The organism is Microbacterium sp. 4R-513, from assembly GCF_011046485.1.
In the GTDB taxonomy this organism is placed as follows: Bacteria; Actinomycetota; Actinomycetes; order Actinomycetales; family Microbacteriaceae; genus Microbacterium.
The window spans coordinates 3609832-3723510 of sequence record NZ_CP049256.1 but is presented as its reverse complement, the minus strand read 5'-3'; the positions used below and the strand labels follow the sequence as shown (position 1 = coordinate 3723510).

The following is a 113679-nucleotide window of genomic DNA, read 5'->3' as shown; positions in this document are numbered from 1 at the left end:
GGGCCAGATCATCCGCACGCCCGAGGACGGCAACATCCCGCCGCACGAGGCGAAGCGCGGAACGCCCACGATGGGCGGCGTCATCTTCATCGCTGGCACGCTGCTCGGCTACTTCATCGGCACGTACGCGGGGAACTTCCCGCCGACGCTCTCGGGCATCCTCGTCCTCTGGATGATGGTGGGCTTCGGCGTCGTCGGTTTCATCGACGACTACATGAAGCTGCACCGGCAGCGGAGCCTCGGCCTGACCGGGTGGCGCAAGATCCTCGGCCAGGTCATCGTCATCGTGCCGTGGGCGATCGTCTCGCTGAGCTTCGCGAACCCGGCCGGCCAGACGCCGGCCTCGCCCTACGTCTCGTTCTTCCGCGACATCCCCGTTCTGTCGTTCATGGCGCTCGGGCTCGTCGTCGGCTGGATCCTCTACATCATCTGGATCACCTTCATCGGGGTCGCGTGGTCGAACAGCACGAACGTGACGGACGGCCTCGACGGGCTCGCGGCCGGCTCGGGCATCTTCACGATCGCCGCCATGAGCCTCATCACGTTCTGGCAGTTCAAGCAGCGCTGCGTCGCGGTCGATCTCGTGCCGAGCTATCAGACCGCGTGTTACGGCACGCGCGATCCGCTCGATCTAACGATCGTCGCGGCCGCGTTCGTCGGAGCGCTCGTCGGGTTCCTGTGGTGGAACGCGCCGAGGGCGCAGATCTTCATGGGCGACGTGGGCTCGATGGCGATCGGCGGCGTCATCGCGGCGATGTCGATCCTGTCGCGCACCGAGATCCTCGCGGTCATCGTCGCCGGCGTCTTCATCATCGGCCCCGGCTCGGTGATCCTGCAGCGGTACTACTTCAAGCTCACGCGCGGCAAACGCCTGTTCCTCATGAGCCCCTTCCACCATCACCTCGAGATGCGCGGCTGGCCGGAGACCACGATCGTCATCCGGATGTGGATCATCGCCGGGATGCTCGCGATCACCGGCATCGGGGCGTTCTACGTCGAATGGCTCGCCCGCACATGAGCTCCGAGCGTCTCGACTCCCTGATCAGCTGGAACGCCGACTGGAAGGGCCTCCGCGCTGCCGTCCTCGGCCTGTCGGTCACCGGCTTCTCGGTCGCCGACACGCTCGCGGAGCTCGGCGCAGAAGTGCTCGTCGTGACCGAGAAGGCCGACGAGGAGTACGAGCGCCTCCTCCCCGTCATCGGAGCGCGCCTGTGGACGGGCCCCCTCGACACCGTGCCCCCCGAGCTCTCGGAGTTCGCCCCCGACGTCGTCATCGCCTCGCCCGGCTTCGCCCCGCAGCATCCCGTGGTCTCGTGGGCCCGCGAGTCGGGCATCGGGCTATGGGGAGACGTCGAGCTCGCGTGGCGCGTGCGCGACAAGGTCGTGCGCCCCGACGGGCGCCCCGCCGACTGGATCCTCATCACCGGGACCAACGGGAAGACGACGACGACACGCCTCACGGCGACGATGCTCGTGGCCGGCGGTCTTCGCGCCGCACCCGTCGGCAACATCGGCACGCCGGTCCTCGACGCCGTGCGCGATCCGGAGGGCTTCGACGCACTCGTCGTCGAGCTGTCGAGTCACCAGCTCTGGTACCTCGGCCTGCAGTCGGGTCCCGACCCCGTGTCGCCGCACGCCGCCGTGTGCCTCAACCTCGCCGACGACCACCTCGAGTGGCACGGCTCGTTCGAGGCGTACCGCGATGCGAAGGCCCATGTCTACGACAACACGCGCGTCGCGTGCGTCTACAACAAGGCGGATGCCGCGACCAAGGCGATGGTCGAGGATGCCGATGTCGTCGAGGGCGCCCGGGCGATCGGATTCGATCTCGGGGTGCCCGGGCCCAGCGACTTCGGCGTCGTCGAGGGGATCCTCGTCGACCGGGCCTTCCACGAGGAGCGCCGCACCAGCGCGCTCGAACTGACGACGGTCGCCGAGCTGCGGGAGCACGGACTCGCGGCCCCGCACGTCGTGGCCAACATCCTCGCTGCGAGCGCGCTCGCGCGCTCGCTCGACGTGGAGCCCGCGGCGATCCGCGACGCGCTGCGCACCTTCCGCCTGGATCCCCACCGCATCGAGGTCGTCGCCGTGGCGGAGGGTGTCACGTGGGTCGACGACTCCAAGGCGACGAACCCGCACGCCGCGGCATCCTCGCTCGCCGCCTTCCCGGGCGCGGTGTGGGTCGTCGGGGGCCTTCTCAAGGGCGTCGACATCTCCGACCTCGTCGCCGATCGCGGCGCCCGCTCGCGGGCGGCGATCGTCATCGGCGTCGACCGCGAGCACGTGATCGCGGCGTTCTCGCGACACGCGCCCGAGGTGCCCGTGTTCGAGGTGGACGCCGATGAGACTGAAGACGTCATGGCGAGGGTCGTCGAACTGGCGGCCGGGATCGCACGTGACGGGGACGTCGTGCTGCTCGCCCCCGCCGCGGCATCCTTCGACCAGTTCTCGTCCTATGCCGACCGGGGTCGCCGATTCGCTGCGGCCGTGAACGACCGGATCGCGAGGGGGGCCGATGGCGAGCACGACGACGACACCGACCCGACCGGCGGCGAAGAGGCCTGACGCCACCGCCGCCACATCGTCGGCCGGAACCGCTTCGCGGCCGGACACGGAAGCCGTCAAGAGCAGACGGGGGCTCGCCGCCCGCGTGCATCTCGGCAAGGTCTTCGCCCCCGTGCCGAGCGAGTTCCTGCTCATCACGTCGACGGCGCTCATGCTCACGGGCTTCGGGCTCGTCATGATCCTGTCGGCGACCTCGGCGACGGCCACCGCCCGGGGCGAGGCGCCCTACGAGGCGGTGCTCAAGCAGGCGGTCTTCGCCCTCATCGGCATCCCGCTCATGCTCATCGCGAGCCGCCTTCCCATCCAGTTCTGGAAGCGCGCGGCGTGGCCGGCCCTCATCTTCGCGCTGCTCTTCCAGATGCTCGTCTTCACGCCCCTCGGCGTGGAAGCCAACGGAAACCGCAACTGGATCTCGATCGGCGGCGTGCAGGCCCAGCCCGCAGAGTTCCTCAAACTCGCGCTCGCGCTGTGGATCGGCTACGTGCTGTTCCGCAAGCGGACGCTCCTGGGGTCGTGGACGCACGTCTTCATCCCGCTCGTCCCGGTGACGCTCCTCGTGCTCGCCGCGGTCATGGCCGGCGACGACATGGGCACCGCCATGGTCATCGCCCTCGTCGCCCTCGGCGCGCTGTTCTTCTCGGGCGTCAAGCTCCGCATCTTCATCCTCCCGCTCCTGCTCGGGATCGTCGGGGCCGCGGCATTCGCCGTGACGAGCCCCAACCGCATGCACCGCATCATGAGCTTCCTCGATGCGAACTGCCTCGCGGATTACTTCAACTCCTGCTACCAGCCGCTCCACGGCATCTGGGGCCTCGCGGGCGGCGGCATCTTCGGGCTCGGCCTCGGCAACTCCAAGGAGAAGTACGACTGGCTCCCCGCGGCAGCGAACGACTACATCTTCGCCATCGTCGGCGAGGAGCTCGGGCTCATCGGGTGCATCGTCGTGCTGGGGCTGTTCGCGCTCTTCGCCGTCGGCGCGTTCCACATCGTGCGCAAGACCGACGACCCGTTCGTCCGCATCGTCGCGGGTGCCATCACGGTGTGGATCGTCGGCCAGGCGCTCATCAACATCGGCGTCGTCCTCCGGGTCTTCCCCGTGCTGGGCGTCCCGCTGCCGTTCATGTCGCAGGGAGGCACCTCGCTCCTCTCCGTGCTCGTCGCCTGCGGGGTGCTCCTGTCGTTCGCCCGGACGCTCCCGGTGGCGACCGCGCAGCGCCGGGGCCAGGCATCCCGAGCACGAGCCCCCCGCGCGGCTCGTGCGAAGATTCCAGGGTGACGGATGGCGCGACCGACGGTGGAACGAACGAAGAGCTCGATCGGACCGGAGGCCGCACCTACCTCCTCGCCGGAGGCGGTACCGCCGGCCACGTCAATCCGCTCCTCGCCGTCGCCGACGCTCTGAGGGAGCGGGAGCCCGACGCCGAAGTGCTCGTCCTCGGAACGCGCGAGGGGCTCGAGGCGCGCCTCGTCCCACTCCGCGGGTACGAGCTCCTCATCGTGGACAAGGTCCCGTTCCCGCGACGGCCGAATCGGGATGCGGCGGCCTTCCCGAACCGGTTCCGCCGGGCGATCGCGCAGGTGCGCCGGCAGGTGAAGGAGCGCCGCGTCGACGTCGTCGTCGGCTTCGGCGGCTACGCGTCGGCGCCTGCCTATGTCGCGGCGCGGCGTGAGGGGATTCCGTTCGTGGTGCACGAGGCGAATGCCCGGCCGGGGCTCGCCAACGTCCTCGGCGCACGGCGGGCGGCCGGAGTCGGTGTCGCGTTCGAGGGGACGCCGCTCACGCGCGGCCGCGTGGTGGGGATGCCGCTGCGCCGCGAGATCGTCGCGCTCGACCGCGATGCGCACCGAGCCGAGGCCGGCGCGCACTTCGGTCTCGATGCGGGGCGTCCCACGCTGCTCGTGTTCGGGGGATCGCTCGGCGCCCAGCGCCTCAACGACGCCTTCGGCGGGGCGTGGCAGGACGTGCTCGACGCGGGCTGGCAGCTGCTCCACGTGACGGGGGAGAAGTCGCAGCTCGCCGATCCCGGAGTCGAGGGGTATTCGTTGCAGCGCTACGTCGACCGCATGGATCTGGCGTTCTCGCTCGCCGACTTCATCGTGTCGCGCGCCGGGGCGGCCACCGTGAGCGAGATCAGCGCCCTCGGCATCCCGGCCGCATACGTGCCGTACGCCGTCGGCAACGGCGAGCAGGCGCTCAACGCCGGGTCCGCGGTCCGGGCGGGCGCCGCGATCCTCATCCCCGACGCCGAGTTCACGCCCGACCGGGTGCGGAGCGAGGTCGTCCCGCTGCTCGCCGATGCGGCTCGACGCGAACGGATGGCGCGGGCCGCGGCATCCGTCGGCACACGATCGGGAACCGAGAACGTCGTCGCGATGATCGACGAGGCGCTCGGGCGCTGAGAAGGCGGCGCGCGGGCCGCCGGACCGCCCGGCCGTCGACGCCGACCTAGGATTGACGGGTCATGATCAGACCCGACCTGAGCCTCCCCATTCCCGAGAACATCGAGGCCGCGCACTTCATCGGAATCGGCGGCTCCGGGATGTCGGGCCTGGCCCGTATGTTCCTCGAGCGGGGCATCCGCGTGTCCGGCTCCGACCGCGCCGACAGCCCCGTGCTGCGCGAGCTGGCGGCCCAAGGGGCGACCGTGCACGTCGGGCACGATGCCGCGAACCTCGCCGACGACGTCGACACCGTCGTCCACACCGGCGCGATCTGGCCCGAGAACCCCGAGTTCGTGCTCGCCAAGCAGCGCGGGCTGCACGTCATCCACCGTTCGCAGGCGCTCTACTGGCTCATCGGCGGACGCCGGCTCGTCTCCGTCGCGGGCGCTCACGGCAAGACGACCTCGACGGGCATGATCGTGACGGCGCTCAAGAGCCTCGACACCGAGCCCACCTTCGTCAGCGGCGGCATCGTCGCCGACCTGGGCGTCTCGAGCGGCACCGGCACCGATGAGCTCTTCGTGATCGAGGCCGACGAGTCCGACGGCACGTTCCTCCTCTACGACACCTCGATCGCATTCATCACGAACGTCGACCCCGATCATCTGGACCACTGGGGATCGGACGACGCGTTCTACGAGGGGTTCGCGAAGTTCGCCGACGAGGCTCGCGAGGCCGTCGTCATCTCGGCCGACGATCCGGGCGCGCGCCGCGTGGCCGCCGCGATCAGGCATCCGCACGTCGTGACGTTCGGGACCACGGATGCCGCGGACGTCCGCATCTCGGACATCCGCACCGCCGGTCCCGTCGCCTTCACGATCACCTACCGGGGCGAGTCGGTCGACGCGCGGCTGCAGATCCCCGGAGAGCACAACGCGATCAACGCGGCCGGAGTCGTCGCGGTGCTCCTCACGCTCGGCTTCGACCTCGCGGCATCCGTCGGCGCGGTCGAGGAGTTCGCCGGGACCGTGCGCCGCTTCGAGCTGCACGGCGTCGCCCGTGGGGTCAGCGTCTACGACGATTACGCGCACCACCCGACGGAGGTCGCCGCCGCCCTAAGCGCCGCGCGCACGGTGGTCGGCGATGGAAGGATCATCGCGCTCCACCAGCCGCACACCTACTCGCGGACGCAGCACATGTATCGCGAGTTCGCCGAGGTGCTCGAGGGCCTCGCCGATCACACTGTCGTGCTCGACGTCTACGGCGCGCGGGAGGACCCCATCCCTGGCGTGACCGGCGAGCTCGTCAGCGGGGCGTTCCACGACCCGTCGCACGTGCACTTCGTCGCGGACTGGGACTCGGCTGCGCAGTACACCGCTTCCGTCGCGCGCGACGGCGACTTCGTCATCACGCTCGGCTGCGGGAACGTCTACCAGATCATCCCGCAGGTGCTCGACTCGCTCACGCGGACGCCCGGGGAGTGACCGGATGCGCCGGCCCTCACCGCTCCCGCCGACCGCGCGTCCTCCCGCCGATGAGCGCGCGGCGGGGGAGACGTCCGAGCCTGCGACAGGAGCGCGGGTCGCGCCCGGAGCGGTGCCGGTCGACGCGTCGCGCGAACTCCGCGCCGAGACGTTCGAGCCCGCCCCCGGGGTGACGATCTCGCGCCCGGATGAGGCGCTGCTCGCGCCCGTCATCCCGCTTCAGGCACCCGGCGAGACGGCCGGAGGCGAGGATGAGCCGCCCATCGACGGTGAGTCGGGCCAAGGCGGCGCCACGCCGATCGGAGTTCGCGATGTGTGGCGAGCGGCGCGGGCACGCCGCAAGGCGCTGCGCGCCGAGGTGCGTCGCTTCACCGTGCGGCAGCGCCGCCGGCGCATGATCTGGATCGGGGTCGCGGCATCCCTCCTGCTTCTCGTCCTGACGACGCTCGCCGCCGCCTACAGCCCGCTGTTCGCGGTCGAGAAGGTGCGGGTCGTGGGCACCTCGCTGCTCGATGCCGGTGCCGTCGAGGACGCCCTCGACGACCAGCTCGGAACCCCGCTCCCGCTCGTCGACGAGAGCGCCGTGAAGGCCGCGCTCATCGCGTTCCCCCTCGTGCAGTCGTACTCGCTCGAGGCCCGGCCTCCGCACGAGCTCGTCGTCCGTATCGTCGAGCGCCTGCCCATCGGGCTGCTGGAGACCGACGCGGGGTTCACCCTCGTCGACGCGGCAGGCGTCGCACTCTCGACGACCGAGAGTCCCGCACCCGGCCGCCCGCTGCTGTCGATCCAGGGCGGCACGACGTCGTCCGCCTTCGACGCCGTGGGAGAGGTCATGCGCGCCTTGCCCGCGACGATCCGCGACCAGGTCACGGCGGTCTCGGCATCCACCCCCGACGACGTCACCCTGACCCTCGGCGGCACCGACACGCAGGTGATCTGGGGCAGCGCCGATGAGTCGGCGATGAAGGCCCTGGTCCTCGAGAAGGTCATGCAATCCCGCCCGCCCGAGTCGGTCACGGCGTACGACGTGTCGTCGCCGCGGGCGGTCGTCGTTCGCTGACGACCCGCCCTCGCACCCCCTCCGGGCGCGGAGAGCGTCTCGCCTTCGCATCGCGCGACGGATCCGGACGGGGATGTCGCGACACGCCCACGCGGAGGCGGGTGTGGCCGGACCCGCCGCTTACCTTCGAACTCGAGGAATTGCATACCGAGCAATTCTTTACACCTCTACTAGAGGTTTAAGGTTTCAGGTTCGGGAAGACGGAGGCCGGCATGAGCCAGAACCAGAACTACCTCGCCGTGATCAAGGTCGTCGGCGTCGGCGGCGGCGGCGTCAACGCGGTCAACCGCATGATCGAGCTGGGTCTGCGGGGCGTGGAGTTCATCGCGATCAACACCGACGCGCAGGCGCTGCTCATGAGCGACGCCGACGTCAAGCTCGACGTGGGGCGCGAGCTCACGCGGGGGGCTCGGCGCGGGCGCAGACCCCGAAGTGGGTCGTCGTGCCGCGGAGGACCACGCAGAAGAGATCGAAGAGGCCCTGCGGGGTGCCGACATGGTCTTCGTCACCGCTGGGGAAGGCGGTGGCACGGGCACCGGCGGCGCACCCGTCGTCGCGAAGATCGCGAAGTCGATCGGAGCCCTGACCATCGGTGTCGTCACGAAGCCCTTCTCGTTCGAGGGTCGCCGTCGGCAGAGCCAGGCCGAGACGGGCGTCGCGAAGCTCAAGGAAGAGGTCGACACCCTCATCGTCGTGCCGAACGACCGGCTGCTCGAGATCAGCGATCGCGGCATCTCGATGATCGAGGCGTTCGCGACGGCCGACCAGGTGCTCCTCGCCGGTGTGCAGGGCATCACCGATCTCATCACGACGCCGGGTCTCATCAACCTCGACTTCGCCGACGTCAAGTCGGTGATGCAGGGCGCGGGCTCGGCCCTCATGGGCATCGGCTCGGCACGCGGCGCCGACCGGGCGATCAAGGCCGCCGAGCTTGCGGTCGAATCGCCCCTGCTCGAGGCCTCGATCGAGGGTGCGCACGGCGTGCTGCTGTCGATCCAGGGCGGATCCAACCTCGGCATCTTCGAGATCAACGATGCGGCGCAGCTGGTGAAGGAGGCCGCGCACCCCGAGGCCAACATCATCTTCGGCACGGTCATCGACGACACCCTCGGCGACGAGGTGCGCGTCACGGTCATCGCGGCGGGGTTCGACGGCGGCGAGCCGCAGACCCGCATCGAGCCGATCGTGGCCGCCCGTGTGGCTCCGGTCGCACCGGCGCTCCCGACGACGCCTGCCGACGAGGTCGCGAAGGACTTCGACAAGGAGCCGGTGTCGGTCAGCGTCGCGGCGGACTCGAGCTACGACTCGGCGTTCGGCGACGACGACCTCGACATCCCCGACTTCCTGAAGTAACACCTCGACACGCTCAGGGACCGCCGTGAACCATGCGTCGCTCGCTGAGCGTCTCGCGGAGGTCGACGCCCGGATCGCGGACGCCGCAATGGCGGCGGGCCGCGATCCGCGCGCGTTGACCCGCATCGTCGTGACGAAGTTCCACCCCGCGTCACTCGTCGACGAGCTCTATGCCCTCGGCGTGCGCGATGTGGGCGAGAACCGGCAGCAGGAGCTGACCGAGAAGCAGCGCGCCGTCGGCGAGCACGAGGGCCTCGCGTGGCACTTCATCGGGCAGGCGCAGACGAACAAGGCGCGGGCGATCCGGGCAGCGGCATCCGTCGTCCACTCGGTCGACCGCGCGCGACTCGCCACCGCCCTCGATGCGGCCGGAGAGGGGATGCCGCGACTCGACGTGCTGCTGCAGGTCAACCTCACCGACGATCCGGGCCGCGGGGGCGTCGCTCCCGACGGCCTCGAAGAGCTCGCGACCCATACCGCAGGGTGCCCGACTCTGCGCGTGCGCGGGGTGATGGGGGTCGCGCCGCTCGACGAGCCCCCCACCCCGGCGTTCGAGCGCCTGGCGGTGTGCAGCGAGCGACTGCGTGCCGTCGTGCCCGACGCGACCTGGATCTCCGCGGGTATGACGGCCGATTTCGCCGAGGCGATCGCCGCCGGTGCGACACACCTGCGGATCGGCTCCGCAATCACGGGCCCGAGGCCCGCACACGGTTAACCTCGGAATGGACGAGCCAACGGCGAGCAACACGGAGGATGCGATGTCGAACCCGCTCAAGAAGACCATGGTCTATCTCGGACTCGCAGACGAGGAAGAAGTGTACGAAGAGCCTGCGCCCCAGCCCACGGCCCGCAAGAGCCTCCAGCCTGTCGAGAAGGCGGCTGCTCCGGTGACCCCGCTGCACCGTCCCGCCGTCGTGCGCCAGCCGGCGCCGTCCGCGATCAGCGAGATCCTGACGGTCCACCCGAAGCAGTACCGCGACGCACAGGTCATCGCCGAGAACTTCCGTGACGGCATCCCCGTCATCATCAATCTGTCGCAGATGTCGGACGCCGACGCGCGGCGGCTGATCGACTTCGCGAGCGGCCTCTCACTCGGCCTGTACGGACGCATCGAGCGCGTGACGAGCAAGGTCTTCCTGCTCTCGCCGGAGAGCGTCAGCGTCTCGGGTGACGGCGCTGTCGCGCAGGCCGACGCCGAGTCGGTCCCCTTCGCGCCGTAGCACCGTGGACATCATCCGCGTCATCGCGGCGGTCCTGAACACGCTCCTGCTCATCTACATCCTCTTCCTCCTGATCCGGCTCGTCCTGGACTGGATCCCGTTCTTCAACCGGGAGTGGCGTCCGAAGGGTGCGGGACTCGTCGCCGCCGAGGTCGTCTACACCGTCACCGATCCGCCGCTGAAGCTCTTCCGACGCTTCATCCCTCCGCTGCGGGTCGGCCAGGTCGCGATCGATTTCGGGTTCGCGATCACGATGCTGCTGTGCTTCATCCTGCTGTCCGTCACGAGGTCGATCGCGAGCTGACGGTATCGGGCCGACCGTGTCGCACAGCGTCCGGCGTCGTGGCACCTCCAAAGTGCGGCGACTATGATTGCCCGGGACGGTCCGCCCGCCCCGGGGTGGGACCGCTCCGCACGCCGGCGACCTGAGCGCTCGAAAGAGGAATCACAATGGCATTGACCCCCGATGACGTCGTCACCAAGCAGTTCCAGCACGTCCGGTTCAAGGAGGGCTTCGACCCGGACGAGGTCGACGACTTCCTGGATGAGATCGTCGTCGAGTGGCGCAAGACCATCGCTGAGAACGACGAGCTGAAGGCCAAGCTCGCCGCGTACGAGTCCGGTCAGGCGCCCGCCGCCGCGGCCCCCGCTCCGGCCGTCGAGACGCCGGCGCCGGCGCCCGCTCCGACCCCCGCCCCGGCCGTCGAGGGCTCCGGTGGGGCCGCCGCGAGCGCGGGCATCATCGAGCTCGCCCAGCGCCTCCACGACGAGCACGTCGCCGAGGGCCAGGCGAAGCGCGATCAGCTCATCGCCGACGCCCAGTCCCAGGCGGCGTCGATCGTCGCCGAGGCCGAGACCAAGGGTCGCGAAGAGCTCGCGCGCCTCGAGCGCGAGCGCACGACGCTCGAAGGCCGCATCACGGAGCTGCGCCAGTTCGAGCGCGACTACCGTCAGCAGCTGCGCACCTACATCGAGGGCCACCTGCGCGACCTCGACTCGTCGGCCGCGAACTCGTCCGGTCCGACGCCGGTCTCGGCGATCGGCCTGTAGGCCAGCATTTGACAGGCCGAGCCCCCCTTCGTCAGGCGGCGGCCGGCACCATCATCGCGATCCTCGCGGCGTTGGTGCTGGCCGCCGACCAGTTCACCAAGTACCTCGCGATCCAGAACCTGCCCCCTGAGGAGCCGGTTCACGTCATCGGCGACTTCCTGATCTTCTACCTCGTCCGCAATCCGGGGGCCGCGTTCTCGCTGGGCGAGAACGTCACGTGGATCTTCACGATCGCGCTTGCGGTCGTCGCCGTCGTCATCGTCTGGCTCGCCGCCACGCGCGTGCGCTCACGCCTCTGGGCGGTCGCCCTGGGCCTGCTTCTCGGCGGCGTGCTGGGCAACCTCACCGACCGGATGCTCCGCGAGCCCGGCTTCGCCGTGGGCCATGTCGTGGACTTCATCAACACGCCGTGGATGATGCCGGCGATCTACAACGTCGCCGACATCTTCATCGTGTCGATGATGATCGGCGTCGCCCTGCTCGTCCTCGTGGGTCCGCACCTCGACGGCACGCGTCACGGCAAGGCCGATGACACGGCGGATGAGACGGATGCCGCTGCCGGCGCCGATTCCGACGCCGATCCCGGGGAGCTCGATGCCGACCCCACGGACGGGCGGCACCCGTCTTCCGCGGGCGCCGAGCCCGAGGCATCCGGCACCGCCAAGGACTGAGGGGGAGCGCTCGTGGAATCACGCAGCCTGCCCGTGCCCGACGGCCTCGACGGCGTCCGCGTCGACGCGGCCCTCGCCAAGATGCTCGGCTTCTCGCGCACCTTCGCCGCGGAGGTCGCTGAAGCCGGCGGCGTCCGGATGGACGGCCGGGTCCTCTCCAAGTCGGACAAGCTGCGCGGCGGCGCGTGGCTCGACCTCGAATGGGAGGCACGGCGAGAGCCCGAGGTCGTCCCGGTCGAGGTGCCCGATCTCCGCATCGTGTACGACGACGACGACATCGTCGTCGTGGACAAGCCCGCCGGGGTCGCGGCCCACCCGTCGGTGGGCTGGGAAGGGCCGACGGTGCTGGGAGCGCTCGCCGCAGGCGGCTACCGCATCGCGACGACGGGCGCCGCCGAGCGTCAAGGCGTCGTGCATCGCCTCGACGTCGGCACGAGCGGGCTCATGGTCGTCGCGAAGAGCGAGCGGGCCTACACGGCGCTCAAGCGCGCCTTCAAGGAGCGCGAGGTCGACAAGATCTACCACGCGGTCGTGCAGGGGCATCCGGACCCGCTTGCGGGCACCATCGACGCACCCATCGGCCGTCACCCCACCCACTCCTGGAAGTTCGCCGTCACGCCCTCGGGCAAGGACTCCGTGACGCACTACGAGACGCTCGAGGCGTTCCCGGGCGCCTCGCTGCTCGAGATCCATCTCGAGACGGGCCGCACGCACCAGATCCGCGTGCACATGGCCGCACACCGTCACCCGTGCGTCGGGGATCCGCTCTACGGCGCCGACCCGACCCTCTCGGCGCGGCTGGGCCTGACGAGGCAGTGGTTGCACGCCCACGAGCTGTCGTTCGCGCATCCCCTCACGGGTGACTGGGTGACGTTCACTTCCGACTACCCGGCCGACCTCGCCCATGCCCTGGCGGTGCTGCGCGGCGACTGACGGGTGTCGGATGCCGGTGCCAGGCTGGGCGCATGGGCATCGAAGTGCTCCCCGCGACGAAGTACGCCGACCTCAAGACGATCCTCGGGCCGAAGAAGCCGGATTCGGACGTGTGCTGGTGCTTGAGCTATCGGCTGCCGCCGAAAGAGAATCAGGCGCTCCACCGCCAGGCGAGGGGGCGCAAAGTCGCCGCCCTGCTCCGGCAGGGGCCGCCAGGCGTGCTGGCGTACGACGACGATGAGGTTGTCGGATGGGCCGCGGTCCATCCACGCGCCGACACCGCGTTCGCGACGAACCGGAGGATCCCGCACGTCGACGATCTCGACGTCTGGTCGCTGTGGTGCGTCCGCGTGCGCCCTGGCCATCGCGGCGAGGGCATCTCGCACGCGCTGGTCGCGGGTGCTGTGCGGTTCGCGCGCGACAACGGCGCGCCCGCGATCGAGGGCTATCCGGTCGACAACGCCGGAGCCAAGGTCGATCTGACGATGGCCTATGTCGGCACCCGCCGGCTCTTCGAGAAGGCCGGCTTCACCAAGGCCTCCGACACGACATCGGTGCTCAACGGGTTCCCGCGCGTCCTGATGCGGCTCGACCTGCGCTGACGGAAGTCAGCGGCCGCCGTAGAACTGCGCTTCGGCGGCCCCCGACACTGCGGCGGCGATGCGGGCGGTCATGTCGGGGAGCTCGAGCTCGGGCAGGTCGTCGAGGTCGTACCAGCCGACCTCGGTGAGCTCGCCGTCCGCGGGATACGGCTCACCCGACACCCACTCGCAGAGGAATGTGAGGTCGAGGTAGTCGGCCTGGTCGCCGTTCCCGTAGGTCACACGGGGGATCTGGTGCGCGAGCACGAGCCGGATCGCCCGAGCCTGCACGCCGGCCTCCTCCAGGGTCTCCCTGACGGCGGCGTCGGCGGGCTCCTCACCGGGATCGACGATCCCCGTGACCGGCGTCAGGCTGCCGTTGTCGCTGCGGCGGCCGAGGATCACCCGACCCTCGTGCACGACCACGGCGGTGACGCCGACGAGGGGGATCGGGTCGTGGCCGATCTTCTCCCTCAATGTGAGGATGAACTCGGGTGTGGGCATGTCGCCACGATAGCGGCGGAGTGTCGGTGGGTCCTTCGTAGACTCGAGCCGTGGCATCCGATTCCTTCGTCCATCTGCACGTGCACAGCGAGTACTCGATGCTCGACGGAGCCGCGAAGATCGGCGCCATGACTCAGGCTGCTGCCGAGTACGGCATGCCGGCGATCGCGGTCACCGACCACGGCAACACGTTCGCTGCGTTCGAGTTCTACAACGCCGCCAAGGCCGCGGGCGTCAAGCCGATCGTCGGGCTCGAGGCGTACGTCACGCCCGGCACGCACCGCAGCGACAAGTCCCGCGTCGCGTGGGGCACCCCCGAGCAGAAGAGCGACGACGTCTCGGGCTCCGGCGCCTACACGCACATGACGATGTGGAGCCAGAGCACGGAGGGCATGCACAACCTCTTCCGTCTCAGCTCCCTCTCCAGCATGGAGGGCTACTACTTCAAGCCGCGCATGGATCGCGAGCTCCTCGAGACCTACGGCAAGGGGCTCATCGCGACGACGGGCTGCCCGTCGGGCGAGGTGCAGACGCGCCTGCGGCTCGGTCAGTACGACGCGGCGCGTGCCGCGGCCGCGGAGTTCCAGGACATCTTCGGCAAGGAGAACTACTTCGCCGAGATCATGGATCACGGTCTCTCCATCGAGCGCCGCGTGATGACCGACCTCATCCGGCTCGCGAAGGACCTCGACATCCCGCTCGTCGCGACGAACGACTCCCACTACACGCACCAGCACGAGGCCGATGCCCACGCGGCGCTCCTCTGCGTGCAGTCCGGCTCGACGCTCGACGACCCGAACAGGTTCAAGTTCGACGGCGACGGCTATTACATCAAGACCGCGCAGGAGATGCGGCAGATCTTCCGCGAGCACCCGGACGCATGCGACAACACCCTGCTCATCGCGGAGCGGTGCGAGATCGAGTTCAACACGAGCGCGAACTACATGCCGCGCTTCCCCGTCCCCGACGGCGAGACCGAAGACAGCTGGCTCGTGAAGGAGGTCGAGGCGGGGCTGCACTACCGCTACCCCGACGGCATCCCCGACAAGGTGCGCAAGCAGGCCGAGTACGAGACCGGGATCATCCTCCAGATGGGCTTCCCCGGCTACTTCCTCGTGGTCGCCGACTTCATCAACTGGGCGAAGAACAACGGCATCCGCGTCGGACCGGGTCGTGGATCGGGCGCCGGCTCGATGGTCGCGTACGCGATGCGCATCACCGACCTCGACCCGCTCGAGCACGGCCTGATCTTCGAGCGCTTCCTCAACCCCGACCGCGTCTCGATGCCCGACTTCGACGTCGACTTCGACGACCGCCGCCGCGGCGAGGTGATCGACTACGTCACCGAGAAGTACGGCTCCGAGCGCGTCGCGCAGATCGTCACGTACGGCACGATCAAGTCGAAGCAGGCCCTGAAGGACGCGGGGCGCGTGCTCGGCTTCCCTTTCAGCATGGGGGAGCGGCTGACCAAGGCCATGCCGCCGGCTGTCATGGGCAAGGACATGCCGCTGAGCGGCATGTACGACTCGCAGCATCCTCGATTCAAAGAGGCCAGCGAGTTCCGCGCCCTCATCGACACCGATCCCGAAGCCAAGACGGTCTTCGACCGAGCACTCGGACTCGAAGGGCTCAAGCGCCAGTGGGGCGTGCATGCGGCGGGCGTCATCATGTCGAGCGAGCCGCTGCTCGACATCATCCCGATCATGCGCCGGGAGCAGGACGGCCAGATCGTCACGCAGTTCGACTACCCCTCGTGCGAGACGCTCGGCCTCATCAAGATGGACTTCCTGGGGCTGCGCAACCTCACGATCATCTCGGACGCCCTCGACAACATCCGGATGAACCGGGGGGAGGAGCTCGACCTCGAGCACCTCGCGCTCGACGACCGGGCGGCCTACGATCTCCTGACCCGCGGAGACACCCTCGGCGTGTTCCAGCTCGACGGCGGCCCGATGCGGTCGCTCCTGCGTCTCATGAAGCCCGACAACTTCGAAGACGTCTCGGCTGTCATCGCGCTCTACCGTCCGGGTCCCATGGGCGCGAACTCGCACATCAACTACGCCCTGCGCAAGAACGGCCAGCAGGAGGTCACGCCGATCCACCCCGAGCTCGAGGAGCCGCTCCGAGACATCCTCGACATCAGCTACGGCCTGATCATCTATCAGGAGCAGGTCATGGCGATCGCCCAGAAGGTGGCGGGCTTCTCGCTCGGCCAGGCAGACATCCTGCGGCGCGCGATGGGCAAGAAGAAGAAGTCCGAGCTCGACAAGCAGTACGAGGGCTTCTCGAACGGCATGAAGGAGCGCGGGTTCGGCGACGGCGCGATCAAGGCGCTGTGGGACATCCTGCTCCCGTTCTCGGACTATGCGTTCAACAAAGCGCACTCGGCCGCGTACGGTCTCGTGTCGTACTGGACCGCTTACCTCAAGGCGCACTATCCCGCCGAGTACATGGCCGCCCTCCTCACGAGCGTCGGCGACTCCAAAGACAAGATGGCGGTCTACCTCAACGAATGCCGCCGCATGGGCATCAAGGTGCTGCCGCCCGACGTGCGCGAGTCGATCCGCTACTTCGCCGCCGTGGGAGAAGACATCCGCTTCGGCCTGGGCGCCGTCCGCAACGTCGGCGCGAACGTCGTCGAGGGGATCATCGAGGCGCGCAAGGAACAGCAGTTCTCGTCGTTCCACGACTTCCTCGGCAAGGTACCGATCCACGTCGCCAACAAGCGCACCCTCGAGTCGCTCATCAAGGCGGGGGCCTTCGACTCGATGGGCGACACCCGCCGTGCGCTGCTCGAGATCCACGAGGATGCCACCGAGGCGGCCGTCGACCGCAAGCGCAACGAAGCTCAGGGAGCCATCGGCTTCGATTTCGACAGCCTCTACGACTCCGCCGAAGAGGTCGCACCCCCGAAGGTGCCCCCGCGTCCGGAGTGGACCAAGAAGGACAAGCTGGCGTTCGAACGCGAGATGCTCGGACTGTACGTCTCCGATCATCCGCTCGCGGGGCTCGAGATCCCGCTCGCCAAGCATGCGTCTCTGAGCATCCACGACCTGCTTGCATCGGAGACGATCGACGACGGCGAGCAGGTGACGATCGCGGGACTCGTCACGAGCGTCCAGCACCGCGTCGCGAAGTCCAGCGGGAACCCATACGGCATGATCACCGTCGAGGACTTCGACGGCGAGGTGACCGTCATGTTCATGGGCAAGACCTACACCGAGTTCCAGTCGATGCTGCAGGCCGACTCGATCCTCGTGGTGCGCGGCCGCGTCTCCCGACGGGATGATGGCCTCAACCTGCACGCGCAGTCGGCGTTCGCGCCGGATCTCGGAGCGGTGGATGCCTCGGGCCCGCTCGTGCTCATGCTGCCCGAGCATCGGGCGACCGAGACGGTCGTCAGCGAGCTCGCCGAGGTGCTCAACCGCCACCGGGGCGACACCGAGGTGACCCTCCGGCTGCACAAGGGATCGACGGCGAAGGTGTTCGAGGTGCCGATGCCCGTCCAGGTCACGGCCGACCTCTACGGCGAGCTGAAGGGACTGCTCGGACCGTCCTGCCTCGGTTGAGCGCACACCCGCGCGTTCCTCATCATGGCCTCACGGGCCGCGGGTAGTATCGGGACGTTGCGCCGTCATGGGCGCGCGGGAAGGGAACATCGTGGCCGACGAGCATCTGGACGACAACGACACCTTCGAGGAAGCACCCGCTGTGGCGGACGCCGGCGAGGCGCCTCCGCAGTACGGGGTCGGCCCCTTCTCCATCCGCGAGGTCGCGCTGGCGGGCGTGTGGCTCGTCGCCTTCATCGTGTCGTTCTTCTCGCTCAGTACGGTGCGCTTCGACTCCGTGTGGACCTCCGGCCTCGCGTGGATCCTCACGATCGCCCTGCCGTCGGTGGCCGTGTTCCTCATCGCGCTCCGTCGGCTCTCGCCCGACGGGATCCGCCGCGTCGGCTCGCTGGGCATCGACCAGTTCGCCTCCGTCGCCTTCTCGGTCTCCGCGATCGTCTGGCTCACGTATGCCTGGGAGACCGTCGCCTTCGTGATCGACGGCGGACCGTGGCTGCGGTCGTGGGTGATGTGGGTCGAGCTCGTCCTCATGCTCGCCGGCGTCATCCTCACGGTGTTCGCACCGTTCATCCCCGTCGTGGGTGAAGATTTCCGGCTGCGTCCCGAGATCGTGGCGCACCGCAATGCCCGCCCCCTCCGTCCGATCACCGCACGGCCCGCGCCGGCGCCCCGCCCCGCCCCCGCTCCGCAGGAGGAGCAGCCGGCATACAGCGCACCCGCCTACGGCGCACCCGCCGACTACGGCAACCCTTACGCGCCCTACGGCGGCGAGCACGTGGCCGATCAGCGCTGGACGCCCGACGAGACGTCGGCCGCCCAGCCCGCGTATGCCGAGGCTTCGCACACCGGCGAGCACGCCGCTCAGCACACCGCCGAGCACACGGCGGTGTTCGCCGCCGCCTCCGCCGAGCCGCCGCGGCACCAGGCGTTCTGGGCCCTGGCACCGGAAGAGCGGGACGTGGTCGACGAGAGCGGCGCGCCCATCTGGCGGATCGGCCCGGGAGCCTGGGCGCTCGTGATCGAGGATCGCGGCGATCTCTTCGTCATGCGCCACGAGGACGGCCGCATCGGCTACCTCCACGACGTGCGCGACGTCACGCGCGGCTGACCCGCACGTCACACGCACGGGCCGCCCAGCCGGGCGCGATATCGTGAACGGATGCTCCGCACGATCGATCTCCGCGGCCGCACGCTCACTTCCACCGAACTCATCGCCACCGTTCCGCGCGCGACCGCGGCGCGCGAACGGGCGCTGACGACGGCCGCGACGATCGTGCACGACGTCGCCGACCGCGGCGAGGCGGCCCTGCGGGAGCAGGCCGAGCGCTTCGACGGGGCCGTAGGCCACGACATCCGTGTTCCGGCTGCGCACCTCGATGAAGCCCTCGCGGGCCTCGACCCGACGGTCCGCACGGCCCTCGAACACGCGATCGAGCGCGTGCGTACCGCGTCCGCCGCCCAGATCCCGGCACCGGTCGTCACCGAGCTCGCGCCCGGCGCGCGGGTGGCGCAGCGCTGGCAGCCCGTGCGGCGCGTCGGCGTGTATGTGCCGGGCGGCAAGGCCGTGTACCCCTCGAGCGTCGTCATGAACGTTGTGCCCGCGCAGGTCGCCGGGGTGTCGGAGGTTGCCCTCGCCTCACCGTCGCAGCGCGAGTTCGACGGCCGCGTGCACCCGGTGATCCTCGCCGCAGCCAGACTCCTGGGCGTCGACGAGGTCTACGCGATGGGCGGCGCCGGTGCGATCGGCGCCTTCGCGCACGGCGTGCCGTCGATCGGCCTCGAGCCGGTCGACGTCGTCACGGGTCCCGGCAACAACTTCGTCGCGGCCGCCAAGCGCGCCGTGGCGGGACTCGTCGGGACGGATGCCGAGGCCGGCGCGACCGAGATCCTCATCGTCGCCGACGACTCGGCCGAGCCGATGCTCGTCGCGGCCGACCTCGTGAGCCAGGCCGAGCACGACGAGCAGGCAGCCGCCGTGCTGGTGACCGACTCGGTCAAGCTCGCCGACGCGGTGGCGGCGCACACAGCCGGCCAGGCCGCTCGCACGCTCCACGCCGAGCGCGTCGCAGCGGCGCTCCGCGGGCCGCAGTCGGCGATCGTGCTGGTCGATGACATCGCAGCTGCGACGGCCTTCAGCAACGCGTACGCGCCCGAGCACCTCGAGCTGCACCTCGCAGACCCGCGTCCGGAGGACTTCGTCCACGCGGGCGCCGTGTTCGTCGGCGCCGACTCGCCCGTGAGCCTGGGCGACTACCTCGCGGGAAGCAACCACGTCCTCCCCACCGGCGGACAGGCCCGCTACTCGGCCGGCCTTTCGGCGGCGACCTTCCTTCGCCCCCAGCAGGTCATCGAGTACGACCGTGCCGCTCTCGGCGAGGTGCGGGACGACATCGTCGCGCTCGCCAACGCCGAGCACCTGCCCGCGCACGGCGAGGCCGTCGAGGCCCGATTCCTCGCGTAGTCTGTCGGAGCCATGCACTGCCCCTTCTGCCGCCACCCCGACTCGCGCGTGATCGACTCGCGCACGAGCGACGACGGACTCAGCATCCGTCGCCGTCGGCAGTGCCCCGAGTGCGGCGGCCGCTTCTCGACGATCGAGACCGCGAGCCTCAACGTCATCAAGCGTTCCGGCGTGATCGAGCCGTTCAGCCGCGAGAAGGTCATCTCGGGCGTCCGCAAGGCGTGCCAGGGACGGCCCGTGACCGAGGCCGACCTCGCCGTGCTTGCGCAGACCGTCGAAGAGACGCTGCGTCAGACGGGTGCCTCGCAGCTCGACGCGAACGAGATCGGCCTCGCCATCCTCGGGCCGCTGCGTCAGCTCGACGAGGTGGCGTATCTGCGCTTCGCGAGCGTCTACCAGGCGTTCGACTCCCTCGAGGACTTCGAGTCGGCGATCGAGCAGCTCCGCGCCGACCACACGGCCGCACACCGCGCCGCGGACGCGTGACGTGACGACACGCGCCGGGCGTTGAGGCACGACGCGGGTCGGTAGCCTGGAAGGGATGTATCCCCTCTTCTTCCGGACCGTCCTCTCGCGCATCGACCCGGAGACGGCGCACCACGCTGCGATGGCCGTCATCCGCGTGCTGGGAATCCCGCCCTTCTCGTGGGTCGCGCGTGCCGTCACGCGCCCCGACCCTGCGCTGCGGACTCATGCGGTCGGGCGGGACTTCGACTCGCCGTTCGGCGTCGCGGCGGGGTTCGACAAGGACGTCCGGGGTGCGGCGGGCCTCTACGCACTCGGGTTCGGTCACGTCGAGGTGGGCACCGTGACCGCGATCCCTCAGGACGGCAACCCCCGCCCGAGGCTCTTCCGCCTCGTGCCGGATCGCGCGGTCGTCAATCGGATGGGCTTCAACAACAGGGGAGCGGATGCCGCGGCATCCCGCCTGCGCCGTCTGCGTCGTCGTCGCCGGCGGGCCGTGCTCGGCGTCAACATCGGCAAGAGTCGCGTCGTCGACGTCGCTCACGCGACCGCAGACTACGTCACCAGCGCCCGACAGCTCGCGCCGCTCGCCGACTACCTCGTCGTCAACGTCTCATCGCCGAACACCCCCGGCCTGCGGGGACTTCAGGCGGTCGAGACGCTGCGACCGCTCCTCCAGGCGGTTCGGGATGCCGCGGGCCTCACACCTCTCCTCGTCAAGATCGCCCCCGACCTCGCCGACGACGAGATCGAGGCGATCGCGCGGCTCGCGGTCGACACGCATCTCGCCGGCATCATCGCGACGAACACGACGATCTCGCGGGACGGTCTCACGACCGACCCGTCGACCGTCGCGGCCGCGGGGGAGGGCGGTCTGTCCGGCGCCCCGCTCAGGACTCGCGCGCTCGAGGTGCTGCGGATCGTACGCGCCGCGGTTCCGCAGACCTTCTGCGTCATCAGCGTCGGCGGCGTCGAGACGGCAGAGGACGTCCAGGAGCGACTGGATGCCGGAGCCACCCTCGTGCAGGGCTACACGGCGTTCCTCTACCGCGGCCCGCTCTGGGCCCGGCAGATCAACAGGGGCCTCGCGAAGCTGCGCTGATCGCCCGTCGCAACGGCGACGGAGGAGCTCAGGCGGGGCGCTGTCCGCGCTTGACCTGCGGCTTCGGCAGGCGCAGGAACCGCATCTGGATCGACCGCATCGCGGCGTACCAGCCGAGCCCCTTCTCGACCTTGTCGCCCCACTTCGCCTTCGCGAGGCGCTTGACGCGGATCGACGTCACCACCATGTCGCCGATCACGAGGAAGATGAAGACCCAGAGGCCGAGGAACGAGTAGTACTGCAGCGCCACGACCGGGATGAACGTCATGACGATGACGAGCACCATGGCGGGCATGACGGCTTCGCCGAGGTGCCAGCCCGAGTCGATCCAGTCGCGCACCCAGCGGCGCTGAGGACCCTTGTCGCGCGCCGTGAGGTAGCGCTCGTCGCCGGCGGCCATACCGGCACGGGCCTTGTCGCGCTGCTGCGCGAGCTCGGCGCGGGCGCGAGCCTTCGCCTCCTTCGTGTCGGGCACGAGCGGGCGCTTGCGCGCGGCCTCCTGCTCGGCACGCGAGGGAGTCGCGCGTCCCTTGCCCGAGGGGGCGCCGTTCAGCGAGGTCCCCTCGGAAGGGGCGTCGCTCAGGGGTGCTTCAGGCGTCTTGGCCACGGATGTACCTCGAAAAGTGCGGGAAAAGGTGTGCGCTTAAGATTACCCGCATGACCTCTGACCTGACCCGCCAAGAAGCGGTGCGCGAAGCCGCGACCGCCGCGGTGCCCGCCGCCCTCGCCGATCTCGGCAACCTCGTGCGCATCCCATCGGTCGCATTCCCGGGATTCGACCCCGCCCAGGTGCAGCGCAGCGCCGAGGCGGTGAAGGCTCTCGTCGAGGCGACGGGCCTGTTCGACAGTGTCCGGATCGCGGACGCCGAGATCCCGGAGGCGGCAGAGCCGACGACGCTCGGGGAGCGCGGCATGCCTGCGGTGCTCGCGACCCGCGCCGCCAAGAACGGACGGCCGACGATCCTCCTGTACGCGCACCACGACGTCCAGCCCGTGGGGGACGAGAGCCTGTGGGAGTCGCCGCCGTTCGAGCCGACTGTCCGCGACGGCCGCCTGTACGGGCGGGGCGCTGCCGATGACAAGGCCGGCGTCATGGCGCACATCGGCGCGCTGCGCGCCTTCTCGGAAGCCGTCGGCGACGACTTCGACCTCGGCGTCGCCCTCTTCATCGAGGGTGAGGAGGAGGCCGGCTCGCGCTCGTTCGCGCAGTTCCTCTCGGACCACGCCGATGCCCTCCGCGCCGACGTCATCGTCGTCGCGGACTCGGGCAACTGGGACTCGAAGACCCCGGCGCTGACCGTCTCGCTGCGGGGCAACACGCGCTTCACGCTCCGCGTGCGAACCCTCGAGCACGCCTCGCACTCCGGCATGTTCGGCGGCGCGGTGCCCGACGCCATGATGGCGACGGTCAAGCTGCTCTCGACGCTGTGGGACGAGACCGGGGCCGTTGCGGTCGAGGGGCTGACGGTCCGGGATGCCGAGACCCCCGAGTACACCGAAGAGACGCTGCGCGACGAGGCCGGCCTGCCGGACGGCGTGGGCCCCATCGGGACGGGCACGATCCTCAGCCGCATCTGGAACAAGCCGTCGATCACCGTGACGGGCATCGACGCGCCGAGTGTCGCCAACGCATCGAACACGCTCTCACCCGAGATCAGCGTCGTCATCAGCGCCCGCATCGCCCCCGGACAGGACGCCCGCGACGCCTATGCCGCGATCGAGGCGCACCTCCGTGCGCACGCGCCGTTCGGCGCGCAGCTCGAGTTCTCGCACCAGGACTACGGCAACCCGTTCCTCGTCGACACGAGCGGCTGGGCCGTCGCCGACGCCCGCGAGGTGCTCGGAGAGGCGTACGGGGTCGACCCCGTCGACATGGGCGTGGGCGGGTCCATCCCGTTCATCGCGGATCTCGTCCGCGAGTTCCCGGGCGCCCAGATCCTCGTGACCGGCGTCGAGGACCCGCACGCTCGTGCGCACAGCCCGAACGAGTCCCTCCACCTCGACACGTTCCGCAACGCCCTCGTGGCCGAGGCGCTGCTGCTCGAGAAGCTCGACGGGCGGACGCTCTGACCGCGGTCGAAGCACGCCGACACAGCGGAGCCTCCTCCCAGCGGGCCGTCGTAGAATCGAGGCATCCGCAGCGCCCAGTGCGCCGACCGCGAGGAGAGTCATGACCGACACCGCACTGTCGACCGAAGAGACCACTGCCGCCCACGGCGTGCTGCTCACCGACGCGGCCTCCGCCAAGGTGAAGAGCCTGCTCGAGCAGGAGGGCCGCGACGACCTGCGTCTCCGCGTGGCCGTCCAGCCGGGTGGATGCAGCGGCCTGATCTACCAGCTGTACTTCGACGAGCGCTATCTCGAGGGCGACAAGACGGTCGACTTCGGCGGCGTCGAGGTCATCGTCGACGACATGAGCGTCCCGTACCTCGACGGCGCGTCGATCGACTTCAAGGACACGATCTCGGAGCAGGGCTTCACGATCGACAACCCGAACGCGGCCGGCAGCTGCGCCTGCGGCGACAGCTTCCACTGAGCCCGCCGGAGCATCAGCGCACAGCGCTCGCTTCGCCTTCGGAACGCCCCCTCGACCACCGAGCGGGGCGTTTCGTCGTATCGCTCGGAAGCCCGCGTTTCCGGGGATTTCAGCCTCGAATGCTGGGCGGTTGGCCCGAATCGTGTGAGAGGTTGCCCTAGACTGGCGACAGTTCTCTTACGTGACCGGAAAGGTGCATCGTGCCCTCGAAACGTCGTCTCCGCTGGGCCCTGGTACCCGTCGGGATCGCAGCGGTAGCCGTCCTGGCCGGATGCAGCTCGACGGAGCTCCACGGGTTCCTTCCGGGCTTCGAAGACCCGAACGCGAAGCCGGCGACGAACCACACCGACATGGTCGCGGGCCTGTGGGTCAACTCCTGGATCGTCCTGCTCGTCGTGGGCATCGTGACGTGGGGTCTCATGGGCTGGGCGGCGATCGTGTACCGCCGTCGCAAGGGCCAGACCGGCCTTCCCGTGCAGCTGCGCTACAACATGCCGATCGAGATCTTCTACACGATCGTGCCGCTCATCCTCGTGATCGGCTTCTTCGCCTTCACGGCGCGCGACCAGGCGATCCTCGAGACGCAGACCGAGAACCCCGACGTCACGATCACGGCCATCGGCAAGCAGTGGGCGTGGGACTTCCAGTACAACGGCGAGGACGAGGACGGCTCGGACGCCGTCTGGACGATGGGCGTGCAGGCCCAGCCTGCGGCGAACGGCGACGTCGATCAGTCGAAGCTCCCGACGCTGTACCTCCCCGTCGACAAGTCGGTGAAGATCGAGCTGCAGTCGCGCGACGTCATCCACTCCTTCTGGATCATCGACTTCCTCTACAAGAAGGACATGTACATCGGGCGTGAGAACTACTGGTCGTTCACGCCGACCCGCGAGGGAACCTACGCGGGCAAGTGCGCCGAGCTCTGCGGCGAGTACCACTCCGCGATGCTGTTCAACGTCAAGGTCGTGAGCGAGGACGAGTACGAGCAGTACCTCGACTCGCTCCGCGATGCGGGCCAGACGGGCAGCATCACCGACGAGTACGACCGCCTCGGCAACCTGCCCGGTACCGGCGAGACCACCACCGACGACGAGGACAACGACTGATCATGGCAACGACGCTCCCACTCCAGGAGACGACTCAGAGCCGTCCCACCACGATGCCGCCTCGCCAGGCCGCACTGCTCAGCGCCTCGAACGTCGAGCGCAAGGGCAACATCATCGTCAAGTGGATCACCTCCACCGACCACAAGACGATCGGCTACATGTACCTGATCGCCTCCGTGCTGTTCTTCATGCTCGGCGGCGTCATGGCACTCATCATCCGTGCCGAGCTCTTCGAGCCCGGCATGCAGATCGTGCCGACGAAAGAGCAGTACAACCAGCTCTTCACGATGCACGGCACGATCATGCTGCTCATGTTCGCGACGCCGCTGTTCGCAGGCTTCGCCAACGCCGTCCTCCCGCTGCAGATCGGCGCGCCCGACGTGGCGTTCCCGCGTCTGAACGCGTTCGCCTTCTGGCTCTTCCTCTTCGGCTCGACGATCGCCGTCGCCGGCTTCCTCACCCCGCAGGGTGCGGCCGCCTTCGGCTGGTTCGCGTATCAGCCCCTCGCCAACGCGAGCTTCTCGCCAGGCATCGGCGGCAATCTCTGGATGCTCGGCCTCGGCATGAGCGGTTTCGGAACGATCCTGGGCGCCGTGAACTTCGTCACCACGATCATCACGATGCGTGCCCCGGGCATGACGATGTGGCGCATGCCGATCTTCTCCTGGAACACGCTCATCACGAGCATCCTGGTGCTGATGGCGTTCCCCGTGCTGGCCGCGGCGATCCTGGCAGCAGCCGCCGACCGCGTCCTCGGCGCGCACATCTACGACCCCGCCAACGGCGGCGTCCTGCTGTGGCAGCACCTGTTCTGGTTCTTCGGCCACCCCGAGGTGTACATCATCGCGCTGCCGTTCTTCGGCATCGTCTCCGAGGTGTTCCCGGTGTTCAGCCGCAAGCCGATCTTCGGCTACAAGACGCTCGTCTACGCGACGATCGCGATCGCGGCGCTCTCGGTCGCGGTGTGGGCTCACCACATGTACGTCACGGGCGCCGTCCTGCTGCCGTTCTTCGCGCTCATGACGATGCTGATCGCGGTCCCCACGGGTGTGAAGATCTTCAACTGGATCGGCACGATGTGGCGCGGCTCGGTCACATTCGAGACCCCGATGATCTTCGCTCTGGGCTTCCTCGTCTCGTTCGTCTTCGGCGGCCTCACCGGCGTCATCCTCGCGTCGCCTCCGCTCGACTTCCACCTCTCCGACTCGTACTTCGTCGTCGCGCACTTCCACTACGTCGTGTTCGGCACCGTCGTGTTCGCGATGTTCTCGGGCTTCTACTTCTGGTGGCCCAAGTGGACCGGTCGCATGCTCAACGAGCGACTCGGATACGTGCACTTCTGGATGCTGTTCATCGGCTTCCACATGACGTTCCTCATCCAGCACTGGCTGGGCGTCGACGGGATGGTGCGCCGCTACGCCGACTACTCGGAGCAGGACGGCTTCACCTGGCAGAACCAGGTGTCGACGATCGGCGCCGTGATCCTCGGTGCGTCGATGATCCCGTTCCTCTTCAACGTGTGGATCACGGCCCGCAAGGCGCCCAAGGTGACCGTCAACGACCCGTGGGGCTACGGCGCGTCGCTCGAGTGGGCGACCTCGTGCCCGCCGCCCCGTCACAACTTCACGTCGATCCCGCGCATCCGCAGCGAGCGTCCCGCCTTCGACCTGAACCACCCCGAGGCCGGCATCCCGGTCGGCGTCGGCCCGGCCAAGGACGCGCCCGACGCCCCCGTCGTCGACACCGCTCAGGGAGAGGTCAAGTAACGTGCGCACCAACGTCGGTCTCTGGTGGCTGCTGAGCGGCTTCTTCCTGCTCATGGCGGTCGTGTACTCGACCTGGAGCATCATCGCGCATCCGGATGCGCCCGAGTGGTACCACCGGATCGAGTGGGTCGGCAGCGTCGCACTGCTGTTCACGTCGTTCATGGGAGCGCTCATCGCGTTCTACATCGGCCGCGTGCATCGTGCTCAGCGCGGCGAGCTGCCCGAGGACGTCCTGACGGCCGACATCGACGACGGCGACCCGGAGCTCGGCGAGTTCAGCCCGTGGTCCTGGTGGCCCATCGTGCTGGCCTTCGCGGCGGCTCTCGGCATCCTCGGGCTCGCCGTCGGCGTGTGGCTCTTCCCGATCGGTCTCGCCGTTTTCGTCGTGGCGATCGTCGGCTGGGTCTACGAGTACTACCGCGGCCACTTCGCGCGCTGAGCGGCCGATCATCTCACCGAGCTTCGGGCTCCGCGCAGCGGCGGCATCAGACGTCGGCCCGCACCGCAGCGTCAATCAGGACGCCGCGTTCACGGCCGCCTGGGCTGCTGCCGTCGCCGATGGCGTCGGGGGCGGTCCCGCCGGCGACATCGCGTCGTCGGTGTTCGTCCACCGGCTCGTCGCCGGCGCCCGCGGCCCGGTCGATGTCGAGCAGCTCGCGACTCTGCTGCGCATCGCGAACTGGGACCTCAGAGCCCTCGTCGAACGAGATCCCTCGCTCGACGGCATGGCCACGACCTTCACAGGCCTCTTCGTCAGCCCTGCGGGCATCCTGCTGCTCGCCCATACGGGCGACTCACGCGCCTACCTGCTGCGCGACGGTGCCATGTCGCGTGAGACACGCGACGACTCGTTCGTCCAGCTCCTCATCGACAGTGGAGTCGTCCAGCCGGCGGATGCCGCGTTCCACCCGCACCGCAATGTCATCACCGCCTCCCTCCGCGGCGCCGAGGACGACCGCATCGCTCTGATCGAACGGCCGGCCCGCGCGGGCGACCGCTGGATGCTCTGCAGCGACGGCCTGAGCGACTACGTGCCCGACCAGGAGATCATCGGTCTCCTCGCCGTAGGCGATGCCCAGGCCGCCGCGGACAGCATCGTCGCGCTTGCGCTGGCCGCAGGCACGCGGGACAACGTCACAGTCGTGGTGGCCGACATCGTGGATGATCCCGAATGGGCTCACCGTCCTGCGTTCTACGGATCCGCGTCGGGGCGCTTCATCGAGTCCCTCGACGAGGGACTCGAGTCGGCCTGAGCCGGCGCGGTAGGTCGCGTGAGCCGGCGCGGGCAGGCAGTCAGCCGCCGACGCGCTCCCGCACGACTCTGACCTGCGGATCGAAGACGCGGGGGAGCGCGCCCTCGTCGTTCTCCGTCGGCTGGCCCTCGCGCACCCAGTACTCGTAACCGCCGATCATCTCCCGTACCGCGTATCCCAGCTTGGCGAACTCGACCGCGCCCTTGGTGGCGGCGTTGCAGCCCGGGCTCCAGCAGTAGACGACGACGGGAACGTCCTTCGAGAGCTCAAGAGGTGCACGCTCGGCGATCTGCCGGTACGGCATGTGCACCGCACCCGCGATGCGTCCCTGAGCCCATGCCTCGTCGCCGCGCACATCGACGAGGACGAACTCCTCACCATCTTTCTGTGCCTCGTAGACGTCGGAGGCGTCGGTCTCGAGGCGGAGCTTGGCGGAGAAGTAGTCGAGCGCTTCGGTCATGCCTCCACGCTAATCAGGGGGATCCGGATCCGGACCGCCCGGGGAGGACGTGGATGGTCGGATTCCTGCCGACCTCGGCGGGGAGCGTTTCGCGCAGAATGACGGATGCCCCGGCACCCCCACGAGGGGAGTGTCGGGGCATCCGTCCGATGCAGACTCAGCTGCTCTTGGGCCTGCGGCCGTTCGAGTCGTCGTCATCGGGGATGATGACGTTCGAGGGACGGTTCGCGGTCTCGCCGTGGCGGCCGTCGTCGATCGGGACGTGCGGGGCGTCCGGCACGCCGGCCCGCTCGTGAGCGCCCTGGATCTCGAGATCCTTCTCGTCGGCGATGTGGTCGAGCTCGTGGTGCTGGTGCGCCGAGGCGGCGTCGAGCTCGGCCTGGGTCACCGGCGTGAGGCGATCCTCGAAGAACCAGCGCGAGATCGCCGCACGCAGGTTCTCGTGCCACGGGATGCGACCACGCGAGTTGGGGCGCACCACAAGCGGCTCGTAGGCGTCGTACTCGACGAGCTTCCAGCGGTCGAACTGGTCGACCGGCTGGTGCACCTCGATGTACTCCCCGCCGGGGAGACGGACGATGCGGCCCGACTCGTAGCCGTGGAGCAGGATCTCGCGGTCCTTCTTCTGCAGCGCGATGCACATGCGCTTCGTCACGAAGTAGGCGATGATCGGCCCGAGGATGAGCAGCGCCTGGAGGGTGTGGATCACGCCCTCCATCGTGAGCTTGAAGTGCGTCGCGATGAGGTCGGACGAAGCCGCCGCCCACATGACCGCGTAGAACGTGACGCCGGCGGCGCCGATCGCCGTGCGGGTCGCCGCGTTGCGGGGACGCTGCGCGATGTGGTGCTCGCGCTTGTCGCCCGTGATCCACGCCTCGATGAACGGGTAGATGAGCACCAGCACGATGAACAGGCCGATCACGCCGAGCGGGATCAGGATGTTCCACGACCACGTGAAGCCGAACCAGTACGTCTCGAGGTGCGGCGGGATGAGGCGCAGCATGCCGTCGGCGAATCCGATGTACCAGTCGGGCTGCGTACCGGCCGAGACGGGGGAGGGGTCGTACGGACCGTAGTTCCAGATCGGGTTGATCGTGAAGAGCGAGGCGATCAGGACGATGACACCGAAGGTCAGGAAGAGGAACCCGCCCATCTTGGTCATGTACACCGGCATCATCGGGTAGCCCACGACATTGCTGTTGGAGCGCGCGGGCCCGGCGAACTGCGTGTGCTTGTTGATGACCATGAGCATGAGGTGCACCACGAGCAGGCCGACGAGGATCGCGGGCAGCAGCAGGATGTGCAGCGTGTAGAGGCGGCCCACGATCTGGTCCCCGGGGAACTCGCCGCCGAAGAGGAGGAACGAGGTCCACGTGCCGATGAGCGGGATGCCCTTGATCATGCCGTCGATGATGCGGAGGCCGTTGCCCGAGAGCAGGTCGTCCGGCAGTGAGTAGCCCGTGAAGCCCTCGCCCATCGCGAGGATGAACAGGACGAAGCCGATGACCCAGTTGAGCTCGCGGGGCTTGCGGAACGCGCCGGTGAAGAACACCCGGAGCATGTGCACGCCGATGCCTGCGACGAACGTCAGAGCCGCCCAGTGGTGGATCTGACGGACGAGCAGCCCGCCTCGGATGTCGAACGACAGGCGAAGGGTGGAGTCGAGCGCCGCCGACATCTCGACGCCGCGCATCGGGAGGTACGCACCCGTGTAGTGGGTCGGGACCATCGAGGCCTGGAAGAAGAACGTCAGGAACGTGCCCGAGAGCAGCACGACGACGAAGCTCCACAGCGCGATCTCGCCGAGCATGAACGACCAGTGGTCGGGGAAGATCTTGCGGCCGAGCTCCTTGACGAAGCCGGAGAGACTCGTGCGCTCGTCGATGTAGTTCGACGCGGCGCCGACGAAGCGTCCGCCGAGAGGCTTGTCGCGCGTCGGGCCGGGTGCGCTCGCGGGTTCGAGCGTCACGTTCTCAGTGGGGTGAGTCCCGGTACTCAATGGCGCTCCCAGAAGCTCGGGCCGACGGGTTCGGTGAAGTCGCTCTGCGCGACCAGGTAGCCCTCGTCGTCGACGGTGATGGGCAGCTGCGGGAGCGGGCGGGCCGCAGGGCCGAAGATGACCGCTGCGCTGCGCGACACGTCGAACTGCGACTGGTGGCACGGGCACAGCAGGTGGTGGGTCTGCTGCTCGTAGAGGGCCACGGGGCAGCCGACGTGCGTGCAGACCTTGGAGTAGGCGACGATCCCGTCGTACGACCACTCGATCTTGTTCTCGCTCGGAGGGAGCTGCTCGGGCAGCAGACGCATCAGCAGGACGATCGCCTTCGCCTTGGCCTCGAGGTAGCCCTCGCTGTGGTCGACGTCGGCGAGAGCCTCGGGGATGACGTGGAAGGCCGAGCCCAGGGTGACCTCGGACGCGCGGATGGGCGTGCCCTCGGGGTCGCGTGCGAGGCGCATGCCCTTCTCCCACATCGTGTGGCTGAGCTCTTCTACGGGGTTGACGTTCTGCGGGGCGAGACCGCGGAACAGCGTCACCCCAGGGAGCACCGACGCCACCACGGCGGCGATGAGCGAGTTGCGGATCATCGCGCGGCGGCCGAAGCCGGACTCCTCGTTGGCGTCCTCGAACGCCTTGACCGCTGCCGCGCGCGTGGAGTCACGGCCGCGCGTCGCGTGACGGGGCTCGATGAACTCCTTGTCGGACATGATCGCCTTGGACCAGTGGATCCCGGCGATGCCGATGGCCAGGAGGGCGAGGGCGATGCCGAGGCCGACGAAGAGGTTGTTGTCGCGAACGCTGACGAGCGAGCCGTCTTCGATCGGGAACAGCATGTAGGCCGCGATCGCCCAGATGCTGGCGGCGACCGACAGGTAGAACAGCGTGTACACCGTGCGCACGGCGCGCTTCATGGCGGCCGGGTCTTTGTCGGTCATCCGCTCGCGGTGCGGCGGGAGCTCCGGTGTCAGCACCTTGTCGGGGACCGCGACCGCGAGCCCCGACGAAGGCTTCCAGGAAGCCCTCTCGTGCTCGAGCGGGTCGTCCTCGTGGTCCATGGTTCTCCTCTTGGTGCTCTCGTCAGTGATACGTCAGTTGGACTTCGCGGTGATCCACACGGTGATCGCGATGAGCGTCCCGATGCCGAAGATCCAGATGAACAGACCCTCCGAGACAGGACCGAGCGATCCCAGTGTGAAGCCACCCACCGACACCGAATCCTGCTGGAAGAGCAGCGACGAGATGATGTCGCGCTTGTCCTCCGTCGTGAGGTTCATGTCGCTGAAGACCGGCATGTTCTGGGGTCCGGTGACCATCGCCGCATACATGTGCAGCGCGCTGGTCTCGTGGAGCGCCGGTGCGTACTTGCCCTCGGTGAGAGCGCCGCCGGCGCCGGCGACGTTGTGGCACATGGCGCAGTTGATGCGGAAGAGCTCCGCACCGCGGGCGACGTCGCCCTTGCCGTCGAGGATCTCCTCGGACGGGTACGTGGGGCCGGGAGCGAGATCCTGCACATAGGCGGCCATCGCCTTGATCTCGTCCTCGGTGAACTGCACGGGCTTCTGCGGAGCCTGCGGCGCCTGGGCCGCGAGCGGCATGCGCCCGGTGGAGACCTGGAACTCGACGGCGAGCTCACCGACTCCGTAGAGCGACGGGCCGGCCTCGGTGCCCTGCAGGTCCATGCCGTGGCAGGTCGCGCAGTTGGCCTGGAACAGCTTCTTGCCGTCCTCGACCGTGAGGGCCGACTTCACCTGGGTGTCGCCGGTGCTCGCCATCGCGGCCGAGGCGCCCGCGTAGACGCCTCCGGTCAGGAGCAGGCCGATGCCGATGAGGGCCGCTGCGGCCCAGGGGCTGCGGCGTCCGTTGGAGCGGCGCTTGGTCACTCGTGCCATGTCGGGGTACAGCTCCGCTCTATTTCAGGAAGTAGATGACGAGGAACAGGGCGATCCACACGACATCCACGAAGTGCCAGTAGTACGAGACGACGATCGAGGTCGTCATCTCCTTGCGCCCGAAGTTCTTGACGGCGTACGCGCGGCCGATCACGAGCAGGAACGCGATGAGCCCGCCCGTGACGTGGAGCGCGTGGAAGCCCGTCGTGAGGTAGAACGCCGACGCGTACGAGTCCGCATTGATCGGCATCCCCTCGGTGACGAGCTGTGCGTACTCCCAGACCTGACCGGAAACGAAGATCGCGCCCATGATGAACGTCAGGTAGAACCACTCGACCATGCCCCACTTGCGGACGTCGAAGAACCCGCCCGTCCGATAGGACTGGAAGCGCTCGGCGGCGAATACGCCCATCTGGCACGTGACGGACGAGAGCACGAGGATGATCGTGTTCACCGTCGCGTAGGGGATGTTGAGCAGGACGGTGCGTTCGGCCCACAGATCGGGGGAGGTGTTGCGCAGCGTGAAGTAGATCGCGAAGAGACCCGCGAAGAACATCACCTCGCTGCCGAGCCACACGATGGTTCCGACGGCGACCGGATCGGGTCGCTTGACGGACCGCATCGCCTGGGAATAGGTCGCTTGCGTGGTCGTCACGCTCCCCATTATGGCTGACTTCCGAGGGGGAGATTCGCACTGGGAGGGATCGATTTCGGTTCGATCGAACTTAGGCGCACCTAAGAGAACGCCGTGAGTTCGGCATGGGGGAGGTGTGCGCGGGCCGACGTCACATCCGCGGGCCCTGGGAGGGCGCCGACTAGGCTTCTGGCTTATGGCGGAGCTGTACACCTGGCCCGAGATCTTCACGACATTGCTCGACAAGCGCGACCTGAGCGTCTCTGAGTCGACGTGGGCGATGCGCAAGATCATGAGGGGCGAGGCGACGCCTTCGCAGCTCGGCGGATTCCTTGTCGCGCTCCGGGCGAAGGGCGAGACCGTCGACGAGATCGTCGGGTTCCGCGACGCCATCCTCGAGGCCGCGCTGCCCCTGCCGGTCGACGCCGCCGTCCTCGACATCGTGGGCACGGGCGGCGACCGCTTCGGCACGGTCAACGTCTCGACCATGGCGGCCGTCGTGGCCGCGGCATCCGGAGTCCCCGTCGTCAAGCACGGCAACAAGGCGGCGAGCTCGGCATCGGGGTCGAGCGATGTCCTGAGCGCGCTCGGCATCGATCTGTCGCTCTCGCCGGACTCGGTCGCCGAGGTGCTCGGCCGGGCCGGGATCACCTTCGCGTTCGCCTCCGCGTTCCACCCGGGCTTCCGGCACGCCGGGCCCACCCGCGCCGAGCTCGGCGTGCCTACCGTCTTCAACTTCCTCGGTCCCCTGTGCAACCCCGCCCGCGCCGAGGCCAACGCGGTCGGCGTCGCGCACCTCGACCGCGTGCCGCTCATCACCGGCGTGTTCCAGACCCGCGGTGCGACGGCGCTCGTCTTCCGCGGCGACGACGGGCTCGACGAGCTCACCACGACGGGCCACTCGCGACTGTGGGAAGTCAGCCGCGGCGACATCCACGAGCACGACCTCGACCCGCGCGACCTCGGCATCCCGCTCGCCGAGATCGGTGACCTCCTCGGCGGAGACCCCGCGCACAATGCCGCCGTCGTCCACCGCGTGTTCGCCGGAGAGCAGGGCCCCGTCCGCGACATCGTCCTCCTCAACGCGGCGGCGGGCATCGTGGCCTACCGGCTCTTCCGGGATGCCACGCAGGTCCAGCGTCCGATCCTCGAGCGCCTCGCCGAGGCGCGGGACGACGCTGCAGCGGCGATCGACGACGGCGGGGCCGCCGCGAAGCTCGACGACTGGGTCACCGCCACTCGCTCCTTCGCGGGCTGATCCGGCGCCATCGGACACGCTGCGGCTGCTCTTCCGCCCCGGAGGACGGCGCCGCTAGCGTGTCCCGTGGAGCTGCCATCCCGCCGAGGAGGACGACATGACCGACGCACCTGCCACCGCCGACGCGATCGAACCGCCCGTGAAGAGGGTGGGCCTCGTGAAGGCGGCGGGGATCCTCGGCATCCTCGCCGGCATCCTCCTGATCGTCGTCGCGATCATCGCCTGGATCGCGGTGACGAGCCAGCTCACCGCCGAGAACATCACCGTCCCCGACGACGCTTCGGCGTTCGCGGGTCAGCAGGTGACCGGCCCCCTCACGGCGTACGTGCAGGCCGAGACCATCAACAAACACGCGCTCGAGGCATCCGGCGGCAAGACCTACGCCGAACTCGACCAGGACGACCCGGTGCGCAACACCGTCATGCAGGCATCGTTCCTCCGCGCATCGCTCTACACCTCGGTGGTGGCGTACGGGGTGTGCCTCTTCGCGGCCGCCGTCGGCGTCCTCGCGATCCTGTTCGGATGGGCCATCCGCCGCCTCGCCGACACGCCCGTCGTGATCAAGCGGACCGCCTTCGCCGCCGCCCCATGAGCGCGGCCCGACGGACCGCAGGACCGCGACAGACGCCGTGAACCCGTACGACGCCCTCACCGAGATCGCGACGCTCCTCGAGCGCGAACGTGCGTCGCGGTACAAGTCCAAGGCGTTCCGCGCGGCAGCCGACGCGATCGCCGGCCTGACGGATGAGGAGCTCCGGGATGCCGCATCCCTCCGCCGTCGCAAGGGCATCGGCGACTCGACCTTCGCGGTCATCCAGGAGGCGCTGGAGGGCGGAACGCCGGGTTACCTCGTCGATCTGCGCGAGCGCGCCGGAGTCGAGCGGGCATCGACGCTGCGCAAGCTCCTCAAGGGCGACCTGCACAGCCACAGCGAGTGGTCCGACGGCCTCACCTCGATCGAGCTGATGGCCGCTGCCGGTCGGTCGCTGGGGCACGAGTACCTTGCGCTCACCGACCACTCGCCGCGCCTGCGCGTGGCGAACGGCCTCTCTCCCGAGCGCCTGCGGGAGCAGCGCGGCGTCGTCGCCGCCGAGAGCCGCGACGGCTTCACGCTCCTGTGGGGCATCGAGGTCGACATCCTCGACGCGGGCGAGCTCGACCAAGAGCCCGATCTCCTCGACGAGCTCGACATCGTCGTCGCGTCGGCGCACTCGAAGCTGCGGATGGAGAAGGCGCCCATGACGGGCCGACTCGTCGCAGCGGTGTCGAACCCCCGCGTCGACGTGCTCGGGCACGTGACGGGCCGCCTGGTGGAGGGCTCTCGCGGCACGCGCCCGCAGTCCACGTTCGACGCCGAGGCGGTGTTCGAGGCCTGCGCCGCGCACGGCGTCGCGGTCGAGATCAACTCCCGCCCCGAGCGCCAGGACCCGCCCGACGGGATGATCGGCCTCGCGATGGAGCTCGGATGCCTCTTCTCGATCGACTCGGACGCTCACGCGCCGGGGCAGCTCTCGCTCATCGACTACGGCGCCGAGCGCGCCGAGCGACTCGGGGTCCCGGCCGAGCGGATCGTGACGACGTGGCCCCTCGAGCGGCTGCGGGAGTGGACGGGCCTCCGCCGCGAAGGATGAGGCCTCGGCGCGCGCGGCAACGCGCGAGCGTATCGTGAGCACGGGCTGCGGGGCGGCCACGCGAGGTGGCGGGAAGGCGGGAACCGGATGGCGACGGACCAGCGGGATGCTCTCATCCAGCGCAACGACGATGAATTCGCGCAGCTCAAGGCGCTCGTCGATCAGCTGCGCGTCGACGGGCGCATCGACGAGGCGTTCGCGGGCGACGCTCGCGACCGCAATGTGCGCGACGTCCTCGCCCACCTGCTCGCCTGGCATCTGCTTCTCGAGGGCTGGTACGAGGACGGAATGATCGGCGGCTCGCCCGCGATTCCCGCCGACGGGTACTCCTGGCGCGAGCTCGACGCTCTCAACGTCGTGCTCCGCGATCGCTGGCAGCACGCGACGCTCGAAGACGTCGAGTACCGCCTCGACCTCTCCCACGCGGGTCTGCAGCGCCTGCTGCGGGCCCACTCCGACGAGGAGCTGTTCGACGTCGAGGCGTACCCGTGGACCCGGGGGTCGCACCTCGGGGAGTTCTGCCTCGAGTGCGGCGGGAACCACTACGCCTGGGCGCGGAAGGCCATCACCACCGGACTGCCGGGCGCAGCCGGTGCCGTGAACGGCCGGCGCGCGACGGAAGGGGCCCGGATCGTCGATCCAGGTCCCCTCGCGGTCAGTCGTCGGCGTTGATCCGGAGCACCTCGAGGCGCGCGCGGTACTCGACCTCGTCGATGTCGCCCTTCGCGAAGCGCTCGGCGAGCGTCGCCTCCGCCTGGCGGGCCGGGTTGCGGCGACCGTACGGCCCGTAGCCGTTCTCGGCCGCGCCCCGGCGCCAGCGCCGACCGAAGATCGAGAAGATCAGGACGAAGACGAGGATCCAGAAGAACGGGATCAGCAGGAACCACCAGCCGAACCCCCACGGGCCGGCGAAGTGGGCGGGCACAGCTGCCATGGCGGCGGCAAGCGTTGCGGACATGAGGGATCCTCTCGGATGACACGCCGGCACTCTGCCGGCCCTTCGAGTCAAGCCGTGGGCGGTTCCCGGCGAATCCGACGCCGGAAGGCAATCGCCGTGCTCCGGCCGGAGTACGTCAGCCGGCGTTCCACCCCGGTCGGATGATGCCCGCCTCGTAGGCGAGCACGACGAGCTGCACGCGATCGCGGGCGTGGAGCTTCTGCATGATGCGAGACACGTGGGTCTTCGCCGTGAGCGGCGAGATGAAAAGCCGCGCGGCGATCTCCTCGTTCGTGAGGCCCTGGGCGACGAGGGCGAGCACTTCGGCCTCGCGCTCGGTCAGCCCGGCGAGAGCACGCGCGGCCGGGGCATCCTTCAATCCGTCCGCCGCCCGTTCGAGAAGGCGTCGCGTGACGCTCGGCGAGAGGAGCGCTTCACCCTCCGCGACGACACGCACGGCGCGGATCAGGTCCACGGGCTCGGTGTCCTTCACGAGGAAGCCGCTCGCGCCGGCGCGGATCGCCCGGGCGACGTACTCGTCGAGCTCGAACGTCGTGACGATCACGACCCTGACGTGCGTGAGCGCGGGGTCTGCGGCGATCTGCTCCGTCGTCCAGAGTCCGTCACCGTCGGGCATGCGGATGTCGAGCAGGGCCACGTCGACGGGTTGCGTCGCGAGGGCGCGCAGCAGCTCGTGACCGCCGGATGCCTCGACCACGACCTCGATGTCGGGCTCCGAGTTCAGCAGCGCCCGGAATCCCGCTCGTACGAGCTGGTGGTCGTCGGCGATCGCGACGCGGATCATCGCGGGCCCGCCCAGGGCAGGCGCGCTTCGACGACGGTGCCGGACGGCTCTCCCTGATGAACGTGCAGGCTCCCGCCGGCGAGTGCCGCGCGCTCGCGCATGCCGCGGATGCCGCCGCCCTCCGCCGCATCCGGCGCGCGCCCCGAGCCGTCATCGACGATGCTGACGACGAGGACGTCGCCCGCGCGCTCGAGCGTGACGGTGGCGTTCGAGGCCGCCGAGTGCCGGACGACGTTCGTGAGAGCCTCCTGTGCGATGCGGTAGGCGGTGGTCTGGATCGCACCCGCGGGGCGGTCGCCCTCGAGCCGGTCGTCGAGCCGGACGACCAGGCCGAGGGCGGTGCGCTGCTCGACCAGGCGGGGGAGTTCGGCCAGCTGCGGCTGGGGCGTGAGCGGTGCGGTCTGCGGTGACCCGGACTCATCGCCGCGGAGGAAGGAGAGCACGCCGCGCACCTCGTCGAGCCCCGCCGCACTGAGCTCGCGGATGTTCGCGAGCGCCTCCCGCGCGCGTTCGGGCTCGCGGTCGAAGAGGTGCAAGCCCATGCCGGACTGCACCGAGATCTGGCTCAGCGAATGCGCCAGCACGTCGTGCAGCTCGCGCGCGATGCGCGATCGCTCCTCCTGTTCGACGGTGCGCTGGCGCTCCGCGAGCTGTGCGCGGCGCTCGGCCCCGCGTGAGAGGCGCAGGCGGATCCCCTCGCCGATCGCGAAGAAGAGGCCGAGCGCAAGGGTCGCAAGGGCGATGCGGAATGGATGCCACGACATCCCGATCAGACCGCTCGCCGTGACCGCGAGAAGCCAGGCGGCGCCGACCGAGAACAGCGCCCACAGCCGCGCGCCCCGGACCACGGCGCCGATGATCCCGAAGGCGAGTGCGACGAGAATCGGGCCGACGTCGGGCGGCACGAAGAGGTCGACGGTCGTGAGCGCGGCGACGAGGGCGACGGTGGGTCCGGGCCAGCGCCGTGCTCCGATGAGGGCGAGGGCGGATGCTGCGGCCAGTGCAACGCTGATGGCCCCGTAGGGAGCGGGTACGCGCTGCCACGCCGACACCGCGATCGCCGCGGGCACCTGGATCACGAACGAGAGGACGACGGGAAGCCACAGCGTGACCCCGGGCGGGGGCCGGAAGCGCGGTTCGAACTCGTCCCACGCGCGTTCCGGCATGCGCACGATGGTACGCCGGACCCCCTCGGCCTTCGTCGCGCGGACGGAGTGGTCCCGCGTACTCCCGCGGGAGCACGTCAGGCGGTCGCCTCGGCGGCGCCGGTGCCGACGGCGTCGAGCGCGTCGACGATCCGCGTCATGGCGGATCCGATCGCCCAGCGCTCGGCGAGGGCCGCGGCATCCGTCTTCTGCTTCTCATCGAGCGGTCGGAGGCGCGAGTCGACCGCGGGGAGGTCGAGGTTCTTCACGACCTCGACGACGGTCGGTGCGACGGCGAGGTAGGGGAGGGCGTTCGTGATCTTGGCGGCGACGCCTGCGGACATCCCCTGGCCCGCTTCGGCCGCCGCGATGATCCCGGCCAGGTCGCCGTGCGCGGCGAGGAGCGTCGCGGCGGACTTCTCGCCGATGCCCGCGACGCCGGGGAGCCCGTCGGACGAGTCGCCGCGCATCGTGGCGAAGTCGGCGTACTGGGTCGGCAGGACGCCGTACTTCTTGACCACGACCTCGTCGGTGACGACCTCGAGGTTGCTCATACCGCGCGCGGTGTAGACGACCCGCACGTCGCGAGCGTCGTCGACGAGCTGGAAGAGGTCGCGGTCGCCGGTCACGACGTCGACGGGGAGGGTCGCCGTAGTCGCGAGCGTTCCGATCACGTCGTCGGCCTCGTGCTCGGGCGCGCCGATGATCTGGATGCCGAGTGCGGCGAGCGTCTCGCGGATGATGGGCACCTGGACCTCGAGCGGATCCGGCACCACCTCGATGTCGGGTCCGACCTCGACGACCTCGGCGACGCGGTGCGTCTTGTACGAGGGAATCAGCTCGACGCGCCACTGGGGACGCCAGTCGTCGTCCCAGCAGGCGATGAGGTGCGTCGGCTGGTAGAGCGTCACGAGCTTCGTGATGATGTCGAGGAAGCCGCGCACCGCGTTGACGGGGGTGCCGTCGGGTGCCTTCACCGTGTCGGGCACGCCGTAGAAGGCGCGGAAATAGAGCGAGGCGCTGTCGAGGAGCATGAGCCGGTCGGGCATGCGCTCATCCTGTCACGCCGCGCCGACGCGCCGCGGGCCCGGTCCCCGAGCCTTCCCAGTCCCCGAGCTTCCCCGGTCCCTGAACTCCCCGGTCCCTGAGCTCGTCGAAGGGTAGAACGCCGGTCAGCAGCCCGGACCGCTGGGATTCTCGACACACGTGCGGTCGACGAGCGCCGTCTTCACCTCGACGACGCGGACGTCGTAGCCGCCTGTCGTCGCCGAGACGTAGCCCTGCACGGGCCGCCAGCCCGTGCCGAAGTCCACGGCCGCCGCGTACTGGACGGTCACGCTCACCGGATACGTGCCCCGCTCGCGGTAGACGTGGCTCGTGGCGGTCGGCGTGAACTGCGCCTGCCCGAGCTGCTCCCAGGTCGCGCCGCCCGTCGTCACCCGCTGGGTCGAGCCGTCGCCGTACGCGAAGACATAGGCGGCGGGCCGGAAGCGGACCACCACGTCCCATCCGAGCAGATTTCCCGGGATGAGCTGCTCGGATCCCGCGGCCACCACGTTCGCCGGCATGCCGACGACGCCGAACCCCGCGGGCTCGCCCGTCAGGGACGGGGAGGTGGGTCTGAAGGACGCGAGGTCGTCGATCGTCACCTCGGGGATGTTGACGACCGAGTAGATCGTGCGGCACAGAGGACTTGCGCACGTCTGACCCGTGGCCGGGTCGACTGGTCCCGGATCGTTCGGGGCCGGATCCTTCAGGGCCGGATCGCGCTGGCCGCGGTCAAAGGCATTCGATCTGTCCGCTGTGCCCGGGCTGCCGGTCGAGGCGCCGATGTCGATCTGCGAGCCGGAGTTGGACACGTCACAGTGAGTCCAGACCGAGGAACCTTCGCAGCTTGATGATCCGCCAACAGTTCCACCGACGGCCATCAAGACGGTCACGAGAGCGACGCTGATCAGTTGCAAGCTTTGTCCTCAATGGCGTTGCTGCGCTCGATTGAGAGGCCGGTGCTCGTGCCAGACGGCACCAACCTCACTTCGAGCGCGTAAACGTCTGGACGGTCAGCGCCAACCATCGATGCGCCCGTCGAGTCGACCACTTCAATCTCGGCGACGTTTGAACAAACGATTGCCACCACATGGGAGGACTTGGCGTCAAACTCGCGACCGTCGAAAAGATCAATCTTCGTCGTGCCGGTTACTGTCCATCCGTCAGCGTGCATCTGGCTCAGAGTCTGTCGTTCGTTAGCGTTCGCGTCGCCGGTCGTCCACGCGTAAACACCCTCGAACGTCTCGGGATCGCTCAAATCGACTTCATTGAGCGCGTCCACATACGCCCGGTAGGTCGCTTCGGCGGCGGCGAAGGCCTCCTCTTCCGATGCGAACGCCGGTGTCGGCTCGGGAGAGGGCTGGGGGAGGCATCCGGTCGTCATGGCCGCCACGAGCGCGAGCGCTGAGACCGACGTGACGAGGCGAGGCTTCACGCGACCACCGTAACCGCGCCGTCTGGGCGCTCGCCGCACTTATCCACACCCCCGACCCCGCACGGATCGGCATCGCAACCGATCGTTCACGAACAGTCCGCTCCTCCGTAGCCTCTCGTCCGGCGCGACGTCACCTGTGCCCACGACCGTGTAGCGAACGGTTGCGCAACCGACGACCGGGAGACGAATGAGCAGTCGCGACAAGGTGCTGGCCTGGGTGGAATCGCCCCTGCAGCTCGTGGGTGCAGCCGAATGGGCCGCCGCGCAGGACCGCGCCGTTCCTGTCGCTGGCCGCCTGACCGCCCAGATGTCCGAGACCGCCGACGAGCTCATCGCCCGCGGTGCGCTGTTCGGAGTGACGGAGCCGTATCTCGGCATCCCGTGGAAGCTCCTGTCGCAGCATGACCACTGGCTGGTCGGCGACGGCTTCTCGGGGCAGTTCCGCCTGGCGCTCACGGTACTGCGACCCAAGGCCCTCACGTTCCTCGACGACGGCGCCAACACCCTCCCGTTCGCGCGCGCCCTGGTCGGCACAGGTCCCTATGCCCGCCCGGGTGTCGAGGAGGGGAGGATGACGAGCACTCTCGCGCCGTTCGCCCTCGAGCGCACCCTCCGCCTCGCCGCGGCCCGACACGTCTCGCTGTTCACGGCGTTCGAGGTCGCTGAGCGCGACGCGCTCGCGCGCCGGGGCATCGCCGTCGTTCATCACCGCTTCGACTGGGTCCGCGCGAGCGCGCCGGCCGGCGCCGACGTCGGTCCGCGCGTGCTCATGGGCAGCGCCCGGCCCGTCGACGGCCGCATGCGACTCGGCGACTACCTGCGCTGGGTCGCGGGGATCGCGGCATCCGGTCCCGTCACCTATCTGCCCCACCGAAGAGAGCCGCAGTCGCAGCTCGACGCGGTCCGCGAGATCCGGGGCGTCGCCGTCTCGGCCGTACGCCTCCCGGCCGAGCTCGTGCTCGCCGGTGCACCCGGTCCGCTCGACATCTTCACGTTGCCGTCGAGCACGGCCACGACGCTGCCGCTCGTGCTCGACGGCGCCCGTTTCGCCATCCGCACGAAGCCCGCGCGCACGGAAGGCGTGACGTCGTGAGCGAGGTCGTCGCGGTCATCCCGGCGCGGGGCGGCTCGAAGGGCGTGCCACGCAAGAACCTCCGTCGTGTCGGGGGAGTGCCCCTCGTCGCCCGGGCCGTCGCCGCGGCGCGCCGCAGCGGGGCGGTCGACCGGGTCGTCGTGTCGACCGACGACGTCGAGATCGCAGCGGTCGCGCGCGAGTGGGGCGCCGACGTCGTCGAGCGACCCGCCGACATCGCGGGCGACGCGGCGAGCTCCGAGAGCGCGGTCCTCCACGCCCTCGATGAACTGTCCACGCGCGGCGTCGACGTCTCGATCGTCGCCTTCCTTCAGGCGACCTCGCCGTTCATCGACGCGGCGGCCCTCGCGGAAGCCGTGGACCTCGTGAGATCGGACCGCTTCGACAGCGTCTTGGCCGCCGTGCAGTCGTACGGCTTCCTGTGGGCCCGGGATGCCTCGTCCCGGGCCGTCGCGGTCAACCACGACGCCGCCCACCGCCCGCGCCGCCAGGACCGCGACCCCCACTACCTCGAGACCGGGGCCTTCTACGTGTTCGGGGCCGCAGGGTTCGCAGCATCCGCTCACCGCTTCTTCGGACGGATCGGGATCGTCGAGGTGCCCGAGCGCACGGCTCTCGAGATCGACACGGTGTCGGAGCTGGAACAGGCGCAGGCGCTCGCCCCGCTCGTCGATCTGCCGGAGCCGATCGATGTCGATGTCGTCGTGACCGACTTCGACGGCGTGCACACCGACGACACTGTCGCGGTCGACGGAGCAGGACGCGAATCGGTCCGCGTGAGTCGCTCGGACGGCATGGGCGTCGCGCTGCTGCGGAGGGCCGGCGTGCCCGTGCTCATCCTCTCGACCGAGACGAACCCCGTCGTGAGCGCCCGCGCCCGCAAGCTGCAGGTCGAGGTGCTGCAGGGCGTCGACGACAAGGCGCGGGCGCTGCGCGCGTGGGCGGATGCCTCGGGCACCCCGCTCTCACGCATGGCGTATCTCGGCAACGACGTCAACGACCTGGCGTGCCTGGAGCTCGTGGGCTGGCCCGTCGCCGTGCCCGGAGCCCACCCCCTCGTGCTCACGGCCGCTCGAGCCGTCGTCGATCGCCCCGGCGGCGACGGTGCCGTGCGGGCGCTCGCCGACCGCGTCCTCGCCGCGCGCGCGGCATCCCCCGTCCCCCAAGAGAAGAGGAGCGCCCGGTGACCGTCACGATCGGAACCCGAGTCATCGGAGGCGGACGTCCCGCTTACGTCATCGCCGAGATCGGCCTGAACCACAACGGAGACGTCGAGCTCGCCAAGCGGCTCATCGACGTCGCGGCCGACGCGGGAGCCGACGCCGTCAAGTTCCAGAAGCGCACGCCCGAGCTCGCCACCCCCGAGCACATGCGCGAGGTCCCGCGCGAGACGCCCTGGGGCACCATGACGTATCTCGACTACCGCCGCCGCGTCGAGTTCGGCCGCGACGAGTACATCGAGATCTCGGATCACGCGCTGCTCCGCGGTCTCGAGTGGTTCGCTTCGCCCTGGGACGTCCCGTCGGTGGGATTCCTCGAGGACCTCGGGGTCGTGGCGCACAAGGTGGCCTCGGCATCCGTCACCGACCTCGACCTGCTCGAGGCGCTGCGAGACACGGGCAAGCCCGTCATCCTCTCCACCGGGATGTCGACGGTCGACCAGATCGACCGCGCGATCGAGGTGCTCGGCACCGACCGGCTCGTGCTCATGCATGCGACCTCGACCTATCCGATGGAGCCCGAAGAGGCGAACCTCCGCGTCATCCCCGTGCTGCGCGAGCGCTATCCCGGTGTGCCCGTGGGGTACTCGGGTCACGAGCGCGGCCTGCAGATCTCGGTCGCAGCAGTCGCCCTCGGCGCCGTGGCGGTCGAGCGGCACATCACGCTCGACCGCACGATGTGGGGCTCGGACCACGCGGCGTCGCTCGAGCCCACGGGGCTCCATCACCTCGTCCGCGACATCCGCATCATCGAGGCGGCCCTCGGCGACGGCGTCAAGCGCGTCTTCCCGGGCGAGCTCGCGCCGATGGCGAAGCTGCGGCGCGTCCCGGCGTGACGGCAGGCACGCTCGCACGACTCCGCGTGGTCGGGATCGCCGACACGGACTCGTACGTCAAGTGGGCGGCGGCGCTCCTGGCCTCCTTCGATGCCGGCGAGTGGGAGGTCGAGCTGCTCGTGCTCGACACACCCGTCGTCGTCAGCGATCCGCAGCTGCGCGCGGCGCTGGCCGGCAGCGGCCTCGAGCGGGTGTCGCGAGTCTCGTATGAGACGCTGCGGGAGCGGCTCGCCGAGAAGAGACCGGATGCCGTGCTCGTGGCGGCTCGCGGACCCCTCGTGCGAGTGGTGGCACGTCTCGCGGCAGCACTCGTGCCACGGCCCGTCATCGTCTCGGGCCTCCCCGGCATCTCGACCCCCGCCACGCGGAAGGCGCTCGTCTACCGGACGCAGTGCGACCTCTTCGTGCTGCACTCCCGCCGCGAAGTGCGGGAGTTCGACGCCCTCGCTCGGTCGCGCGGGTTCTCGCAGCGGTTCGCGCTGACGCGGCTGCCGTTCGCCGCGGACCGGCGTGCCGCCGGCTCGCATCCCGCTCGGACCGGCACCGACCTCGTCTTCGCGGCGCAGGCGATCGTGCCGCGCGAGCGCGAGGACCGGCTTCGCATCGCCCGGCTCCTCGTGCGCTCGGCGGAGGCCCAGCCGTCGCGTCGCGTCGTCCTCAAGCTCCGGGCGAGCGCGGGCGAGCACCAGACCCACGCCGAGCACGATGCCCTGACGGAGCTCGTCGAGTCTCTGGGGCCCGTTCCACCGAACCTCGTGTTCTCGACCGAGCCCATGTCGGCCGCGCTCGAAACGGCGGAGGGGCTCGTCACGGTGAGCTCCACGGCGGCGATCGAGGCGGTCGCCCGTGGCATCCCCGTCATCGCCCTGGACACGTTCGGCGTCTCGCGGCGGCTCATCAACGAGGTCTTCGTCGACAGCGGTCTTTTCGGGAGCGAGGAGGATGTCGTGGCACGGCGGCTGCGGCATCCGTCGTCTGCGTGGCTGCGCGACAACTACTTCCACGACCCCGCCGACGACGACCTGACGATGCTGCTGGGCGATCTCATCGCACGTCGGCGGGAGGGGCGCCTCGCCCCGAAGGCTCCACTGGCACGACCCGGAGGGCGGCTGCGCGACGCCTGGGAGCGGAAGCTCGTGCTCGGCGATCGCGACCGCACGATCGGAGGCGCCGCCGCGAAGGTGATCGGGATGCCTCTGCGCGCCGTCGTGAGGGGGCTGCAGCGCGTGCGGACCCTCGTGCGGCACAGGACCGGCATGATCGGCGCGGCATAGACCCCGCGCCGACCCCGGTGCCATGCTGAGCCCGTGAAGCGGATGACAGCATGGGGAATCGCGTCGTTCACGCTGACGCTCATGGCGCTGGCGCTCACGGGGTGCGCGCAGCCGGCGGCGCCGGTGATCGAGCCGGTCGTCATGGAAGCCGGTGATCTGCAGGGCCAGACGGTGAAGCTCGTCGTGGGGCAGGTGCTCGACATCGACACGGGGTCGCTCGCCGTCGACAGCTACAGCGGCGAGGTCTCGGACCCGAATGTCGCCGAGTTCGTGCCCGGCCACGAGGACGGCGGAGCGCTCTACAACCCGGGAGTGAAGGGGCTCGCCGAGGGCACGACCGAGGTCGTGCTGAAGAACTCGGACGGCGGCATCCAGAACGTCACGTTCACGGTCGAGGTCAGCGACTAGCGGCCGGCTCCGTCAGCGTCTCGTGGATGCGGCGCAGATCCTCCAGGAGCGAGCCGACGAGGATCCAATGCGTCGATGAGGGACGCAGGACGATCAGCTGCGACGTGAGTGCCGCGGGCTCCTCCGCGGGGCCGGCGGCGACATCGGCCGCAGGCTCGGCGCGGCGCAGGCGCAGCCGCACGTCGTGCGCCGCACGGTGCAGCTGGTCGGCGATCGCCGGCACCGCGGGCTCCTCGTCGATGGTCGGGTCGTAGCGCTCGCTGCAGGCGCGGGTCATGCCGATCATCTGCGTCACGATGGGGCGGAAGGTTTCGAGAATGGCCTGGAGCGCCTCGAGCTCATCGCGATGACGTCGCCCCCGCGGGTTGAGCGTCAGCGACTCGTTCCCGGCCGCGATCGCCTCTTCGGCCGCGTCGAGCTTCGGCCGCACGGCGCGGGCGCCCTCGAGCAGCCGCGCGAGCTCGGACGGCGTCTGCGGCGACTCGAGCGCCTTCGCAAGCCGGTCGAGTGCGTCGGCGAGCGCATCGCCCAGCTCGTCGACGGCCCTGTGTGCCGGTGCGACCGCGACCGGGGAGACGATCGCCAGATTGACGACGATGCCGATCACCGCGCCGACGAGCGTCTCGAGGATGCGGTCGACGGCGTAGGACGGCGTCGCCGTGCCGAGGGCGAGCACCAGGATCGCGCTGATCGCGACCTGGTTCGCCGTGCCCGGCGTCATGCGCAGCGCCCAGGCGATGAGCAGCGCGACGATCGTCGTGAGGAGGATGACCCACGTCGACGTGCCGAGCAGGATGCTCAGCACCGACGCGATGACGACCCCCGCGATGACGCCCACGCTGCGCTCGATCGCACGCGTGAGCGACTGGTTGAGGCTCGGCTGCACGACGAGCAGCGCCGCGATCGCCGCGAACACGGGCGGCGGGCCCGGGATGAGGAAGCCCGCGATGAGCCAGGCGGCGGAGGTCGCGACCGCTGACTTGACTACCTGCAGGAGGGGCGCGCGACGTGGGGCGCGGATCGTGGCGGGCATGCGCATGGACTCCACGGTAGGCCGCGGCATCCTCCCCGTCCTCATTCCCGAATGCAAGGGGGTAACGGTCGGGAGGCCGCTTGCTTACGGTCGCTGGAGAGTGCGCACCCGCACGATCACCCCGGAGTACACACACCCGAGAGAAGGAGTCGCCATGAGCACGAAGGTGGAGAAGACGATCCTCGTCAACGTCCCCCCTCAGCGTCGCATACAACCAGTGGACGCAGTTCGAAGAGTTCCCGCATTTCATGAGCGGCATCAAGTCCGTCGAGCAGCGCGATGACCAGCACCTGCACTGGGTCGCCGAGATCGCGGGCGTCCGTCGTCAGTGGGACGCGAAGATCGTCGAGCAGGTTCCGGACAAGAAGGTGTCGTGGGCTGCGACCGAGGGCGCGACCAACTCCGGCGCGGTGACGTTCGAGGACGTCGGCGGCGGCCAGACCCAGGTCCACCTCGTGCTCGAGTACGAGCCCGAGGGACTGGTCGAGAAGATCGGCGACAAGCTCCACGTCGTCGAGAATCGCGCCGAGGGCGACCTGGACCGCTTCAAGGCGTTCATCGAGTCGGAGGGCTACGCGACCGGAGCCTGGCGGGGTTCGGTGGGTACGGAGTCGGGTTCCCGCGAGCCGGGGATCGACGCCGCCGCGGAGTCGCGCGGTGACAGCGGGAAGGCCGGAGTCTCCGGCAAGGTGGCCGCGGGCGTCGGGCTCGCCGCCGCAGCCGCGACCGCCGCGGGCGTCGCCGCTGCCGCCGGGTCGAAGAAGGACGACGACGTGGCGGGTGACGTCACGCTGACACCTGTCACGGGCACCGAGACCGTCGAGACCGTCGAGACCTATCCGAGCGAGGACTCCGCGTGGGCGGAGAGCACGCCGGACACCGCCATGCCCGTCGTCGTGACCGACACGGACCTGGCCGAGGACGACACGACCCGGTCGAGCCTCGAGGTCGACGACGATCCGCTGTACGACCGGGATCGCACGACCGGCGACGCTCCCTAAGCACACACCGGGACCAGACGCGGAGCGGGCTCAGGCTCGTGAGGAAGCGGGTGCGGCGGGTCCCCGTCGCACCCGCTTCGTCCGTGTCAGTCCGGGATGCCGGCGCCCGCCGTCTCGACCGCCACCTCGGTGGCACCGAGCCAGCGTCGGGTGCGGCCGCCGGGCGCCACGAGGAGACCCGTCGTCGTCCCGGCGCCGGTGATCCACGAGAGATCGTCGAAGCCGGCGACGACGGCCGTCGTCGCCCACACGTCGGCCCAGGTGAGCCGGTCGGCGACGACGGTGGCGGAGGCGACCGTGCCGACGGCCGGACGTCCGGTCCGCGGGTCGAGCACGTGGTCGCCCCGCTCCGCGGTGCCGGACGTCGCGACGGCTCCCCGCGGAATGTCCAGCGTCGCCACGATCTCGCCCGGATGCGACGGATCGGCGATGCCGACGTGCCAGGTCCAGTCCGCGCCCTCGGCGGTGAGCAGCTGCATGTCGCCGCCGACCGAAAGGCCGGCGGCGAGGCATCCATCCCGCCCGAGAAGGTCCCCGAGGTGAGTGCCGGCCGCGCGTTCGACCGCCCACCCCTTCACGAGTCCCGTCGGGTCGAAGGATCCGCCGAGCCACGCGTCGAAGCGGCCGTCGGTCGCCATCGCCGCCTCGCGGCACGCGTCCGCCACGACCCGGACGAGCGCATGCGCGTCCGTGATTGTCGTCTCGCCCCGGCGGATGCGCGATATCTCTGAGTCGACGCGATAGGGCGAGAAGAGGGCATCGATGGTGTCGAGCTCTGCGAAGCATGCGGCGACGGCGACGGATGCCTCGCCCGCCGAGTTCTGCGGGCGGTCGAAGACGAGCCGCACCGTCGCAACGCTGCCCATGACCTCATGGGTCCACGTCCGGCGATGTGGGTGCGTGAGGGTCGTCATGATGTCGCCTGGTCGATCGCGCTCTGCAGCGACTGGATGTAGCCGTCACTCGTGTAGGTCGCGCCGGAGATCATGTCGATCTCCGAACTCTGCGCCGCCAGCGTCTCGGACACGAGGCGGGGGATCGCGATCTGGTTGATCTCCTGGTCACGCCGATTCTCGGTCGGGTAGTCCACGGCCTCGGCCGCCGTGATCGTGCCGCCCGACACCGTGATCTGCACCTGCACCGGTCCGAAACGGGTGCTGGCCGCGGATCCCGTGTAGGTCCCGTCCGCCAGCCTCGTCGAGGCGGACGAACCGGTGGACCCGCTGGACTCGCTCGACCCGCTCGAGTCGGTCGAGTCTTCTGCCGACCCCGATCCGTCCGTCGTTCCCGGGTCCGTCGAGCCGGACGAGTGCGACCCGGTCGAGCCGGTGTCGGAGGACGAGCCGGTGGCCCCGGCATCCGCCGTCCCCGCCGCCACGGGCGGGACGGCTTCGAGCGAGGTGCGGTAGCTGAAGAGCAGGACGAGTCCGGTGACCGTCGCGAGCACGGCGTAGACGATGCGTTTCATGGGTTCCTCTCAGACCGTGAACGACTCGGTGTGGATGGCGTGCGCGGGCATGCCGGCTGCCCGCAGGTCGCGCACGACCGCGTCCATCCAGGACTGCGGCCCGCAGACGTAGGCGTCGTACGCCTCGAGATCGGGAGCGAAGTAGCGGATGAGTTCCCGACCGGTCCATGCGTCGTGCGTCGCGGGGATCCAGGGCGAGGAACCGCGCGAGCGACCGCCGGGAAGCTCGAAGTGCCGCAGCCCGCGGCGGGCGATGAGCTCTCGGACGGATCCACGCAAGAGACCGGACTCGACGTCATGGTCCCGGGTGATGAGCGTCGCATCACCCGGCGCGTAGCGCTCGCCCTCCAGGATCGACACCAGCGGAGCGATCCCCGCGCCGGCGGCGATCATCAGCAGCTTGGTGCCGGTCCGCGCGTCGCCCGTCATCCGGCCGTACGGGCCTTCGACGAGCACCGGCGTGCCCGGCTTCAGGCTCCGGAGGCGGGCGGTGCCGTCGCCGACCACCTGGGCCCCGATCTCGAGCGATTCCGCACGAGGGGCGGCGGCGAGCGAGAAGGGGTGCCCGCGCGTCCATCCCGATCCGTCGAGGAAGCGCCAGACGAAGAACTGGCCGGGCTTCGCGCCGAGGCGGTGCAGCTCCCGGCCGGTCACCCGCACGGTGACCCCGCGGCTGCCGTCGGCCGCGACGTCCGTCACCCGGAGACGATGCCGCCACGAGCGCGCGAGCGGCAGGCCGACGCGGAAGACGACGACGGATGCCGCGGCCACCGCCCACAGCGTCCACCAGTAGGTGGTCGCGGCCGGCGACGAGAGGAAGTCCGCGCCCGTCCACAGCTGGTGGGGGAGGGCGAGCCCTACGCCGAGGTAGCCGTAGAGGTGGAGGAGGTGCCAGGACTCGTAGCGGAGCCTCTTGCGAGCGCGACGGATGGACGTCGCGACGACCATGATGAGGAGCACCGTTCCGGCGGTCGCGAGCAGCATGCCCGGGTAGTCGACGACGAGGGTCCACAGCTGCGCGAAGACGTTCACCTGCGCCGCGACGGCGTAGCCCGCGGTGACGAGCACGATGTGCGCGAGGAGCAGCCAGAACGACCAGAAGCCCACGCGCCGGTGCATCCGCGTGATGCCGTCCCGCCCGAAGCCGCGCTCGAAGAGCGGCACCCGGGCCATGAGCAGCACCTGATACAGCAGCAGATTCGCTGACACGAGGCCGGCGATGCGCCCGAGGCTCGTGATCGTCTCGCCATCCATCCCGGCGAGCGCGTGAAGGCCGCCGCCGGCAACCCACAGCGCCACGACGAACAGGCTCGTGAGCCAGATGACGGTGACGGCAGCGGCGTTCCAGGCCTTCGCGGGTGTCGAGCGACGTGCGGCTCGGGGCACGGCCGTAGGGGCCGTCGCGGTGGCCGGAATCGTCGCGGAGGTCGTCATGCATCCACGATCGGCATCCCGCCTTTGCGGATCCTATGAACGGCTGCTGAGCCGGGCCTGCGTCTGCGGCCGGTCGGAACCGATCCCGCTCACCTGAAACGGGCGAGGAGCGCGAACGAGCGCTGTTCCCCGGCATCCCGCGATCTCTATGTTGGCGAGTGTCGTCGGGGGGCGGGCGCTCGCCGACTCGTGTCCGAGGGGGTACGCGGTGGGCAAGCGGAGCTGGATCATCTCAGTCGTCCTGCTGGCGGTGGTCGCCGTCGTCGTGGTGGCGCTCGTCGTCACAGGAGCGGGGGCCAGCACCGTGGCCGCCGCCGGAGCCGAGGACGAGACGTCGGCCGACTGGCCGGTCGCGACAGGGGATCGACCCGAGGCGTCGTGGACCTTCATGGCGTATGTCATGGGCGACACGGATCTCGAGCCCTACGCCCTCGACGACCTCACCGAGATGGCGTCCGTCGGATCGGACGAGAACGTCAACATCGTCGCGATGGTCGATCGCAACCCCGACTACTCGGCCGACGGCCTCGCGAACCTCGACGATTGGGAGGATACGAAGTTCCTGCAGGTCGACGACGGGGAGTTCACGGAGCTCGCCGACCTCGGAGAGCTTGACACGGGCGAGGCGACGACGCTCGCCGACTTCATCGAGGCGTCTGTGACGGAGTACCCCGCGGAGCACTACGCCCTCATGCTGTGGGACCACGGCGGCGGATGGCTCGGCATGGGCGCCGACAAGACGAACGGCGAAGACGCACTCGAGCTCGACGAGATCGCCCAGGGCGTCGACGAAGGGCTCTCGGCTGCGGGTGTCGACAGGATCGACCTCCTCGGTTTCGACGCGTGCCTCATGGCGACGTACGAGGTGGCGAGCACGCTCGCGCCGTACGCGGACTATCTCGTCGCCTCGGAGGAGGTCGAGCCCGGGCACGGCTGGAACTACGAGAGCCTCGGCATCCTCGCGGACGATCCGCAGACGACGGCGCCCGACCTCGCGGACGCGATCATCGAGGGGTTCAACGCGCAGGCCGAGCAGGAGGAGACGTCGGCGGATGTGACGCTCGGACTCATCGACCTGGGCGCCATCGCGGACCTCGACGCGGCGATGTCCGATGTGGCCGACGCCTTCACCGCCGACCCCGGCGCGTACAGTCCCGACCTGGCGCGTGCCCAGCAGGGGGTCGTGTCGTTCGGACGCGACGCCGACCCCGAGGCGAGCTTCTATCAGATCGACCTCGGCGAGTTCCTCGACAACCTGGCGGCCAACGGAGGCGACGACCTCGCCGCGGCCGCGGCGACTGCTCGCGCGGCGCTCGACGCCTCGGTCCTTCGGCACACCGAGGGGCCGGCGCGCGCCGGATCGACGGGGATGTCCATCTACTTTCCGCCGATCGAGGACTACTTCTATCAGAGCTACCGCGACCTGCAGGACGTTCCGGTCTGGCCGGCGACGCTCTCGGAGTTCTATCGCAGCGGCGCGACGCTCAACGCCGCTTCGCTCGCACGCTTCCATGACGAGGATGAGCCGACTGTGTCGTTCGGCGACGACGGTCTGAGCGTGTTCGCGCCGATGACCGACACGGCGGTCGAGTCGCTCACGGACGCCACCGTCTCGATCGGCTACGAGGAGGATGGCGAGCTCGTGTACGTGGCTCAGATGCCCGCGCTTCCCACGGAGCAGGACGGCGTCCAGGGCATCCAGGCCGACTACGACCTCACCTACCTCGACATCAGCGACGGCACGGAGGAGGCACTGGTGTACCAGAACGTCACCACCGATCTCGACACGGGCTACACGGTCATCGACATCCCGATGGACTACGTCGCCCCCGATGCCGACGACCCCTCCACGGAGTATCAGGACGCCGTGCTGACCCTCGTGCTCGACGACGACGGCACGATCATCCAGGAGAACCTGTACGGACGCGACGAGTCCGGAGCCCTCGGTGCGCTCGATCCCGACCCCGACGGCCTCCTCTACCCGATCGCCCTCATCTCGACCGAGGATGACGACTGGGTCTACGAACGCACGCACGTCAACGGCCTGAAGGCCGATGTGGAGGCGCTGCAATATGTGGTGGAGGACATGCCGCCCGGCGTCGTCCTCACCCTCGACCTCTCCGTCTGGGACTACAGCGGCAACGGCGACTACGCGACCGTGACGGTCGAAGTGCCCGGGTAGTCGGGGCCCTCCGCCCGGGGACGGGGCCTAGGCTGAGTGCCCGTGAAGCACCCGGCCGACCTCCTCGCCGAAGAGCGCGCCGCGACGCTCGCGCGCCTCGAACTCCTCGACGCCGAGATCGCCGAGCTGCGCCTCGACCGTGGGCGGGAGTCTGCCGACGACGAGCACGACCCAGAGGGGGCGACGCTGTCGGGCGAGTGGTCCAAGCTCGAAGGGCTGCGCTCGGGTGCGCTCGCCGAACTGGGGGAAGTGGATGCCGCGCTCGCGCGCGTCGCCGACGGAACGTACGGCGTCTGCGTCGACTGCGGGCGCCGGATCCCGGTCGAGCGGCTGCGGGTGCGCCCCACCGCGACCCGCTGCGTCGACTGCGCGGCGAAGGCGGGTGGCTGATGTCGTTCGGGCGTGGTGCCTCGCGGGCTCCGCGCGACGGATTCGTGACGGTCGCCGACGGCGACCTGTGCCCCTGCGGGAGCGGGGGGACGCTTCGAGGGATGCTGCGCTCCGCTGCTGCGCGGAGAGCCGGCGCCGACGGCCGAGCGTCTCATGCGCTCGCGCTACTCGGCTTTCGTCGTGGGGGACGAGCGCCATCTCAAGGGATCGTGGCATCCCGCGACGCGGCCCGACAAGCTCGACCTCGACCCGCACCTCCGATGGACGGGCCTCGAGGTGGTGGGGACGACGGGAGGACAGTCCGGCGAGAAGCGCGGAACTGTCGAGTTCCGCGCCGGGTGGCGTGACGGTCGCGACACCGGCACCCTCCACGAGGTGAGCCGGTTCGTGTTCCAGAGCGACCGCTGGTGGTACCTCGAGGGCGAAGTGGGCTGACCGATCCGCGACGTGCGTGAGGGCGCGCGCGACCTAGACTGACGCGCATGCTGCGCCTCACCGACGCCCTTGCGGCCGGTCCCGTCGTCCTCGACGGCGGCCTCGGCACGCTGCTGGAGGAGCGCGGCAACGACCTCTCGTCGTCGCTTTGGTCGGCACGGCTGCTCCTCGACGAGCCGGGCGAGATCCGCGCCGCGCACGAGGCCTTCTTCGCCGCGGGTGCCCGCGTCGCGATCACGGCGTCCTACCAGGTGAGCTACGAGGCGCTCGAGGCCGAGGGGCTCGACGCCCCGACCGTCGACCTGCTGCTCATGCGCAGCGTCGCGCTCGCGCGGCGGGCACGGGCCGACACCGGCCACGACCACGACGCGTGGGTCGCGGCATCCGTCGGCCCCTATGGCGCGACGCTCGCCGACGGCAGCGAGTACACGGGGGACTACGGCCTCACGACCGCGGAGCTGCGGGAGTGGCACCGGCCGCGCCTGCAGTCGCTCGCAGGCGCCGGCCCGGATGTGCTCGCGATCGAGACCATCCCCTCGCTCGATGAGGTGGCGGCGATCGCCGCCGAGCTGCGCGGACTCGGCGTGCCGGCATGGCTGAGCGTCACGATTGCCGGAGACCGCCTTCGGACGGGCGAGAGCCTCGCGGAGGCCTTCGCGATCGCGGACGCCGCGGACGAGATCGTCGCCGTCGGAGTCAACTGCTGCGACGCGGTCGACGTGGAGGCCGCGCTCACTCTGGCACGGTCCGTCACCGACAAGCCGCTGGTGGCGTACCCGAACAGCGGGGAGGTCTGGGACGCCGACGACCGCTCCTGGTCGGGGCACGGCGGAGAGCTTGCGGGACAGGTGGGCGGCTGGCTCGCGGCGGGAGCACGGCTCGTCGGCGGATGCTGTCGCGTCGGCCCGGCTCAGATCCACGACGTGGCCGAAGCCGTCGCGGCGGGCGCGCCCGGTCGACAAGGCTGAGCCGCCGCCCCTACGCTGGCGACCACGCGACGGAAGGGGCATCCGTGAGTCTTCGACAGCAGCTGCTGCGACGCAAGCCGATCGTCCCTCCCACCGAGCACCCCGGCGGGCTCCAACGACGTCTCGGCACCTTCCAGCTGGCGATGCTCGGCGTCGGAGCGACCGTGGGAACCGGCATCTTCTTCGTCATGCACGAGGCCGTCCCGCTGGCCGGTCCCGCCGTCATCCTGTCGTTCCTGCTCGCGGGACTCGCCGCCGGGCTCTCCGCCGTCTGCTACGCCGAGCTGGCCTCGGCCGTGCCGGTCTCGGGGTCGACGTACTCCTACGCGTACGCGACGCTCGGGGAGGTCGTCGCGATCGGCGTCGCGGCGTGCCTCGTCCTCGAATACGGGGTCTCGACGGCCGCCGTCGCCTCGGGCTGGAGCGGGTACCTCAACGTGCTGCTGGACGACCTGTTCGGCTGGAGCGTCCCGCCGGAGCTCAGCGCCGCGCCCGGGGAGGGCGGCATCCTGAATCTGCCTGCCGTCGTGCTCGTGGGTCTGTGCGCGGTCCTGCTCATCCGCGGCACGCGCGAATCGGCCGTCGTCAACGTGGTCATGGTGCTCATCAAGCTCGGTGTGCTCGTGATGTTCGGGGCGATCGCCTTCACCGCCTTCAACGCCGACAACTTCGCCGACTTCGCGCCGGGCGGCGCCGGCGGGGTCACCGCCGCGGCCGGAACGATCTTCTTCACCTTCATCGGGCTCGACGCCGTGTCGACCGCGGGCGACGAGGTGCGCGATCCTCAGCGAGCCCTTCCGCGCGCGATCCTGCTCGCCCTCGTGGTCGTGGTCGTGGTCTACCTCTTCGTCGCCGTCGCGGCGCTCGGCACGCAGCCGTGGCAGGACTTCTCAGATCCTGAGCAGCAGAAGGCCGGGCTCGCCGTCATCCTTCAGGACGTCGTCGGAGCATCCTGGCCAGCGACCGTGCTCGCGGCGGGCGCCGTCATCTCGATCTTCTCGGTGACGCTCGTGACACTCTTCGGCCAGACGCGCATCCTCTTCACGATCGGCCGTGACGGGATGCTGCCGAAGATCTTCGCCCGCGTGAACCCCAAGACCCACACCCCCGAGTTCACGACGGTCGTCGTCGCGATCGCGGTCGCCGCGCTCGCCGGGTTCGTGCCGCTGTCGAATCTGTGGGACCTCGTCTCGCTCGGCACGCTCATCGCCTTCATCGTCGTCTCGATCGGCGTGATCGTGCTGCGGCGCACACGGCCCGATCTGCCGCGCGGGTTCCGGGTGCCGGGCTACCCGGTCGTGCCCGTCCTCTCGGTCATCGCATGCCTCTACATCCTGTCGGGACTGCCCTGGACGACCTACCTGTGGTTCCTCCTGTGGCTCGCGATCGTCATGGCCTTCTACCTGCTGTGGGGTCGACACCACAGCGTGCTGGGCGACCCGGTCGCCGAGGCGCGAGAAGAAGCGGGGGAGTAGGTCGTCGTATCCCCGTCTCCGCCGGTGCCGTGTCGGGCGCCGCGGCTCGTCAGCGGAGCACCCGGCCCGAGACGGCGAGAGTCGTGCGCCGAGGCATCCATCCCACCAGGCGCGCCGTCAGCGCGTTCAGGCGACCCGAGACGAAGCTCGGCGGGGTGTTCGCCCGGTCGAGCTCGCGGAGCGCGCGCGTCACGACCTGCTCCGTGGTCTGGAAGCGGCCGACGGCGGCGTCCTCGGTGCCGACGACGTCGAAGAACTCGGTGCGGGTCGCGCCGGGGCTCACCGCGAGCACCGACAGCCCCGACCCGCGGGTCTCGTACGCGAGTGCCTCGGTGAAACTCAGCACGAAGGCCTTCGTCGCACCGTAGACGGCCATGTTCGGGCAGGGCTGGTAGGCGCCGGTGCTCGCGATGCTCACGAGCGCCCCGTCGCCCGCCCGCACGAGATCGGGAACGAACTCGCGCGTGAGAGCGACGAGCGCCGCGACGTTCAGCTGCACCATCTCGGCGATGCGCGCGGGATCCGCCTCGGCGAAGGCGCCCTTCATGCCGAATCCCGCGTTGTTCACGAGGGAGTGAACACGGATGCCTCGTCCGTCGAGCTCTGCGCGCAGCCGGGCGACGGCATCGCTGTCAGCGAGGTCCAGGGCTATCGGCGTCGCGTGGGTTCCGAATTCGGCCTCGAGGGCGGCCGCCAGCTCCGCGAGGCGGTCTTCCCGGCGAGCGACGAGAACGACATCGGCGCCACGCGCCGCGAACTGGCGAGCGAACTCGGCGCCGAGGCCGGAGCTCGCGCCGGTGATGAGGGCGGTGGTCCCGCGGTACGTCATGGTCATGCCCATCAATGTAGACAGTGACAGCATTGTTGTCAATGTCTACATTGCCCTATGCTGAGCAGGTGACAGACCGCTCCTACCATCACGGCAATCTCCGCGCTGCGCTGCTCGCGCGCGCGTGGGACGTGATCGACGAAGACGGCGCCGAGGCGCTCTCTCTTCGCGGTCTCGCCCGCGACGTCGGCGTCAGCCACGGAGCATCGGCGCGTCATTTCCGCGACCGGCAGGCGCTCCTCGACGCGATCGCGCTCGAGGGGTTCGAGCGCATGAACCGCAGTCTCGCGGAGGCGGTGGGGACGGATGCCTCGTTCCCCACACGGCTGCGGGCTGCCGGCCGCGCCTATGTGGAATTCGCCGTCGCGCATCCCGCGATCCTCGGTGTCATGTATTCGGCGAAGCAGCACGAAGATGCGAGTGCCGAGCTCCTCGAAGAGAGCCACGCCGGCATGCGCGGTCTCATCGACCTGATCGAGGAAGGCCAGGCGGCAGGCCAGGCCAAGGGCGGCGGCCCCGCACGCCTCGCGCTCGTGGCGTTCGCCTCGGTGCACGGAGTGGCGGCCCTGGCGACCGCCGATCTGCTCGACGGGGTTCCGTGGGAGGAAGCTGCCGAGGCCGTGCTGGCGTTCCTCGCCGAGGGAATCGACGCGGGGTCGGCGGCGTTCCACGAGTCATGAGCCCGCGCCCCGTCGACGTCGTCGTCATCGGGGCAGGGCAGGCGGGACTCTCGGCCGCGTATCACCTTCAGCGCCGCGGCTTCGTGCCCGACGGGCGGGCGGTCGCGAGCGACGAGACCTTCGTCGTCCTCGATGCCGACGACGCCCCGGGCGGAGCGTGGCAGCACCGGTGGGCGTCGCTGCGGATGGCTACGGTCAACGGCATTCATGAGCTGCCGGGCTTCCCCGTGCCGCCGGCCGATCCTGCTGCGGCGAGCCGCGACATCCTCCCCGCGTACTTCGCGGAGTACGAGGAGCGGTTCGCACTCGACGTGCAGCGTCCGGTCGCCGCGCGGGCGGTACGCCGCGAAGACGACGATCCGGCGGGTCGGCTCCTCGTCGAGACCGACGCCGGGACGTGGGCGGCACGCTACGTCATCAATGCGACGGGCACGTGGACGCGGCCGTTCTGGCCGCACTACCCCGGGCAGGAGCGGTTCCGCGGCCGCCAGCTGCACGTCGGCGACTTCGTGTCGGCCGACGAGTTCGCCGGCAGGCGCGTCGTGATCGTCGGCGCCGGAATCTCAGCTGTGCAGCTGCTCGACGAGATCTCGCGGGTGGCCGACACCTTCTGGGTGACACGGCGCGAGCCGCAGTGGGTCGAGGACGACTTCGACGTCCCGGCGCGCGTCGCCGCGATCGCGGGCGTCGAGGCACGGGTGCGCGAGGGACTCCCGCCCGGGAGTGTCATCTCGGTCACCGGCATGCACTGGACCCCGTGGGCCAGGGCTGCTCAGGCACGGGGAGTGCTCGTGCGGCATCCGATGTTCGCGTCGATCGAGGAGGACGGCGTGCGCATGCCCGAGGGATCGTTCGAGCCCGCGGACGTCATCCTGTGGGCGACGGGCTTTCGCGCCGCGATCGACCACCTCGCGCCCCTGCGCCTGCGCACGCCGCAGGGCGGCATCCGCGTCGCGGAGGGTCGCTCGATCGACGAGCCGAGGCTCTTCCTCATCGGATATGGGCCATCGCAGTCGACCGTCGGCGCCAACCGCGCCGGGCGCGACGCGGTGCGGGCGATCGTCGCCGAACGTGACGTGGAGGCGGCTGCTTAGGCGCCGCCCGCCCGGACCGCGGCAGCCACCTCCGCGGGCGATCCGCGCCACGGCGCCCCATGACCCGGGAGCACCCACGACGCGTCGAGCCCCGAGAGCCGGTCGAGCGACGCGGATGCCTCGGCGGGATCGTCGGTGAAGGGTGCAGGCTGCAGTCCCTTGCGACCCGTGAGCACGTGGCGGGTCGTGAGGGCGTCGCCCACGAAGACGGCGTCGGCCAGGCGGGAGTGCACCGCGATGCTGCCCGGCGAGTGCCCCGGCATCCCCACGATCACGGGTTGTCCGGGAAGGTCCAGCACATCGCCGTCGTGCACTTCGACCACCTCCGACACGTACGCGGTGGGGATCGCCCGCTTGCGCAGCGCATAGGCGAAGAATCCCAGCGTGGGGACGAGACGCATCGGCCCCGTGGACACCTTCGGCTTCTCGCCCGTGCGCGCCCGGTGAGCATCCGCCTCGTGCACGAAGACCGGCGCACCGTATTCGCGGCGGAGGCGTTCGGCGAAGCCGATGTGGTCGCTGTCGCCGTGCGTCAGGATGAGCCCGCGGATGTCCCGCGGCGTCCGGCCCAGCTCGGCGAGCTCGCGCTCGAGATCCTTCCAATGTCCCGGCAGCGCGGCGTCGATCACGGTGATGCCGTCGTCCGAGACGATGAGGTAGGCCGCGACGATGTCGTTGCCGATGCGGTGCAGATGGGGTGCGAGCTTCATGGTGGCGTCCCTTCGGTGGGAAGATTGTCATGGCTACGATAGTTAGCTATCATGGCTACTGTCAATAGCCATCCGTAGGAGGCCAGATGCCGACCCCAGATCGCACGTCGTATGCCGCCATCGTCGAAGCCGGGCGCCAGCTCCTCGAGGAGGGCGGTCCCGCCGGCGTCACCATGCAGCGCGTCGCCGAGCGGGTGGGGGTCCGGGCGCCGTCCCTCTACAAGCGCGTGCGGGACCGGGAGGCCCTCGTCTCGGCCGTCGCAGCGGCGACCGTGGCGGACCTCACCGAGCGGCTCGAGGCGTCCGACGGCTCCCTCGAAGGCCTCGCCCGCACCTACCGGTCCTTCGCCCACGACAGACCCGAGGGCTTCCGCCTGATGTTCGCGACGGCGGCGCCGCAGGAGGTGCTCGACCGTGTTGGAGTGACCGTCGTCCGCAGCGCCGGCGGGCTCGCGGGAGCCGATCACGCGCTCGACGCCGCCCGTCTCGTCACCGCATGGGCCACCGGCTTCGTGCAGATGGAGCTCGCCGGCGCGTTCCGGCTCGGCGGCGACATCGACGCCGCCTTCACCTTCGGCATCGAGACGCTGCGGCGGGGTCTGGCGCGATGATCAGTCGTCGTCGCTCGAGGCGAGGCGTCGCCGGGCGGCGAGGAGGGTCAGTTCGGGATGCTCCAGCACGACCGACTCCGCATGATCCAGGATGTGGCGGGCATGCGCGGGGTCTCCCGACACGACCCCCACTCCGACCGACGTGCGCCGGTGGAGATCCTGCAGCCCCACCTCGGCGACGGATCCCTCGGTTCGACGCCGCAGCTCGGCGATGAGCGGTCGGATGAGGCTGCGCTTCTCCTTGAGGGAGTGGACGTCGCCGAGGAGGATGTCGAACTCGATCCAGCCGATCCACATGGGTCCATCGTGGCAACAAGCGCGGGGTCCCGCACGACTTTCGCGTTCTCCGGCGACGCGGCCTCCTACGGTCTCGCTGAGCGACGCGCAAGCCCTGCCTCGGCATCGCCGCCCTCCCTAGGCTGAGCGAGACGGAAGGACCATCCATGGCGCGCATCCTCATCATCGGCGGACACGGCAAAGTCGCTCTCCTCCTCGAGCGCATCCTGGCGGAACGCGGAGACACCGTGACGGGCGTCATCCGCAATCCCGAGCACCAGGACGACGTGCTCGAGACGGGGGCGCAGTTCCTCCTCGCCGACATCGAGAAGTTCGACCTCGACCAACTGACGAATCTCGTCGCAGGGAACGACACCGTCGTGTGGTCCGCGGGCGCCGGAGGCGGCGACCCCGAGCGCACGTACGCCGTCGACCGCGATGCCGCGATCCGTTCGATCGACGCCGCCGTCGCGGCCGACGTGCGGCGGTACGTCATGGTGTCGTGGGTCGGCTCGAAGGAGGACCACGGCGTCCCCGAGGACAGCTCGTTCTTCCCCTACGCCGACGCCAAGCTCGCCGCCGACGAGCATCTTCGTGCGAGCGGTCTGGACTGGACGATCCTCGCGCCGGGCACTCTCACCCTCGATCCGCCGACCGGGCGCATCGCACTCGATCCCGCGGAGGGTGAGGACGCCGTCTCGCGGGCCGACGTCGCCGCCGTCGTGGCGGCGGTGCTCGACGACCCGGCCTCGACGATCGGGCGCACCTTCCGGTTCGGTGCGGGCGACGTCGCGATCGAAGAGGCGCTCAGGTCCGCGGCATCCTGAACCGCCCGTAGGCTCGGATCATGCTCGCAACCGTCATCCACGCCGCCCGCGACATCCGTGTCGAAGAAGTCCCCGACCCGACCCTGTCCACCGGCGGCGACGCCCTCGTGCGCGTCGTCGCCGCGTGTGTCTGCGGGTCCGACCTGTGGCCCTACCGTGGCGTCACGCCGACCCGCGAGCCGCATCGCATCGGCCACGAGTTCGTCGGCGTCGTCGAAGAGGTCGGCCCCGAGGTGCGCGACGTCAAGCCGGGCGACTTCGTGATCGCCCCGTTCTACGTGTGCGACGGCACGTGCGCGAACTGCCGCAACGGCGTGAGCACGTCGTGCCTCACCGGTGGCTGGTGGGGCAGTGACGACCGCTTCGGCGGCTTCGCCGACGGCGGGCAGGGCGAGCGCGTCCGCGTGCCGCTCGCCGACGGAACGCTCGCGGTCGTGCCCGGGCCGGTGGACGACGACGAGATCCCCGGCCTGCTCACGCTGAGCGACGTCATGGGCACGGGCCACCACGCCGCCGTCTCGGCCGGTGTCGGCCCCGGCGACTCGGTCGCCGTCGTCGGCGACGGCGCGGTGGGCCTGTGCGCCATCATCGCCGCCAAGCGCCTCGGCGCGACCACGATCATCGCGATGTCGCGGCACGAGACGCGCCAGGCGCTCGCGCGCGAGTTCGGCGCGACGCACATCGTCGAGGAGCGCGGCGACGAGGGTGTAGCCCGCGTTCAGGAGCTCACCGGTGGCATCGGCGCCGACCGCGTTCTCGAGTGCGTCGGCACCAAGGAGTCGATGGACCAGGCGCTGCGCTCCACCCGTCCCGGCGGAATGGTCGGCTACGTGGGCGTTCCCAACGGCGGCCCCGAGCTGCCGGTGCGGGCGATGTTCGGACGAAACGTCGGCGTGAACGGCGGCGTCGCGCCGGTGCGCGGGTACATCGAGGAGCTCCTCCCCGACGTGCGTTCGGGAGCCATCCAGCCGGGCCGCGTCTTCGACCTCGAGCTCCCGCTCGGCGAAGCCGCCGAGGCCTACGCCGCGATGGACGAGCGCCGCGCGATCAAGGTGCTGCTGCGCCCCTGAGCCGGGCTCAGGGCTGGCGGGCGCGCAAGGCAGCCGCGGCCTCCCGCGGCGGGCGGCCGAGCAGGCGCTCCTCGAATGTGAGGTCCCAGCCCGTCGCGGACCGGTTCGCCTTGAGTCCCTCGAGCGTGTAGACGCCGGGGGCGGCATCCGCCACCGCCTTCGGGTCCCGAAGACGGATGCCGACTGCGGTCTGCGTCGTGCCGATCCGGTCGATCGCCGACCAGGGGACGGTCACACGACCCTCGATGCGGATGCCCTGTTCGTCGGCGGTGAGCAGGGTGCTGCGACGGAACTGACTGACGAGCGAGATGCCCCCGCCGACGCCGAACACGCCGACGGCGGCCGCACCGAGGATGATGTTCAGCGGCTCCTGCGGATTGACGAGATAGACCACGACGCCGAGGGCCGCGATGACCGCGCACACGATCGCGAGCGCGATGAGCCGTCCGCGCGGGGTGACGATGCGAAGGGGCGGTGCCGAGGTGCTCACGAACACAGAGCCTACGTGCGCTGATGGGGGGTGCGACGCGCCGATCATCGTGTCGGTCGACCGTCGACGGCCGGTCGTGCGATAGAAAGACACGGTATGCGTCCGGGGGGATCGCTTTCTTCTGCTACCCGAAGGGACCCTCCTCGCCGTGAAGATCGTCAAGCGTGTCGCCATCGGGCTCGTCATCGCCTTCGCCGTGTTCTATCTCGTGACCAGACCAGAGGATGCCGCGAACGCCGTCCAGGGCGCCGTCGGCGCCGTCTGGGGGGCCGGCGCCGCGGTCGTCAGCTTCTTCGGCACCCTCGCCGCCGGCTGACCTTGCTCGATCCGCGGATCGACAAGCACCTCATCGCCGATCAGGGCGAGGTGGTGGTCGACGAGGTGCGCAAGCACTGGGCCGCGATGGTCGTGGCGATGCTGGAGCTGAGCGGCGGGCTGCTCCTCGTGCTGCTGTCGCCCTTCACGCCCGCGCAGGTGTCGTGGATGCCGCTCGTCCCTTTCCTCCTCGGCGCGGCGATCGTCGTGCACGCGGGGTGGCGGATCCTCGAGCGCCGCATGGACCGCTTCGTCATCACGAACATGCGCGTGTTCCGTGTGCACGGCATCCTGTCCCAGCGCATCGCGACCATGCCCCTCTCGCGCATCCTCGACATCTCGGTCCACAAGCCGTTCGTCGGCCGCATCCTCGGCTACGGCCACTTCGTCTTCGAATCGGCGGCCCAGGAGCAGGGCCTGCGCGAGATCCGCTTCGTCGGCGACCCCGACGCGCGCGGCCTGACGATCCAACGGGTTATCCAGCAGGCGGGCCTGCGCGGGTTCGTGTCGGGTCACCCCCTGGGCATGGGGGGGACGGATGCCGCAGCCGACCCCCGACGACGACGCCGACGACGGCGACCACGTCGAGGCGCTCGAGACCGACGACACCGGCAGCGAGGTCGTCGTGCCCCCGCGCCCGCCGCTGCCGCAGCGGCCGGCCGGCGAGCCCGCGGGCTGGGACTGGCTCGCCGACGCCCACCGCCGGGAAGAGGAGCACCTCGAGGGACTGCGCCGGGGCCGCTCCGGACCCGGCCCCGAGGCGGCGCGCTCGGACCCTTTCGACCCCGACCGCACGACGACGGCTCCGATAGACGTTCCGCGCTGATCGCGGCGGATCCGCGACGAAACCGGGCGCGTCAGCCGAAGGACAGCACGCGGTCGCCCCAGCTGCGGCGCAGCGGCGCATCGAGATCGGGGACGGCCCGGTCGCGGTCGTCGATGACGAGCGTCCACCGCGACTCGGCGTCGTACGCCGGCCAGGAGGGGGCATCGCCTCCCGCGTCCGGAGCCTCGCCGTGGGCGAAGGCCAGCCACCGCGCCTGCACGCGCCGAGAGACCGCCTCGGCGGCCCGCCGGCCGCCGAGCCAGAAGGTCGGGTCGACGCGGCCCCGGCGGAAGTTCCCCCACACGTAGGCGAGCTCCGCGCCGTGCGTCGCGCCGATTCCCAGCGCGTCGAGGGCGCGCGTTGCATGATCGAACCGGTAGAGCCACGTGTCGGCGACGCGGCTGTGGCCCTCCGCGACCCACAGCGTCGGCAGCCGGAACGCGATGTCGCGTGCGACCCCCGCTCCGACCGCCCTCTGCCGAACGCCGTCGTAGGCCTCGAGCACCTGTGCGCGGGTCGGCAGCGGCAGGTCGGGCCGCTCCGCGCGCATGTCGGCGAACATCTTCAGCAGGCGCTCCTCGGTCACCGGCATGAGGGGGCTCTTCATGCGCGTGAAGAAGGATGCCTCGTCCCGGTTCGTGCCGATCATGAGCGGCACGGGGAGGCCCCGACCCGACGAGAGGACGTCGGCCGGCGGCTCCGGCAGGAGGTGGCCGTCGACGACGGGCGCGAATGCGAGGGTTCCCGGGGCGCCGGTGGGCACCGCGGCGTACACCGCCGTGCCGGCCGCGACGACCGCGTCGACGCTGAGGCTCCGCGCGCCGGCGGCGGTCGAGGCATCCAGCCCCGCCTCGCGGAGGAACTGCTGCGCGACGCCGCGCGCACGCGCCGTTCCGTACATGCTCGTGGCGGGCGAGGACTCGGCGATCGCCCGGTGGAAGAGGCCGGCGGCAGACGGCGTCGCGAGGAGCGTGGTCACGAGGCCCCCGCCCGCGGACTCACCGAAGACGCACACGCGGCTCGGGTCGCCGCCGAACGCGGCGATGTTGTCCTGCACCCATCGCAGCGCCAACAGCACATCCTTCAGCGCGAGATTGCCGTCGTACTCCTCGTCGGCGGTGGAGAACGACGACAGGTCGAGGAAGCCGACCGCCCCGATGCGGTAGTTGAGCGTCACGACGACGACGTCGCCCGCGCAGACCAGGCTGCGGGCGTCGTACATGGGCTGGCTGCCCGCGCCGTAGGTGTAGGCGCCGCCGTGCAGCCACACCATCACGGGTAGCGGGCCGACAGCGCCCGCCGGGCGCCACACGTTGAGGAAGAGGCAGTCCTCGTCCATGCGGGCGTCGGCGCCGAGGTCGAGCACGGGCAGACGCTGCTGGGGAGCGACGGCGCCGAAGGACAGCGCATCGACCTCGCCCGCCGGCGCCGGCGCGACCGGGTCTCGGAAGCGGCGCTCGCCCGTGGGGGCGAGGGCGTACCGGATGCCTCGCCAGACGTCGACGCCGTCGGACGACGCCCCGCGGAACGTCCCGGCCGCGCACGCCGCGACAGGTGATTCGGTCATGCCCACCCCCTGGATGAGACGCGCCCCCGCGCGCCCGGACGCGGTCAGTCTACGAGCGGGCGGGGACGCCGAGGCCCTGAAACAGAAGGGGAGGGAACATCGCGGCTGACCAGCGCGTTCTGATACTCTGGAGCGTCACTCGTGTGGCCATCTCGCCACGCCTGGGTACAACGCGCCCAAGTGACATCGCACGAAAAAATCCGCTTCGCTTCGGTTCGTGGCATCCGTTCGCCCTTGTGCGGCGGCGGCTGGAATCGGAGCCCGAGATCCCAAACCAACAAGGACAACCCACTACATGACTATCGCAACGACCGCCCCGGCCACCAAGCAGGTCGCCATCAACGACATCGGATCTGCTGAGGACTTCCTGGCCGCGGTCGAGAAGACCATCAAGTCCTTCAACGACGGAGACCTCATCGAAGGCACCGTCGTGAAGGTCGACCGCGACGAGGTCCTCCTCGACGTCGGGTTCAAGACCGAGGGCGTCATCCCCTCGCGCGAGCTCTCCATCAAGCACGACGTCGACCCGAACGAGGTCGTCAAGGTCGGCGACGAGGTCGAAGCCCTCGTTCTCCAGAAGGAGGACAAGGAAGGCCGCCTCATCCTCTCCAAGAAGCGCGCGCAGTACGAGCGCGCCTGGGGCGACGTCGAGAAGATCAAGGAGAACGACGGTGTCGTCACCGGCTCCGTGATCGAGGTCGTCAAGGGTGGCCTCATCGTCGACATCGGCCTCCGCGGCTTCCTCCCGGCCTCGCTCATCGAGCTGCGCCGCGTCCGCGACCTCACGCCGTACCTCGGCCAGGAGATCGAGGCGAAGATCCTCGAGCTCGACAAGAACCGCAACAACGTCGTCCTGTCGCGCCGCGCTCTGCTCGAGCAGACGCAGTCCGAGTCGCGCACCACGTTCCTCAACAACCTGCACAAGGGCCAGGTCCGCAAGGGCACCGTCTCGTCGATCGTCAACTTCGGTGCGTTCGTCGACCTCGGCGGCGTCGACGGTCTCGTGCACGTCTCCGAGCTCTCGTGGAAGCACATCGAGCACGCGTCCGAGGTCGTCGAGGTGGGCCAGGAGGTCACCGTCGAGATCCTCGAGGTCGACCTCGACCGCGAGCGCGTCTCGCTGTCGCTCAAGGCGACGCAGGAGGACCCGTGGCAGGTCTTCGCCCGCACGCACGCGATCGGTCAGATCGCTCCGGGCAAGGTCACCAAGCTGGTTCCGTTCGGTGCGTTCGTCCGCGTCGCCGACGGCATCGAGGGCCTCGTGCACATCTCGGAGCTCTCGGGCAAGCACGTCGAGCTCGCCGAGCAGGTCGTGTCGGTCGGCGAAGAGGTCTTCGTCAAGATCATCGACATCGACCTCGAGCGTCGCCGCATCTCGCTCTCGCTCAAGCAGGCGAACGAGTCGGTCGACCCCAACGGCACCGAGTTCGACCCGGCTCTCTACGGCATGGTCACCGAGTACGACGAGCGTGGCGAGTACAAGTACCCCGAGGGCTTCGACCCCGAGTCGGGTGCCTGGCTCGAGGGCTTCGACGAGCAGCGCGAGAAGTGGGAGCAGGAGTACGCCGCGGCCCAGGGTCGCTGGGAGGCCCACAAGGCCGCCGTCGCCAAGGCCGCCGAGGCCGAGGCTGCGAACCCGACGGACTCCGGTTCGTTCGGCGGCTCGTTCTCGAGCGAGTCCGGCCCCGCCGGCACGCTCGCGGACGACGAGGCTCTCGCGGCTCTTCGCGAGAAGCTCTCGGGTCGCTGATCCGGCATAGATCCCTCTGATGCGCTGAGAGCGCGTCGAGATCGCGAAAGGCCGTCACCTCCGGGTGGCGGCCTTTTCGCGTGCCGGCAAGCTGAAGGTTCGCCGCACACCCCCGCCTGCGGGCCGCCGCGGACGTACCCTGGGTCCATGCGTTCTGGAGAGGCACGCGCTTCCGCGGCGGGCAGGCGCCGACGCTGGCCCATCGTCGCCGGATCCGCTGTTGCGGCCGGCGCGCTCATCGCCGCCGTCGCCGTCCCGCTCGCAGCCAGCGCGCAGGTGGACCTGCCCGACAAGACGGCGGCCGAGCTCGTCGAGTTCGCGGCCGGCAGCGATGTGGAGGCGATGACCGGCACGATCGAGCAGTCATCCGAGCTCGGCCTCCCGGACCTCCAGGGCCTTTTCGGGGACGAAGATGGCCCCGGGGCTGACGGCGGCTCCGCTGCGGGCCCCGCGGATGTCCTCGACCTGCTGATCGGCTCCCACACCGCGAACATCTACCGCGATGAGGACAGGGTGCGCCTGCAGGTGCTCGACCGGCTCGCGGAGCGCAACGTGTACGTCGACGGCGAGGCCGGCGAAGGATGGTTCGTCGACTCCGAGACGCAGACGGCGACGCGCTTCGCGCTGACCGGCGACCGCGACGCTCTCGCGGAGCACCTCGAGTCCCTCGCCGATGCGAAGCGGGCGGCTGCCGAGGAGCAGCTCGGAATGCCGATGCCGACGCCCGAGCAGATTCTCGACGACGCTCTGGCCCAGCTCGACGAGTCGACCGATGTCTCGGTGGGCACAGACGGGCGGGTCGCAGGTCGCGAGGTGTACGAGCTCGTGCTGCAACCGCGGACCGACGACACCCTCGTCGGCGAAGTCCGCTTCGCGATCGACGGGCAGACCGGTGCCGCGCTCGCGGCCTCGGTCACCGCGCGCGGAGCCGACGAGCCCGCGTTCCGCGTCGGCTTCACCGACGTCTCCTTCGAGGCGCCCCCTTCGTCCGACCTCGAGTTCGTTCCGGCAGACGGCTTCACCGTCGTCGAGAAGGACATCGCACTCCCGACGCCCGAGCAGCTCGACCAGGCCCGGCAGGAGGGCGCGCCGGACGACGGCTCCGCGGCGGAGCACGAGCGACCGATCGTCCACGGCGACGGATGGAGTGCCGTCATCGAGCTGCCTTCGAGCGACGGCCTCGACGGATCGTCCAGCGCAGGGTCGGCCGACGACACCGCGATGCTCGACCGGCTCACGACGGAGGTCGCCGGGGGCCGCGTGCTCGAGACGGCGCTCGTCACGGTGCTGTTCGCCGACGACGGCCGCGTCTTCGCCGGTGCCGTCACGCCCGAGCGTCTCGCCGCCGTCGCTGCCGGCGACGGCTGACCCGCGTGACCGACCTCGCCATTCAGACGTCTGGCCTGACCAAGCGATTCGGCGCTCAGACGGCGGTCGACGCCGTCGAGCTGGATGTGCCGCACGGCGCCGTCTTCGGATTCCTGGGCCCGAATGGGTCGGGCAAGACCACCACGATCCGGATGCTGCTCGGACTCGTGCGGCCGACGGCCGGCGAGGCGCACGTGCTGGGAGGTCGCGTACCCGACGCACTGCAGACGGTCCTTCCGCGCGTCGGGGCGCTGGTCGAAGGGCCGGCGTTCGCGCCGTTCCTGACGGGTCGGCAGAATCTGCGCCGGTACGACGCCACGGCCCGGCACGCGGCATCCGCGACTCGTCGCCGGCGGGTCGATCAAGCCCTGGAGCGCGTGGGGCTCGCGGCAGCTGCCGACAAGAAGGTGCACGCCTACTCGCTCGGCATGAAGCAGCGCCTCGGCATCGCCAACGCCCTGCTGATGCCTCGGGAACTGCTCGTGCTCGACGAGCCGACGAACGGCCTCGACCCCCAGGGCACTCGCGAGGTGCGCGGCCTCATCCGCTCGCTTGCCGCCGAGGGCTCGACCGTCTTCGTCTCGAGCCATCTGCTCGCCGAAGTCGAGCAGGTCTGCACCCACGTCGGCGTCATGAGCGCCGGACGACTCGTCGCGTCGGGCACGCTCGACGACCTGCGGCGGGGGAGCGGGGCGGCGCGCGTCGAACTGCAGACCCCCGACCTCGACGCCGCGCGCCGCGTGCTCGCCGAGGCCGGCATACAGGCGACGGACGCCGCCGCCTTCACCCTCGCGGGGACGCTCGGCGCCGGCGCGCCCCAGCCCGAAGAGCTCGTGGCCGCGCTCGTTGCGGCGGGGGTTCGGGTGCGGGGATTCGCGGTGCAGCAGACGAGCCTCGAGGACCGGTTCGTCGAGCTCACCGGGCAGGGTTTCGATGTCGTCGCCTGAGGCCGTTCGCGCCCCGGCGAAGACCGCGCCCTCGACGGTGCCTCCGGTGGACGTCGCCTCGCGGGGGAGCGGCCTCCCCGGGCTCCTCGGGAGCGAAGCGGCGACCCTCTTCCGCCGCTGGCGCACGTGGGCCATGCTGGGCGCGCTCGCGCTGGTCCCGGTGCTCCTCGCCGTGGCCGTGCGCATCGCCGGAGGTGCTGACCCCGGCGGCGGGCCGCCCTTCCTCGACCAGATCACCGACAACGGGGTCTTCGTGGGGCTTGCCGCTCTGACGGTCGCCATCCCGCTCTTCCTTCCCCTCACGATCAGCGTGGTCTCCGGCGATGCGATCGCCGGGGAGGCGAGCCTCGGCACGCTGCGCTACCTGCTCGTCGCGCCGTCGGGGCGGAGCGCCCTGCTCGTCGTCAAGTACGTCGTCGCGGCCGTCTTCTGCGTCGCGGCGACGTTCACGGTCGTCGCGATCGGCGTGCTCGTGGGGGGCCTCCTCTTCGGAGCCGGTCCCGTGACGCTCCTGTCAGGAGCCCAGGTGAGCCTCGGCGAGGGACTCCTGCGCTGCCTCGCCGTGGTGGCGTACGTGTCGGTGTCGATGCTGGGGCTGTCCGCGATCGGGGTGCTGCTGTCGACCCTGACGACCGTCCCGGTCGGAGCGATGGCCGCCACCGCGATCCTCGCGGTCGCGGCGCAGATCGTCGGCCAGATCCCGCAGCTCTCGGCGATCCATCCGTTCCTGTTCACGGACAAGTGGCTCGACTTCGGAGACCTCCTGCGATCACCGATCTCGTGGGACTCGTTCGCGGAGAACGCCGTACTTCAGGCGGCATGGATCGTCGCGGCCGGCGCCCTCGCTCTGTGGCGCTTCGGCACCCGCGACGTGCTGTCGTGATCGGGCGGCCAGGTCCGGCGCGCGCGAAGCGCCGCGATGTCGGGGCCGGCTCGTACACTGCGGGACGTGCCTGAGGAACCGCGTCGCTGCCTGGCAGCCGGGACCGGATGCCGCGGTCCGGTGCCCGACGACGCGCCTCTCGCGCTGTGCGAACTTCATCTCGCCGCCGCGGCCGACTGGGTGGCGGCCGCCCACGGCGTCACGGATGTCCTGCCCGCGCCGTGCCGCCTCTGCGGGTCGCGGCTCGGCATCCACTACCCGTCCGGCTGGATCTGCGCGACGTGCGAGTGGCGGTACGGCGATCTCGTCGACGGCGACCTCGCCCCGCCCCGCATCGATGTCGTGTACTACCTGCGGTACGCCGATCGCATCAAGATCGGCACTACGTCGAATCCGCGCCAGCGGTTCGCGGCGATCTGGCACGACGACGTTCTCGCGATGGAGCGAGGCGACAGACGGCTCGAGCAGCACCGGCACGCCCAGTTCGCCGAGGAGCGATTCGGGAGGACCGAGTGGTTCGCCCACTCCGATCTGCTGCGCGCCCATATCGACACCGTGCGCGGCGATGTGGAGCCGTGGGACCGCTACGCCCGGTGGATGAGCGAAGCGATCGCTCTGCACGGGTGAGGGCGACGGGAGGGGGTTCGATGCGACCCAAAAGCGATCCACAGCGCACTCCGAGCCCTTCCAGATAGCGTGAGGAGTCCCACAGACCTCGGAGGACAGCATGGGATTCCTGGACCGCCTGTTCGGCACGAACAGCTCGAAGCCTCAGGTTCCGCCCGTTCCGCAGAACCCCTACAGTCCCGGCCTCGGCCAGCAGCAGGGCTACAGTCAGCCGCCCTCGGCCCCCGGGATGCAGCCGCCGAAGAGCGAGGATGAACTGGCGATCGAGCGGTACCGCTACCTCCTGCGCACGGCCCCGCCGCAGACGATCGAGCAGGTGCACGCCGAGGCGTTCTCCAAGCTCTCGCCGGCGCAGCGCCAGCAGGTGCTCGCCGAGCTCAAGGCCGGGCTCCCGCCGTACGAGCAGCCGCAGGCGAGCGACCCGCAGACCCTCGCCCGCGCGGCGACGCGCGCCGAGTACATGAATCCCGGCTTCATGGAGCGCACGCTCGGACCGCAGGGCCGTCAGGGCCCGTCGTTCGGCTCGATGGTCGGCGGCTCGCTCCTCGGTACCGTCGCCGGCTACGTCATCGGCTCCGCCATCGTGAGCTCGTTCATGGCGCCGTCGTTCGCCTACGACGCCGGCTATCAGGACGGCTCGGACGCCTCGGGTGCCGACGGCGGAACCGATGCGGGGACGGATGCGGGGGCCGACGCAGGAGCTGACGCATCCGCGTGGGGCGACTCGGGCTCCGGCTGGGGCGGCGACGGCGGTGGCTTCGGAGACTTCGGCGGCGGCGACTTCGGCGGGGGAGACTTCGGGTTCTGACTCGCGTCGCCGAGCCCCCCTCTCCGCCGATCGGGAGGCGGCGGGACGTGGCATCCTCGATGTCATGCCTCTCGTAGCGCTCACCGGCGGCATCGCCTCGGGCAAGTCCACGATCGCCGCCCGCCTCGCCGAGCACGGGGCGGTCGTGGTCGACGCCGACCAGATCGTGCGCGACGTGCAGCAGCCGGGATCGCCCGTGCTCGCCGACATCGCGGCCGAGTTCGGGGCATCGATGATCAGGCCGGACGGGTCGCTCGACCGCGCCGCCCTCGGGGGACGGGTGTTCGGCGACGACGCGGCCGTAAAGCGCCTCAACGCGATCGTCCATCCCGCCGTGCGCCTGGAGTCGGCCCGCAGGTTCGCCAAGGCCTTCGCGGACGACGCCGATGGCGTCGTCGTGTATGACGTGCCGCTTCTCGTCGAGGCGCGCGTCGACGATCCGTGGGAGCTCATCATCGTGGCGCACGCTCCCGCCGACGTGCGGCAGCGCCGGCTCGTCGAGCTGCGGGGGATGTCCGAGACGGATGCCGCGGCCCGCATCGGATCGCAGGTGCCGGACGAGGCCCGGCTCGCCGTCGCGGACGTCGTGATCGACACAGCCGGATCGATCGACGAGACGCTGGGCCAGACCGACGACGTGTGGGAGCGCCTTCCGAAGCTCATCGCGGAGCGCCGCGAGCGCCGACCCGGGTGAGCGCCGCGGGTGCCCGGCATCCGCCCCCCGCGAACGCCGGCCCCGGTGTCGGAGGCCCCGCCTAACCTGGATGGGTGCAAACGACACGTTCCGTGCGCCCGTTCGAGGTCATCAGCGAGTACGCCCCCAGTGGTGACCAGCCGCAGGCGATCGCCGAGCTGGCGGCCCGCATCAATGCGGGCGAGACCGATGTCGTGCTGCTCGGTGCGACGGGAACCGGCAAGTCGGCGACCACGGCGTGGCTCGTCGAGGCCGTGCAGCGGCCGACGCTCGTGCTCGCGCACAACAAGACGCTCGCGGCGCAGCTCGCGAACGAGTTCCGCGACCTCATGCCCAACAATGCGGTCGAGTACTTCGTCAGCTACTACGACTACTACCAGCCCGAGGCGTACGTCCCGCAGACCGACACCTTCATCGAGAAGGACTCGTCGATCAACGCCGAGGTCGAGCGCCTCCGCCACTCGACGACGAACTCCCTGCTGAGCAGGCGCGATGTCATCGTCGTCAGCACCGTCTCGTGCATCTACGGCCTCGGTTCGCCCGAGGAGTACCTGCGTGCGATGGTGGCGCTCCAGGTGGGGGAGCGGTACGACCGCGACGCCCTCATCCGCAAGTTCATCGCGATGCAGTACAACCGCAATGACGTCGACTTCTCGCGCGGTAACTTCCGGGTGCGGGGCGACACGATCGAGATCATCCCGGTGTACGAGGAGTACGCGATCCGCATCGAGATGTTCGGCGACGAGATCGAGGCGCTGTACATGCTGCATCCCCTCACCGGCGACGTCGTGCAGCGGATGGACTCCGTGCCGATCTTCCCGGCGACGCACTATGCGGCGGGCACCGAGACCGTGCAGCGGGCCATCGGCACGATCGAGCACGAGCTCGAGGAGAGGCTGAAGGAGCTCGAGGGCCAGAACAAGCTGCTCGAGGCCCAGCGCCTGCGCATGCGCACGACCTTCGATCTCGAGATGCTGCAGCAGCTCGGCTTCTGCTCGGGGATCGAGAACTACTCGCGGCACCTCGACGGGCGCATGCCGGGCGAGCCCCCGCACACGCTGCTCGACTTCTTCCCCGACGACTTCCTCATGGTCATCGACGAGTCGCACGTGACCGTTCCGCAGATCGGGGCGATGTACGAGGGGGATGCCTCGCGCAAGCGCACGCTCGTCGATCACGGGTTCCGCCTGCCCAGCGCCCTCGACAACCGGCCGCTGCGGTGGGACGAGTTCAAGAACCGCATCGGCCAGACGGTCTATCTTTCGGCCACGCCCGGCCGCTACGAGATGGGCATCGCCGACGGCGTGGTCGAGCAGATCATCCGCCCGACGGGCCTCGTCGACCCGCAGATCATCGTCAAGCCGTCGAAGGGCCAGATCGACGACCTGCTCGAAGAGATCCGGATTCGGGCCGAGCGCGACGAGCGCGTGCTCGTCACGACGCTGACGAAGAAGATGGCCGAAGAGCTCACCGACTTCCTCGGCGAGCACGGGGTGCGAGTCCGCTATCTGCACTCCGACGTCGACACGCTCCGGCGCGTCGAGCTGCTGACCGAGCTGCGCGCAGGCGTCTACGACGTGCTCGTGGGCATCAACCTCCTCCGCGAAGGCCTCGACCTCCCCGAGGTCTCGCTCGTCGCGATCCTCGATGCCGACAAGGAGGGGTTCCTGCGCTCCGGCACGTCGCTCATCCAGACGATCGGCCGAGCGGCGCGAAACGTGTCGGGCGAAGTGCACATGTACGCCGACAACATGACCGACTCGATGCGCAACGCCATCGACGAGACCGAGCGCCGGCGCGACAAGCAGATCGCCTACAACCTGGCGAACGGGATCGACCCGCAGCCCCTGCGCAAGCGGATCGCCGACATCACCGAGGTCCTGGCCCGCGAGGCATCCGACACCGACCGGATGCTGCGAGGCAAGGCGGCCGCCAAGACCAAGTCCGGCAAGGGCAAGTCGCCGACGCCGCAGCTGCGGCGGGAGGGCATCGCGGCCGAGGGCGCCGAGCAGCTCGAGTCGACGATCGCCGACCTCTCCGACCAGATGCTCGCCGCGGCGGGGGAGCTCAAGTTCGAGCTCGCCGCGCGCCTGCGTGACGAAGTGCAGGATCTCAAGAGGGAGCTTCGCGCGATGGAGCGCGCGGGGCACGCCTGAGCCGCGGGCGCGCTACGCCGCGGGCGCGCTACGGGCAGTGCATGAGCGGCTTGGGGCCGTTGCGGTCGAAGGTGTGCTCCGACATCGGCGCGCCGCACAGCGGGCACGCGCGCTCAGCGCGTTCGGCCACGCTGGGGGGCGGCGTCGTCTCGTAGGGGCCGACCGCCGCGGGGCCTGCCAGCCGGATGAGCCGGCTGTTGAACCACGCGTACCACCCGCCCGCTTCTCGCACGCGGTCGCGCAGCGTCGAGGGCTCGGCAGCAGGATCCCTTTGCGTCATGATCATTAGTGTACTAACTAATTGCTAGGATGGGCCGCATGGATCCCCGAGACGACCTGCTCAAGCTCGAGAATCAGCTCTGCTTCGCGCTCGTTACCGCCGCACGCAACGTGGTTTCGGTCTACCGGCCGGTGCTCGAGCCGCTCGGGCTGACACATCCTCAGTACCTCGTCATGCTCGCCCTGTGGGAGCAGTCCCCGCGCTCCCTGGGTCAGCTCGCCGAAGAGCTCGCGATGGAGCCCGCGACCCTCTCGCCCCTCGTCAAGCGCCTCGAGGTCCAGGGCCGCGTCGCCCGGTCCCGCCGGCCCGACGACGAGCGCGTGCTCGACATCACGCTCACCGAGGCCGGTCGAGCGCTGCGGGCGCAAGCGCTCGAGGTCCCGCCTCAGATCATGGCGCGCACGGGCCTCACCGTCGACAAGCTCGACCTTCTCCGCAGATCGCTCACCCCGTTCGCCGGCGCCGTTCCGGAATGGGATGCCGCGGCATCCGTCGCTTGACGATCCGGTGAACTCCTCCTCATTTTCGCCGTTCTCCTATACGAACTCCCAGGAAGTTCTTAGGCTTTCTTAATGGTGCGTCGGCGCGCCCGAACGGCAGTGCCCGAGACACCGTCCCGTCGGCCCACGAAGAGGAAAACACATGCGAGTTCGGTCACACCCAGACCACGCTTCAGCACCACGCATCCGCAGACTTGCGGTCGGAGCACTCACCACGGCGGTCGCGCTCGGCGCGAGCGTCCTCGTCGCCCCCGCGGCCCACGCTGCGGACACCCAGATCCAGATCCTCGCGACCAACGACTTCCACGGTCGCATCCTCGACGAGGGTGCCCAGGCCGGTGCCGCGAAGCTCGCGGGAGCCGTGAAGCAGCTGCGCGCCGCCAACCCGAACACGGTGTTCGCCGCGGCCGGCGACCTGATCGGGGCATCGACCTTCGAGTCGTTCATCCAGCACGACAAGCCGACGATCGACGCGCTCAACGCGGCGGGCCTCGAAGTCTCGGCCGTGGGCAACCACGAGCTCGATCAGGGCTACAACGACCTCGTCAACCGCGTGATGGCCCCCTACGACGCCGTAACGAACCCCTACGGCGGGGCGCAGTGGCAGTACCTTGCCGCGAACCTCAAGATGAAGGCGACCGGCGACGACGCCGTCCCGGCCACCTGGATCAAGGACTTCGGCGATGTCGAGGTCGGCTTCGTCGGCGCGGTGACCGAGGAGCTTCCGTCGCTCGTGAGCCCCGGCGGCATCGCCGACATCGACGTCAAGGGCATCGTCAGCTCGGTGAACACCGAGGCGGCCGATCTCGTCGCCAACGGCGCCGACCTCGTCGTGATGCTCGTTCACGAGGGTGCTCCCTCGACGGACTGCGCGACGATGGATGACTCGGGCAAGTGGGCCGACATCATCAACGGCATCTCGCCCGACGTCGACGCGATCGTCTCCGGACACACGCACCTCCAGTACAACTGCTCGTTCCCGGTCGCGCAGTGGGCCGCGGAGAACCGAGCGGTCACGGACCGTCCCGTCGTGTCGGCCGGCCAGTACGGCACCAACCTCAACCAGCTGATCTACACGGTGGACGCAGCCGGCAATGTGACGGCCAAGTCCCAGAACGTGCTCGCCCTCGCCGGCTACCCCGCGGACGCGGGTGTCGCGTCGATCGTCGCCGCGGCCAAGTCGCAGGCGGACGTCCTCGGGGCGCAGCCGCTGGGGCAGATCGCCGGAGCGTTCAACCGCGCACAGCTGAGCTCGGTCGACCCCAAGACCGGACTTCCGATCGAGAACCGCGGTGGCGAGTCGACGCTGGGCAACCTCGTCGCCGAGGTGCAGCGCTGGGCCACCGAACAGCCGGAGTCCGGTGCCGCACAGATCGCCTTCATGAACCCGGGCGGTCTTCGCGCGGACATGACGGGCACCGATCCGGGGAACGGATCGTACCCGCGCACGCTGACGTACAAGCAGGCGGCTGTCGTCCAGCCGTTCGCCAACACGCTCGTGAACCTCCAGCTCACCGGTGCGCAGATCAAGACGGTGCTCGAGCAGCAGTGGCAGCGGACGATCTACAACGGCGTTCCCACGCGGCCGTTCCTGCGTCTCGGCGTCTCTGACGGCTTCGAGTACACCTATTCGCAGCAGATCGTGACCGAGGCGCAGCAGGACGACCCTGCGACGCCGAAGGACGAGTCGCTGGAGCCGGTCGTCGCGCCCAAGGGCACGATCACGGGCATGTGGCTGAACGACGAGCCGATCGATCTCGCGGCGACCTACTCGGTCACCGTGAACTCGTTCCTCTCGACGGGCGGCGACAACTTCCGCGAGCTCGCCAAGGGCACCGCCAAGCGCGACACGGGCAAGATCGATCTCGCCGCGATGGTGGACTACATGGCGACCTTCGCCGCGACGACGCCGCTCCCGGTGGACTACGCGCAGCACGCCGTGCAGGTGCAGTTCCCGGCCGACGCGCCCGCTCAGTACGAGCTCGGCTCGACGGTGAAGTTCGACGTCAAGTCGTGGTCGATGTCCACGGCCGTGGATGTGAAGGACCAGTCGGTCGTCGTCTCGCTCGGCGATCGAGTGCTCGGCAGCTTCCCGCTCGACAACGCGATCGGCACGGCGCCGTACGACGACTACGGCATGACGTCGGTGTCCGTGACGCTCCCGGCCGACGCTCCGGTCGGTGCGACGCAGCTGACGCTCACGGGTGCCAGCACGGGAACCTCGATCGTCGTGCCCCTCACGACGTTCGATCGTGCCGACTCCACGACGGTCGGCTGGCCGAACAAGATCGTCACGAAGGCGAACGGCGCGGTGCAGTACACGGTCCGTGTGTGGGCCGAGGACGGCGTCGTCCCGACCGGCGAGGTGTCGATCTACGACGGCTCGACGCTCATCACGACGGTCGCGCTCACCGCGGACGACGAGGGTCGCGTCAAGGTCAAGCTGCCCAAGCTCAGCAAGGGCGTGCACCTGCTGTGGGCGTCCTACAGCGGCAGCGACACCGTCAAGCCGTCGCAGGCGCCGAAGGTGCCGCTGCTCGTCCTCTGACGCGAGGCTGACAGCACAATGGATGCCGCGGGGCCGCTGAGCCCCGCGGCATCCGCTATTCCCGCCCGCCCTTCGCGACGGGCGAACGGCTCTCCCAGCCCGGTGTCGGAGGCCCCGCCTACACTTGACGGGTGCCCATCGTCCCTGTCGTCGCGCCCGCAAACAGCAGCCCGAACCCAGCCGTGAAGCCCGGCTCGACCGGGCAGTTGAGTGTCCGCGGAGCGCGGGTGCACAACCTGAAGGACGTCGACCTCGACATCCCTCGCGATTCGCTGGTCGTCTTCACGGGCCTCTCGGGGTCCGGCAAGTCGAGCCTCGCGTTCGACACGATCTTCGCCGAGGGCCAGCGCCGGTACGTCGAGTCGCTGAGCGCGTACGCCCGCCAGTTCCTCGGCCAGGTGGACCGCCCCGACGTCGACTTCATCGAGGGCCTCAGCCCCGCCGTGTCGATCGACCAGAAGTCGACGAACCGCAACCCGCGCTCGACCGTGGGCACGATCACTGAGATCCACGACTACATGCGTCTGCTCTGGGCCCGCATCGGCGTCCCGCACTGTCCCGAGTGCGGCGAGGTCATCCAGCGCCAGACCGTCCAGCAGATCGCCGATCAGCTCATGGAGCTGCCCGAGCGCACCCGGTACCAGATCGTCGCACCGGTCGTCACGCAGAAGAAGGGCGAGTTCGTCGACCTCTTCCGCGAGCTCGGAGCGAAGGGCTACGCCCGCGCGATCGTCGACGGCGAGCTCATCCAGCTGGCCGAGCCGCCGGTCCTCAAGAAGAGCTACAAGCACGACATCGCGGTCGTCGTCGACCGACTCGTCGCGAGCGACGACATCCTCGCGCGCGTGACCGACTCCGTCGAGACGGCGCTGGGGCTCGCTGCCGGCGTCATGCAGGTCAACTTCGTCGACGAGGAGGGGGATGCCGCGTGGCAGAGCTTCTCCGAGAAGCTGGCGTGCCCCAACGGTCACCCCCTTCAGCTCACCGAGATCGAGCCGCGGACATTCTCGTTCAACGCCCCGTTCGGCGCGTGCCCGGCCTGCTCGGGGCTGGGAACCCGCATGTCCGTCGACGTCGAGCTCATGCTCGGCGACGAGGATCTCTCGATCCGCGAGGGCGTCCTCATTCCGTGGACGACCCAGGGCAAGGGGCTCTTCCAGTACTACGAGCGCCTTCTCGAGGGGCTCGCGAACGATCTCCACTTCTCCCTCGACACGCCGTGGAAGCGGCTCCCCGAGGTCGTGAAGGACGCCGTGCTCCGCGGCGAGAACTACAAGGTGACCGTCCGCTGGAAGAACCGGTACGGGCGCGAGATGCGGTACTCCTCGGGGTTCGAGGGCGTCGTGCCCTATATCGAGCGGCAGTACATGCAGGCCGAGTCCGACACGCAGCGCCAGCGCTGGGCGGACTACCTCCGCGAAGTGCCGTGCCCGGTCTGCAACGGCGACCGCCTCAAGCCCGAGGTGCTCGCCGTGCTCGTGCACGGGCACTCGATCGCGGATGCCTCGCGCCTGAGCCTCGCCGACGCACAGCAGTTCTTCGCGAAGCTCGAGCTCACGCAGCGCGAGGCGATCATCGCGGCGCAGGTGCTGCGCGAGATCCGCCTGCGGCTCGAGTTCCTCATCCAGGTGGGCCTCAACTACCTCAACCTCAGCCGTTCCGCGGGTTCCCTCTCGGGCGGCGAGGCGCAGCGCATCCGTCTCGCGACCCAGATCGGCTCGGGGCTCACGGGTGTGCTCTACGTCCTCGACGAGCCGTCGATCGGCCTGCACCAGCGCGACAATCGGCGCCTCATCGAGACGCTCATCAAGCTCCGCGACCTCGGGAACACGCTCATCGTCGTCGAGCACGACGAGGAGACGATCCACGCCGCCGACTGGGTCGTCGACATCGGCCCGCGCGCGGGCGTCGACGGGGGAGAGGTCGTGCACTCCGGTCCGCTCGCCTCGCTCCTCGAGGACCGCACGTCGATCACCGCCGACTACCTCGCGGGCCGTCGCGAGATCCCGACGCCGAAGAAGCGGCGCAAGCTCGACAAGCGCCGGCAGATCACAGTGGTCGGCGCGCGCGAGAACAACCTCAAGAACGTCACGGTCGACTTCCCGCTCGGCGTGCTGACGGCCGTCACGGGCGTGAGCGGCTCGGGCAAGTCGTCGCTCGTCAACGACATCCTCTACGAGGTGCTGGCGTCGCGCCTCAACGGCGCTCGCCGGGTCGCGGGCAAGCACACGCGGGTGACGGGCACGGACGACCTCGACAAGGTCGTGCACGTCGACCAGGGCCCGATCGGCCGCACGCCGCGGTCGAACCCCGCGACCTACACGGGCGTCTTCGACCGCATCCGCACGCTCTTCAGCGAGACCCCCGAAGCGAAGGTGCGGGGCTACCAGCCCGGGCGCTTCAGCTTCAACGTCAAGGGCGGGCGCTGCGAGGCGTGTTCGGGCGACGGCACGATCAAGATCGAGATGAACTTCCTGCCCGACGTCTATGTCGACTGCGAGGTCTGCCACGGCAAGCGGTACAACCGCGACACCCTGGCCGTGCACTACAAGGGCAAGAACATCGCCGAGGTGCTCGAGATGCCGATCGCCGAGGCGGCGGTGTTCTTCGAGCCGATCCAGGCGATCCATCGCTACCTGCAGACGCTCGTCGACGTGGGCCTCGGCTATGTCCGGCTAGGCCAGTCGGCGACGACGCTCTCGGGCGGCGAGGCGCAGCGCGTCAAGCTCGCGACGGAGCTGCAGCGCCGGTCGAACGGCCGCTCGATCTACGTCCTCGACGAGCCGACGACAGGCCTTCACTTCGAAGACGTGCGGCGACTGCTCGAGGTGCTGAACGGCCTCGTCGACAAGGGCAACACGGTCATCGTGATCGAGCACAACCTCGACGTCATCAAGTCGGCGGACTGGATTATCGACCTCGGTCCGGAGGGCGGCTCGGGCGGCGGTGAGATCATCGCGACGGGCACGCCCGAGCAGGTCGCGCGGGTCGAGGCGAGCCACACGGGCGCCTTCCTCGCGGAGGTGCTCGGGATCGCGTCGGCCGACGAGACGGTCGCGCGCAAGGCCGGCTGAGCGGGATGGGCGCCACCACCCGCACTCCGACCGTCGCGTACAAGCCGAGGCCCGGGGAGATCCCGACCAATCCCGGGGTCTACCGGTTCCGCGACGCCGACGGCCGGGTTCTCTACGTCGGCAAGGCGAAGAACCTCCGGGCCCGGCTGTCGAACTACTTCGCCCCGCTGCACACCCTCCACGAGCGGACGCGGCGGATGGTGACGACCGCGGCATCCGTCGAATGGACCGTCGTCGCGACCGATGTCGACTCGCTGCAGCTCGAGTACCAGTGGATCAAGGAGTTCGACCCGCCCTTCAACGTCCGCTACAAGGACGACAAGTCCTACCCCTTCATGGCGATCACGCTCGCCGACGAGGCGCCCCGGGTCATCGTGACGCGCAACCGCCGCATCAAGGGTGCGAAGTACTTCGGCCCGTATCCGAAGGTCTGGGCTGTCCACGACACGATCGATCTGATGATCAAGGTCTTCCCGATCCGGACGTGCAGCGACTCGTCGTACAAGAAGGCCATGTCGACCGGACGTCCGTGCTTCCCGGGACAGATCGGCCGCTGCGGCGGTCCGTGCTCGATGAAGGTCACGATCGAGGAGCATCGCGCGATCGTCGAGGACTTCGTCGCGTTCATGTCGGGCGGCGATCAGCGCTTCACGCGGGAGCTCACCGCGCGGATGCGCGAGGCATCCGCCGCCATGGACTACGAGTCCGCCGCCGTCTACCGCGACAAGCTCCAGGCGATCGACGCGGTGCTGAACAAGAGCGCCCTCGTGCTCTCGCCCGACACCGACGCCGACCTGTTCGGCATCGCCGAGGACGAGCTGGCGGCGAACGTCCAGCACTTCGTGATCCGCGGCGGGCGCGTGCGCGGCGTGCGCGCCACGACGATCGAGAAGGAGCTCGACATCACGGGCGCCGATCTGGTCGACCAGGTGCTGCAGCGCACCTACGGGGGAGCCGCGGAGGCCGACATCCCGAAGCAGGTGCTCGTGCCGGCGCTGCCAGAGGACGCGGCCGATCTCGAAGAGTGGCTGCGCGAGCGCCGCGGCCGCAACGTGTCGATCCAGGTCGCACAGCGCGGGCGCAAGGCCGAGCTCATGAGGACGGCCACCCTCAACGCGCAGCAGGCGCTCATGCTCCACAAGACCCGTCGCACGAGCGACTACGTCGCCCGCACGCAGGCTCTCACCGACCTGCAGGAGGCGCTCGATCTGGCGGAGGCGCCGCTGCGCATCGAGTGCTTCGACGTCTCGCACCTCGGCGGCACCAACGTGGTCGCCTCGATGGTCGTCTTCGAGGACGGCCTGCCGCGCAAGGACCAGTACCGCTCCTTCAAGGTCGATGAGACGACCGACGACACCGACTCGCTCTACCAGGTGCTCACACGGCGCCTCGCCTACGTCGATCGCGGAGACGACCTCTCGACCGACCGCGGGATCGGTCCGGGCGCCGAGACGGCGATCGCGTCGACGACGGATGCCGCGGCCACGGCCCTCAGCGCCGACGAGGACTTCGTGACCGAGCGCCGCCGTCCGCGCTTCGCGTATCGCCCGCAGCTCCTCGTCGTGGACGGCGGCAAGCCGCAGGTCGAGGCCGCAGCCCGCGCGCTGCGCGACGCGGGGCACGAGGAGATCGCCCTGTGCGGCATCGCGAAGCGCCTCGAGGAGGTCTGGCTGCCGGGGGAGGACTACCCCGTCATCCTCCCGCGCACGAGCGAGGCGCTGTATCTGCTCCAGCGACTCCGCGACGAGGCGCACCGGTTCGCCATCACGCACCAGCGCAAGCGCCGGCGGCGCGACATCCAGAGCGTGCTCGCCGAGATCCCCGGGCTCGGCGAGGCCCGCATCCGGGCGCTGCTCCGCCACTTCGGCTCGGTCGCGGCGCTGAAGCGCGCCACGACCGAGCAGATCGAAGAGCTTCCGGGCGTCGGTCCCAAGCTCGCGGCATCCATCCACTCCCATCTCGCGGACTCGTGAGCTCTGCGCGGTCCACCCGCCGCCGGGAGGAGTCGATAGGCTGAACGGGACGACGGGGGTGGTCATGCCGGAGGAGCAGCAGGACGCAGGGGAAGTCCTGATCGTCACGGGCATGTCCGGCGCCGGCAGGTCGACCGCGGCCGACGCGCTCGAGGACCTCGGCTGGTACGTCGTCGACAACCTCCCGCCGCAGATGCTCAAGCCGCTGCTCGACCTGTCGGGACTGGCCGGCGGCGCGCTGCCGCGGGTAGCGGTCGTCGTGGACGTCCGCGGACGCGATCTCTTCCGCGAGCTCCCCGAGGTCACTCGTGCGCTGCGCGAAGCGCGACAGCACCTTCGCGTCCTGTTCCTGGATGCCTCGGACGACGTCCTCGTGCGCCGCTTCGAGTCGGTGCGCCGGCCGCATCCGCTGCAGGGTGACGGCACGATCCTCGACGGCATCCGCCGGGAGCGGGATGCCTTGGCCCGCGTCCGTGAGAGCGCCGACCTCATCGTCGACACGTCGAACTACAACATCCACCAGCTGGCGACCCAGATCGTCGACCTCTTCGCGCAGGAGGGGGAGGCGAAGCACACGGTGACGATCCAGAGCTTCGGCTTCAAGTACGGCCTGCCGCCGGATGCCGATCTCGTCGCGGACATGCGCTTCCTTCCGAACCCCTTCTGGGACGAGAGCCTGCGGCCCTACACGGGCGAGGACGACGCCGTGCGCGAGTACGTCCTGGGGCAGGAGGGCGCGACCGAGTTCATCGACGCCTACACCACCGCGCTCCTCCCGGTGCTCGAGGGCTACCAGCGCGAGAACAAGCGGCATTCCGTCGTCGCGATCGGCTGCACGGGCGGCAAGCACCGCTCCGTCGTGATGGCCAACGAGCTCGCCGCGCGGCTCGGTCAGGTGCCCGGTGTGGCCGTCCGCGTCAAGCATCGCGACCTCGGCCGCGAGTAGGCTAGACCCTCGTTCCTGAAACCCGCACCGCGAGGAGTCCTGTGTCGCTGACCGCCGACGTCAAAGCCGAGCTCACCGCAGTCCGCGACCCGAGGCCCACCGCCCGCGTCGCAGAGCTCACGTCGCTGCTGAGGTTCTCGGGCGGCCTGCACTCGATCGCGAACCGCGTGGCGGTCGAGGCCGAGCTCGACTCCGACGTCCTCGCCCGGCGCGTGGCGCGCGACCTCGTCGAGATCTACGGCGTGCGGCCGGAGCTCGTGCACGTGCAGGGATCGGGCGGCCGGGGCGGCAGCCACTATGCCGTCCGCGTCATCGAGGGCGGTGAGACGCTCGCCCGCCAGACCGGCCTCCTGGACCAGCGCCGCCGCCCGGTGCGCGGACTCCCGAACAAGCTCACGACCGGAGCGCGCCCCGACCTCGCCGCCGTGTGGCGCGGCGCGTTCCTCGCCTCCGGTTCGCTCAGCGAGCCCGGGCGCTCGGCGGCCCTCGAGATCTCGTGCCCGTCCGGCGAGGCCGCGATGGCGCTCGTCGGCGCCGCGCACCGCCTCGGCATCGCCGCCAAGGCGCGGGAAGTGCGTGGAGTCCCGCGCGTCGTCGTGCGCGAGGCTGAGGCCATCCGGCAGGCCCTCGCCGCCATGGGCGCTGTGCGCGCGGCGGCGGAGTGGGACCAGCTGCGCCAGCGTCGGGAGGTGCGGGCGGGGGTCAACCGTCTCGTCAACTTCGACGACGCCAACCTCCGTCGGTCGGCCCAGGCGGCCGTTGCGGCCTGTGCGCGCGTGGAGCGGGCTCTCGAGATCCTCGGCGACGAGGTGCCCGACCACCTCAAGCAGGCGGGGGACCTGCGCCTCGCCCACCGCGACGCGAGCCTCGACGAACTCGGTCACCACGCCGACCCGCCGCTCACGAAGGATGCCGTCGCGGGACGCATCCGCCGCCTCCTGGCGATGGCCGACAAGAAGGCCGAGGCCGAGGGGCTGCCGGGCACCGAGTCGGCCGTTCCCGCGGGCGCAGCCGACTGATCCTCCGGGCGGATTCCGCGCCTCGGATAGGCCCTGTCACGCAGGGAAGCAAGCCCCCCGCCGGTGCGTTGCCTCTCATTAGGATGAACTCGTCACCCTCGCTGGACGCCGGGGATCCCCTGGCGCAGCGCCGACAGGAAGAAGAGACCATGGCGAAGTACACGCTGCCCGACCTCCCTTACGACTACGCCGCGCTGGAGCCCCACATCAGCGGCAAGATCATGCAGCTGCACCACGACAAGCACCACCAGACGTATGTGACCGGCGCCAACACGGCGCTGGAGCAGCTGGCGGAGGCGCGTGAGAGCGGCAACCTGGCGAACGTCAACAAGCTCGAGAAGGACCTGGCGTTCAACCTCGGCGGCCACGTGAACCACTCGATCTTCTGGACCAACCTCTCGCCGGACGGCGGCGGGCAGCCCGAGGGTGAGCTCGCGGCCGCCATCGATGAGTTCTTCGGCGGATTCGAGAAGTTCCAGGCGCACTTCACGGCCGCAGCGACCGGCATCCAGGGTTCCGGCTGGGCGGTCCTCAGCTGGGACCCGATCGGCGAGCAGCTCATCATCCAGCAGCTGTTCGATCAGCAGTCGAACACGGCGCAGGGCACGATCCCGGTGTTCCAGCTCGACATGTGGGAGCACGCCTTCTACCTCGACTACCTCAACGTCAAGGCCGACTACGTCAAGGCGGTCTGGAACATCGCCAACTGGGAGAACGTGGCGCAGCGCCTCGACGCCGCCCGCCAGAAGACCTCCGGCCTGCTGGTACTGTCATAGCAAGTGCGGCCGTCCCGGCGGATGCGCCGCCGGGACGCCGTTGTCCACTCGTCTGAAACTGCAACAACCGCGCACTCGCGCATGACACCTTCAGGAGAAATTCCGTGACTGTCAAGATCGGAATCAACGGCTTCGGCCGCATCGGACGCAACTTCCTCCGCGCGGCTCTCGCGCAGGGGGCTGACCTCGAGATCGTCGCGGTCAACGACCTCACTGACAACAAGACCCTGGCGCACCTGCTCAAGTACGACTCGGTGGGCGGACCGCTCGGCGAGGACGTCTCGTACACCGAGGACTCCATCACGGTCGGCGGCAAGGCCATCAAGGTGTTCGAGGAGCGCGACCCGGCGAACCTGCCCTGGGGCGAGCTCGGCGTCGACATCGTGATCGAGTCGACCGGACGCTTCACGAAGGCCGCGGATGCCGGCAAGCACATCGCCGGCGGCGCCAAGAAGGTCATCATCTCGGCGCCCGGCACCGACGTCGACGGCACCTTCGTCATGGGCGTGAACGAGGACACCTACGACTCGGCGTCGATGAACATCATCTCGAACGCATCGTGCACGACGAACTGCCTCGCGCCGCTCGCCAAGGTCTTCAACGACGCGTTCGGCATCGAGCGCGGCTTCATGATGACGGCGCACGCCTACACGGCCGACCAGAACCTGCAGGACGGCCCGCACAGCGACCTGCGTCGCGCGCGCGCCGCCGCGATCAACATCGTCCCCGCCTCGACCGGCGCTGCGAAGGCGATCGGCCTCGTGCTGCCCGAGCTCAACGGCAAGCTCAGCGGCTCGTCGTACCGCGTGCCCGTCCCGACCGGCTCGATCGTCGACCTCACGATCGTCACCGAGCGCGAGGGCCTCACGGTCGACGAGATCAACGCCGCCTACGCGGCCGCGGCCGCCGACGGCAACCTCAAGGGCTACCTGCAGTACACCGAGGACCCGATCGTGTCGAGCGACATCCAGCTCAACCCGCACTCGTCGATCTTCGACGCCGAGCTCACCAACGTGAGCGGCAACCTCGTGAAGGTGTCGGCCTGGTACGACAACGAGTGGGGCTACTCGAACCGCCTCGTCGACCTCACCGAGTACGTCGCCTCGAAGCTCTGATCTCCGCCATGGCTCTGCGCACCCTCGACTCGCTGGGTTCGCTGGCCGGCAAGCGTGTCATCGTCCGTGCTGACCTCAACGTCCCCCTTCAGGGCGAGGTCATCACGGACGATGGCCGTGTGCGGGCCACGCTCCCCACGCTGAACGCCCTCATCAACCAGGGCGCCCGCGTCATCGTCTGCTCGCACCTCGGGCGCCCGGACGGCGCCCCCGACCCGAAGTACAGCCTCGCGCCCGTGGCGCAGCGCCTGTCGGAGCTCCTGGGCCAGCCGGTGGCCTTCGCCCGCGACACCGTGGGCGAGTCGGCGCAGGAGGCCGTCGCGGCGCTCGAAGACGGAGACGTCGCGGTCATCGAGAACCTCCGCTTCAACCCTGGTGAGACGGCGAAGGATGACGCGGCCCGCCGCGAGTTCGCCGAGCAGCTCGCCGGGCTCGGCGATGTTCTCGTCTCCGACGGCTTCGGGGTGGTGCATCGGAAGCAGGCATCCGTGTACGACCTCGCCGAGATCCTGCCCTCCGCAGCCGGGTATCTCATCGAAAAAGAGGTCGACGTCCTCGACCGCCTGACCGAGAACCCGGAGCGGCCGTACACCGTGGTGCTCGGCGGATCCAAGGTCAGTGACAAGCTCGGGGTCATCGCCCACCTCCTGCCTCGCGCCGACAAGATCCTCGTGGGCGGCGGGATGATGTTCACGTTCCTCGCGGCCCAGGGGTACAAGGTGGGCAAGAGCCTCCTCGAAGAGGACCAGATCGAGACCGTCAAGGGCTACATGGCGACGGCCGAGGAGAAGGGCGTCGAGCTCATCCTCCCCGTCGACACGATCGTCGCGGCGGCGTTCTCCGCCGAGGCGGAGCGCGCCGAGACCGACGCCGACAAGATCGAGGACACCCCCGTGGGTCCCGACGCGCTCGGGCTCGACATCGGCCCCAGGACGTCGCAGGCGTTCGCCGACGCGATCCGCTCGTCGACCACGGTCTTCTGGAACGGGCCCATGGGCGTGTTCGAGATGGCACCCTTCGCCGCCGGTACGAAGGCCGTCGCGCAGGCGCTCACCGAGGTCCAGGGCCTCAGCGTCGTGGGCGGCGGCGACTCGGCGGCGGCCGTGCGTCAGCTCGGCTTCGCCGACGACGACTTCGGACACATCTCGACGGGCGGCGGCGCGAGCCTCGAGTTCCTCGAGGGCAAGAAGCTCCCCGGACTGGAGGTCCTCGGATGGCAGTGACCGGTCGTACCCCGCTCATCGCGGGCAACTGGAAGATGAACCTCGACCACCTGCAGGCGGTCGCGTTCGTCCAGAAGCTCCACTGGACGCTCAAGGACGCCAAGCACGAGGACGGCTCGGTCGAGGTCGCGGTCTTCCCGCCGTTCACCGACCTGCGCACCGTGCAGACGCTCCTGGACGCCGACAAGATCCCGTTCGGCCTCGGCGCCCAGGATCTGTCCGCGCAGGACTCCGGCGCGTACACGGGTGAGATCTCCGGCGCCTTCCTCGCCAAGCTGCAGTGCGGCTACGTCATCATCGGGCACTCCGAGCGGCGGCAGTACCACGCCGAGACCGACGAGATCGTCGCCGCGAAGACCCAGGCGGCGCTGCGCCACGGACTCGTCCCGGTCATCTGCGTCGGCGAGACGCTGGAAGAGCGCGAGGAGTCGGGGCCGACCGCGGTCTCCGTCGGGCAGCTGCAAGCGGCGCTGGAGGGCGTCCCGGCCGATGCCGAATTCGTCGTCGCCTACGAGCCGGTGTGGGCGATCGGCACCGGGCAGGTCGCCTCGCCCGAGCAGGCACAGGAAGTCTGCGTCGCGCTGCGGGAAGTGATCGCCGACAAGCTGGGTCGGGATGCCGCGGACCGCACCCGCATCCTGTACGGCGGTTCGGTCAAGTCGGGCAACATCGCGAGCTTCATGCGCGAGCCCGACGTCGACGGCGCCCTCGTCGGCGGGGCGAGCCTCGTCGTGGACGAGTTCGCCGCGATCATCCGGTATCAGAAGCACGTCGGAGTCTGACCCGCCCGGTATACTCGTCCTTTGTGCGACCTCGGGTCGCGCTCAGATGTTCGCGGTGCGGCCGCAAGCCCGCGCCCCGATTCCTGCGATCCGCGTAGATCGCAGCGGAAGGCTTCAACGACTGTGCAGATCCTCGAGTTCGTCCTGCAGGTGCTCCTCGGCATCACGAGCCTCCTGCTGACCCTCCTCATCCTGCTCCACAAGGGTCGCGGCGGTGGCCTGTCCGACATGTTCGGCGGCGGCCTCACCTCCGCGCTCGGCTCGTCGGGCCTTGCGGAGCGCAACCTCAACCGGTTCACGATCATCCTGGCGCTGGCCTGGTTCGTCTCGATCGTGGCGCTGGGTCTCATCACCAAGTTCCAGGGGATCTGATGGCAACGGGCGGCAATGCGATCCGCGGAACGCGCGTCGGCGCGGGTCCGATGGGCGAACAGGACCACGGCTTCCACGCGGATCGCGTCGCGATCTCGTACTGGGACGCCCTCGGCAACGAGACCGTCCGCTACTTCGCGGCCGGCATCCCCGAGGAAGAGATCCCCGACACGATCGACTCGCCCCACTCCGGTCTCCCGGCCGGTCGCGACAAGGAGAACCCTCCGGCCCTCGCGAAGACCGAGCCCTACAAGACGCACCTCGCCTACGTGAAGGAGCGCCGCACGGAGGAAGAGGCCGAGGCCCTGCTCGACGACGCGCTGCAGCAGCTGCGCGAGCGTCGCGGCGAGGACTGATCCCAGACGCTCATGTAAAGAAGAAGGACCGCGCGCCGCGCGGTCCTTCTTCTTTGCTCGCTGGTCGGCGATGTCGCCTCGTCAGTACTCGCCGGTGATGAGCTCGACGGGAACCTGGGATGCCGCGGCCTCGTCGACGAAGAAGATCGTCCTGCGCCGCCCCTTCGCGCCGGCCGCCGGCACGCTCTGGTAGCTGGCGCCCGCGAGGGCGAGACCGAGCGCCGACGCCTTGTCCGTGCCGGAGAGCACGAGCCACACGCGCTGCGACGAGTTGATGACCGGGCGCGTCATGGTGACCCGCTCGGGCGGCGGCTTGGGGGAGTCCCGCACAGGGAGCACCGCGGCGTCCGTCACGCGGATCTCCTCGCGGTCGGGGAAGAGCGAGGCGATGTGGGCGTCGGGACCGACCCCCAGGAAGCAGATGTCGAACGAGGGCCAGGGATCCGCCCCGCCGTCGGGACGGAACCGCGCCAGCTCCCGTGCGTAGGCGGCGGCCGCGGCATCCAGATCCCCACCCTCATCGCTCGCCGCGGCGGCATGGATGTTGGCGGCAGGGATGTCGAGGCCGTCGAGCAGCGCCTCGCGGGCCTGCTTCTCGTTGCGATCGGCGTCGTCGCGTGGGACGAAACGCTCGTCGCTCCACCAGAAGTGCACGAGCGACCAGTCGACCTTGCCGAGCTTGGGATGGCGTGACGCTGCGGCGAGCACGGCGGATCCCATGGAGCCGCCGGTCAGCGAGACGTGCACGGGGCGGCCCTCGGCGGTGATCTTGGCGAGTCGCGTGACGAACCGCGCGGCGACCGAGTCAGCGAGAGTCGTGGGATCCGGACTGATGACCACGCGCTTCTCGGTGTAGAACTCAGCCATCTGCCTCCGTCGACGCGGGCGGCCCCAGCAGCTGCCACCCCTCGGTGATCACTCGACCATACAGGAGGTCGGGGTCGAGGCGTCGGAGCTCCTCGGCGAGGCACTCCCGCAGGGTACGGCGCGGCAGCACGAGGTCGTGCTCGGGCTGTCCAGGCTGACTGAGGCACGCGATCGCCGGAGAGGAGCGCTCGAGCAGGATGTCACCGCTCTCGCGCGTGAGCCGCACCGACTTGATGCCGTCGTGCCACTCGTCTGCCGACAGGTAGCGCCAGTCGACCGGGACGTCCAGCATGAGCCGCAGCCACGCGGCCAGGAGCGCCGTCGAAGGCGAGCTGCTCGCGCCGCGCACCTCGATGCCGGTGATCGGCTCATACGGGGGCTGGTCGAGCACTGCTGCCAGCTGCTCCCGCCAGTGCGTCAGACGCGTCCACGCGAGATCGGTGTCGCCGGGCGCGTGGTTGTCGCCGAGCGCCGCCAGACGGTGCGGGTCGTACGGGCGGGTCGAGGCATCCGTGATCCGGCGCTGCGCGATGCGTCCGAGCGGCGAGACCGACGGGACCGCCGGCGGGTTGTCGGGCCACCACACGACGACGGGCGCGTCGGGCAGCAGCAGGCCCGTGACGAGGCTCTCGGTGTTGGATGCCGCGGGCCCGTACGCCTGCAGGACGACGACCTCGCTCGCGCCGGCGTCGCCGCCGACGCGGATCTGGGCGTCGAGACGGGGCTCGGCCTCGCGGTCGCCGAACATGAGGACGATGACGCGCATGGGGTGCTCGCGCGAGGCGTCGTTGGCGGCCTCGATGGCCTCTTCCTCGGCGCCGTGGCGCGTCGCGATGACGAGCGTCAGCACGCGGCCGAGTGCGACGGCACCGCCCTCTTCACGGACATCGATGAGGGCGCGGGAGATCTTGCTGACTGTTGTGTCGGGAAGTTCGATGATCACGGCCGCCTCCAGGTCCTTCCGTCGCGGGCGAGGAGCTCATCGGCGGACGCCGGCCCCCACGATCCGGGCGAGTACTGGTCGAGCGGACCGCCCTGCTTGGCCCAGAACTTCTCGAACGGGTCGAGGATCTTCCACGACAGCTCGACCTCCTCGTGCCGCGGGAAGAGCGGGGGATCGCCCAGGAGCACATCGAGGATCAGTCGTTCGTAGGCCTCGGGGCTCGCCTCGGTGAAGGCGTGCCCGTAGCCGAAGTCCATCGTCACGTCGCGCACCTGCGAACCGGCGCCCGGAACCTTCGAGCCGAAGCGCAGCGTCACGCCCTCGTCGGGCTGCACGCGGATGACGAGCGCATTCTGGCCGAGCTCGGACGTCTGGCTGCGCGAGAAGAGGTGCTGCGGCGCGCGCTTGAAGACGACCGCGATCTCGGTCACGCGGCGGCCGAGGCGCTTGCCCGTGCGCAGATAGAACGGCACGCCGGCCCAGCGGCGCGTGTTGATCTCGAGCTTGATGGCGGCGTAGGTCTCGGTCGTCGAGTCGGGCGCCATGCCGTCCTCCTCGAGGAAGCCCCGCACCTTCTCGCCGCCCTGCCAGCCACCCGCGTACTGGCCGCGGGCCGCCGCGAGCGAGAGGTCCTCGGGAAGCGTCACGGCTGCGAGGACCTTCTCCTTCTCGGCGCGCAGGTCAGCGGCATTGAAGGTGATGGGCTCCTCCATCGCCGTCAGCGCCATGAGCTGCAGGAGGTGATTCTGGATGACGTCGCGTGCCGCTCCGACGCCGTCGTAGTACCCGGCCCGACCGCCGACGCCGATGTCCTCGGCCATGGTGATCTGCACGTGGTCGACGTAGTTGCGGTTCCACAGGGGCTCGTACAGCTCGTTCGCGAAGCGCAGCGCCAGGATGTTCTGGACCGTCTCCTTGCCGAGGTAGTGGTCGATGCGGAAGATCGAGTCCGTCGGGAAGGTCGAGCGGAGCACGTCGTTGAGGGCGCGCGCCGATTCGAGGTCGTGCCCGAAGGGCTTCTCGATGACGACGCGGCGCCAGCGGTCCTCGCCGTCGGCCTTCTCGTCGACCAGTCCCGACGACTTCAGCTGCTCCGCGACGACGGCGAAGTCCTTCGGCGGGATCGACAGGTAGTAGGCGTGGTTGCCCATCGTGCCGCGCTCGACGTCGAGCTTCTCGACGGTCTCGCGGAGGCGCCGGAACGCGTCGGGGTCGTCGAACGTGCCCGAGACGAAGCGGATGCCCTGCAGCAGCTGCTTCCACGTCTCTTCGCGGTACTCGGTGCGCGCGTACTGCTTGACGGCCTCGTGCACGACCTCGGCGAAGTCCTGGTCCTCCCAGTCGCGCCGTGCGAACCCGACGAGCGCGAAGCCCGGGGGCAGCAGGCCGCGGTTGGCCAGGTCGTACACGGCGGGCATGAGCTTCTTGCGCGACAGGTCGCCCGTCACGCCGAAGATGACGAGCGCGCTCGGACCCGCGATGCGGTTGAGGCGCCGGTCATCGGGATCGCGCAGGGGGTTGTGCCCGCGCGAAATCTCCACGGTCATCGGAAGGATGCTCCTACTGGGCGGCTTCGAAGAGCGTGAGCACCTCGAGCTGGGGGTCGGTGAGGGTCAGGGTCACGACCGGGCGGCCGTGGCCCTCCGCGAGGACCGAGGCGTCGCCTGCGGCCTGCGCCTGGATGAGCTGGCCGAACGTGAAGGGCCGCCCCGGGATCTCCAGGTCGACGTCGGTCGACTCGAGGATCTGCAGGAACACGCCGTTCGTGGGACCGCCCTTGTGATACTGCCCGGTCGAGTGCAGGAACCGGGGTCCCCACCCGAACGTCGTGGGGCGGCCGGAGTCCGCCGCGACGAGCTCGCGCAGGCCCTCCAGCTGGGGGAGAGCGAGGCGGTTGACGTAGGCCTGGATCGACACGTAGCCGTCGGCGGGGAGGCGCGACCAGAGCGCGTCGAGGACGCCGGCGACCGTGCCGCTCGCGGCGAGCTCCGGATCCGAGACGCGCACCTCGACGCCCGCGACGGTGAACGCCGGAGCTGCGGGCTCGGGCTGGGCGTCGAGCAGACCCCGCGCCGCAGCCTTGGCCGACTCGACGTCGGGCTGGTCGAAGGGGTTGATCCCCAGCATCCGTCCCGCGATGGCGGTGGCGTACTCCCACACGATGAACTGCGCCGCGAGCGAGCCGCTCACGAGGACCTCGCCGGGGTGACGCTCGCGGAAGTGGAAGGCCTTCGCCTCGTCGACGAACCGCACGATCTGCAGGTCCGACGGCGCGCTCTCGACCTCGGGCGAGACCGGGAGCAGCACGACGGGCAGGATGCCGGTGCCGTCCTTGCCCGTCGACTCGGCGACGAGCTGCTCGATCCAGTCGGGCAGGCCCACGATGTGCGTGCCGTCCGTGATGAGCCCGAGCTTGTCCCGGCGCGGGTCGCCGCCGGCGATCGCGGCAGCGAGCACGAGGGCGGGGTTGTCGGGGCTGTCGATCGCGACCTCGAGGAGCGTCGCGTCGGCTTCGTCGAGGAGCTCGTCGATGTCGACGCCGGCGAGACCCGTCGGCACGAGGCCGAACGCCGTGAGCGCCGAGTACCGGCCGCCGACGTTGGGATCGGCGTTGAAGACGCGGTACCCCTCGTCGCGTGCGGACTGGTCGAGCGGCGATCCGGGGTCGGTCACCACGACGATGCGCTCCGTGGGGTCGATCCCGAGATCGCGCCAGGCGGCCTCGAAGGCCCGCTTGGCCGAGTCGGTCTCGACCGTCGACCCCGACTTCGACGAGACGACGAGCACGGTCTGGCCGAGCCCGCCCGCCTCCGGGTCGCCGTCGATCGCGGCGAGCACCTGACCGGGAGCGGTCGAGTCGAGGATGACGAGCGGCACGCCGGCGGTCTGCGCGATGACCTCGGGGGCGAGCGACGAGCCGCCCATCCCCGCGAGGACGACGCGCGTCACGCCCTTCGCCCGCAGCTCCTCGCGCAGGGCGACGATCTCCGCGACGAGAGGACGCGAGACGCTGACCGCGTCGATCCACCCGAGCCGCTTCGACGCCTCGGGCTCGGCGGCCTCGCCCCACAGGGTGGGGTCCGCCGCCGTGATGCCGGATGCGACGAGGTCGGCCACGAGGCCGGGCAGCGTCTGGTCGACGACCGACTTGACGTGCCCGGTCAGGTGGAGATCGAACGTCATCGAGCGGCCTCGGGGGCCGCTGCCAGCGCGTTCGTGACGGTGTCCTGCAGCTCGTGCCACGAGACGATGAACTTCTCGACGCCCTCGTCCTCCAGCACCTGCGTGACGTCGGCGAAGTCGACGCCCACGGCAGCGAGGCGGTCGAAGACGCCGTGCGCGTCGGCGTAGTTGACGGTGACCTGGTCGCCGTCGATGACGCCGTGGTCGAACGTCGCCTCGAGCGTCTTCTCGGGCATCGTATTGACGGTGCCGGGAGCGACGAGCTCGGTCACGTAGAGGGTGTCGGGGAGCGACGGGTCCTTGACGCCGGTCGACGCCCAGAGGGGCCGCTGCACGTTGGCCCCGGCATCCGTCAGCGCCTTGGCGCGGTCCTCGGCGAACTTCTGCTCGTAGAGCTCGTAGGCGAGACGGGCGTTCGCGACGCCGGCCTTGGACTTGAGGGCGGATGCCTCGTCCGTGCCGATCGCGGCGAGACGCTTGTCGACCTCCGTGTCGACGCGCGACACGAAGAACGAGGCGACCGAGTGGATCTTCGAGAGGTCGTGGCCGGCGGCCTGCGCCTTCTCGAGGCCCGCGAGGTAGGCCTCGATCACCTCGGCGTAGCGCTCGAGGCTGAAGATGAGCGTCACGTTGACCGAGATGCCGGCGCCGATGACCTCGGTGATGGCGGGCAGGCCCGCCTTCGTCGCGGGGATCTTGATGTGCACATTGGGACGGTCGACGGCGGCCGACAGCTTCTTGGCCTCGGCGATCGTCGCTTCGGTGTCGTGCGCGAGGTCGGGGGAGACCTCGATCGAGACGCGGCCGTCGACGCCGTTCGTCGCCTCGGCGACGGGGCGGAAGATGTCGGCGGCGTCGCGGACGTCGTCGGTCGTGATGGTGAAGATCGCGTCATCCGTCGTCGCGCCGCTGGAGGCGAGCTCGGCGACCTGCGTCTCGTAGGCGTGGCCCTTCGACAGCGCCGTGGCGAAGATCGTCGGGTTCGTCGTGACGCCCGAGACGTTGCGGGTGGCGATCAGGTCGGCGAGGTTGCCCGTCGTGATCCGGTCACGCGAGAGGTCGTCGAGCCAGATGCTGACGCCCTCGGAGGCGAGCTTTTCGGTGGGGGTGCTCATGCGTTGTCTCCTTAGTTCCCCGCCGCGGCGGCGATGGTTTCACGCGCCGCCTCGACGACGGCTTCGGCGGTGATGCCGAACTTCTGGAAGAGGGTCTTGTAGTCGGCCGAGGCGCCGAAGTGCTCGATCGAGACCGAGCGTCCCGCGTCGCCGACGATGCCTCGCCACGAGAGTGCGACACCGGCCTCGACCGAGACACGGGCCTTGACACCCGACGGGAGCACGCTCTCGCGATATGCCTCGTCCTGCTCGGCGAACCACTCGAGCGACGGCGCCGACACGACGCGGGCGTTGACACCCTCGGCCGCGAGCGTCTCGCGGGCGGCGACGGCGAGCTGCACCTCGGAGCCCGTGCCGATGAGGATGACGTCAGGCGTGCCGCCCGGCGCCTCGGCGAGCACGTACGCGCCCTTCGTGGCGTTGGCGGCCGAGGCGAACGTGTCGCCGGATGCCTCGCCCTCGCCGCGCTCGAACACGGGGATGTTCTGGCGGGTGAGCGCCAGACCCGCGGGGCCGCCGTGACGGCGGAGCAGCTCGAGCCACACGACGGCCGTCTCGTTGGCGTCGGCCGGGCGGACGAGCGTGAAGTTCGGGATGGCCCGGAGCGCCGCGATCTGCTCGATGGGCTGGTGCGTCGGCCCGTCCTCGCCGAGGGCGATGGAGTCGTGCGTCCAGACGTAGATCGAGGGGATGTTCATGAGCGACGCGAGGCGCACGGCAGGGCGCATGTAGTCGCTGAAGATCAGGAACGTGCCGCCGAACGGACGCGTCGGGCCGTGGAGCACGATGCCGTTCACGATGGCGCCCATCGCGTGCTCGCGGATGCCGAAGTGCAGCACGCGACCGAAGGGGTCGCCGGCCCACTCGTGAGTCGACCACTCGCTCGGGATGAACGACTTCGCCGACTTGATGGTCGTGAGGTTCGACTCCGCGAGGTCGGCCGAGCCGCCCCACAGCTCGGGCAGCACGTCGGCGAGCGCGTTGATGACGGTTCCCGAAGCGGCGCGGGTCGAGACATCCTTGCCCGCCTCGAAGACCGGCAGAGCGGCCTCGACGTCGGCGGGCAGCTCGCGCGCCTGCAGGCGGTCGAAGAGCGCCTTGCGCTCGGGGTTCGCCGCGGCCCACGCGTCGAACTTCTGCTGCCACGCGGCCTTGGCCTCTTCACCGCGCTCGCGCAGGGAGCGGGTGTGCTCGAGCACCTCGGCGGGAACCTCGAAGGTCTCGTCGGGGTTCCAGCCGAGCACCTCCTTGGTCGCGCGCAGCTCGTCGGCGCCCAGCGCCGAGCCGTGGATCTTGCCGGTGTTCTGCTTGCCCGGCGACGGCCACCCGATGATCGTCTTGAGGATGATGATCGACGGCTTGCTCGTCTCGCCCTTGGCGGCCTCGATGGCGTCGAACAGCTCGGGGACGTCCTCGACGTACTCGCCCGTGCTCTTCCAGTCGACGGTCTGGACGTGCCAGCCGTACGACTCGTAGCGCTTGGCGACGTCTTCGGTGAATGCGACGTCGGTGTCGTCCTCGATCGAGATCTGGTTCGAGTCGTAGATGGCGACGAGGTTGCCGAGCTCCTGGTGGCCGGCGAGCGACGACGCCTCGGAGGTGATGCCCTCCTGCAGGTCGCCGTCCGACGCGATGACGTAGACGAAGTGGTCGAAGGGCGACTCGCCCGCCGGCGCCTCGGGGTCGAACAGGCCGCGCTCGTAGCGGGCCGCGTACGCGAAGCCGACAGAGGACGCGAGCCCCTGGCCGAGCGGGCCGGTCGTGATCTCGACGCCGTCGGTGTGGCCGTACTCGGGGTGGCCGGGGGTCAGCGAGCCCCATGTGCGCAGCGACTTCAGGTCGTCGAGCTCGAGTCCGAAGCCGCCGAGGTACAGCTGCACGTACTGCGTGAGCGACGAGTGGCCGGCCGACAGGATGAAGCGGTCACGCCCGGGCCAGTGCACGTCGGCGGGGTCGTGGTTCAGCACCCGCTGGTAGAGGAGGTAGGCCGCCGGGGCGAGGCTCATCGCCGTGCCGGGGTGTCCGTTCCCCACCTTCTCGACAGCGTCCGCCGCCAGCACGCGGGCCGTGTCCACGGCGCGCTTGTCGATCTCTTCCCAACGCAGTTCCGACACGGGACCGCCTTTCGTCTGAAGGTTTCGGCGCCCCGGCGGCCGCGCCGCACAGCTCTGGAGGAGTTCTGGCGGGAGGGGGATTCGCGCGGGGTCGCGCCTGTGGTTTTCAGCATATCGAAGGGCTATGCCCCCCAGGTCATGTGTGCCGTTGTGTGACTGCCACAAAGGCCAGGCGCTTCGCAAGAGTGGCACGGGCTTCGCTCTCGATCGTTGCGTCCACGTGTCGCCCGCGTGACGAGTGGTTCACCGCTCGGTGCACGCGATCGTGAGGCGGCCCGTCGGCCGGCGAGCGGATGCCGATGCCATAGACTTGAGGGCGTTTGACACCGGGCGCACGATACGGGGGGCGATGGACATCTCGAGCACGGCCCACGTGACGACGCCCGCGGCTCCCCGCACCTTCGGCCGGACGGTCCGCGCCTACGTCGCATTGACGAAGCCGCGTGTGCTCGAGCTCCTGCTCGTCACCACCGTGCCGGTGATGATCCTCGCGCAGGGCGGTCTGCCCGACCTCTGGCTCGTACTCGCCACTGTGATCGGCGGCTCGCTGAGTGCCGGCTCCGCCGCGGCGTTCAACATGTACCTCGATCGCGACATCGATGCGCACATGCAGCGCACCGTGAACCGGCCGCTCGTCACCGGCGAGGTGTCGCCGCGAGGTGCGCTGATCTTCGCGTGGACGCTCGCCGTCGTGTCGACCGTGTGGCTGTGGCTCACGACCAACTGGCTCGCCGCGACGCTCTCGGCAGCGGCCATCTTCTTCTACGTCGTGATCTACACGATGATCCTCAAGCGCCGCACCGAGCAGAACATCGTGTGGGGCGGCATCGCGGGCTGCTTCCCGGTGCTCATCGGCTGGACCGCCGTCACCGGCTCGCTCGCCTGGCCGCCGTTCATCCTGTTCCTTCTCGTCTTCCTCTGGACGCCGCCGCACTACTGGCCGCTCTCCATGAAGTACAAGAACCAATACGACGACGTCGACGTCCCGATGCTCGGAGCGACCCGCAGCGGCTCACAGGTGGGCCTGCAGGTCATCCTGTATGCGTGGGCCACCGTCGCGTGCTCGCTGCTCCTCATCCCCGTCGCCGACATGGGCCTCGTCTACACGGTTTCAGCGCTCGTCTTCGGCGGCTGGTTCATCTACGAGTCGCACCGGCTCTACAACCGCGCCGTGCGCGGCACCGAGCCACGCCCCATGCGCGTCTTCCACGCCTCGATCACGTACCTCACGCTGATCTTCGTCGCGATCGCGATCGACCCGCTCCTTCCCTTCTGACCCGCCGCGCTGCCGCGCGCTCGGCCCCCGGGCCAGACCACAACGTATCTTCGCCACGCGGCTGAAGCGGTTCGGCGTGCGGATCCGTGCCCAGATCTGGATCGCCGGCCACCACGTCGACCATCTCATCGGGGATCGTCTCGTCGTCCAGATCGACGGAGGGCATCACGTCAACGCGCAGCGACTCTCGGACAACGAGCACGACGCGGCGCTTCGCCTTCTCGGCTACACGGTGATCCGCGTGGGCTATCGCCAGGTCGTGGATGACTGGCCCACGGTCCAGTGGCTGATCATGCAGGCGCTTGCCCAAGACCTTCACGTCGGCCGATGAACGCCACAGCGTCGGAGATCGCCGTTACGTCGGAGGGAAACCCGTGGTTTCGTCCGACGATGTGGCTATCTCCGACGCTGTGGTCTGCGAGACGTGGGGTCAGCGCGGGGTGGCGGAGTCGTCCGCGGGGCCGCTCGGCGCGGGGGTGTAACCGGCCGGGGCATCGGTGGCCGGCGCCTCGGTGGCCGGGGACATGGGTGCCTCGGTGGCACGGAAGACCGGCTCATCGACGGCGGGGGACACAGGGGCCTCGGCGGCGGACGAGACGGGGGTCTCGGCGACGGGGGCGTCGGCGACCGGAGCGTAGGCGGCGGCGGGGGCCGCGGCATCCGTCATCGCGACGGCCGGCTCGTAGGCGAGCTCGTCCGCGACGGGCGCGCCGACCTCGACCGCTGCCGGGCGCACGAACGAGCGCAGGACGCCGAGGAACAGCGCCGCGACGAATCCGACGAGGCCGGCGCCGACGAGCGCAGCACCGAGCGTGACCCAGGCCTGGCCGCCGTAGACCTCGACGCCCGTGGCCGAGCCATCCGTAAGCGTGGCGTTCATGGTGCCGATCCGGTCGACGACGAGCCAGATGCCGACGACGGTGCTGGCGAGTGAGCCGACGAGCAGGATCCAGAAGGGGATGCTGCGGACAAGGCTGGGACGTGCGGTCATGGTGGGGAACTCTCCTTCAACACGCAGGCCGATCGGCCCGCGGCCACCTAGTCTGTCGCATCGCGTCCGATCCGTCCGTGTGCGGCGCCGATGAGTCTCCTATGAGGCGGCGTGGGGCGAACGGCCCCGACCGCATGCCCCCTGCTCCTCAGTGCGCCTGGACCGACCCCGAACGGACGGCGGGGACGGATGCCGCGGCCTCGGTCGGGGCATCGGTCGGGGCATCCGTCGTCTTCAGGTGCATGACGACCGCCGTCATGGCGGCGACGAGACTCACGGCGAGCACCATGTGGATGTTCACGAGAGCGATGGGCAGCCCCGTGCGCGCCTGCCAGAGGCCGACGGCGATCTGAACGAGCTCGACGGCCAGGAGCAGGCCCGTGAAGAACCTCAGGCGCAGCGCCGGGGGAGTGCGCCAGGAGGCGGCGAAGAGCACGAGCGTCAGCGCGAACAGCACGTAGGCCGGCCAGGCGTGGATGTGCTGCCACAGCACGGGGTCGAGGCCGTTCCGCGCCGCGAGGTCGTCGCCGGCGTGCGGGCCGGCGCCCGTGAGCAGGATGCCGATGAGCACCGTCAGCGCGACAGCTGCGGTCGTCACGTAGGTGAGGACCGCGAATCCGCGGGAAACTGCACGGCGGCGCGGACCGGGTCCGCCGTACACGCGCGCTACGTAGGCGGCGGCGTTCGCGACGAGCGCCGCCGAGATCACGAAGTGGATGCCGACGAGGCTCGGCGGCAGGTGGAGCCACACGATGACTCCGCCCACGATCGCCTGGAGGATGATGCCGATGCCGTTCGCGAGCGTCAGCGCGAAGAGCTCGGGTCGCGTCGCGCGGAGCCGGACGACCGAGAGGAACGCGAGCAGCGCGATGATGATCAGCACGCCCGTCAGCGTGCGGTTGCCGAACTCGATGATGCTGTGCCAGCTGAGCGCGGCCGTCGGCACGAGCGAGCCCTCGGTGCAGTACGGCCAGTCCGGGCATCCCATCCCCGAGCCCGTCAGGCGCACGAGGCCTCCGGTGCCCACGATGACGACGTTGCTGAGCAGGACGAGCCAGGCGAGGACTCGCGTGCTCGTCCGAACCGTGTCGGGCAGCCTCCGCCAGAGGCGGCCCAGCAGGCCGGTGCGGGCGGGGGGCGCTCTCGTGAGCGGACATGGATCGTCGCCTCCTGACGAGCCCGCCATGAGCCGGCGGGGGACGACTCGCGAACGGGCCTCGGCGCGAGCCTGTAGAATCGAGGGGTTGCGTGCGAGTGCCGTCGGCGCCGCGCACCACTGACAGTTTAGGCGCGCAGGCCTGGCGCCGCCGATGAGGGCCCAGAGCGGCATCCCCCCTTCCCAACTCCCAGGAAGATCAGGAATGCCGGGGCGGCTGACACCGTTTCGGTCCATGAGGAGAGTGTGACGATGTCCGATGTGCTGATCGACCGCCCCGAGCTCGATGGTCTGGGGGTGTACGAATTCGGATGGCATGACGCCGACGCCGCCGGAGCCAGCGCGAAGCGCGGCCTGAGCGAAGCCGTCGTTCGTGACATCTCCGCGCTCAAGAGCGAACCCGAATGGATGCTCAAGAACCGGCTCAAGGGATTCCAGCTCTTCGGCCGCAAGCCGATGCCGACGTGGGGCGCCGACCTCAGCGAGATCGACTTCGAGAACATCAAGTACTTCGTGCGCTCCACGGAGAAGCAGGCCCAGTCGTGGGAGGACCTCCCGGACGACATCAAGAACACGTACGAGCGGCTCGGCATCCCCGAGGCGGAGCGCTCGCGCCTCGTCGCCGGCGTCGCGGCCCAGTACGAGTCCGAGGTGGTCTACCACCAGATCCAGGAGGAGCTCGAGGCGCAGGGCGTCATCTTCCTCGACACCGACACGGCCCTCAAGGAGCACCCCGAGTTCTTCGAGGAGTACTTCGGCACCGTGATCCCGGCGGGCGACAACAAGTTCGCCGCGCTCAACACGGCCGTCTGGTCGGGTGGCTCGTTCGTCTACGTCCCCAAGGGCGTGCACGTCGAGATCCCGCTCCAGGCCTACTTCCGGATCAACACCGAGAACATGGGCCAGTTCGAGCGGACGCTCATCATCGCCGACGAGGACTCGTACGTGCACTACATCGAGGGCTGCACGGCCCCGATCTACAAGAGCGACTCCCTGCACTCGGCCGTCGTCGAGATCATCGTCAAGAAGAACGCCCGCGTTCGGTACACGACGATCCAGAACTGGTCGAACAACGTCTACAACCTCGTCACGAAGCGCGCGATCGCGCACGAGGGCGCGACGATGGAGTGGATCGACGGCAACATCGGCTCGAAGGTGACGATGAAGTACCCGTCGATCTACCTCATGGGGGAGCACGCCAAGGGCGAGACGCTCTCGGTTGCGTTCGCGGGCCCCGGCCAGCATCAGGACGCCGGCGCCAAGATGATCCACATGGCGCCGTACACGCAGTCGTCGATCGTCTCGAAGTCGATCGCGCGGGGCGGCGGCCGCGCGGGCTATCGCGGCGAGGTCCGCGTCGACGCGAACGCGCACCACTCGGCCAACACGGTCCGCTGCGACGCCCTGCTCGTCGACACCATCTCGCGCTCCGACACCTACCCGGCGATCGACATCCGCGTCGACGACGTGCAGCTCGGACACGAGGCCACGGTCTCGAAGGTCAGCGAGGAGCAGCTCTTCTACCTGCAGTCGCGCGGCATGCCCGAGGACGAGGCGATGGCCATGATCGTCCGCGGCTTCATCGAGCCGATCGCCCGTGAACTGCCCATGGAGTACGCCCTGGAGCTCAACAAGCTCATCGAGATGGGCATGGAAGGATCGGTCGGCTGAATGACGACCACGACTGAGGCACCCGTGTCCGAGACCGACGACCGAGTGGTGCCGGGTTCCCGAGCGCACTCCGACGGGGCCGGTGCCTTCGTGCCCGTGCAGACCCGGTCCGAGCGCCCGAGCTCGTTCAGCCCGGCCGACTTCGCCGTCCCGACGGGCCGCGAGGTCAACTGGCGCTACACGCCGGTGAACAGGCTCGCTCCGCTGTTCGAGGATGTCGCGGGCCCGCACGGCGTCATGGAGGTCGACGTGCAGGCGCCCGAGGGCGTCGAGCACTCGCGCCTCGCCCCCGGCGCGGCCCCCCGCGGCGAGATCTTCCGTCCCGAGGACCTCCCGAGTGCGATCGCCTGGACGCAGGAGACCGAGGCGCCGCTCATCCGCATCCCGGCCGACGCGGAGCTCGCAGAGCCGGTCGTTGTCAACCTGACCGGCAGCGGCGGCCTCGCGCACGCCCACGTCGTCGTCGAGGCCGGTGCCAACTCGCGCGCGACGGTCCTCTTCCGCCACACGGGCTCCGCCCAGCACTCGCAGAACATCGAGATCCTCGTGCGTGACGGCGCGAAGCTCACGGTCATCACGGTGCAGGAGTGGGAGGACGACGCCCTCCACCTCTCGGCCCACCAGGCGCGGGTCGAGAAGGACGCGTACCTCCGTCACATCGTGGTCAGCTTCGGCGGAGGAGTCGTCCGGGTGAACCCGTCGATCGAGCTCGCCGGAGCCGGCTCCGAGGCCGAGCTCTTCGGGCTGTCGTACTCGGACGCCGGACAGCACCTCGAGAGCCAGGTCTACCTGCACCACAAGGGCGAGCACACCAAGGGCGACGTCCTCTACAAGGGCGCGCTCCAGGGCGTCGGCGCCCGCAGCGTCTGGATCGGCGACGTGCTCATCGGACCGGATGCCGTGGGAACCGACTCGTACGAGGCGAACCGCAATCTCGTCCTGACCGACGGGGCCCGCGCCGATTCCGTCCCCAACCTCGAGATCGAGACGGGCGACATCCAGGGTGCCGGTCACGCGAGCGCCACGGGTCGCTTCGACGACGAGCAGCTGTTCTACCTGCAGGCACGCGGCATCCCCGAGGAGGAGGCCCGTCGCCTCGTCGTCATCGGGTTCCTCGCCGAGATCGTCCAGAAGATCGGTCTGCCCTCGCTCGAGCAGGAGCTGTCGGAGGCGATCGAACGCGAGCTCGCGGAAGGTGCCGTCGCATGAGCGCGACCCGCATCTGCGCTCTGAGCGACCTCGAGCAGGACGCCGCCCAGCGCTTCGAGGTCGACGGCGTCCCCATGGCCGTCGTCCTCGACTCCAACGGCGAGGTGCACGCCATCGGCGACACCTGCACCCACGGCGACATCTCGCTCGCCGAAGGCTTCGTCGACGGCGACACGCTGGAGTGCTGGGCCCACGGCTCGGCATTCTCGCTGCGCAGCGGCAAGCCCCTCAACCTCCCCGCGTACGAGCCGGTCCCGGTCTACGCCGTCACGATCGAGGGGGACGACGTGCTCGTCGACCCCGCCGTGACCAAAGAAGCGAACTGAAAGAAGAGACCCGCATGCCTGTCCTCGAGATCCGAGACCTCCACGTCACCGTCGAGACCGACGAGGGGACGACGCCCATCCTCAACGGCGTCACCCTCACGGTCCAGACCGGGCAGACGCACGCCATCATGGGCCCCAACGGCTCGGGCAAGTCGACTCTCGCCTACACGATCGCCGGTCACCCGAAGTACACGGTGACCAGCGGCACCATCACGCTCGACGGCGAGGACGTCCTCGCGATGACGGTCGACGAGCGCGCTCGCGCAGGCCTCTTCCTCGCGATGCAGTACCCGGTCGAGATCCCCGGCGTCACCGTCACGAACTTCCTCCGCACCGCCAAGACCGCGATCGACGGCGAGGCGCCCTCGATCCGCACGTGGACGAAGGACGTCAAGGAGGCGATGAAGCACCTGCGCATGGACGGCAAGTTCGCGCAGCGCAACGTCAACGAGGGCTTCTCGGGCGGCGAGAAGAAGCGCCACGAGATCCTCCAGCTCGAGCTGCTCAAGCCGAAGATCGCCGTGCTCGACGAGACCGACTCCGGCCTCGACGTCGACGCGCTGAAGATCGTCTCCGAGGGCGTCAACCGCGCCAAGGGCGAGACCAACCTCGGTGTGCTGCTCATCACGCACTACACGCGCATCCTGCGCTACATCCACCCCGACTTCGTGCACGTCATGGTCGCCGGGCGGATCGTCGAGGAGGGCGGCCCGGAACTCGCCGAGCGTCTCGAGAACGAGGGCTACGACCGGTTCCTCGAGCCCCTCGCCGAGGCCTCGGCTGACGCCGAGGCGTAAGATCGCAGCATGACCGCGACGCTCACACCCGAGAAGTTCGACGAGGTCACCGAAGCGCTGAAAGACGTCATGGACCCCGAGCTGGGGATCAATGTCGTCGACCTCGGCCTCATCTACGACCTGGCCTGGGATGACGAGAACGATGCTCTCGTCATCCATATGACACTGACGTCGGCGGGCTGCCCGCTGACCGACGTCCTCGAGGAGCAGACGGCTCAGGCCCTCGACGACGTCGTGGAGCGGTTCCGCATCAACTGGGTGTGGATGCCGCCGTGGGGACCTGAGCGGATCACCGATGACGGTCGCGACATGATGAGGGCGCTCGGCTTCGCCATCTGACGCCGGGCGCGTGCCCGCCCGCTGTGCCACACTCGGCACATGAGCGGGCTGCTTCGCCGGGGTTCCGGCATCCTCGTCGTCGTCGCCTCGATCGCCGCCCTGACCGGCTGCACGGTGTCGTCTGCGCCGGCGGAGTCCTCCGCTGAGGCATCCGTTCCCGCGAATGAAAACCCCGGGACGGACGCCGTCGCACAGGTCACCTCCGACAGTGTCGATGCGGCGATCGCCGATCTGCCCGCCTCGGTGAAGGCGGCGATGGATGCCACAGGCACCCCGGGGATCGCGGTCGGCGTCGTGTACGACGACGAACTGCGATTCGCCGAGGGCTACGGCGTGAGAGACGTCGACAGCGGCGACCCGGTCGACCCCGACACCGTCTTCGCGCTGGCGTCGGTCTCGAAGTCGGTGGGCACGAGTGTCATCGCGCGGGCGATCGACCAGGGCACCGTGACGTGGGACACACCGGTCGCCGACCACCTTCCGGGCTTCGCGCTGTCGGACGCGTATGTCGGTTCGCACGTCACGATCGGCGACATGTACGCGCATCGGTCCGGACTCTACGAGCATGCCGGCGACGAGCTGGAGGAGATCGGCTACGACCGCGCCACGATCATCGATCGGCTCCGGCAGATCCCGCTCGAGCCGTTCCGCACGACCTATCACTACGGCAACTTCGACATCACGACCGCCGCCGAGTCGGTCGCTCAGGCAGCGGGCGAGGAGTGGGCCGATCTCTCCGAGCGCCTCCTCTACGAGCCGCTCGGCATGACGTCTACGAGCTCGCGCTTCTCGGACCTCGAACAGCGCGACGATCGCGCGCTGGGGCACGTCGAGGTCGACGGGAAGTGGGTCGTGAACCCCGATCAGCGGCAGCCCGATGAGCAGTCGCCGGCGGGCGGGGTCAGCTCGAGCGTCGACGACCTGGCGATCTGGATGAGGATGCTGCTCGCCGACGGGGACGTCGACGGGGGAGACGTTCATCGATCCGGCGTCGCTCCTGCCCGCCATGACGACCCAGTCCGTCTCGTCGCGTGCGTCGTCGATCGGCTCGCGCTCCGGCTACTACGGCTACGGCTTCAACGTCGGCACGACCGCGGGCGGCATGGTCGACGTCAACCACTCGGGTGCCTTCGCCCTGGGGACGGGGACCGTCGTCAAGATGCTCCCGGAGGCCGGCCTCGGCATCATCGTCCTCGCCAATGCCTCGGCCAACGGCGTGGTCGAGGGCATCGCCGCCCGCTTCATGGACATCGCCCAGTTCGGCAGCGAGCGCCGCGACTGGCTCGACCTCTTCACCGGTGTGTTCGCACAGATGAACGTGCCATCGGGAGAGCTGGTGGGCGAGGATCCGCCGACGGCTCCGGCCGCTGCCCGCCCGCTCGCCGAGTACGCCGGTGAGTACGCCAACGACTACTTCGGCCCTGCGACCGTCGCCGTCGCCGGGGATGCGCTCGAGCTGCGCCTCGGCCCGACCGGCGAGTGGCCCCTCGAGCACTGGGACGGAGACGTCTTCGTCTTCCGGCCGGAGAGCGAGAACGCGCTTCCCGGCAGCATCTCGCGGGCGACCTTCGACGGCGACTCCCTGGTGCTCGAGTACTTCGATAAGGAGGGCCTCGGCAGCTTCAGCCGGTGACGTCGTAGGGATGCTGGGCTGACGCCGCAACGCAGAGACACGTCCGGGCGAGGCATCCGCCCCCTCGTTAGGCTCGGGGGGTGAGCGCCACCCCCCTCCAAGCCCTTCCTCTCGACGAGCTCCGGAAGCGCTCCAGCACCAAATGGCGCAAGTACTCCGACGACATCCTGCCGTTCTTCGTCGCCGAGATGGATTACCCGCTCGCGCCTGCGATCACGCGCTCGCTCCTGCGCGCCGTCGAGCTGGGCGACACGGGCTACACGCCGCCCGAGCCGGGTGTGCGCGAAGCCTTCGTCGACTTCGCCGCACGCCGCTTCGACTGGGACGTGGACCCGCAGACGGTGTTCTGGACCGGCGACGTCATGATGGGCGTCGTCGAGATCCTGCGCGCGGTGACTGCGCCGGGCGACCGCGTGGTCGTCACGACGCCGGTCTATCCGCCGTTCTTCGACACGGTAGAGGAGGCGGGCGCTGTGGTGGAGCGCGTTCCGCTCGCCCGCACCGAAGGGGGCTGGGAGCTCGACCTCGACGGCATCGAGGCGGCGCTCGCAGCCGGGGCGCGTGCCGTGCTGCTCTGCAATCCGCACAACCCGACGGGGACGGTCCATTCGCGCGAGAGCCTCGCAGCCCTCGCCGACCTCGCGGCGCGCTACGGTGCCGTGGTGGTTTCCGACGAGATCCACGGACCTCTCGCCCACGGGGTGCGGTTCACCCCGTTCCTCGCGGCCTCCGACACAGCTGCCGCTGTCGGGTACGCAGTGACCAGTGCGAGCAAGACCTTCAATCTCGCCGGCCTGAAGTGCGCCGTGATGATCGGCGGCGGTCCTGAGCAGGCGAAGGTCCTCCGCGCCCTGCCGTGGGAGGTCGAGTGGCGCACGGGCCTCTTCGGCGCCATCGCGAACAACGCCGCCTTCTCGGCCGAGAGCGACGCGTGGCTCGACAGCCTGCTCGTGACTCTCGACGCCAACCGGCACCTGCTGGCCGATCTGATCGCCGAGCATCTGCCGAAGGCGGAATACCGGGTGCCCGACGCGGGTTTCCTCGCGTGGGTGGATGTCTCGGCCTACGGCTGGGGCGACAACCCCGCGACCGTCCTGCGCCGCAGGGCGCGGGTCGCGTTCCACCACGGACCGCTGTTCGGCGAGGAAGGCAAGGGTCACGTGCGCATCAACTTCGCGTGCTCGCCCGAGGTCCTGCGCGAGGGGATCGAGCGGGTCGGCGCGCTCGTCGCGTCGTGACCGCAGAGGTGGATCGCCCGGCATCCGTCTGGGATGCCCGGTTCCTGTGGGTGACGGTCGGCGCGGTCGCGCTCATCTTCCTCGCGGCCATGCAGTCGCTGGCCGTGACCACCGTCATGCCGGTCGTCAGCGAGGATCTCGACGGCGCCGCGCTCTACGCCGTCGCCTTCGCGGGCACTCTCGCCACGAGCGTCATCGGAATGGTGGCCGTCGGGGCGTGGAGCGACCGGTCCGGCCCGGTATGGCCGCTGACGACGTCGGTCCTGCTCTTCGTCGCGGGACTCGTGGTGGCGGGCCTCGCGCAGTCGATGGAGGTGCTCGTCGCCGGACGCCTCATCCAGGGGCTGGGAACGGGCGGCCAGACGGTCGCGCTCTACGTCGTCGTGGCGCGGGTCTATCCGCCCGCGCTGCACGGCCGGGTCTTCGCGGCCTTCTCGGCCGCGTGGGTCGTGCCGTCGCTCATCGGTCCGTTCCTCGCGGGGGCCGTGACGGAGTATCTGCACTGGCGATGGGTCTTCCTCGGGGTCGCCGGGCTCACGGTCGTGGCGTTCACGATGGTGGCGCTGCGGCTGTGGGGACTTCCCCTCGGCACCGAGCATCCGTCGACCGCTCGGATCGGTGCGCGGCTGGCGTGCGCCGTGCTCGTCGCGGTGGGGGCTCTCGGCCTGAGCCTCGCGGGTGAGCTCGACGCCTACGCCTGGGCGGCGGTCGCGGCATCCGTCGTCGTGCTCGCCCTGGCCTCCCGACCACTGCTTCCGCGGCGAACCCTCCTCGCGGCCCGGGGGCTGCCGAGCGTCGTGCTCATGCGAGGCCTCATCGCGGGGGCGCTGTTCGGCGCCGAGATCTACGTCCCGTACCTCCTCATCGAGGACTACGGCTTCTCGCCGACCTGGGCGGGCCTTGGCCTCACCGCCGCTGCGATCGCCTGGGCTGTCGCGGCCGATGTGCAGGGACGGTTCGGTGATCGCATCGGCAACGCCCGCATCGCCCTGTTCGGCACGTCGCAGCTCGCCGCGGCTGCCCTGGTGGCCGGCGCGACGGCGGCACTCCACCTGCATCCGGTGGTGCTGATCGTGGGCTGGGCTCTCGCGGGCTCGGGCATGGGCCTGATGTATCCGCGGCTGACGGTGCTGACGCTCGCCTACTCGACGCCGCAGAACCAGGGGTTCAACTCGTCCGCGCTGTCCATCTCGGATTCGATCGGGGCGGCGACGTCGATCGCGGTGATGGGTCTCGTCTTCACAGCCCTTGCGGGGACGGATGCCGCGTTCCCGGCCGTCTTCGGGATCGCCGTCGTGCTCGCGGGTCTCGCACTGATCCCCGGCCTGCGGCTCGGCCATGCGCACGAGAAAGCTCACTGACGAGACATCGGTTTGAAGCTCTGGGGTAGGTAAGGCTAGCCTAAGGTCATGCCTTCGACCTCGACCGCTGTCCGGCCTGCCTACCGCCCCTACGCGGCGGAGGTCGTGCGGGTCGAACGCGTGAGCCCGCACTTCGTGCGAGTGACGTTCACGGCGGAGGACTTCGAGCACTTCGGCACCGCGCGTCGCGACCAGCGCGTCAAGCTCGTGCTCCCGCACGCCGACGGATCCATCTCGGACATCGGCCAGCACGAGGCGGCGGGGGACTGGTACGACCGATGGCGGTCCCTGCACCCGGCCGATCGCAACGTCTTCCGCACGTACACCGTGCGCCGCGTCGATCCGGACGCTCGGGAGCTCGACGTCGACTTCGTCACCCACCACGATGCGGGACCGGCCGGCTCGTGGGCCGATCGCGCCCGGGTGGGGCAGCGACTCGTCGTCGTCGGCCCCGACGCGCGCAGCCCCTTTGCCCACACAGGATTCGACTGGCACCCCGGAACCGCCCGCCGTGTGCTCCTGGCGGGCGACGAGACGGCCGTCCCGGGGATCGCCGGCATCCTCGAGTCACTCGGGCCGGAGTACGACGCCGACGTGTTCATCGAGGTGCCGAGTGCGGCCGACGTCCTGAAACTCCCGCACGGTCCGCGGGTGAGGATCACGTGGCTCGCCCGCGGCGAGCGCGCTCATGGCGCCGCTCTCATCGAGGCGCTCACTTCGTGGACGGCATCCCACCGGCACGTTCTCGCTCGCGCGGCCGCCCCGCGCCGGCAGAAGCTCGCCGACATCGATGTCGACCTCGAACTGCTCTGGGACAGCCCCGAGGACGGCGAGGGCGAGTTCTACGCGTGGATCGCGGGGGAGGCGGCGACCGTGAAGACACTGCGTCGGCTGCTGGTCACCGGCCACGGCGTCGATCGCAAGCGTGTCGCGTTCATGGGCTACTGGCGCCTGGGTCAGGCGGAACGCATCGAATGAACAGCACCGCCCGCACCCGACGGGCGCGTCTCGTGCTGATCGTGGTCATCGTGCTCCTCGCGGGGGCCGTCGTCCTGAGCCTCGGCGTGGGCGCGCGCCCCATCGCGCCGGCCGCCGTCCTGCAGGCCCTCTTCGCTCCCGAGCCCGGCAACGCCGATCACACGGTCGTCCTGACGCAGCGCGCCCCTCGCACCCTCATCGGCCTCCTCGCCGGCGCCGCCCTGGCTCTCGCCGGCACCGTCATGCAGGGCCTGACGCGCAACCCGCTCGCCGACCCCGGGCTCCTCGGCGTGAACTCCGGCGCATCCGTGGCCGTCCTCGCGGCGATCGTGCTGCTCGGCGTCGCCGCTCCGGCGGGGTTCGTCTGGTTCGCCTTCGGAGGTGCGGCGATCGCCGCGGCCGTCGTCGCCGTCATCGGCTCCCGGGGGCCGGATGGCGGCAACCCCGCGAAGCTCGCGCTCACCGGCGCGGCCGTCACGGCGGGCCTGACCGCCGTGACGCTCCTCATCCTCACGACGAACCGCGCCGCGCTCGACGTCTACCGATACTGGTCGGTCGGCGGACTCACCGCCCGGGGGCTCGACACCGTCGCCGTGGTCGCGGTGCCGATCGCCCTCGGCATCGTCCTCGCCGCCGTCTGCGCCCGAGGGCTCGATCTGATCGCCCTGGGGGAGGACACCGCGACGGGGCTCGGCCACAACGTCGCACGCACCCGCGCGCTGGGGATCGTCGCGACGATCCTCCTGTGCGGCGGAGCGACGGCGATCGCCGGCCCGATCGTGTTCCTCGGCCTCCTCGTGCCGCACGCGCTGCGCGCGCTCGTCGGCTCGGACTACCGCTGGCTGCTCCTCGTCGGTGCGCCGGCAGGCGCTCTCGTCCTGCTCGTGTCCGACGTCCTCGGCCGCGTCATCGCGCTTCCCGGTGAGGTCCAGGCGGGGCTCGTCGTGTCCTTCGTCGGCGCGCCGGTGCTCATCTCGCTGGTGCTGCGGCGCAGGCAGGTGGTCCTGTGAGCGCCGTCGTCGCACCGGTGGGATCGAGTGGCGTCGCCGCGGTGCGGTCCCGGGTCAGCCGTCGTCGCACGATCGTGGCGCTGGGGGTCGGAACGCTGCTCGTGGTCGTCGCGGCCGTCTCGCTCTCGGTCGGCGACTACGCACTCGCGCCGGCCGATCTATGGCGGACGCTCTGGGGCGGCGGCTCGCGCATCGAGAACTACGTCGTGTTCGACATCCGGGCCCCTCGCGTGGCGATGGCTCTCGTCGTCGGCGCGTCGCTCGGCGTCGCGGGGGCGCTCCTCCAGTCGCTCCTGTCGAACTCGCTCGCGAGTCCTGACCTGCTCGGCATCAGCGGGGGAGCGGGCGTCGCGGCCGTGTTCGGGCTTCTCGTCCTGGGCGTCGGCGGCCCGTGGGTCGCTCTCCTGGCGTTCGCGGGCGGGCTCGCGGTGGCCGCATTCCTCCTTCTCGCCGGGCGGCGCCGCGCCGACGGCGACTATCGCCTCATCATCGCAGGGGTAGGGGTCTCATTCCTCTGCATCGCCCTCACGAGCTACCTCCTGGTGAAGGCGCAGGTCGAGCTCGCCCAGTCCGCCCTCATCTGGCTCACCGGCAGTCTCGCCTCGACGCCGTGGTGGAACGTGGGAGTGGTGCTGGCGGTCGGCATCGCCGCCGTGCCCGGAGTCGTCGCGTGCGCCCGCTGGCTCCCGCTGACGCAGCTGGGCCCAGGCATCGCCGTGTCGCTCGGCGTCCAGCCGGGTGTCGTGCGCATCACGGCGGTGATCGTGGCGGTACTCCTGACCGCGACCTCCACGGCCTTCGTCGGGCCCATCTCGTTCATCGCGCTGTGCGCACCGGCAGTCGCCCGACCGCTGCTCGGCCACGGCGCCCTCGGCATCGGCACGAGTGCGGCCGTCGGCGCGACGCTCCTCGCTGCGGCGGATCTCGCCGCACAGTACGCGATGCCGGGCGTCTCGCTGCCGGTCGGCGTCGTCACGGGCGCGCTCGGCGCGATCTTCCTCCTCTGGCTGCTCTCGACCTCGAAGGGACGGCACCTGTGACCTCGGCATCCGTCACCGCCCCGCGCCTCGCGGCCCGGGGCCTCGCCGCCGGCTATCCGGGGCGCCGTGTCATCGAGGGACTCGACCTCGAGATCGCGCCGGGGAAGATCACCATGATCATCGGCGCCAATGCATGCGGGAAGTCGACCCTGCTCGGTGTCCTCGCCCGGGTCAGCAGCCCGCAGGGCGGGCGCGTCGAACTCGATGGGACGGATGTCGCGGCTCTCCCGCGACGGACGTTCGCCCAGACGGTCGGGCTGCTGCCGCAGCATCCATCCGCTCCCGACGGCTTGACGGTCGCCGAGCTGGTGTCCCGCGGACGCCATCCCCACCGCGGCGTCTTCCAGCGGTGGAGCGCCGCCGACACGGCCCGTGTCGACGAAGCGATGCGCCGCACGGGCGTCGCGGAGCTCGCGGACCGA

General features: G+C 69.9%; 111 protein-coding genes and 2 pseudogenes (2 of these 113 cut by a window edge). 80 read left to right on the top strand and 33 right to left on the bottom strand.

Going from position 1 to position 113679, the window contains the following annotated elements; translation table 11 throughout:
* From mraY to G5T42_RS16575, 14 genes and pseudogenes are all read left to right on the top strand, one after another.
* Positions 1-1018: the 3' portion of a phospho-N-acetylmuramoyl-pentapeptide-transferase gene (gene mraY / locus G5T42_RS16640; RefSeq protein ID WP_165129865.1), read on the top strand. It extends 92 nt beyond the left edge of the window; the window shows 1018 of its 1110 coding nt (coding positions 93-1110); its start codon lies beyond the left edge, outside the window; it ends in the stop codon at positions 1016-1018.
* Positions 1015-2565 (top strand): UDP-N-acetylmuramoyl-L-alanine--D-glutamate ligase, encoded by a 1551-nt coding sequence (gene murD, locus G5T42_RS16635; protein WP_165129864.1) that lies wholly within the window; start codon positions 1015-1017, stop codon positions 2563-2565. Before mraY ends, murD begins: the two co-directional genes overlap by 4 nt.
* Entirely contained in the window at positions 2516-3841 is a 1326-nt protein-coding gene (gene ftsW / locus G5T42_RS16630) for a putative lipid II flippase FtsW (RefSeq protein ID WP_165129863.1), read from the top strand. Before murD ends, ftsW begins: the two co-directional genes overlap by 50 nt.
* On the top strand, positions 3838-4965 hold the full coding sequence (locus G5T42_RS16625) for a UDP-N-acetylglucosamine--N-acetylmuramyl-(pentapeptide) pyrophosphoryl-undecaprenol N-acetylglucosamine transferase (protein ID WP_165129862.1): 1128 nt from the start codon (positions 3838-3840) through the stop codon (positions 4963-4965). Before ftsW ends, G5T42_RS16625 begins: the two co-directional genes overlap by 4 nt.
* 62 nt (positions 4966-5027) lie before the next feature.
* Positions 5028-6431, top strand: a complete 1404-nt coding sequence (gene murC, locus G5T42_RS16620) for a UDP-N-acetylmuramate--L-alanine ligase (RefSeq protein ID WP_165129861.1) — start codon at positions 5028-5030, stop codon at positions 6429-6431.
* Between the two features lie 4 nt (positions 6432-6435).
* Positions 6436-7491, top strand: coding sequence for an FtsQ-type POTRA domain-containing protein (locus tag G5T42_RS16615; RefSeq protein WP_165129860.1), 1056 nt, complete (start codon positions 6436-6438; stop codon positions 7489-7491).
* 212 nt (positions 7492-7703) lie between these two features.
* Positions 7704-8844: pseudogene (gene ftsZ, locus G5T42_RS16610) on the top strand (cell division protein FtsZ).
* 25 nt (positions 8845-8869) lie between these two features.
* Positions 8870-9559 carry a YggS family pyridoxal phosphate-dependent enzyme gene (locus tag G5T42_RS16605; RefSeq protein ID WP_277601755.1) on the top strand — a complete coding sequence of 230 codons (690 nt, stop codon included), beginning with the start codon at positions 8870-8872 and terminating at the stop codon, positions 9557-9559.
* Between the two features lie 43 nt (positions 9560-9602).
* Positions 9603-10064, top strand: coding sequence for a cell division protein SepF (gene sepF / locus G5T42_RS16600; protein WP_165130297.1), 462 nt, complete (start codon positions 9603-9605; stop codon positions 10062-10064).
* A gap of 4 nt (positions 10065-10068) precedes the next feature.
* Positions 10069-10368, top strand: coding sequence for a YggT family protein (locus G5T42_RS16595; RefSeq protein ID WP_165129859.1), 300 nt, complete (start codon positions 10069-10071; stop codon positions 10366-10368).
* Positions 10369-10514: 146 nt separating this feature from the next.
* Positions 10515-11114 (top strand): DivIVA domain-containing protein, encoded by a 600-nt coding sequence (locus G5T42_RS16590; protein ID WP_165129858.1) that lies wholly within the window; start codon positions 10515-10517, stop codon positions 11112-11114.
* An 8-nt stretch (positions 11115-11122) separates the two neighbouring features.
* Positions 11123-11785: a signal peptidase II gene (gene lspA, locus G5T42_RS16585; RefSeq protein WP_165129857.1), complete on the top strand. Its 663-nt coding sequence runs from the start codon at positions 11123-11125 to the stop codon at positions 11783-11785.
* Positions 11786-11797: 12 nt separating this feature from the next.
* Positions 11798-12718 (top strand): RluA family pseudouridine synthase, encoded by a 921-nt coding sequence (locus G5T42_RS16580; protein WP_165129856.1) that lies wholly within the window; start codon positions 11798-11800, stop codon positions 12716-12718.
* Between the two features lie 32 nt (positions 12719-12750).
* The gene (locus tag G5T42_RS16575; protein WP_165129855.1) at positions 12751-13320 is read left to right on the top strand and encodes a GNAT family N-acetyltransferase; all 570 of its coding nucleotides are present in this window, start codon (positions 12751-12753) and stop codon (positions 13318-13320) included.
* A gap of 6 nt (positions 13321-13326) precedes the next feature.
* On the opposite strand, the gene G5T42_RS16570 is transcribed toward G5T42_RS16575, so the two are convergent.
* Positions 13327-13803: an NUDIX domain-containing protein gene (locus tag G5T42_RS16570; RefSeq protein ID WP_165129854.1), complete on the bottom strand. Its 477-nt coding sequence runs from the start codon at positions 13801-13803 to the stop codon at positions 13327-13329.
* Positions 13804-13853: 50 nt separating this feature from the next.
* Here G5T42_RS16570 and dnaE point away from each other — a divergent pair, with 50 nt between their 5' ends.
* From dnaE to G5T42_RS16545, 5 genes are all read left to right on the top strand, one after another.
* On the top strand, positions 13854-17372 hold the full coding sequence (dnaE, locus tag G5T42_RS16565; RefSeq protein WP_165129853.1) for a DNA polymerase III subunit alpha: 3519 nt from the start codon (positions 13854-13856) through the stop codon (positions 17370-17372).
* A gap of 91 nt (positions 17373-17463) precedes the next feature.
* Entirely contained in the window at positions 17464-18480 is a 1017-nt protein-coding gene (locus G5T42_RS17860; RefSeq protein ID WP_241245874.1) for a hypothetical protein, read from the top strand.
* Between the two features lie 51 nt (positions 18481-18531).
* Positions 18532-19833 carry a histidinol dehydrogenase gene (hisD, locus tag G5T42_RS16555; protein WP_165129852.1) on the top strand — a complete coding sequence of 434 codons (1302 nt, stop codon included), beginning with the start codon at positions 18532-18534 and terminating at the stop codon, positions 19831-19833.
* A gap of 12 nt (positions 19834-19845) precedes the next feature.
* A complete protein-coding gene (gene nrdR / locus G5T42_RS16550; RefSeq protein WP_165129851.1) occupies positions 19846-20319 on the top strand; it encodes a transcriptional regulator NrdR in 474 nt (157 codons plus the stop codon).
* A 55-nt stretch (positions 20320-20374) separates the two neighbouring features.
* Positions 20375-21400: a quinone-dependent dihydroorotate dehydrogenase gene (locus tag G5T42_RS16545; RefSeq protein WP_165129850.1), complete on the top strand. Its 1026-nt coding sequence runs from the start codon at positions 20375-20377 to the stop codon at positions 21398-21400.
* A 28-nt stretch (positions 21401-21428) separates the two neighbouring features.
* Here the strand turns inward: G5T42_RS16545 and G5T42_RS16540 are convergent, their stop codons facing one another.
* Positions 21429-22007 carry a DUF3043 domain-containing protein gene (locus G5T42_RS16540; protein ID WP_165129849.1) on the bottom strand — a complete coding sequence of 193 codons (579 nt, stop codon included), beginning with the start codon at positions 22005-22007 and terminating at the stop codon, positions 21429-21431.
* Positions 22008-22057: 50 nt separating this feature from the next.
* Between G5T42_RS16540 and G5T42_RS16535 the strand changes: the two genes are divergently transcribed.
* The 6 genes from G5T42_RS16535 (at position 22058) to G5T42_RS16510 (ending at position 28061) form a co-directional block, all read left to right on the top strand.
* The gene (locus G5T42_RS16535; RefSeq protein ID WP_165129848.1) at positions 22058-23470 is read left to right on the top strand and encodes a dipeptidase; all 1413 of its coding nucleotides are present in this window, start codon (positions 22058-22060) and stop codon (positions 23468-23470) included.
* Between the two features lie 100 nt (positions 23471-23570).
* On the top strand, positions 23571-23936 hold the full coding sequence (gene erpA / locus G5T42_RS16530) for an iron-sulfur cluster insertion protein ErpA (protein ID WP_165129847.1): 366 nt from the start codon (positions 23571-23573) through the stop codon (positions 23934-23936).
* A gap of 200 nt (positions 23937-24136) precedes the next feature.
* Positions 24137-25042, top strand: coding sequence for a cytochrome c oxidase subunit II (gene coxB / locus G5T42_RS16525; protein WP_165129846.1), 906 nt, complete (start codon positions 24137-24139; stop codon positions 25040-25042).
* A 2-nt stretch (positions 25043-25044) separates the two neighbouring features.
* The gene (gene ctaD / locus G5T42_RS16520) at positions 25045-26808 is read left to right on the top strand and encodes a cytochrome c oxidase subunit I (RefSeq protein WP_206535666.1); all 1764 of its coding nucleotides are present in this window, start codon (positions 25045-25047) and stop codon (positions 26806-26808) included.
* A gap of 1 nt (position 26809) precedes the next feature.
* Positions 26810-27247 carry a cytochrome c oxidase subunit 4 gene (locus G5T42_RS16515; RefSeq protein WP_165129845.1) on the top strand — a complete coding sequence of 146 codons (438 nt, stop codon included), beginning with the start codon at positions 26810-26812 and terminating at the stop codon, positions 27245-27247.
* A 7-nt stretch (positions 27248-27254) separates the two neighbouring features.
* On the top strand, positions 27255-28061 hold the full coding sequence (locus G5T42_RS16510) for a protein phosphatase 2C domain-containing protein (protein ID WP_347104488.1): 807 nt from the start codon (positions 27255-27257) through the stop codon (positions 28059-28061).
* A gap of 40 nt (positions 28062-28101) precedes the next feature.
* On the opposite strand, the gene G5T42_RS16505 is transcribed toward G5T42_RS16510, so the two are convergent.
* The 5 genes from G5T42_RS16505 to G5T42_RS16485 form a co-directional block, all read right to left on the bottom strand.
* On the bottom strand, positions 28102-28521 hold the full coding sequence (locus tag G5T42_RS16505) for a rhodanese-like domain-containing protein (RefSeq protein ID WP_165129844.1): 420 nt from the start codon (positions 28519-28521) through the stop codon (positions 28102-28104).
* A 157-nt stretch (positions 28522-28678) separates the two neighbouring features.
* A complete protein-coding gene (locus G5T42_RS16500) occupies positions 28679-30490 on the bottom strand; it encodes a ubiquinol-cytochrome c reductase cytochrome b subunit (RefSeq protein WP_165129843.1) in 1812 nt (603 codons plus the stop codon).
* 26 nt (positions 30491-30516) lie between these two features.
* Complete coding sequence (locus G5T42_RS16495) at positions 30517-31575, bottom strand: Rieske 2Fe-2S domain-containing protein (RefSeq protein WP_165129842.1); 1059 nt, start codon at positions 31573-31575, stop codon at positions 30517-30519.
* A 33-nt stretch (positions 31576-31608) separates the two neighbouring features.
* Complete coding sequence (locus tag G5T42_RS16490; RefSeq protein WP_165129841.1) at positions 31609-32409, bottom strand: cytochrome c; 801 nt, start codon at positions 32407-32409, stop codon at positions 31609-31611.
* Positions 32410-32428: 19 nt separating this feature from the next.
* Positions 32429-33073 carry a heme-copper oxidase subunit III gene (locus tag G5T42_RS16485; RefSeq protein WP_165129840.1) on the bottom strand — a complete coding sequence of 215 codons (645 nt, stop codon included), beginning with the start codon at positions 33071-33073 and terminating at the stop codon, positions 32429-32431.
* Positions 33074-33239: 166 nt separating this feature from the next.
* Here G5T42_RS16485 and trpD point away from each other — a divergent pair, with 166 nt between their 5' ends.
* From trpD to G5T42_RS16465, 4 genes are all read left to right on the top strand, one after another.
* Positions 33240-34301 (top strand): anthranilate phosphoribosyltransferase, encoded by a 1062-nt coding sequence (gene trpD / locus G5T42_RS16480; RefSeq protein ID WP_165129839.1) that lies wholly within the window; start codon positions 33240-33242, stop codon positions 34299-34301.
* Between the two features lie 97 nt (positions 34302-34398).
* Positions 34399-34893, top strand: coding sequence for an aromatic ring-opening dioxygenase LigA (locus tag G5T42_RS16475; protein WP_165129838.1), 495 nt, complete (start codon positions 34399-34401; stop codon positions 34891-34893).
* Between the two features lie 37 nt (positions 34894-34930).
* Positions 34931-35932: a PHP domain-containing protein gene (locus G5T42_RS16470; protein WP_165129837.1), complete on the top strand. Its 1002-nt coding sequence runs from the start codon at positions 34931-34933 to the stop codon at positions 35930-35932.
* Positions 35933-36019: 87 nt separating this feature from the next.
* Positions 36020-36604, top strand: a complete 585-nt coding sequence (locus tag G5T42_RS16465) for a ClbS/DfsB family four-helix bundle protein (protein WP_165129836.1) — start codon at positions 36020-36022, stop codon at positions 36602-36604.
* On the opposite strand, the gene G5T42_RS16460 is transcribed toward G5T42_RS16465, so the two are convergent.
* The 6 genes from G5T42_RS16460 to G5T42_RS16435 form a co-directional block, all read right to left on the bottom strand.
* On the bottom strand, positions 36588-36890 hold the full coding sequence (locus G5T42_RS16460; protein WP_165129835.1) for a hypothetical protein: 303 nt from the start codon (positions 36888-36890) through the stop codon (positions 36588-36590). The genes G5T42_RS16465 and G5T42_RS16460 overlap by 17 nt on opposite strands.
* 115 nt (positions 36891-37005) lie before the next feature.
* The gene (locus G5T42_RS16455; RefSeq protein WP_165129834.1) at positions 37006-37674 is read right to left on the bottom strand and encodes a response regulator transcription factor; all 669 of its coding nucleotides are present in this window, start codon (positions 37672-37674) and stop codon (positions 37006-37008) included.
* Complete coding sequence (locus G5T42_RS16450) at positions 37671-38840, bottom strand: sensor histidine kinase (protein ID WP_165129833.1); 1170 nt, start codon at positions 38838-38840, stop codon at positions 37671-37673. The genes G5T42_RS16455 and G5T42_RS16450 overlap by 4 nt, the downstream gene beginning before the upstream one ends.
* A gap of 77 nt (positions 38841-38917) precedes the next feature.
* Positions 38918-39868: a 5'-3' exonuclease gene (locus G5T42_RS16445; protein ID WP_165129832.1), complete on the bottom strand. Its 951-nt coding sequence runs from the start codon at positions 39866-39868 to the stop codon at positions 38918-38920.
* Between the two features lie 123 nt (positions 39869-39991).
* Positions 39992-40678, bottom strand: a complete 687-nt coding sequence (locus tag G5T42_RS16440) for a hypothetical protein (protein WP_165129831.1) — start codon at positions 40676-40678, stop codon at positions 39992-39994.
* A gap of 95 nt (positions 40679-40773) precedes the next feature.
* Positions 40774-41301 carry a hypothetical protein gene (locus tag G5T42_RS16435; RefSeq protein WP_241245873.1) on the bottom strand — a complete coding sequence of 176 codons (528 nt, stop codon included), beginning with the start codon at positions 41299-41301 and terminating at the stop codon, positions 40774-40776.
* A 187-nt stretch (positions 41302-41488) separates the two neighbouring features.
* On the opposite strand from G5T42_RS16435, the gene G5T42_RS16430 reads away from it, so the two are divergent.
* Genes G5T42_RS16430 through G5T42_RS16410 form a run of 5 tightly spaced genes read left to right on the top strand, consistent with a single transcriptional unit; the run spans position 41489 to position 46132 of the window.
* The gene (locus G5T42_RS16430) at positions 41489-42394 is read left to right on the top strand and encodes a hypothetical protein (RefSeq protein ID WP_165129829.1); all 906 of its coding nucleotides are present in this window, start codon (positions 41489-41491) and stop codon (positions 42392-42394) included.
* A complete protein-coding gene (locus tag G5T42_RS16425; RefSeq protein WP_165129828.1) occupies positions 42391-43581 on the top strand; it encodes an acylneuraminate cytidylyltransferase in 1191 nt (396 codons plus the stop codon). Before G5T42_RS16430 ends, G5T42_RS16425 begins: the two co-directional genes overlap by 4 nt.
* Entirely contained in the window at positions 43578-44450 is an 873-nt protein-coding gene (locus G5T42_RS16420; protein WP_165129827.1) for an N-acetylneuraminate synthase family protein, read from the top strand. The genes G5T42_RS16425 and G5T42_RS16420 overlap by 4 nt, the downstream gene beginning before the upstream one ends.
* A complete protein-coding gene (locus G5T42_RS16415) occupies positions 44447-45724 on the top strand; it encodes a DUF6716 putative glycosyltransferase (protein ID WP_165129826.1) in 1278 nt (425 codons plus the stop codon). The genes G5T42_RS16420 and G5T42_RS16415 overlap by 4 nt, the downstream gene beginning before the upstream one ends.
* A gap of 42 nt (positions 45725-45766) precedes the next feature.
* Positions 45767-46132, top strand: a complete 366-nt coding sequence (locus G5T42_RS16410; protein WP_241246087.1) for a hypothetical protein — start codon at positions 45767-45769, stop codon at positions 46130-46132.
* Here the strand turns inward: G5T42_RS16410 and G5T42_RS16405 are convergent.
* Positions 46122-47171, bottom strand: coding sequence for an FUSC family protein (locus G5T42_RS16405; protein WP_165129824.1), 1050 nt, complete (start codon positions 47169-47171; stop codon positions 46122-46124). The genes G5T42_RS16410 and G5T42_RS16405 overlap by 11 nt on opposite strands.
* Before the next feature lie 148 nt (positions 47172-47319).
* Here G5T42_RS16405 and G5T42_RS16400 point away from each other — a divergent pair.
* Positions 47320-47920, top strand: a pseudogene (locus G5T42_RS16400) (SRPBCC family protein); the annotation flags it as partial.
* A 332-nt stretch (positions 47921-48252) separates the two neighbouring features.
* Here the strand turns inward: G5T42_RS16400 and G5T42_RS16395 are convergent.
* From G5T42_RS16395 to G5T42_RS16385, 3 genes are read right to left on the bottom strand one after another with little or no spacing between them, the layout of a single operon-like run.
* Positions 48253-49080 (bottom strand): FAD:protein FMN transferase, encoded by an 828-nt coding sequence (locus G5T42_RS16395; protein ID WP_165129823.1) that lies wholly within the window; start codon positions 49078-49080, stop codon positions 48253-48255.
* Positions 49077-49634: an FMN-binding protein gene (locus G5T42_RS16390; RefSeq protein ID WP_165129822.1), complete on the bottom strand. Its 558-nt coding sequence runs from the start codon at positions 49632-49634 to the stop codon at positions 49077-49079. Before G5T42_RS16390 ends, G5T42_RS16395 begins: the two co-directional genes overlap by 4 nt.
* Positions 49635-49643: 9 nt before the next feature.
* Positions 49644-51068 (bottom strand): ferredoxin reductase family protein, encoded by a 1425-nt coding sequence (locus G5T42_RS16385; RefSeq protein ID WP_165129821.1) that lies wholly within the window; start codon positions 51066-51068, stop codon positions 49644-49646.
* A gap of 208 nt (positions 51069-51276) precedes the next feature.
* On the opposite strand from G5T42_RS16385, the gene G5T42_RS16380 reads away from it, so the two are divergent.
* From G5T42_RS16380 to G5T42_RS16360, 5 genes are all read left to right on the top strand, one after another.
* Positions 51277-53250 (top strand): clostripain-related cysteine peptidase, encoded by a 1974-nt coding sequence (locus G5T42_RS16380; protein WP_165129820.1) that lies wholly within the window; start codon positions 51277-51279, stop codon positions 53248-53250.
* A 42-nt stretch (positions 53251-53292) separates the two neighbouring features.
* Positions 53293-53640: a TraR/DksA C4-type zinc finger protein gene (locus G5T42_RS16375; protein WP_165129819.1), complete on the top strand. Its 348-nt coding sequence runs from the start codon at positions 53293-53295 to the stop codon at positions 53638-53640.
* Between the two features lie 153 nt (positions 53641-53793).
* A complete protein-coding gene (locus tag G5T42_RS17855) occupies positions 53794-54075 on the top strand; it encodes a YchJ family metal-binding protein (RefSeq protein WP_241245872.1) in 282 nt (93 codons plus the stop codon).
* 47 nt (positions 54076-54122) lie between these two features.
* Positions 54123-55043, top strand: a complete 921-nt coding sequence (gene mmuM, locus G5T42_RS16365) for a homocysteine S-methyltransferase (RefSeq protein WP_165129818.1) — start codon at positions 54123-54125, stop codon at positions 55041-55043.
* Positions 55044-55087: 44 nt separating this feature from the next.
* Entirely contained in the window at positions 55088-56518 is a 1431-nt protein-coding gene (locus G5T42_RS16360; RefSeq protein ID WP_241245871.1) for an amino acid permease, read from the top strand.
* A 49-nt stretch (positions 56519-56567) separates the two neighbouring features.
* On the opposite strand, the gene G5T42_RS16355 is transcribed toward G5T42_RS16360, so the two are convergent.
* Positions 56568-57353, bottom strand: a complete 786-nt coding sequence (locus G5T42_RS16355; RefSeq protein WP_165129816.1) for an SDR family oxidoreductase — start codon at positions 57351-57353, stop codon at positions 56568-56570.
* Positions 57354-57415: 62 nt separating this feature from the next.
* On the opposite strand from G5T42_RS16355, the gene G5T42_RS16350 reads away from it, so the two are divergent.
* Together G5T42_RS16350 and G5T42_RS16345 are read left to right on the top strand one after the other, a co-directional pair.
* On the top strand, positions 57416-58027 hold the full coding sequence (locus G5T42_RS16350; protein WP_165129815.1) for a TetR/AcrR family transcriptional regulator: 612 nt from the start codon (positions 57416-57418) through the stop codon (positions 58025-58027).
* Positions 58024-59121 carry an NAD(P)-binding domain-containing protein gene (locus G5T42_RS16345; RefSeq protein WP_165129814.1) on the top strand — a complete coding sequence of 366 codons (1098 nt, stop codon included), beginning with the start codon at positions 58024-58026 and terminating at the stop codon, positions 59119-59121. Before G5T42_RS16350 ends, G5T42_RS16345 begins: the two co-directional genes overlap by 4 nt.
* On the opposite strand, the gene G5T42_RS16340 is transcribed toward G5T42_RS16345, so the two are convergent.
* Positions 59118-59831: an MBL fold metallo-hydrolase gene (locus G5T42_RS16340; RefSeq protein ID WP_165129813.1), complete on the bottom strand. Its 714-nt coding sequence runs from the start codon at positions 59829-59831 to the stop codon at positions 59118-59120. The genes G5T42_RS16345 and G5T42_RS16340 overlap by 4 nt on opposite strands.
* Before the next feature lie 86 nt (positions 59832-59917).
* Here G5T42_RS16340 and G5T42_RS16335 point away from each other — a divergent pair, with 86 nt between their 5' ends.
* A complete protein-coding gene (locus G5T42_RS16335; RefSeq protein WP_165129812.1) occupies positions 59918-60442 on the top strand; it encodes a TetR/AcrR family transcriptional regulator in 525 nt (174 codons plus the stop codon).
* On the opposite strand, the gene G5T42_RS16330 is transcribed toward G5T42_RS16335, so the two are convergent.
* Positions 60443-60739 carry a DUF503 domain-containing protein gene (locus G5T42_RS16330; RefSeq protein WP_165129811.1) on the bottom strand — a complete coding sequence of 99 codons (297 nt, stop codon included), beginning with the start codon at positions 60737-60739 and terminating at the stop codon, positions 60443-60445.
* A gap of 146 nt (positions 60740-60885) precedes the next feature.
* On the opposite strand from G5T42_RS16330, the gene G5T42_RS16325 reads away from it, so the two are divergent.
* Entirely contained in the window at positions 60886-61545 is a 660-nt protein-coding gene (locus G5T42_RS16325) for an SDR family oxidoreductase (RefSeq protein WP_165129810.1), read from the top strand.
* Positions 61546-61565: 20 nt separating this feature from the next.
* Positions 61566-62615, top strand: coding sequence for a zinc-dependent alcohol dehydrogenase family protein (locus G5T42_RS16320; RefSeq protein WP_165129809.1), 1050 nt, complete (start codon positions 61566-61568; stop codon positions 62613-62615).
* Between the two features lie 7 nt (positions 62616-62622).
* Here G5T42_RS16320 and G5T42_RS16315 read toward each other — a convergent pair whose 3' ends face one another.
* Positions 62623-63105, bottom strand: coding sequence for an STM3941 family protein (locus G5T42_RS16315; RefSeq protein ID WP_165129808.1), 483 nt, complete (start codon positions 63103-63105; stop codon positions 62623-62625).
* 201 nt (positions 63106-63306) lie between these two features.
* Complete coding sequence (locus G5T42_RS17515) at positions 63307-63936, bottom strand: hypothetical protein (protein ID WP_206535793.1); 630 nt, start codon at positions 63934-63936, stop codon at positions 63307-63309.
* Positions 63937-63958: 22 nt separating this feature from the next.
* On the opposite strand from G5T42_RS17515, the gene G5T42_RS16305 reads away from it, so the two are divergent.
* Positions 63959-64246 carry a hypothetical protein gene (locus G5T42_RS16305; protein ID WP_165123778.1) on the top strand — a complete coding sequence of 96 codons (288 nt, stop codon included), beginning with the start codon at positions 63959-63961 and terminating at the stop codon, positions 64244-64246.
* Positions 64247-64277: 31 nt separating this feature from the next.
* On the opposite strand, the gene G5T42_RS16300 is transcribed toward G5T42_RS16305, so the two are convergent.
* Positions 64278-65813, bottom strand: coding sequence for a carboxylesterase/lipase family protein (locus tag G5T42_RS16300; RefSeq protein ID WP_165129807.1), 1536 nt, complete (start codon positions 65811-65813; stop codon positions 64278-64280).
* Positions 65814-66108: 295 nt separating this feature from the next.
* On the opposite strand from G5T42_RS16300, the gene rpsA reads away from it, so the two are divergent.
* The 8 genes from rpsA to uvrB all read left to right on the top strand — a co-directional run bounded on the left by rpsA (position 66109) and on the right by uvrB (position 75046).
* The gene (rpsA, locus tag G5T42_RS16295) at positions 66109-67563 is read left to right on the top strand and encodes a 30S ribosomal protein S1 (protein WP_165129806.1); all 1455 of its coding nucleotides are present in this window, start codon (positions 66109-66111) and stop codon (positions 67561-67563) included.
* A gap of 147 nt (positions 67564-67710) precedes the next feature.
* Positions 67711-68931 (top strand): hypothetical protein, encoded by a 1221-nt coding sequence (locus G5T42_RS17850; RefSeq protein ID WP_165129805.1) that lies wholly within the window; start codon positions 67711-67713, stop codon positions 68929-68931.
* A gap of 5 nt (positions 68932-68936) precedes the next feature.
* Positions 68937-69878 carry an ABC transporter ATP-binding protein gene (locus G5T42_RS16285; protein WP_165129804.1) on the top strand — a complete coding sequence of 314 codons (942 nt, stop codon included), beginning with the start codon at positions 68937-68939 and terminating at the stop codon, positions 69876-69878.
* Entirely contained in the window at positions 69865-70761 is an 897-nt protein-coding gene (locus G5T42_RS16280; RefSeq protein ID WP_165129803.1) for an ABC transporter permease subunit, read from the top strand. The genes G5T42_RS16285 and G5T42_RS16280 overlap by 14 nt, the downstream gene beginning before the upstream one ends.
* A gap of 66 nt (positions 70762-70827) precedes the next feature.
* Positions 70828-71388 carry a GIY-YIG nuclease family protein gene (locus G5T42_RS16275; RefSeq protein WP_241245870.1) on the top strand — a complete coding sequence of 187 codons (561 nt, stop codon included), beginning with the start codon at positions 70828-70830 and terminating at the stop codon, positions 71386-71388.
* Between the two features lie 100 nt (positions 71389-71488).
* Positions 71489-72196 carry a hypothetical protein gene (locus tag G5T42_RS16270; RefSeq protein ID WP_165129802.1) on the top strand — a complete coding sequence of 236 codons (708 nt, stop codon included), beginning with the start codon at positions 71489-71491 and terminating at the stop codon, positions 72194-72196.
* Positions 72197-72260: 64 nt separating this feature from the next.
* On the top strand, positions 72261-72890 hold the full coding sequence (coaE, locus tag G5T42_RS16265; protein WP_165129801.1) for a dephospho-CoA kinase: 630 nt from the start codon (positions 72261-72263) through the stop codon (positions 72888-72890).
* 74 nt (positions 72891-72964) lie between these two features.
* Positions 72965-75046, top strand: coding sequence for an excinuclease ABC subunit UvrB (gene uvrB, locus G5T42_RS16260; RefSeq protein WP_165129800.1), 2082 nt, complete (start codon positions 72965-72967; stop codon positions 75044-75046).
* Positions 75047-75074: 28 nt separating this feature from the next.
* On the opposite strand, the gene G5T42_RS16255 is transcribed toward uvrB, so the two are convergent.
* Positions 75075-75332 carry a hypothetical protein gene (locus G5T42_RS16255; protein ID WP_165129799.1) on the bottom strand — a complete coding sequence of 86 codons (258 nt, stop codon included), beginning with the start codon at positions 75330-75332 and terminating at the stop codon, positions 75075-75077.
* 32 nt (positions 75333-75364) lie between these two features.
* Between G5T42_RS16255 and G5T42_RS16250 the strand changes: the two genes are divergently transcribed.
* The 12 genes from G5T42_RS16250 (at position 75365) to G5T42_RS16195 (ending at position 90010) form a co-directional block, all read left to right on the top strand.
* Positions 75365-75826, top strand: coding sequence for a MarR family transcriptional regulator (locus G5T42_RS16250; protein ID WP_165129798.1), 462 nt, complete (start codon positions 75365-75367; stop codon positions 75824-75826).
* A 142-nt stretch (positions 75827-75968) separates the two neighbouring features.
* Positions 75969-78374: a 5'-nucleotidase C-terminal domain-containing protein gene (locus tag G5T42_RS16245; protein WP_165129797.1), complete on the top strand. Its 2406-nt coding sequence runs from the start codon at positions 75969-75971 to the stop codon at positions 78372-78374.
* 182 nt (positions 78375-78556) lie between these two features.
* The gene (uvrA, locus tag G5T42_RS16240) at positions 78557-81448 is read left to right on the top strand and encodes an excinuclease ABC subunit UvrA (protein ID WP_165130293.1); all 2892 of its coding nucleotides are present in this window, start codon (positions 78557-78559) and stop codon (positions 81446-81448) included.
* 5 nt (positions 81449-81453) lie between these two features.
* Positions 81454-83421, top strand: a complete 1968-nt coding sequence (uvrC, locus tag G5T42_RS16235) for an excinuclease ABC subunit UvrC (protein ID WP_165129796.1) — start codon at positions 81454-81456, stop codon at positions 83419-83421.
* A gap of 64 nt (positions 83422-83485) precedes the next feature.
* Complete coding sequence (gene rapZ, locus G5T42_RS16230; protein ID WP_165129795.1) at positions 83486-84367, top strand: RNase adapter RapZ; 882 nt, start codon at positions 83486-83488, stop codon at positions 84365-84367.
* Between the two features lie 41 nt (positions 84368-84408).
* Complete coding sequence (whiA, locus tag G5T42_RS16225; protein ID WP_165129794.1) at positions 84409-85386, top strand: DNA-binding protein WhiA; 978 nt, start codon at positions 84409-84411, stop codon at positions 85384-85386.
* 149 nt (positions 85387-85535) lie between these two features.
* Positions 85536-86162, top strand: coding sequence for a superoxide dismutase (locus G5T42_RS16220; protein WP_165129793.1), 627 nt, complete (start codon positions 85536-85538; stop codon positions 86160-86162).
* Between the two features lie 104 nt (positions 86163-86266).
* Complete coding sequence (gene gap / locus G5T42_RS16215; RefSeq protein WP_165129792.1) at positions 86267-87277, top strand: type I glyceraldehyde-3-phosphate dehydrogenase; 1011 nt, start codon at positions 86267-86269, stop codon at positions 87275-87277.
* Between the two features lie 8 nt (positions 87278-87285).
* Positions 87286-88500 (top strand): phosphoglycerate kinase, encoded by a 1215-nt coding sequence (locus tag G5T42_RS16210; protein ID WP_165129791.1) that lies wholly within the window; start codon positions 87286-87288, stop codon positions 88498-88500.
* Entirely contained in the window at positions 88491-89282 is a 792-nt protein-coding gene (gene tpiA, locus G5T42_RS16205; RefSeq protein ID WP_165129790.1) for a triose-phosphate isomerase, read from the top strand. Before G5T42_RS16210 ends, tpiA begins: the two co-directional genes overlap by 10 nt.
* 123 nt (positions 89283-89405) lie before the next feature.
* Entirely contained in the window at positions 89406-89654 is a 249-nt protein-coding gene (gene secG, locus G5T42_RS16200) for a preprotein translocase subunit SecG (RefSeq protein ID WP_165129789.1), read from the top strand.
* A complete protein-coding gene (locus G5T42_RS16195) occupies positions 89654-90010 on the top strand; it encodes an RNA polymerase-binding protein RbpA (protein ID WP_165129788.1) in 357 nt (118 codons plus the stop codon). The genes secG and G5T42_RS16195 overlap by 1 nt, the downstream gene beginning before the upstream one ends.
* Before the next feature lie 81 nt (positions 90011-90091).
* Here the strand turns inward: G5T42_RS16195 and pgl are convergent, their stop codons facing one another.
* The 6 genes from pgl to tkt are packed head-to-tail and all read right to left on the bottom strand — an operon-like array spanning position 90092 to position 98232.
* The gene (gene pgl, locus G5T42_RS16190) at positions 90092-90877 is read right to left on the bottom strand and encodes a 6-phosphogluconolactonase (protein ID WP_165129787.1); all 786 of its coding nucleotides are present in this window, start codon (positions 90875-90877) and stop codon (positions 90092-90094) included.
* Positions 90870-91820: a glucose-6-phosphate dehydrogenase assembly protein OpcA gene (locus G5T42_RS16185; protein ID WP_165129786.1), complete on the bottom strand. Its 951-nt coding sequence runs from the start codon at positions 91818-91820 to the stop codon at positions 90870-90872. Before G5T42_RS16185 ends, pgl begins: the two co-directional genes overlap by 8 nt.
* Positions 91817-93367, bottom strand: coding sequence for a glucose-6-phosphate dehydrogenase (zwf, locus tag G5T42_RS16180; protein ID WP_165129785.1), 1551 nt, complete (start codon positions 93365-93367; stop codon positions 91817-91819). The genes G5T42_RS16185 and zwf overlap by 4 nt, the downstream gene beginning before the upstream one ends.
* Before the next feature lie 13 nt (positions 93368-93380).
* Positions 93381-95003, bottom strand: coding sequence for a glucose-6-phosphate isomerase (locus G5T42_RS16175; protein WP_165129784.1), 1623 nt, complete (start codon positions 95001-95003; stop codon positions 93381-93383).
* Positions 95000-96118, bottom strand: coding sequence for a transaldolase (tal, locus tag G5T42_RS16170; RefSeq protein WP_165129783.1), 1119 nt, complete (start codon positions 96116-96118; stop codon positions 95000-95002). Before tal ends, G5T42_RS16175 begins: the two co-directional genes overlap by 4 nt.
* A gap of 11 nt (positions 96119-96129) precedes the next feature.
* Positions 96130-98232, bottom strand: a complete 2103-nt coding sequence (gene tkt, locus G5T42_RS16165) for a transketolase (protein WP_165129782.1) — start codon at positions 98230-98232, stop codon at positions 96130-96132.
* Between the two features lie 349 nt (positions 98233-98581).
* On the opposite strand from tkt, the gene G5T42_RS16160 reads away from it, so the two are divergent.
* Together G5T42_RS16160 and G5T42_RS16155 are read left to right on the top strand one after the other, a co-directional pair.
* On the top strand, positions 98582-99508 hold the full coding sequence (locus G5T42_RS16160) for a heme o synthase (protein WP_165129781.1): 927 nt from the start codon (positions 98582-98584) through the stop codon (positions 99506-99508).
* 76 nt (positions 99509-99584) lie between these two features.
* Positions 99585-99839, top strand: a complete 255-nt coding sequence (locus G5T42_RS16155; RefSeq protein ID WP_241245869.1) for a DUF559 domain-containing protein — start codon at positions 99585-99587, stop codon at positions 99837-99839.
* A 99-nt stretch (positions 99840-99938) separates the two neighbouring features.
* On the opposite strand, the gene G5T42_RS16150 is transcribed toward G5T42_RS16155, so the two are convergent.
* Together G5T42_RS16150 and G5T42_RS16145 are read right to left on the bottom strand one after the other, a co-directional pair.
* Positions 99939-100499: a hypothetical protein gene (locus tag G5T42_RS16150; protein WP_165129780.1), complete on the bottom strand. Its 561-nt coding sequence runs from the start codon at positions 100497-100499 to the stop codon at positions 99939-99941.
* A gap of 148 nt (positions 100500-100647) precedes the next feature.
* On the bottom strand, positions 100648-101685 hold the full coding sequence (locus G5T42_RS16145) for a COX15/CtaA family protein (RefSeq protein WP_165129779.1): 1038 nt from the start codon (positions 101683-101685) through the stop codon (positions 100648-100650).
* Positions 101686-101907: 222 nt separating this feature from the next.
* Here G5T42_RS16145 and sufB point away from each other — a divergent pair, with 222 nt between their 5' ends.
* Genes sufB through G5T42_RS16120 form a run of 5 tightly spaced genes read left to right on the top strand, consistent with a single transcriptional unit; the run spans position 101908 to position 105997 of the window.
* A complete protein-coding gene (gene sufB, locus G5T42_RS16140) occupies positions 101908-103326 on the top strand; it encodes a Fe-S cluster assembly protein SufB (protein WP_165129778.1) in 1419 nt (472 codons plus the stop codon).
* Positions 103327-104535: a Fe-S cluster assembly protein SufD gene (sufD, locus tag G5T42_RS16135; RefSeq protein ID WP_165129777.1), complete on the top strand. Its 1209-nt coding sequence runs from the start codon at positions 103327-103329 to the stop codon at positions 104533-104535.
* Entirely contained in the window at positions 104532-104861 is a 330-nt protein-coding gene (locus tag G5T42_RS16130) for a non-heme iron oxygenase ferredoxin subunit (protein WP_165129776.1), read from the top strand. Before sufD ends, G5T42_RS16130 begins: the two co-directional genes overlap by 4 nt.
* A 14-nt stretch (positions 104862-104875) precedes the next feature.
* Positions 104876-105658 (top strand): Fe-S cluster assembly ATPase SufC, encoded by a 783-nt coding sequence (gene sufC, locus G5T42_RS16125; RefSeq protein ID WP_165129775.1) that lies wholly within the window; start codon positions 104876-104878, stop codon positions 105656-105658.
* Positions 105659-105667: 9 nt separating this feature from the next.
* Positions 105668-105997, top strand: a complete 330-nt coding sequence (locus tag G5T42_RS16120) for a metal-sulfur cluster assembly factor (protein ID WP_133544131.1) — start codon at positions 105668-105670, stop codon at positions 105995-105997.
* 326 nt (positions 105998-106323) lie between these two features.
* Here G5T42_RS16120 and G5T42_RS17950 read toward each other — a convergent pair whose 3' ends face one another.
* Positions 106324-106533, bottom strand: coding sequence for a hypothetical protein (locus G5T42_RS17950; protein WP_206535792.1), 210 nt, complete (start codon positions 106531-106533; stop codon positions 106324-106326).
* A gap of 470 nt (positions 106534-107003) precedes the next feature.
* Here G5T42_RS17950 and G5T42_RS17945 point away from each other — a divergent pair, with 470 nt between their 5' ends.
* From G5T42_RS17945 to G5T42_RS16085, 7 genes are all read left to right on the top strand, one after another.
* Positions 107004-107630, top strand: a complete 627-nt coding sequence (locus G5T42_RS17945; protein WP_206535663.1) for a DUF3471 domain-containing protein — start codon at positions 107004-107006, stop codon at positions 107628-107630.
* 80 nt (positions 107631-107710) lie between these two features.
* Entirely contained in the window at positions 107711-108868 is a 1158-nt protein-coding gene (locus G5T42_RS16110) for an aminotransferase class I/II-fold pyridoxal phosphate-dependent enzyme (protein ID WP_165129774.1), read from the top strand.
* Positions 108865-110229 carry an MFS transporter gene (locus G5T42_RS16105; protein WP_241245868.1) on the top strand — a complete coding sequence of 455 codons (1365 nt, stop codon included), beginning with the start codon at positions 108865-108867 and terminating at the stop codon, positions 110227-110229. Before G5T42_RS16110 ends, G5T42_RS16105 begins: the two co-directional genes overlap by 4 nt.
* 48 nt (positions 110230-110277) lie before the next feature.
* Entirely contained in the window at positions 110278-111207 is a 930-nt protein-coding gene (locus G5T42_RS16100; RefSeq protein ID WP_165129773.1) for a siderophore-interacting protein, read from the top strand.
* Positions 111204-112217 (top strand): iron chelate uptake ABC transporter family permease subunit, encoded by a 1014-nt coding sequence (locus G5T42_RS16095; RefSeq protein ID WP_165129772.1) that lies wholly within the window; start codon positions 111204-111206, stop codon positions 112215-112217. Before G5T42_RS16100 ends, G5T42_RS16095 begins: the two co-directional genes overlap by 4 nt.
* Entirely contained in the window at positions 112214-113257 is a 1044-nt protein-coding gene (locus tag G5T42_RS16090) for an iron ABC transporter permease (RefSeq protein WP_241245867.1), read from the top strand. Before G5T42_RS16095 ends, G5T42_RS16090 begins: the two co-directional genes overlap by 4 nt.
* On the top strand, positions 113254-113679 hold the 5' portion of the coding sequence (locus G5T42_RS16085; RefSeq protein ID WP_165129771.1) for an ABC transporter ATP-binding protein. The gene runs 402 nt beyond the window's last position; the window shows 426 of its 828 coding nt (coding positions 1-426); its start codon is at positions 113254-113256; the stop codon falls past the right edge of the window. Before G5T42_RS16090 ends, G5T42_RS16085 begins: the two co-directional genes overlap by 4 nt.

Bases quoted from the DNA above. Each gene is read 5' to 3' on its own strand.
- tpiA (WP_165129790.1), top strand. From the start codon at position 88,491: ATGGCAGTGACCGGTCGTACCCCGCTCATCGCGGGCAACTGGAAGATG.
- sepF (WP_165130297.1), top strand. From the start codon at position 9,603: ATGTCGAACCCGCTCAAGAAGACCATGGTCTATCTCGGACTCGCAGAC.
- G5T42_RS16475 (WP_165129838.1), top strand. From the start codon at position 34,399: ATGACCGACGCACCTGCCACCGCCGACGCGATCGAACCGCCCGTGAAG.
- G5T42_RS16130 (WP_165129776.1), top strand. From the start codon at position 104,532: ATGAGCGCGACCCGCATCTGCGCTCTGAGCGACCTCGAGCAGGACGCC.
- G5T42_RS16615 (WP_165129860.1), top strand. From the start codon at position 6,436: ATGCGCCGGCCCTCACCGCTCCCGCCGACCGCGCGTCCTCCCGCCGAT.
- G5T42_RS16410 (WP_241246087.1), top strand. From the start codon at position 45,767: ATGACAGCATGGGGAATCGCGTCGTTCACGCTGACGCTCATGGCGCTG.
- G5T42_RS17855 (WP_241245872.1), top strand. From the start codon at position 53,794: ATGCGCTCGCGCTACTCGGCTTTCGTCGTGGGGGACGAGCGCCATCTC.
- hisD (WP_165129852.1), top strand. From the start codon at position 18,532: ATGCTCCGCACGATCGATCTCCGCGGCCGCACGCTCACTTCCACCGAA.
- G5T42_RS16100 (WP_165129773.1), top strand. From the start codon at position 110,278: ATGCCTTCGACCTCGACCGCTGTCCGGCCTGCCTACCGCCCCTACGCG.
- G5T42_RS16160 (WP_165129781.1), top strand. From the start codon at position 98,582: ATGGACATCTCGAGCACGGCCCACGTGACGACGCCCGCGGCTCCCCGC.
- pgl (WP_165129787.1), bottom strand. From the start codon at position 90,877: ATGGCTGAGTTCTACACCGAGAAGCGCGTGGTCATCAGTCCGGATCCC.
- G5T42_RS16270 (WP_165129802.1), top strand. From the start codon at position 71,489: ATGGGATTCCTGGACCGCCTGTTCGGCACGAACAGCTCGAAGCCTCAG.
- G5T42_RS16590 (WP_165129858.1), top strand. From the start codon at position 10,515: ATGGCATTGACCCCCGATGACGTCGTCACCAAGCAGTTCCAGCACGTC.
- rpsA (WP_165129806.1), top strand. From the start codon at position 66,109: ATGACTATCGCAACGACCGCCCCGGCCACCAAGCAGGTCGCCATCAAC.
- nrdR (WP_165129851.1), top strand. From the start codon at position 19,846: ATGCACTGCCCCTTCTGCCGCCACCCCGACTCGCGCGTGATCGACTCG.
- mmuM (WP_165129818.1), top strand. From the start codon at position 54,123: ATGCTGCGCCTCACCGACGCCCTTGCGGCCGGTCCCGTCGTCCTCGAC.
- ftsW (WP_165129863.1), top strand. From the start codon at position 2,516: ATGGCGAGCACGACGACGACACCGACCCGACCGGCGGCGAAGAGGCCT.
- ctaD (WP_206535666.1), top strand. From the start codon at position 25,045: ATGGCAACGACGCTCCCACTCCAGGAGACGACTCAGAGCCGTCCCACC.
- G5T42_RS16340 (WP_165129813.1), bottom strand. From the start codon at position 59,831: ATGAAGCTCGCACCCCATCTGCACCGCATCGGCAACGACATCGTCGCG.
- G5T42_RS16545 (WP_165129850.1), top strand. From the start codon at position 20,375: ATGTATCCCCTCTTCTTCCGGACCGTCCTCTCGCGCATCGACCCGGAG.
- G5T42_RS16220 (WP_165129793.1), top strand. From the start codon at position 85,536: ATGGCGAAGTACACGCTGCCCGACCTCCCTTACGACTACGCCGCGCTG.
- zwf (WP_165129785.1), bottom strand. From the start codon at position 93,367: ATGACCGTGGAGATTTCGCGCGGGCACAACCCCCTGCGCGATCCCGAT.
- G5T42_RS16320 (WP_165129809.1), top strand. From the start codon at position 61,566: ATGCTCGCAACCGTCATCCACGCCGCCCGCGACATCCGTGTCGAAGAA.
- uvrC (WP_165129796.1), top strand. From the start codon at position 81,454: ATGGGCGCCACCACCCGCACTCCGACCGTCGCGTACAAGCCGAGGCCC.
- G5T42_RS16495 (WP_165129842.1), bottom strand. From the start codon at position 31,575: ATGGACCACGAGGACGACCCGCTCGAGCACGAGAGGGCTTCCTGGAAG.
- murC (WP_165129861.1), top strand. From the start codon at position 5,028: ATGATCAGACCCGACCTGAGCCTCCCCATTCCCGAGAACATCGAGGCC.
- G5T42_RS16325 (WP_165129810.1), top strand. From the start codon at position 60,886: ATGGCGCGCATCCTCATCATCGGCGGACACGGCAAAGTCGCTCTCCTC.
- G5T42_RS17850 (WP_165129805.1), top strand. From the start codon at position 67,711: ATGCGTTCTGGAGAGGCACGCGCTTCCGCGGCGGGCAGGCGCCGACGC.
- G5T42_RS16405 (WP_165129824.1), bottom strand. From the start codon at position 47,171: ATGCGCATGCCCGCCACGATCCGCGCCCCACGTCGCGCGCCCCTCCTG.
- G5T42_RS16455 (WP_165129834.1), bottom strand. From the start codon at position 37,674: ATGATCCGCGTCGCGATCGCCGACGACCACCAGCTCGTACGAGCGGGA.
- G5T42_RS16305 (WP_165123778.1), top strand. From the start codon at position 63,959: ATGCCGCAGCCGACCCCCGACGACGACGCCGACGACGGCGACCACGTC.
- G5T42_RS16300 (WP_165129807.1), bottom strand. From the start codon at position 65,813: ATGACCGAATCACCTGTCGCGGCGTGCGCGGCCGGGACGTTCCGCGGG.
- G5T42_RS16570 (WP_165129854.1), bottom strand. From the start codon at position 13,803: ATGCCCACACCCGAGTTCATCCTCACATTGAGGGAGAAGATCGGCCAC.
- G5T42_RS17945 (WP_206535663.1), top strand. From the start codon at position 107,004: ATGACGACCCAGTCCGTCTCGTCGCGTGCGTCGTCGATCGGCTCGCGC.
- G5T42_RS16445 (WP_165129832.1), bottom strand. From the start codon at position 39,868: ATGCCCGACCGGCTCATGCTCCTCGACAGCGCCTCGCTCTATTTCCGC.
- murD (WP_165129864.1), top strand. From the start codon at position 1,015: ATGAGCTCCGAGCGTCTCGACTCCCTGATCAGCTGGAACGCCGACTGG.
- G5T42_RS16485 (WP_165129840.1), bottom strand. From the start codon at position 33,073: ATGGGGAGCGTGACGACCACGCAAGCGACCTATTCCCAGGCGATGCGG.
- G5T42_RS17950 (WP_206535792.1), bottom strand. From the start codon at position 106,533: ATGTCGCCGATCGTGACGTGCGAACCGACATACGCGTCCGACAGCGCG.
- G5T42_RS16175 (WP_165129784.1), bottom strand. From the start codon at position 95,003: ATGACGTTCGATCTCCACCTGACCGGGCACGTCAAGTCGGTCGTCGAC.
- erpA (WP_165129847.1), top strand. From the start codon at position 23,571: ATGACCGACACCGCACTGTCGACCGAAGAGACCACTGCCGCCCACGGC.
- G5T42_RS16490 (WP_165129841.1), bottom strand. From the start codon at position 32,409: ATGGCACGAGTGACCAAGCGCCGCTCCAACGGACGCCGCAGCCCCTGG.
- G5T42_RS16210 (WP_165129791.1), top strand. From the start codon at position 87,286: ATGGCTCTGCGCACCCTCGACTCGCTGGGTTCGCTGGCCGGCAAGCGT.
- G5T42_RS16465 (WP_165129836.1), top strand. From the start codon at position 36,020: ATGGCGACGGACCAGCGGGATGCTCTCATCCAGCGCAACGACGATGAA.
- G5T42_RS16575 (WP_165129855.1), top strand. From the start codon at position 12,751: ATGGGCATCGAAGTGCTCCCCGCGACGAAGTACGCCGACCTCAAGACG.
- G5T42_RS16535 (WP_165129848.1), top strand. From the start codon at position 22,058: ATGACCTCTGACCTGACCCGCCAAGAAGCGGTGCGCGAAGCCGCGACC.
- G5T42_RS16390 (WP_165129822.1), bottom strand. From the start codon at position 49,634: ATGAAACGCATCGTCTACGCCGTGCTCGCGACGGTCACCGGACTCGTC.
- G5T42_RS16430 (WP_165129829.1), top strand. From the start codon at position 41,489: ATGAGCAGTCGCGACAAGGTGCTGGCCTGGGTGGAATCGCCCCTGCAG.
- tal (WP_165129783.1), bottom strand. From the start codon at position 96,118: ATGAGCACCCCCACCGAAAAGCTCGCCTCCGAGGGCGTCAGCATCTGG.
- G5T42_RS16255 (WP_165129799.1), bottom strand. From the start codon at position 75,332: ATGATCATGACGCAAAGGGATCCTGCTGCCGAGCCCTCGACGCTGCGC.
- G5T42_RS16385 (WP_165129821.1), bottom strand. From the start codon at position 51,068: ATGACGACCTCCGCGACGATTCCGGCCACCGCGACGGCCCCTACGGCC.
- rapZ (WP_165129795.1), top strand. From the start codon at position 83,486: ATGCCGGAGGAGCAGCAGGACGCAGGGGAAGTCCTGATCGTCACGGGC.
- G5T42_RS16245 (WP_165129797.1), top strand. From the start codon at position 75,969: ATGCGAGTTCGGTCACACCCAGACCACGCTTCAGCACCACGCATCCGC.
- sufC (WP_165129775.1), top strand. From the start codon at position 104,876: ATGCCTGTCCTCGAGATCCGAGACCTCCACGTCACCGTCGAGACCGAC.
- trpD (WP_165129839.1), top strand. From the start codon at position 33,240: ATGGCGGAGCTGTACACCTGGCCCGAGATCTTCACGACATTGCTCGAC.
- G5T42_RS16335 (WP_165129812.1), top strand. From the start codon at position 59,918: ATGCCGACCCCAGATCGCACGTCGTATGCCGCCATCGTCGAAGCCGGG.
- G5T42_RS16450 (WP_165129833.1), bottom strand. From the start codon at position 38,840: ATGCCGGAACGCGCGTGGGACGAGTTCGAACCGCGCTTCCGGCCCCCG.
- G5T42_RS16355 (WP_165129816.1), bottom strand. From the start codon at position 57,353: ATGACCATGACGTACCGCGGGACCACCGCCCTCATCACCGGCGCGAGC.
- G5T42_RS16095 (WP_165129772.1), top strand. From the start codon at position 111,204: ATGAACAGCACCGCCCGCACCCGACGGGCGCGTCTCGTGCTGATCGTG.
- G5T42_RS16150 (WP_165129780.1), bottom strand. From the start codon at position 100,499: ATGACCGCACGTCCCAGCCTTGTCCGCAGCATCCCCTTCTGGATCCTG.
- G5T42_RS16280 (WP_165129803.1), top strand. From the start codon at position 69,865: ATGTCGTCGCCTGAGGCCGTTCGCGCCCCGGCGAAGACCGCGCCCTCG.
- G5T42_RS16505 (WP_165129844.1), bottom strand. From the start codon at position 28,521: ATGACCGAAGCGCTCGACTACTTCTCCGCCAAGCTCCGCCTCGAGACC.
- G5T42_RS16330 (WP_165129811.1), bottom strand. From the start codon at position 60,739: ATGTGGATCGGCTGGATCGAGTTCGACATCCTCCTCGGCGACGTCCAC.
- G5T42_RS16145 (WP_165129779.1), bottom strand. From the start codon at position 101,685: ATGGCGGGCTCGTCAGGAGGCGACGATCCATGTCCGCTCACGAGAGCG.
- sufD (WP_165129777.1), top strand. From the start codon at position 103,327: ATGACGACCACGACTGAGGCACCCGTGTCCGAGACCGACGACCGAGTG.
- G5T42_RS16195 (WP_165129788.1), top strand. From the start codon at position 89,654: ATGGCAACGGGCGGCAATGCGATCCGCGGAACGCGCGTCGGCGCGGGT.
- G5T42_RS16250 (WP_165129798.1), top strand. From the start codon at position 75,365: ATGGATCCCCGAGACGACCTGCTCAAGCTCGAGAATCAGCTCTGCTTC.
- sufB (WP_165129778.1), top strand. From the start codon at position 101,908: ATGTCCGATGTGCTGATCGACCGCCCCGAGCTCGATGGTCTGGGGGTG.
- G5T42_RS16120 (WP_133544131.1), top strand. From the start codon at position 105,668: ATGACCGCGACGCTCACACCCGAGAAGTTCGACGAGGTCACCGAAGCG.
- coaE (WP_165129801.1), top strand. From the start codon at position 72,261: ATGCCTCTCGTAGCGCTCACCGGCGGCATCGCCTCGGGCAAGTCCACG.
- G5T42_RS16395 (WP_165129823.1), bottom strand. From the start codon at position 49,080: ATGACGACCCTCACGCACCCACATCGCCGGACGTGGACCCATGAGGTC.
- G5T42_RS16345 (WP_165129814.1), top strand. From the start codon at position 58,024: ATGAGCCCGCGCCCCGTCGACGTCGTCGTCATCGGGGCAGGGCAGGCG.
- G5T42_RS16460 (WP_165129835.1), bottom strand. From the start codon at position 36,890: ATGTCCGCAACGCTTGCCGCCGCCATGGCAGCTGTGCCCGCCCACTTC.